General features: G+C 69.6%; 110 protein-coding genes and 3 rRNA genes (1 of these 113 cut by a window edge). 23 read left to right on the top strand and 90 right to left on the bottom strand.

The annotated features are described in order from the left end of the window. The 5 genes from ACO0LU_RS11375 to ACO0LU_RS11355 form a co-directional block, all read right to left on the bottom strand. Positions 1–1,383, bottom strand: partial view of an ABC transporter ATP-binding protein gene (locus ACO0LU_RS11375; RefSeq protein ID WP_424791466.1) — the 5' portion only. 486 nt of this gene lie to the left of the window's left edge; 1,383 of the gene's 1,869 nt are visible here — the first part of the coding sequence; it begins with the start codon at positions 1,381–1,383; its stop codon lies beyond the left edge, outside the window. After that, positions 1,380–3,101 (bottom strand): ABC transporter ATP-binding protein, encoded by a 1,722-nt coding sequence (locus ACO0LU_RS11370; RefSeq protein WP_424791537.1) that lies wholly within the window; start codon positions 3,099–3,101, stop codon positions 1,380–1,382. Before ACO0LU_RS11370 ends, ACO0LU_RS11375 begins: the two co-directional genes overlap by 4 nt. Positions 3,102–3,195: 94 nt before the next feature. Further along, complete coding sequence (locus tag ACO0LU_RS11365) at positions 3,196–4,425, bottom strand: SPFH domain-containing protein (RefSeq protein ID WP_424791536.1); 1,230 nt, start codon at positions 4,423–4,425, stop codon at positions 3,196–3,198. A gap of 58 nt (positions 4,426–4,483) precedes the next feature. Then, positions 4,484–4,963 carry an NfeD family protein gene (locus ACO0LU_RS11360; RefSeq protein WP_424791465.1) on the bottom strand — a complete coding sequence of 160 codons (480 nt, stop codon included), beginning with the start codon at positions 4,961–4,963 and terminating at the stop codon, positions 4,484–4,486. A 75-nt stretch (positions 4,964–5,038) separates the two neighbouring features. Further along, a complete protein-coding gene (locus ACO0LU_RS11355; RefSeq protein ID WP_424791464.1) occupies positions 5,039–5,854 on the bottom strand; it encodes an ABC transporter ATP-binding protein in 816 nt (271 codons plus the stop codon). A gap of 34 nt (positions 5,855–5,888) precedes the next feature. Between ACO0LU_RS11355 and ACO0LU_RS11350 the strand changes: the two genes are divergently transcribed. After that, complete coding sequence (locus ACO0LU_RS11350) at positions 5,889–6,647, top strand: hypothetical protein (protein ID WP_424791463.1); 759 nt, start codon at positions 5,889–5,891, stop codon at positions 6,645–6,647. Between the two features lie 6 nt (positions 6,648–6,653). Here ACO0LU_RS11350 and glgA read toward each other — a convergent pair whose 3' ends face one another. Then, positions 6,654–7,847, bottom strand: a complete 1,194-nt coding sequence (gene glgA, locus ACO0LU_RS11345; RefSeq protein ID WP_424791462.1) for a glycogen synthase — start codon at positions 7,845–7,847, stop codon at positions 6,654–6,656. Positions 7,848–7,941: 94 nt separating this feature from the next. Here glgA and glgC point away from each other — a divergent pair, with 94 nt between their 5' ends. After that, positions 7,942–9,186: a glucose-1-phosphate adenylyltransferase gene (gene glgC / locus ACO0LU_RS11340; protein ID WP_424791461.1), complete on the top strand. Its 1,245-nt coding sequence runs from the start codon at positions 7,942–7,944 to the stop codon at positions 9,184–9,186. Then, complete coding sequence (gene serB, locus ACO0LU_RS11335) at positions 9,183–9,821, top strand: phosphoserine phosphatase SerB (protein ID WP_424791460.1); 639 nt, start codon at positions 9,183–9,185, stop codon at positions 9,819–9,821. The genes glgC and serB overlap by 4 nt, the downstream gene beginning before the upstream one ends. 6 nt (positions 9,822–9,827) lie before the next feature. Here serB and ACO0LU_RS11330 read toward each other — a convergent pair whose 3' ends face one another. The 3 genes from ACO0LU_RS11330 to fabG are packed head-to-tail and all read right to left on the bottom strand — an operon-like array spanning position 9,828 to position 11,885. Then, positions 9,828–10,361, bottom strand: coding sequence for a SixA phosphatase family protein (locus ACO0LU_RS11330; protein WP_424791459.1), 534 nt, complete (start codon positions 10,359–10,361; stop codon positions 9,828–9,830). Next, a complete protein-coding gene (gene fabI, locus ACO0LU_RS11325; protein ID WP_424791458.1) occupies positions 10,361–11,128 on the bottom strand; it encodes an enoyl-ACP reductase FabI in 768 nt (255 codons plus the stop codon). Before fabI ends, ACO0LU_RS11330 begins: the two co-directional genes overlap by 1 nt. 28 nt (positions 11,129–11,156) lie before the next feature. Continuing rightward, positions 11,157–11,885 (bottom strand): 3-oxoacyl-ACP reductase FabG, encoded by a 729-nt coding sequence (fabG, locus tag ACO0LU_RS11320; protein WP_424791457.1) that lies wholly within the window; start codon positions 11,883–11,885, stop codon positions 11,157–11,159. Positions 11,886–12,004: 119 nt separating this feature from the next. Between fabG and ACO0LU_RS11315 the strand changes: the two genes are divergently transcribed. From ACO0LU_RS11315 to ACO0LU_RS11305, 3 genes are read left to right on the top strand one after another with little or no spacing between them, the layout of a single operon-like run. Next, the gene (locus ACO0LU_RS11315) at positions 12,005–12,301 is read left to right on the top strand and encodes a DUF3099 domain-containing protein (protein WP_424791456.1); all 297 of its coding nucleotides are present in this window, start codon (positions 12,005–12,007) and stop codon (positions 12,299–12,301) included. Further along, positions 12,294–12,515 carry a hypothetical protein gene (locus ACO0LU_RS11310; RefSeq protein WP_424787845.1) on the top strand — a complete coding sequence of 74 codons (222 nt, stop codon included), beginning with the start codon at positions 12,294–12,296 and terminating at the stop codon, positions 12,513–12,515. The genes ACO0LU_RS11315 and ACO0LU_RS11310 overlap by 8 nt, the downstream gene beginning before the upstream one ends. Further along, complete coding sequence (locus ACO0LU_RS11305) at positions 12,512–13,381, top strand: SURF1 family protein (protein ID WP_424791455.1); 870 nt, start codon at positions 12,512–12,514, stop codon at positions 13,379–13,381. The genes ACO0LU_RS11310 and ACO0LU_RS11305 overlap by 4 nt, the downstream gene beginning before the upstream one ends. Here the strand turns inward: ACO0LU_RS11305 and ACO0LU_RS11300 are convergent. After that, entirely contained in the window at positions 13,354–14,952 is a 1,599-nt protein-coding gene (locus tag ACO0LU_RS11300) for an ABC-F family ATP-binding cassette domain-containing protein (protein WP_424791454.1), read from the bottom strand. The genes ACO0LU_RS11305 and ACO0LU_RS11300 overlap by 28 nt on opposite strands. 106 nt (positions 14,953–15,058) lie before the next feature. On the opposite strand from ACO0LU_RS11300, the gene ACO0LU_RS11295 reads away from it, so the two are divergent. Continuing rightward, on the top strand, positions 15,059–15,886 hold the full coding sequence (locus tag ACO0LU_RS11295; protein ID WP_424791453.1) for a biotin transporter BioY: 828 nt from the start codon (positions 15,059–15,061) through the stop codon (positions 15,884–15,886). Here the strand turns inward: ACO0LU_RS11295 and ACO0LU_RS11290 are convergent. From ACO0LU_RS11290 to ACO0LU_RS11255, 8 genes are read right to left on the bottom strand one after another with little or no spacing between them, the layout of a single operon-like run. After that, a complete protein-coding gene (locus tag ACO0LU_RS11290; protein ID WP_424787849.1) occupies positions 15,876–16,229 on the bottom strand; it encodes a metal-sulfur cluster assembly factor in 354 nt (117 codons plus the stop codon). The genes ACO0LU_RS11295 and ACO0LU_RS11290 overlap by 11 nt on opposite strands. A 22-nt stretch (positions 16,230–16,251) precedes the next feature. Then, positions 16,252–16,737, bottom strand: a complete 486-nt coding sequence (gene sufU, locus ACO0LU_RS11285) for a Fe-S cluster assembly sulfur transfer protein SufU (RefSeq protein ID WP_424791452.1) — start codon at positions 16,735–16,737, stop codon at positions 16,252–16,254. Continuing rightward, positions 16,734–18,041 (bottom strand): SufS family cysteine desulfurase, encoded by a 1,308-nt coding sequence (locus ACO0LU_RS11280; RefSeq protein ID WP_424791451.1) that lies wholly within the window; start codon positions 18,039–18,041, stop codon positions 16,734–16,736. Before ACO0LU_RS11280 ends, sufU begins: the two co-directional genes overlap by 4 nt. Next, on the bottom strand, positions 18,041–18,796 hold the full coding sequence (gene sufC / locus ACO0LU_RS11275) for a Fe-S cluster assembly ATPase SufC (RefSeq protein ID WP_424791450.1): 756 nt from the start codon (positions 18,794–18,796) through the stop codon (positions 18,041–18,043). The genes ACO0LU_RS11280 and sufC overlap by 1 nt, the downstream gene beginning before the upstream one ends. Before the next feature lie 36 nt (positions 18,797–18,832). Next, positions 18,833–19,180, bottom strand: a complete 348-nt coding sequence (locus ACO0LU_RS11270) for a non-heme iron oxygenase ferredoxin subunit (protein WP_424791449.1) — start codon at positions 19,178–19,180, stop codon at positions 18,833–18,835. Continuing rightward, positions 19,177–20,397 carry a Fe-S cluster assembly protein SufD gene (gene sufD, locus ACO0LU_RS11265; RefSeq protein ID WP_424787854.1) on the bottom strand — a complete coding sequence of 407 codons (1,221 nt, stop codon included), beginning with the start codon at positions 20,395–20,397 and terminating at the stop codon, positions 19,177–19,179. The genes ACO0LU_RS11270 and sufD overlap by 4 nt, the downstream gene beginning before the upstream one ends. After that, entirely contained in the window at positions 20,397–21,848 is a 1,452-nt protein-coding gene (sufB, locus tag ACO0LU_RS11260) for a Fe-S cluster assembly protein SufB (protein ID WP_424791448.1), read from the bottom strand. The genes sufD and sufB overlap by 1 nt, the downstream gene beginning before the upstream one ends. Beyond that, positions 21,845–22,561 (bottom strand): helix-turn-helix transcriptional regulator, encoded by a 717-nt coding sequence (locus ACO0LU_RS11255; protein ID WP_424791447.1) that lies wholly within the window; start codon positions 22,559–22,561, stop codon positions 21,845–21,847. Before ACO0LU_RS11255 ends, sufB begins: the two co-directional genes overlap by 4 nt. A gap of 131 nt (positions 22,562–22,692) precedes the next feature. Between ACO0LU_RS11255 and ACO0LU_RS11250 the strand changes: the two genes are divergently transcribed. From ACO0LU_RS11250 to ACO0LU_RS11240, 3 genes are read left to right on the top strand one after another with little or no spacing between them, the layout of a single operon-like run. After that, positions 22,693–23,517: an ABC transporter ATP-binding protein gene (locus ACO0LU_RS11250; protein WP_424791446.1), complete on the top strand. Its 825-nt coding sequence runs from the start codon at positions 22,693–22,695 to the stop codon at positions 23,515–23,517. Beyond that, entirely contained in the window at positions 23,514–24,269 is a 756-nt protein-coding gene (locus tag ACO0LU_RS11245) for an ABC transporter permease (protein ID WP_424791445.1), read from the top strand. The genes ACO0LU_RS11250 and ACO0LU_RS11245 overlap by 4 nt, the downstream gene beginning before the upstream one ends. Positions 24,270–24,298: 29 nt before the next feature. Beyond that, a complete protein-coding gene (locus tag ACO0LU_RS11240; RefSeq protein ID WP_424791444.1) occupies positions 24,299–25,264 on the top strand; it encodes a COX15/CtaA family protein in 966 nt (321 codons plus the stop codon). On the opposite strand, the gene ACO0LU_RS11235 is transcribed toward ACO0LU_RS11240, so the two are convergent. The 27 genes from ACO0LU_RS11235 to argC all read right to left on the bottom strand — a co-directional run bounded on the left by ACO0LU_RS11235 (position 25,250) and on the right by argC (position 56,182). Further along, entirely contained in the window at positions 25,250–25,888 is a 639-nt protein-coding gene (locus ACO0LU_RS11235) for an NUDIX domain-containing protein (protein WP_424791443.1), read from the bottom strand. The genes ACO0LU_RS11240 and ACO0LU_RS11235 overlap by 15 nt on opposite strands. Beyond that, the gene (locus ACO0LU_RS11230; RefSeq protein ID WP_424791442.1) at positions 25,885–27,609 is read right to left on the bottom strand and encodes a CTP synthase; all 1,725 of its coding nucleotides are present in this window, start codon (positions 27,607–27,609) and stop codon (positions 25,885–25,887) included. The genes ACO0LU_RS11235 and ACO0LU_RS11230 overlap by 4 nt, the downstream gene beginning before the upstream one ends. A 19-nt stretch (positions 27,610–27,628) precedes the next feature. Then, positions 27,629–28,732, bottom strand: coding sequence for a glycosyltransferase family 4 protein (locus ACO0LU_RS11225; protein WP_424791441.1), 1,104 nt, complete (start codon positions 28,730–28,732; stop codon positions 27,629–27,631). Beyond that, the gene (gene murJ / locus ACO0LU_RS11220; RefSeq protein ID WP_424791440.1) at positions 28,725–30,335 is read right to left on the bottom strand and encodes a murein biosynthesis integral membrane protein MurJ; all 1,611 of its coding nucleotides are present in this window, start codon (positions 30,333–30,335) and stop codon (positions 28,725–28,727) included. The genes ACO0LU_RS11225 and murJ overlap by 8 nt, the downstream gene beginning before the upstream one ends. Further along, positions 30,332–31,171: a hypothetical protein gene (locus ACO0LU_RS11215; RefSeq protein ID WP_424791439.1), complete on the bottom strand. Its 840-nt coding sequence runs from the start codon at positions 31,169–31,171 to the stop codon at positions 30,332–30,334. The genes murJ and ACO0LU_RS11215 overlap by 4 nt, the downstream gene beginning before the upstream one ends. Then, entirely contained in the window at positions 31,168–32,274 is a 1,107-nt protein-coding gene (locus tag ACO0LU_RS11210; protein WP_424791438.1) for a copper transporter, read from the bottom strand. The genes ACO0LU_RS11215 and ACO0LU_RS11210 overlap by 4 nt, the downstream gene beginning before the upstream one ends. A 28-nt stretch (positions 32,275–32,302) precedes the next feature. Continuing rightward, on the bottom strand, positions 32,303–33,496 hold the full coding sequence (gene steA, locus ACO0LU_RS11205) for a putative cytokinetic ring protein SteA (RefSeq protein WP_424791437.1): 1,194 nt from the start codon (positions 33,494–33,496) through the stop codon (positions 32,303–32,305). Positions 33,497–33,501: 5 nt separating this feature from the next. Continuing rightward, positions 33,502–35,232, bottom strand: coding sequence for a DNA repair protein RecN (recN, locus tag ACO0LU_RS11200; protein ID WP_424791436.1), 1,731 nt, complete (start codon positions 35,230–35,232; stop codon positions 33,502–33,504). After that, positions 35,229–36,068 (bottom strand): NAD kinase, encoded by an 840-nt coding sequence (locus ACO0LU_RS11195; RefSeq protein ID WP_424791435.1) that lies wholly within the window; start codon positions 36,066–36,068, stop codon positions 35,229–35,231. The genes recN and ACO0LU_RS11195 overlap by 4 nt, the downstream gene beginning before the upstream one ends. Beyond that, entirely contained in the window at positions 36,065–36,913 is an 849-nt protein-coding gene (locus ACO0LU_RS11190; RefSeq protein WP_424791434.1) for a TlyA family RNA methyltransferase, read from the bottom strand. Before ACO0LU_RS11190 ends, ACO0LU_RS11195 begins: the two co-directional genes overlap by 4 nt. Before the next feature lies 1 nt (position 36,914). Beyond that, entirely contained in the window at positions 36,915–37,061 is a 147-nt protein-coding gene (locus ACO0LU_RS11185; protein ID WP_424791433.1) for a hypothetical protein, read from the bottom strand. Positions 37,062–37,102: 41 nt separating this feature from the next. Next, positions 37,103–38,158, bottom strand: a complete 1,056-nt coding sequence (locus ACO0LU_RS11180; protein ID WP_424791432.1) for an HAD-IIA family hydrolase — start codon at positions 38,156–38,158, stop codon at positions 37,103–37,105. Next, complete coding sequence (locus ACO0LU_RS11175; RefSeq protein WP_424791431.1) at positions 38,155–38,799, bottom strand: hypothetical protein; 645 nt, start codon at positions 38,797–38,799, stop codon at positions 38,155–38,157. The genes ACO0LU_RS11180 and ACO0LU_RS11175 overlap by 4 nt, the downstream gene beginning before the upstream one ends. Positions 38,800–39,118: 319 nt before the next feature. Further along, positions 39,119–39,235 (bottom strand): 5S ribosomal RNA (gene rrf, locus ACO0LU_RS11170). A gap of 82 nt (positions 39,236–39,317) precedes the next feature. Next, positions 39,318–42,436, bottom strand: a 23S ribosomal RNA gene (locus ACO0LU_RS11165). A gap of 394 nt (positions 42,437–42,830) precedes the next feature. Next, a 16S ribosomal RNA gene (locus ACO0LU_RS11160) occupies positions 42,831–44,355 on the bottom strand. Together the 16S, 23S and 5S rRNA genes form the textbook arrangement of a ribosomal RNA operon. Positions 44,356–44,906: 551 nt before the next feature. Next, a complete protein-coding gene (gene tyrS, locus ACO0LU_RS11155) occupies positions 44,907–46,169 on the bottom strand; it encodes a tyrosine--tRNA ligase (RefSeq protein ID WP_424791430.1) in 1,263 nt (420 codons plus the stop codon). Between the two features lie 63 nt (positions 46,170–46,232). Then, complete coding sequence (locus ACO0LU_RS11150; RefSeq protein WP_424791429.1) at positions 46,233–46,907, bottom strand: DNA-3-methyladenine glycosylase; 675 nt, start codon at positions 46,905–46,907, stop codon at positions 46,233–46,235. Then, the gene (locus tag ACO0LU_RS11145; RefSeq protein WP_424791428.1) at positions 46,900–47,478 is read right to left on the bottom strand and encodes a uridine kinase; all 579 of its coding nucleotides are present in this window, start codon (positions 47,476–47,478) and stop codon (positions 46,900–46,902) included. Before ACO0LU_RS11145 ends, ACO0LU_RS11150 begins: the two co-directional genes overlap by 8 nt. Then, on the bottom strand, positions 47,475–48,908 hold the full coding sequence (argH, locus tag ACO0LU_RS11140) for an argininosuccinate lyase (RefSeq protein ID WP_424791427.1): 1,434 nt from the start codon (positions 48,906–48,908) through the stop codon (positions 47,475–47,477). The genes ACO0LU_RS11145 and argH overlap by 4 nt, the downstream gene beginning before the upstream one ends. Beyond that, positions 48,908–50,338 (bottom strand): argininosuccinate synthase, encoded by a 1,431-nt coding sequence (gene argG / locus ACO0LU_RS11135; RefSeq protein WP_424791426.1) that lies wholly within the window; start codon positions 50,336–50,338, stop codon positions 48,908–48,910. Before argG ends, argH begins: the two co-directional genes overlap by 1 nt. Beyond that, entirely contained in the window at positions 50,335–50,865 is a 531-nt protein-coding gene (argR, locus tag ACO0LU_RS11130) for an arginine repressor (protein ID WP_424791425.1), read from the bottom strand. Before argR ends, argG begins: the two co-directional genes overlap by 4 nt. Beyond that, positions 50,862–51,806 carry an ornithine carbamoyltransferase gene (gene argF, locus ACO0LU_RS11125; protein WP_424791424.1) on the bottom strand — a complete coding sequence of 315 codons (945 nt, stop codon included), beginning with the start codon at positions 51,804–51,806 and terminating at the stop codon, positions 50,862–50,864. Before argF ends, argR begins: the two co-directional genes overlap by 4 nt. Further along, positions 51,803–53,053: an acetylornithine transaminase gene (locus tag ACO0LU_RS11120; protein ID WP_424791423.1), complete on the bottom strand. Its 1,251-nt coding sequence runs from the start codon at positions 53,051–53,053 to the stop codon at positions 51,803–51,805. Before ACO0LU_RS11120 ends, argF begins: the two co-directional genes overlap by 4 nt. Further along, a complete protein-coding gene (argB, locus tag ACO0LU_RS11115; RefSeq protein WP_424791422.1) occupies positions 53,050–53,970 on the bottom strand; it encodes an acetylglutamate kinase in 921 nt (306 codons plus the stop codon). The genes ACO0LU_RS11120 and argB overlap by 4 nt, the downstream gene beginning before the upstream one ends. Next, positions 53,967–55,124 (bottom strand): bifunctional glutamate N-acetyltransferase/amino-acid acetyltransferase ArgJ, encoded by a 1,158-nt coding sequence (gene argJ, locus ACO0LU_RS11110; protein WP_424791421.1) that lies wholly within the window; start codon positions 55,122–55,124, stop codon positions 53,967–53,969. Before argJ ends, argB begins: the two co-directional genes overlap by 4 nt. Further along, complete coding sequence (gene argC, locus ACO0LU_RS11105; RefSeq protein WP_424791420.1) at positions 55,121–56,182, bottom strand: N-acetyl-gamma-glutamyl-phosphate reductase; 1,062 nt, start codon at positions 56,180–56,182, stop codon at positions 55,121–55,123. Before argC ends, argJ begins: the two co-directional genes overlap by 4 nt. A gap of 63 nt (positions 56,183–56,245) precedes the next feature. Between argC and def the strand changes: the two genes are divergently transcribed. Further along, a complete protein-coding gene (gene def / locus ACO0LU_RS11100; RefSeq protein ID WP_424791419.1) occupies positions 56,246–56,965 on the top strand; it encodes a peptide deformylase in 720 nt (239 codons plus the stop codon). A gap of 12 nt (positions 56,966–56,977) precedes the next feature. Continuing rightward, complete coding sequence (locus ACO0LU_RS11095; protein WP_424791418.1) at positions 56,978–57,964, top strand: quinone oxidoreductase family protein; 987 nt, start codon at positions 56,978–56,980, stop codon at positions 57,962–57,964. A gap of 54 nt (positions 57,965–58,018) precedes the next feature. Here ACO0LU_RS11095 and ACO0LU_RS11090 read toward each other — a convergent pair whose 3' ends face one another. From ACO0LU_RS11090 to pheS, 3 genes are all read right to left on the bottom strand, one after another. After that, complete coding sequence (locus ACO0LU_RS11090) at positions 58,019–58,516, bottom strand: flavodoxin domain-containing protein (protein WP_424791417.1); 498 nt, start codon at positions 58,514–58,516, stop codon at positions 58,019–58,021. Between the two features lie 77 nt (positions 58,517–58,593). Further along, entirely contained in the window at positions 58,594–61,140 is a 2,547-nt protein-coding gene (gene pheT / locus ACO0LU_RS11085) for a phenylalanine--tRNA ligase subunit beta (protein WP_424791416.1), read from the bottom strand. Continuing rightward, positions 61,140–62,189 carry a phenylalanine--tRNA ligase subunit alpha gene (pheS, locus tag ACO0LU_RS11080; RefSeq protein WP_424791415.1) on the bottom strand — a complete coding sequence of 350 codons (1,050 nt, stop codon included), beginning with the start codon at positions 62,187–62,189 and terminating at the stop codon, positions 61,140–61,142. Before pheS ends, pheT begins: the two co-directional genes overlap by 1 nt. 217 nt (positions 62,190–62,406) lie before the next feature. Between pheS and ACO0LU_RS11075 the strand changes: the two genes are divergently transcribed. The 3 genes from ACO0LU_RS11075 to ligD are packed head-to-tail and all read left to right on the top strand — an operon-like array spanning position 62,407 to position 65,502. Beyond that, complete coding sequence (locus ACO0LU_RS11075; protein WP_424791414.1) at positions 62,407–63,501, top strand: PLP-dependent aminotransferase family protein; 1,095 nt, start codon at positions 62,407–62,409, stop codon at positions 63,499–63,501. An 8-nt stretch (positions 63,502–63,509) separates the two neighbouring features. Then, positions 63,510–64,463 carry a threo-3-hydroxy-L-aspartate ammonia-lyase gene (locus tag ACO0LU_RS11070; RefSeq protein WP_424791413.1) on the top strand — a complete coding sequence of 318 codons (954 nt, stop codon included), beginning with the start codon at positions 63,510–63,512 and terminating at the stop codon, positions 64,461–64,463. Between the two features lie 10 nt (positions 64,464–64,473). Next, positions 64,474–65,502 (top strand): non-homologous end-joining DNA ligase, encoded by a 1,029-nt coding sequence (gene ligD / locus ACO0LU_RS11065; protein ID WP_424791412.1) that lies wholly within the window; start codon positions 64,474–64,476, stop codon positions 65,500–65,502. 3 nt (positions 65,503–65,505) lie between these two features. Here the strand turns inward: ligD and ACO0LU_RS11060 are convergent, their stop codons facing one another. The 4 genes from ACO0LU_RS11060 to ACO0LU_RS11045 form a co-directional block, all read right to left on the bottom strand. Continuing rightward, positions 65,506–66,561, bottom strand: coding sequence for an ATP-dependent DNA ligase (locus ACO0LU_RS11060; protein WP_424791411.1), 1,056 nt, complete (start codon positions 66,559–66,561; stop codon positions 65,506–65,508). A gap of 52 nt (positions 66,562–66,613) precedes the next feature. Next, a complete protein-coding gene (gene thpR / locus ACO0LU_RS11055) occupies positions 66,614–67,195 on the bottom strand; it encodes an RNA 2',3'-cyclic phosphodiesterase (protein ID WP_424791410.1) in 582 nt (193 codons plus the stop codon). Next, a complete protein-coding gene (locus ACO0LU_RS11050; RefSeq protein WP_424791409.1) occupies positions 67,192–68,265 on the bottom strand; it encodes a hypothetical protein in 1,074 nt (357 codons plus the stop codon). The genes thpR and ACO0LU_RS11050 overlap by 4 nt, the downstream gene beginning before the upstream one ends. A 76-nt stretch (positions 68,266–68,341) precedes the next feature. Beyond that, positions 68,342–68,929 (bottom strand): AAA family ATPase, encoded by a 588-nt coding sequence (locus ACO0LU_RS11045; RefSeq protein WP_424791408.1) that lies wholly within the window; start codon positions 68,927–68,929, stop codon positions 68,342–68,344. A gap of 46 nt (positions 68,930–68,975) precedes the next feature. Here ACO0LU_RS11045 and ACO0LU_RS11040 point away from each other — a divergent pair, with 46 nt between their 5' ends. Continuing rightward, positions 68,976–70,265, top strand: a complete 1,290-nt coding sequence (locus ACO0LU_RS11040) for a GNAT family N-acetyltransferase (protein ID WP_424791407.1) — start codon at positions 68,976–68,978, stop codon at positions 70,263–70,265. A gap of 6 nt (positions 70,266–70,271) precedes the next feature. Here the strand turns inward: ACO0LU_RS11040 and ACO0LU_RS11035 are convergent, their stop codons facing one another. The 13 genes from ACO0LU_RS11035 to hisD form a co-directional block, all read right to left on the bottom strand. Further along, complete coding sequence (locus ACO0LU_RS11035; protein ID WP_424791406.1) at positions 70,272–70,928, bottom strand: nucleoside/nucleotide kinase family protein; 657 nt, start codon at positions 70,926–70,928, stop codon at positions 70,272–70,274. Beyond that, complete coding sequence (locus ACO0LU_RS11030; RefSeq protein WP_424791405.1) at positions 70,925–71,776, bottom strand: TrmH family RNA methyltransferase; 852 nt, start codon at positions 71,774–71,776, stop codon at positions 70,925–70,927. Before ACO0LU_RS11030 ends, ACO0LU_RS11035 begins: the two co-directional genes overlap by 4 nt. Further along, the gene (rplT, locus tag ACO0LU_RS11025) at positions 71,773–72,156 is read right to left on the bottom strand and encodes a 50S ribosomal protein L20 (protein ID WP_424791404.1); all 384 of its coding nucleotides are present in this window, start codon (positions 72,154–72,156) and stop codon (positions 71,773–71,775) included. Before rplT ends, ACO0LU_RS11030 begins: the two co-directional genes overlap by 4 nt. A 30-nt stretch (positions 72,157–72,186) precedes the next feature. Beyond that, positions 72,187–72,381: a 50S ribosomal protein L35 gene (gene rpmI / locus ACO0LU_RS11020; RefSeq protein ID WP_424787903.1), complete on the bottom strand. Its 195-nt coding sequence runs from the start codon at positions 72,379–72,381 to the stop codon at positions 72,187–72,189. A 52-nt stretch (positions 72,382–72,433) separates the two neighbouring features. After that, entirely contained in the window at positions 72,434–73,057 is a 624-nt protein-coding gene (infC, locus tag ACO0LU_RS11015; protein ID WP_424791403.1) for a translation initiation factor IF-3, read from the bottom strand. 179 nt (positions 73,058–73,236) lie between these two features. Then, positions 73,237–73,953 (bottom strand): SseB family protein, encoded by a 717-nt coding sequence (locus ACO0LU_RS11010; RefSeq protein ID WP_424791402.1) that lies wholly within the window; start codon positions 73,951–73,953, stop codon positions 73,237–73,239. Next, entirely contained in the window at positions 73,953–74,681 is a 729-nt protein-coding gene (priA, locus tag ACO0LU_RS11005; RefSeq protein WP_424791401.1) for a bifunctional 1-(5-phosphoribosyl)-5-((5-phosphoribosylamino)methylideneamino)imidazole-4-carboxamide isomerase/phosphoribosylanthranilate isomerase PriA, read from the bottom strand. The genes ACO0LU_RS11010 and priA overlap by 1 nt, the downstream gene beginning before the upstream one ends. 8 nt (positions 74,682–74,689) lie before the next feature. Then, positions 74,690–75,328 (bottom strand): imidazole glycerol phosphate synthase subunit HisH, encoded by a 639-nt coding sequence (hisH, locus tag ACO0LU_RS11000; RefSeq protein WP_424791400.1) that lies wholly within the window; start codon positions 75,326–75,328, stop codon positions 74,690–74,692. Further along, positions 75,325–75,984, bottom strand: a complete 660-nt coding sequence (locus ACO0LU_RS10995) for a hypothetical protein (RefSeq protein ID WP_424791399.1) — start codon at positions 75,982–75,984, stop codon at positions 75,325–75,327. Before ACO0LU_RS10995 ends, hisH begins: the two co-directional genes overlap by 4 nt. Next, complete coding sequence (gene hisB, locus ACO0LU_RS10990; RefSeq protein ID WP_424791398.1) at positions 75,981–76,583, bottom strand: imidazoleglycerol-phosphate dehydratase HisB; 603 nt, start codon at positions 76,581–76,583, stop codon at positions 75,981–75,983. The genes ACO0LU_RS10995 and hisB overlap by 4 nt, the downstream gene beginning before the upstream one ends. Continuing rightward, the gene (locus ACO0LU_RS10985) at positions 76,580–77,686 is read right to left on the bottom strand and encodes a histidinol-phosphate transaminase (RefSeq protein ID WP_424791397.1); all 1,107 of its coding nucleotides are present in this window, start codon (positions 77,684–77,686) and stop codon (positions 76,580–76,582) included. The genes hisB and ACO0LU_RS10985 overlap by 4 nt, the downstream gene beginning before the upstream one ends. A 167-nt stretch (positions 77,687–77,853) precedes the next feature. Next, the gene (locus ACO0LU_RS10980) at positions 77,854–78,084 is read right to left on the bottom strand and encodes a PspC domain-containing protein (RefSeq protein ID WP_424791396.1); all 231 of its coding nucleotides are present in this window, start codon (positions 78,082–78,084) and stop codon (positions 77,854–77,856) included. A 74-nt stretch (positions 78,085–78,158) separates the two neighbouring features. Further along, positions 78,159–79,487 carry a histidinol dehydrogenase gene (gene hisD, locus ACO0LU_RS10975; protein WP_424791395.1) on the bottom strand — a complete coding sequence of 443 codons (1,329 nt, stop codon included), beginning with the start codon at positions 79,485–79,487 and terminating at the stop codon, positions 78,159–78,161. Between the two features lie 36 nt (positions 79,488–79,523). On the opposite strand from hisD, the gene ACO0LU_RS10970 reads away from it, so the two are divergent. Further along, positions 79,524–79,769 carry an RNA-binding S4 domain-containing protein gene (locus tag ACO0LU_RS10970; RefSeq protein WP_424791394.1) on the top strand — a complete coding sequence of 82 codons (246 nt, stop codon included), beginning with the start codon at positions 79,524–79,526 and terminating at the stop codon, positions 79,767–79,769. A gap of 12 nt (positions 79,770–79,781) precedes the next feature. Here the strand turns inward: ACO0LU_RS10970 and dnaE are convergent, their stop codons facing one another. After that, entirely contained in the window at positions 79,782–83,324 is a 3,543-nt protein-coding gene (dnaE, locus tag ACO0LU_RS10965; RefSeq protein WP_424791393.1) for a DNA polymerase III subunit alpha, read from the bottom strand. Between the two features lie 82 nt (positions 83,325–83,406). Between dnaE and ACO0LU_RS10960 the strand changes: the two genes are divergently transcribed. After that, positions 83,407–84,654 carry an aminotransferase class I/II-fold pyridoxal phosphate-dependent enzyme gene (locus ACO0LU_RS10960; protein WP_424791392.1) on the top strand — a complete coding sequence of 416 codons (1,248 nt, stop codon included), beginning with the start codon at positions 83,407–83,409 and terminating at the stop codon, positions 84,652–84,654. On the opposite strand, the gene ACO0LU_RS10955 is transcribed toward ACO0LU_RS10960, so the two are convergent. From ACO0LU_RS10955 to ACO0LU_RS10900, 12 genes are all read right to left on the bottom strand, one after another. Continuing rightward, complete coding sequence (locus ACO0LU_RS10955; RefSeq protein WP_424787917.1) at positions 84,611–85,093, bottom strand: GNAT family N-acetyltransferase; 483 nt, start codon at positions 85,091–85,093, stop codon at positions 84,611–84,613. The genes ACO0LU_RS10960 and ACO0LU_RS10955 overlap by 44 nt on opposite strands. Beyond that, positions 85,090–86,019, bottom strand: coding sequence for an RluA family pseudouridine synthase (locus tag ACO0LU_RS10950; protein WP_424791391.1), 930 nt, complete (start codon positions 86,017–86,019; stop codon positions 85,090–85,092). The genes ACO0LU_RS10955 and ACO0LU_RS10950 overlap by 4 nt, the downstream gene beginning before the upstream one ends. After that, positions 86,012–86,599 carry a signal peptidase II gene (gene lspA / locus ACO0LU_RS10945; protein ID WP_424791390.1) on the bottom strand — a complete coding sequence of 196 codons (588 nt, stop codon included), beginning with the start codon at positions 86,597–86,599 and terminating at the stop codon, positions 86,012–86,014. Before lspA ends, ACO0LU_RS10950 begins: the two co-directional genes overlap by 8 nt. Positions 86,600–86,602: 3 nt before the next feature. Continuing rightward, on the bottom strand, positions 86,603–87,331 hold the full coding sequence (locus tag ACO0LU_RS10940) for a DivIVA domain-containing protein (RefSeq protein ID WP_424791389.1): 729 nt from the start codon (positions 87,329–87,331) through the stop codon (positions 86,603–86,605). A gap of 94 nt (positions 87,332–87,425) precedes the next feature. Further along, positions 87,426–87,716, bottom strand: a complete 291-nt coding sequence (locus ACO0LU_RS10935; RefSeq protein WP_424791388.1) for a YggT family protein — start codon at positions 87,714–87,716, stop codon at positions 87,426–87,428. A 7-nt stretch (positions 87,717–87,723) separates the two neighbouring features. Continuing rightward, complete coding sequence (locus tag ACO0LU_RS10930) at positions 87,724–88,173, bottom strand: cell division protein SepF (protein WP_424787922.1); 450 nt, start codon at positions 88,171–88,173, stop codon at positions 87,724–87,726. A gap of 94 nt (positions 88,174–88,267) precedes the next feature. Further along, positions 88,268–89,017: a polyphenol oxidase family protein gene (locus tag ACO0LU_RS10925; protein ID WP_424791387.1), complete on the bottom strand. Its 750-nt coding sequence runs from the start codon at positions 89,015–89,017 to the stop codon at positions 88,268–88,270. Continuing rightward, on the bottom strand, positions 88,995–90,236 hold the full coding sequence (gene ftsZ, locus ACO0LU_RS10920) for a cell division protein FtsZ (protein ID WP_424787924.1): 1,242 nt from the start codon (positions 90,234–90,236) through the stop codon (positions 88,995–88,997). The genes ACO0LU_RS10925 and ftsZ overlap by 23 nt, the downstream gene beginning before the upstream one ends. A gap of 135 nt (positions 90,237–90,371) precedes the next feature. Beyond that, complete coding sequence (locus ACO0LU_RS10915) at positions 90,372–91,163, bottom strand: cell division protein FtsQ/DivIB (RefSeq protein WP_424791386.1); 792 nt, start codon at positions 91,161–91,163, stop codon at positions 90,372–90,374. A 41-nt stretch (positions 91,164–91,204) separates the two neighbouring features. After that, positions 91,205–92,566, bottom strand: a complete 1,362-nt coding sequence (gene murC, locus ACO0LU_RS10910) for a UDP-N-acetylmuramate--L-alanine ligase (protein WP_424791385.1) — start codon at positions 92,564–92,566, stop codon at positions 91,205–91,207. Next, positions 92,563–93,681, bottom strand: coding sequence for an undecaprenyldiphospho-muramoylpentapeptide beta-N-acetylglucosaminyltransferase (murG, locus tag ACO0LU_RS10905; RefSeq protein WP_424791384.1), 1,119 nt, complete (start codon positions 93,679–93,681; stop codon positions 92,563–92,565). The genes murC and murG overlap by 4 nt, the downstream gene beginning before the upstream one ends. Continuing rightward, a complete protein-coding gene (locus tag ACO0LU_RS10900; protein WP_424791383.1) occupies positions 93,678–94,847 on the bottom strand; it encodes an FtsW/RodA/SpoVE family cell cycle protein in 1,170 nt (389 codons plus the stop codon). Before ACO0LU_RS10900 ends, murG begins: the two co-directional genes overlap by 4 nt. Positions 94,848–94,872: 25 nt before the next feature. Here ACO0LU_RS10900 and ACO0LU_RS10895 point away from each other — a divergent pair, with 25 nt between their 5' ends. Continuing rightward, a complete protein-coding gene (locus ACO0LU_RS10895) occupies positions 94,873–95,058 on the top strand; it encodes a hypothetical protein (protein ID WP_424791382.1) in 186 nt (61 codons plus the stop codon). Here the strand turns inward: ACO0LU_RS10895 and murD are convergent. The 8 genes from murD to mraZ all read right to left on the bottom strand — a co-directional run bounded on the left by murD (position 95,033) and on the right by mraZ (position 104,290). Next, positions 95,033–96,484: a UDP-N-acetylmuramoyl-L-alanine--D-glutamate ligase gene (gene murD / locus ACO0LU_RS10890; RefSeq protein ID WP_424791381.1), complete on the bottom strand. Its 1,452-nt coding sequence runs from the start codon at positions 96,482–96,484 to the stop codon at positions 95,033–95,035. The two genes, ACO0LU_RS10895 and murD, sit on opposite strands and share 26 nt — an antisense overlap. 2 nt (positions 96,485–96,486) lie before the next feature. Continuing rightward, positions 96,487–97,572 (bottom strand): phospho-N-acetylmuramoyl-pentapeptide-transferase, encoded by a 1,086-nt coding sequence (mraY, locus tag ACO0LU_RS10885; RefSeq protein ID WP_424791380.1) that lies wholly within the window; start codon positions 97,570–97,572, stop codon positions 96,487–96,489. Further along, positions 97,569–98,975: a UDP-N-acetylmuramoyl-tripeptide--D-alanyl-D-alanine ligase gene (locus ACO0LU_RS10880; RefSeq protein ID WP_424791379.1), complete on the bottom strand. Its 1,407-nt coding sequence runs from the start codon at positions 98,973–98,975 to the stop codon at positions 97,569–97,571. Before ACO0LU_RS10880 ends, mraY begins: the two co-directional genes overlap by 4 nt. Beyond that, entirely contained in the window at positions 98,972–100,537 is a 1,566-nt protein-coding gene (locus ACO0LU_RS10875; protein ID WP_424791378.1) for a UDP-N-acetylmuramoyl-L-alanyl-D-glutamate--2,6-diaminopimelate ligase, read from the bottom strand. The genes ACO0LU_RS10880 and ACO0LU_RS10875 overlap by 4 nt, the downstream gene beginning before the upstream one ends. 18 nt (positions 100,538–100,555) lie before the next feature. Next, positions 100,556–102,334 (bottom strand): peptidoglycan D,D-transpeptidase FtsI family protein, encoded by a 1,779-nt coding sequence (locus ACO0LU_RS10870; RefSeq protein WP_424791377.1) that lies wholly within the window; start codon positions 102,332–102,334, stop codon positions 100,556–100,558. Beyond that, positions 102,334–102,732 (bottom strand): hypothetical protein, encoded by a 399-nt coding sequence (locus ACO0LU_RS10865; protein ID WP_424791376.1) that lies wholly within the window; start codon positions 102,730–102,732, stop codon positions 102,334–102,336. The genes ACO0LU_RS10870 and ACO0LU_RS10865 overlap by 1 nt, the downstream gene beginning before the upstream one ends. Beyond that, on the bottom strand, positions 102,729–103,718 hold the full coding sequence (gene rsmH / locus ACO0LU_RS10860) for a 16S rRNA (cytosine(1402)-N(4))-methyltransferase RsmH (RefSeq protein ID WP_424791375.1): 990 nt from the start codon (positions 103,716–103,718) through the stop codon (positions 102,729–102,731). Before rsmH ends, ACO0LU_RS10865 begins: the two co-directional genes overlap by 4 nt. A 143-nt stretch (positions 103,719–103,861) precedes the next feature. Then, positions 103,862–104,290, bottom strand: a complete 429-nt coding sequence (mraZ, locus tag ACO0LU_RS10855) for a division/cell wall cluster transcriptional repressor MraZ (RefSeq protein WP_424787936.1) — start codon at positions 104,288–104,290, stop codon at positions 103,862–103,864. Between the two features lie 303 nt (positions 104,291–104,593). Between mraZ and ACO0LU_RS10850 the strand changes: the two genes are divergently transcribed. Genes ACO0LU_RS10850 through ACO0LU_RS10840 form a run of 3 tightly spaced genes read left to right on the top strand, consistent with a single transcriptional unit; the run spans position 104,594 to position 108,868 of the window. Then, complete coding sequence (locus ACO0LU_RS10850; RefSeq protein WP_424791374.1) at positions 104,594–105,535, top strand: AAA family ATPase; 942 nt, start codon at positions 104,594–104,596, stop codon at positions 105,533–105,535. 1 nt (position 105,536) lies between these two features. Further along, positions 105,537–106,715, top strand: coding sequence for a DUF58 domain-containing protein (locus ACO0LU_RS10845; protein WP_424791373.1), 1,179 nt, complete (start codon positions 105,537–105,539; stop codon positions 106,713–106,715). After that, the gene (locus tag ACO0LU_RS10840; RefSeq protein ID WP_424791372.1) at positions 106,715–108,868 is read left to right on the top strand and encodes a transglutaminaseTgpA domain-containing protein; all 2,154 of its coding nucleotides are present in this window, start codon (positions 106,715–106,717) and stop codon (positions 108,866–108,868) included. The genes ACO0LU_RS10845 and ACO0LU_RS10840 overlap by 1 nt, the downstream gene beginning before the upstream one ends. A 6-nt stretch (positions 108,869–108,874) precedes the next feature. Here the strand turns inward: ACO0LU_RS10840 and ACO0LU_RS10835 are convergent, their stop codons facing one another. The 3 genes from ACO0LU_RS10835 to ACO0LU_RS10825 all read right to left on the bottom strand — a co-directional run bounded on the left by ACO0LU_RS10835 (position 108,875) and on the right by ACO0LU_RS10825 (position 111,012). Next, the gene (locus ACO0LU_RS10835) at positions 108,875–109,261 is read right to left on the bottom strand and encodes a DUF3040 domain-containing protein (RefSeq protein WP_424791371.1); all 387 of its coding nucleotides are present in this window, start codon (positions 109,259–109,261) and stop codon (positions 108,875–108,877) included. Positions 109,262–109,357: 96 nt separating this feature from the next. Beyond that, entirely contained in the window at positions 109,358–110,611 is a 1,254-nt protein-coding gene (gene dinB, locus ACO0LU_RS10830) for a DNA polymerase IV (protein ID WP_424791370.1), read from the bottom strand. Continuing rightward, positions 110,608–111,012, bottom strand: a complete 405-nt coding sequence (locus ACO0LU_RS10825) for an SAV_6107 family HEPN domain-containing protein (RefSeq protein WP_424791369.1) — start codon at positions 111,010–111,012, stop codon at positions 110,608–110,610. Before ACO0LU_RS10825 ends, dinB begins: the two co-directional genes overlap by 4 nt. A gap of 102 nt (positions 111,013–111,114) precedes the next feature. On the opposite strand from ACO0LU_RS10825, the gene ACO0LU_RS10820 reads away from it, so the two are divergent. Then, positions 111,115–112,071 (top strand): spermidine synthase, encoded by a 957-nt coding sequence (locus ACO0LU_RS10820; RefSeq protein ID WP_424791368.1) that lies wholly within the window; start codon positions 111,115–111,117, stop codon positions 112,069–112,071. Positions 112,072–112,140: 69 nt separating this feature from the next. On the opposite strand, the gene ACO0LU_RS10815 is transcribed toward ACO0LU_RS10820, so the two are convergent. After that, positions 112,141–112,344 (bottom strand): cold-shock protein, encoded by a 204-nt coding sequence (locus ACO0LU_RS10815; RefSeq protein WP_424787944.1) that lies wholly within the window; start codon positions 112,342–112,344, stop codon positions 112,141–112,143. Positions 112,345–112,381 lie beyond the last annotated feature (37 nt).

The following is a 112,381-nucleotide window of genomic DNA, read 5'->3' as shown; positions in this document are numbered from 1 at the left end:
CGTGCCCGAGTACAGCCAGGTGTCCTGCAGCACCATCCCGATGTTGGAGCGCACCTGTGCCCGCGGCACCGTGGCGATGTCCACCCCGTCCAGGGTGATCTGACCGCCATCGACCTCATAGAAGCGCATCAGCAGGTTCACCAGAGTGGTCTTGCCCGCGCCGGTGGGCCCCACGATCGCGACGGTCTGCCCGGGCTCGGCCACCAGTGACAACGACTCGATCAGCGGGGTGTCCTCGCGGTAGCGGAAGGAGATGTCGCGGAACTCCACGTGCCCGCGCACCTGCTCCGGGATCGACTCCTCCGCGCTGACGTGCGGGTCGGTCGATTCCTCCGGAGCGCTCAACACCTCGAAGATCCGCTCGGCCGACGCCGCTCCGGACTGCAGCAGGTTCAGCATGCCGGCGATCTGGGTGATCGGCTGGCCGAACTGGCGCGAGTACTGGACGAACGCCTGCACCTCTCCGATGCTCAGGTGCCCGGAGATCACGCGCAGACCCCCGATCACCGCCACCAGGACGTACCCGATGTTGGACATCATCCCCATCACCGGCTGGATGATGCCGGTGATGAACTGGGCGCGGTAGGACGCTTGGTAGAGCGCCTGGTTCTCGCTGGCGAAGGTCTCCTGGGCGGTGCGCTCGTGCCCGAACACCGTGACCAGGGCGTGCCCGGTGTACATCTCCTCCACGTGCCCGTTCAAGGTCCCGGTGCGGCGCCACTGCTCGATGAACTCCGGCTGGGAGCGTCGGGCGATCTGGGCCACGATGAAGCCGGACAGCGGCACTGTGACCACCGCCACGAGAGCCAGCAGCGGGGAGATGATGATCATCATCGTCAGCACCGACAGGATCGTCAGTACCGCGGTGATCAATTGCGACAGGGTCTGCTGCAGTGTCTGGGCCAGGTTGTCCACATCATTGGTCATCCGGGACAGCAGTTCCCCGCGCTGGCGGGCGTCGACGTAGGACAGCGGTACCCGGGAGAGTTTGCGTTGCAGGTTCAGTCGCATCATGTTCAGGGTGCGCTGCACCGCGACCGTGGTGAGCACCCCCTGCGCCCACATCGAGGTGGCCCCGACCGCGTACACCCCGCTGACCAGCACCAGGACCCGGGCGAGTGCGGCGAAGTCCACACCGGCACCACCCAGCATCCCGTCCACCACGATGTCGGTGGCCCTGCCCAACAGCATCGGCCCGGCCGCGTTCAGGATCACACCCATCCCCCCGAGCACGAACCCGGTGATGATCCGTGCCCGCTGGTCACGCAGTTCGCCGATCACCCGGCGCACGGTCGGGCCGAACTGTGCCGGACGCTCCCCCGGCATCCGGCCCGCGCCGCCGTGGCCGGCGGGCCCGCGCTGGGGCGCTCGGTGCCCGCTCATCGGCCCGCCTCGGCGGCGCTGAGCTGGGAGTTGACGATCTCGGCGTAGGTGACGTTGCCCTCAAGCAGTTCGGTGTGGGTTCCCGCCCCCACCAGGCGGCCATGGTCGAGCACCAGGATCTGGTCGGCGTCACGGATGGTCGCCACTCGTTGGGCCACCACGATCACCGTCGACTGCGATGTTGCCGGCCGCATCGCGCTGCGCAGGGCGGCGTCGGTGGTGTAGTCAAGGGCGGAGAAGGAGTCGTCGAACAGGTAGATCGGCGCCTGCCGGATCAACGCCCTGGCCATGGAGATCCGTTGTCGCTGACCACCGGAGACATTCGTGCCGCCCTGGGCGATCTCGGCGTGCAACCCGCCGTCCATGTCAGCGACGAAGTCGGCGGCCTGGGCGATCCGCAAGGCCTCCCACATCTCCTCCTCGGTGGCCTCGGCGCGCCCGAAGGACAGATTGGAGGCGACCGTGCCGGAGAACAGGTACGGACGCTGGGGGACCAAGCCGATCATGGTGGCCAACAGACCGGGATCGAAATCGCGCACGTCCACGCCGTCCAGCAGCACCCGGCCGCCGGTGGCGTCGAAGAGGCGGGGCACCAGGTTCACGACGGTGGACTTACCGGAGCCGGTGGAGCCGATGACCGCGGTGGTGCGGCCCGGCTCGGCGGTGAAACTCACCTCGTGCAGCACATCGGCGTCGGCGCCGGGGTAACCGAAACTGACCGACTCGAACTGCACGAGCCCGCGCACCGCGCCCGGGCGCTCGGGCCTGGCCGGGGGCGTCACCGTGGGTATGGAGTCCAGCACCTCCTGGATCCGGCCCCCCGACACCAGGGCCCGCGGGGCGAACATCACCAACATGGTCGCGAGCATCACTGACATCAGGATGAACATCAGGTAGGCCAGGAACGCCACCAGCGCCCCCACCTGGGTCTGCCCGGACTCCACCCGGTGCCCGCCGAACCAGATCACCAGCACCGAAGCACCGTTGATAATGAACATCACCAGCGGGAAGGCCAGCGCCATGAGTTTGCCGACCTTGATCGCCACGTCCTCCAGGGCGACGCTGGCTTCGGTGAAGCGGGCTTCTTCCCGCCGCTCCTTCGCGAACGCCCGGATCACCCGGATCCCACCGAGTTGTTCGCGCATCACCCGGTTGATCCCGTCGATCCGCTCCTGCATCGCCCTGAAGTGCGGGATCGCGCGCCACACCACCAGGCCCATCGCGGTCGCCAGTGCCGGCACCACTGCCACCACCAGCAGCGACAGGCCCGCGTCGGTGCGCACCGCCATGATCACCCCGCCCAGCAGCATGATCGGTGCCATCACGATCATGATCAGGGTGAACAGCACCAGCATCTGCACCTGCTGAACATCATTGGTGGTGCGGGTGATCAGCGACGGAGCACCGAAGACGGAGATCTCCTGGGTGGAGAAGCGCTGCACCCGGGTGAACAGGGCCTGCCGCACGTCGCGGCCCACGCTCATCGCCGTGCGCGCTCCCACGTAGACCGCACCCACGGCGGCGAGCACCTGGACCATCGAGACGCCGAGCATCACCAGACCGAGGCGCAGGATCAGCCCGGTGTCCCCGGGCACGATCCCCTCATCGATGATCCGGGCGTTCAGGCTCGGCAGCAACAGCGCCGCCATGGTCTGGGCGAACTGCAAGACGACGACCAGCCCGATCGCACCCCGGTAAGGCCGCAGGTAGCGGCCCATCAAATCACGCACGCCGTGAGGCTACACCGCCCCGCCCACATCGAGTGTGGACGGGGCGGCTGCGTTCGCGGTGAGCGCAGCGGTGGCGCGCCGGCTACTGACGCGGCTGCGGGGGCGGGGGCGGGGCGGCGTCCTCGCCGCCCTCGGGCACCTGGCCGGCCTCGGCCGCACCGGAGAACGGACGCCCGGAGGTCTCCCCGGCCGTGGTCGCCTCGGCGGTGGCCTCATCGACCTGTCCGCGAGCCTCTCGCAGCGCCTCGGATGGGTCCTGCAGCGAGGTCTCCGGGAGTTCCACGTCCAGGCCCTCGATGTGCTCCACGGTGGAGGCGCGCTCCTTCTTCCGCTTCCTCCTCGGCCCGCCGTTCCCGTCGCCGTCGCCGTCCCCGTCGCCACCGTCGTCGTCGTCATCGCCGAAGCCCTCGAACCCGGGCGGGGTGGCGCCGCCGCCGAAGGCGGAGGAGATCGAGCCCAGCGCGGCAGTGAACTCGGTGGGGATGACCCAGAGCTTGGAGGAGGAACCGTTGGCGATCTGCGGCAGCATCTGCAGGTACTGGTAGGCCAGCAGTTTCGGATCGGCGTCACCGCGGTGGATGGCGTCGAACACCTGCAGGATGGCGCGAGACTCACCCTGGGCCTTGAGGATCGCGGACTGCGCCTGACCCTCGGCGCGCAAAATCGCGGCCTGCTTCTCACCCTCGGCGGTCAGGATCTGGGACTGCTTGACACCCTCGGCGGTCAGGATCGCCGCACGGCGATCCCGCTCGGCGCGCATCTGCTGCTCCATCGAGCCCTGCACGCTGGCCGGCGGGTCGATCGCCTTGAGCTCGACGCGGTTCACGCGGATCCCCCAGCGCCCGGTGGCTTCGTCCAGTACCCCGCGCAACTGCCCGTTGATCTGGTCTCGGCTGGTCAGGGTCTGCTCCAGGTCCATCGACCCGATCACGTTACGCAACGTGGTCACGGTGAGCTGTTCGATACCGGTGATGTAGTTCGCGATCTCATAGGTCGCGTCCTTAGGTTCGGTCACCTGGAAGTAGATGACCGTGTCGATGGAGACCACCAGGTTGTCGGAGGTGATCACCGGCTGCGGGGCGAACGAGACGACCTGCTCACGCAGGTCCACCCCGGCCCGGACGCGGTCGATGAAGGGGATCAGGAAGTGCAACCCCGCGTACATGGTGGACTGGTAGCGGCCCAGCCGTTCGATGATCAGTGCCACGGCCTGTGGCACGATCCGGATCGACTGGCGAATCGCCACGATGACGAAGATGGCGAAGATAACCGCCACCACGATGAAACCGATTTGTGCTCCGGTCACGCTAATTCCCTTGATTGATGACTGGTGGTCGGATCAGTACTGCTGACAGCCTAGGGGCTGGGGGTCAGTATCCGGGCCCCGGCGGACCGTAGGGTTGGCTCGGGTTGGTCTCCACCGGCAGCGGTTCCACGATCGCGGTGGCGCCCTCGATGCGCACCACGCTCACCCGGGCCCCCACCGGCAGCACCGCCCCGGGCGCCTCGGTGCGTGCGGTCCACACCTCGCCGGTCAGTTTCACGCGGCCGGCCCGGTCGGAGACGTCGGAGACCACGGTGGCGATCCGGCCGCGGTGCGCGTCCACGTTGGTGCGCGCCTGCGGGGTGTTCGCCTTGAGTTTGGCCAGGGCCCAGGGGCGCACCAGCACCAGCAGGCCTACCGAGACCACCGCCGCGATGATCAACTGCAGCCAGAACGGGGCTCCCAGCGCCCCGGAGATCGCTGCCGCGGTGGCGCCGCCGGCCAGCATCAGGAACAGCAGGTCCACGGTGAGCATCTCGACGACGCCCAGGACCAGTGCCACCCCCAGCCACCACAGCCAGCCCATTCCCATACCTCCCGCGTGTCGTCCCCGTTAGTCTAAACGACTCGTAAATTCTTCGCTGGCCCCTTTCGCCCGGTCTCAGGCGTGCGCACCGCCGCTCCGGGAGCGGTGGGGCCGTCCGCGGGCGCTCCAACGCTGCCCGTGCCGCTCCACCACCAGATCCACCCCGAAGGTGCGCGAGAGGTTCTGCTCGGTCATCACCGAGTACAGTTCCCCGGCGGCCTCCACCTTCCCCTCGCGCATCAGCATCGCGTCGGTGAAGCCCTCGGGCACCTCCTCCACGTGGTGGGTGATCAGCACCAGTACCGGCGAGGCCAGATCGCGGGCGAGTTCGGTCAGCGCGCCCATCAGTTCCTCGCGGCCACCCAGGTCCAGCCCCGCGCCGGGTTCGTCCAGGATGAGCAGTTCGGGATCGGCCATCAGGGCGCGGGCGATCTGGGTTCGTTTGCGCTCACCCTCGGACAGGGTACCGAAACGGCGCTGGGCCAGATCGGCCACCCCGAAGGCGGCCAGCAGATCCATCGCGCGGGAGTCATCCAGTTCCTCATACGACTCCCGCCACCGTCCGGTCATCCCGTAGGAGGCCGTGCGAACCACGTCCAGCACCACCTCACCACCGGGGATCCGGTCCGCCAGCGCCGCACTGGCCAGCCCGATCAGCGGCCGCAACTCGAACACGTCCACCGCGCCCAGGCGCTCTCCGAAGATCTCCACCGTGCCCGAGGTGGGGTGCATCCGGGCCGCGGCGAGTTGCATCAGCGTGGTCTTGCCGGCCCCGTTCGGGCCGAGCACCACCCACCGGTCCCCCTCATCGACCGACCAGTCCACGCCGTCGAGAATGTTCTTGGCGCCGCGGCGCACGGTCACATCGGTCAGGTTGAGCACATCACCCATATCGCCAGAGCCTAGTTCACCTACGGTGGTCACCATGCGCCTCGACATACCCCGTTCCGTGCTGGTCGCCCTGTGGGCGAACCGGCTCGGCACCGCCCCGAGCCCGGAGGAGTTGGCGCAGGCGGCCCGGGCGGTGCGGGCGGTGGCCGACGACGACGGGATGCCGACCGCGGATCTGCTCACCCAGGTCGCCGGTACGGCGGTGCTGGCGGTGACGCCGGTACCGGGCGAGCCGGTCCCGCTGCCGGCCCCGGCGCGCGCGGCGGCGCTGGAGGCAGGGCAGGCGCTGATCAGCGGCCCACCGCGCGGCGCCCCGGGCCTGTTGCGGATCGCGGTCCCGGATGAGCGGGCCTTCGGCTCCGAACTCGAACCCGGTGAACTGCTGGGCTGGCAGGTCTGGACCGAGCCGGTGGACGGGTCGGGGTGGGTGCCACCGGTGATCACGATGGCCGAAGCCCGCACCGGGCTCGCCGAGGCGCTCGACCTGGCGATCGAGACCCTGCTCAGTGTGGATGTGGCCCGGTGGCGGGAGGAGGCCGCCGAGGAGATCGCGATGCTCGGCAGCGACGAGCTGCCCCCGCCGGCCGCCGACCGGATCCCGCCCGGTCTGGACCCCAGGCGCTCGCACGTGCTCTCCCGCGCGGTGCGCCTGCAAGCCATCGTGGACCTGGCCACCCAGGACGACGGCGCCGCGGTGAACTCCTGGCAGGCCGATCAGCGCACCGCCGCTCTGCGGCACGTGGCCGCGGCCGCCCGCGGCGCGCTGTGCGCCGTCAGCGTTTCCGGGTTCTGACCGGCACTAGCCCAGCACGCTGCGGTAGACCTCCAGCGTGCGCTCCCCGATCGCGTCCCAGGAGAAGTGTTCGGCCGCCCGGACCCGGCCGGCCTCCCCCATCGCGGCGGCGCGCTCGGGGTCGGCGAGCATGTCGTTCAACGCCCGGGCCACGTCGGCCACGAAGGCCTCCGGGTCATTCGGGGTGCCGGTTCCGTCGTCGGCCTGGTCCAGCGGCACCAGGGTTCCGGTGACACCGTCGGCGACCACCTCGGGAATGCCACCGGTGGCCGAGGCGACCACCGGCACCCCCAGCGCCATCGCCTCCAGGTTCACGATCCCCAGCGGCTCATAGATCGAGGGGCAGGCGAACACGCTGGAACTGGCCAGCAGTCCGACCACGTCGGCGTGCGGGAGCATCCGGTCGATCCAGATCACGTTCGGGTGGGTGCGCCGCAACCGGCCGATCGCCGCACTGATCTCGGCGGCGATCTCGGGGGTGTCCGGGGCGCCGGCGCAGAGCACCAGTTGCACCTCCGGCGGCAGTTGGTGCGCGGCCCGCACCAGGTAGGCCAGGCCCTTCTGCCGCGTGATCCGGCCCACGAAGATCACCGCCGGCACCTCCGGGTCCACCCCGTGGCGCCGCGCGATCTGTTCGCTGACCTGGCGTTGCGGGCGGGACCAGCTCTGCAGGTCCACCCCGTTGTGCACCACCGAGACCTTCTCCGGATCCACGTCGGGGTAGGCGGCCAGGATGTCGGCACGCATCGCGTGACTGACCGCGATGATCCCGGCCGCGGAGGAGTAGGCGGTGTGCTCGGCCCAGCCGGACAGCGCGTACCCTCCGCCGAGCTGCTCGGCCTTCCAGGGGCGCAGCGGCTCCAGTGAGTGCGCGCTGAGCACGTGCGGGATGCCGTGCAGCAGGCCGGCCAGATGCCCGCCGAGGTTGGCGTACCAGGTGTGGGAGTGCACCAGATCGGCTCCGACCACGTCGGCGGCCATCGCCAGATCGACGCCGAAGGTGCGCAGCGCCGGGTTGGCCTGCGCCAACCCCTCGGGTTCGTCGTAACCGTGTACACCCGCGTCGGTGCGGGCACCATCGAAGCAGCGCACCTGCACGTCCACGTGCGCGCGGAGCACCCGGGCGAGTTCGGTCACGTGCACCCCGGCTCCGCCGTACACGTGCGGCGGGTACTCCCTGGTCAGCAGGTCGACGCGCATGGTGAGGCTATCCTTCCCCCACCGGACATTACGGCGGGAACTTGCGGTGCGGAATCGGTGGCTGAACCCGCGTGCTCAGCCTAGGGTTCATGGCATGGCCACACCACGGGTACTCGCGATCGTCCTGGCTGGAGGCGAGGGGAAGCGGCTGATGCCGCTCACGGCTGATCGGGCCAAACCTGCGGTTCCCTTCGGTGGGATCTACCGCCTGATCGACTTCGCGTTGTCCAATGTCGTCAACGCCGGGTACCTGCGCGTGGTGGTGCTGACCCAGTACAAGTCGCACTCCCTGGACCGCCACATCGCCAAGACCTGGCGGATGTCCTCCCTGCTCGGCAACTACGTGGCCCCGGTGCCGGCCCAGCAGCGGGTGGGCAAGAACTGGTTCCTGGGCAGCGCTGATGCGATCTACCAGTCCCTGAACATCATCGACGAGGAGAAGCCGGACATCGTGGTGGTGGTCGGTGCTGATCACGTCTACCGGATGGACTTCTCCCAGATGGTGCACACCCATATCGATTCCGGCGCGGAGATGACCGTGGCCGGGATCCGCCAGCCGATCGAACTGGCGAATCAGTTCGGCGTGGTCGACGCCGACACCGCCGATCCGAGCCGGATCGCGGCGTTCCTGGAGAAGCCGGAGAATCCGCAGGGCCTGGCCGACTCCCCCCGGGAGGTGCTGGCGTCCATGGGCAACTACGTCTTCAATGCCGACGCCCTGGTCGCCTCGGTCCGCGAGGACGCCAGGTCCACCACCTCCAGGCACGATATGGGCGGGGACATCGTGCCCTACTTCGTGGACAAGGGGCAGGCCGGGCTGTACGACTTCATCTACAACGACGTACCAGGCTCCACCGACCGGGACCGGAACTACTGGCGTGATGTGGGAACCCTGGACTCCTACTACGACGCGAACATCGACCTGATCAACGTCGAGCCGGTGTTCAACCTGTACAACGACGACTGGCCGGTGCACACCGGCTACGTGGGCCTGCCGCCGGCGAAGTTCGTGCACTCCGTGGCGGAACGGACCGGGCACGCGGTGGACTCGATCATCTCCCCCGGAGTGGTCATCTCCGGTGGTGACGTGCGCGGCTCCATCCTCTCCCCCGGCACCCGGGTGAACTCCTGGTCCACCGTGGCGGACTCGGTACTGCTCGATGGCGTCGTGGTGCACCGGCACGCGCACGTGCACAAGGCGATCCTGGACAAGAACGTGGTGGTCAGCGAGGGTGCCTCGGTGGGTGTGGATACCGAGTTGGACGCCTCCCGTGGGTTCACCCTCACCGATGCCGGCATCACCGTGGTGCCCAAGGGAACCCGGATCACGCACGGATGAGCCGGCGCCGCCTGGTGGTGCTGGATGTGGACTCCACGTTCATCGCCGAGGAACAGATCGACCTGCTCGCCGCCCACGCGGGGGTGGGCCCGCAGGTGGCGGCGATCACCGAACGCGCGATGGCCGGGGAACTCGATTTCGCTGCGGCGCTGCGCGAGCGGGTGGCCGCGCTGGCCGGCCTGGCGACCTCGGCGATCGAGGCGGTGCGGGCCCGGATCAGCCTCAGCCCCGGTGCCGGCGAACTCATCGCGGGGCTGCATCAGCGGGGCTGGCCGGTGGGCCTGGTCTCCGGGGGTTTCCATGAGATCGTCGACCCCCTGGCCACCGCGCACGGCATCACCCGGGTGCAGGCCAACCGCCTGGAGACCGACGACGACGGCGCCCGCCTGAGCGGGCGGCTGCGCGGGGAGATCGTGGACCGGGCGACCAAGGCGGACTTCCTGCGCGCGTTCGCCGCCGCCGAGGGCATCGACCTGGCCGACACCGTGGCCATCGGCGACGGCGCGAACGACCTGGACATGGTCACCGCTGCCGGCCTCGGGGTGGGTTACCGGCCCAAGCAGGCCCTGGCCGAGGCAGCCGATGTGGTCCTGACCGACCGGCTGGACGAGCTGCTGGCAGTCCTGGACCGCTGAGCGCCCTCAGGTGCCCGGCTGTGGTTCGGCCAGGTCGGTGAGGGTGGCTGCGCCGCGGCCGAGCTCGGCCCAGGGGCGCTCCACCCCCAGCACGGCGAGCATGGCCGTACTCATTCCGGTGCGGAGCCGGGCCAACGCGGCCTCCTGGGAGTCCGGCCCGGCCAGGATCCGGGCCACGTGGGAGATCACCGGTTCGTGCCCCACCACCAGCACCGAGACGGTCTGCGCCGGCAACGCGCGAACCAGGTCGAGCAACTCACCCGCACCGGCCCCGTAGATCTCCGGCACCCGGCGCACCTCGATGCCGGAGGTGTCCACGTCCTGCTCGCCCAGGCCGGTCTCGATCAGTTTCCACGTCTCGACGGCACGATTGGCGCTGGAGCACAGCACCAGGCCGGGCACCGCGCCGTGTGCGGTGAGCAGCGCCGCCAGCCCCTTGGCCTGGGTGCGTCCGTGCAGGCTGAGCGCCCGGTCCACATCGGCACCGGTGGGAGCATGGGGTTCGGCTTGGGCGTGCCGCAGCAGGCTCAGCCGGGCCATCACTGACCCATCGCGTGCACGCCGCCGTCGACGTGCACGATCTCCCCGGTCGTGGCCGGGAACCAGTCCGAGCACAAGGCGGCCACCGCCCGGGCGGTGGGCTCCGGGTCGTCCACGTCCCAGCCCAACGGCGCCCGGTCGGGCCAGGCGCCCTCCATCCGGGCGAACCCGGGAATGGACTTGGCGGCGGTGGAGCGGATCGGGCCGGCCGAGACCAGGTTCACCCGGATCCCGTCCGGGCCCAGGTCGCGTGCGAGATAGCGGGCGGTGGACTCGAAGGCCGCCTTGGCCACTCCCATCCAGTCGTAGACCGGCCAGGCGTAGCGGGCGTCGAAGGTGAGCCCCACCACCGCTGAGCCGGGCCGCAGCATCGGCCGGGTCGCCACCGCGAGAGACTTCAGCGAGTACGCCGAGACCTCCAGCGCGGTGGCCACGTCCGGCCACTGCCCGTCCAGGAAGTTCCCGCCCATCACCGACTGCGGGGCGAACCCGATGGAGTGCACCACGCCGTCGAGGTGGTCGGTGTGCTCACCCACGCGCCCGGCCAGGGCCTCCAGGTCCTCAGCGGACGTCACGTCCAGTTCCACCACCGGTGCCTCCTTCGGCAGCCGGCGCGCGATGGCCCGGGTCAGGCGCAGTTGCCGCCCGAAGGAGGACAGCACCACGTCAGCGCCCTCGTTCTGGGCGAGTCGCGCCACATGAAAAGCGATCGAACTCTCCATCAGCACCCCGGTGATGAAGAGCTTCTTTCCGTCCAGAAGTCCCATGCTGTCCTCGCTACCTCTCGTGTTCGTCTCAGTGACCCATGCCCAGGCCGCCGTCCACCGGCAGCACCGCCCCGGAGATGTAACCGGACTGCGGTGCGGCGAGGAACTCCACCGCAGTGGCCACGTCCTCCACCGCACCGAACCGGGCCGCAGGGATGGCCTCCAGGTATTTCGCCTGGGTCTGTTCGGGTAGTTCGGCGGTCATCGCGGTGTCGATGAAACCGGGTGCGACGACGTTGGCGGTAATGCCGCGGGCGCCCAGTTCACGGGTGATCGAGCGGGCCATGCCCACCAGGCCGGCCTTGGCCGAGGAGTAGTTGATCTGCCCGGGTGAGCCGTACAGGCCCACCACCGAGGAGATCAGCACGATCCGCCCGCCACGCTGGCGGATCATCCCCTTGCTGACCCGCTTGACGCACCGGAACGTGCCGGTGAGGTTGACATCCACGACGTCGGCGAAGTCGTCCTCGCTCATCCGCAGCAGCAGCATGTCCCGGTTCATCCCGGCGTTGGCCACCAGCACCTGCACCGGGCCCAGTTCGGCCTCGATGGTGGTGAAGGCGGAGTCCACCGAGTCGGTGTCGGTGATGTCGGCCCGTACGCCCAGGACCCCCGGCGGCACCTCGCCGCTGCGGTGGATCCCGGCCACCTTCTCCCCGGCCGCGGCGAACCGCTGCGCGATCGCATACCCGATCCCGCGGTTGGCTCCGGTCACCACCACGGTGCGGGGCTGATCACTGCTGTGCTGCTCGCTCACGCTGATCCCTTCGACTAGCAACTGCGCATAGACGGTAGTGCACCGGCGGCCCCACGGGGAACGGACCGGAGCACGGCCCGGCGAGTCATCATGGCCGCGCGCGGCGTAGGCTGGCAGGTATGCCCGAGGTCCACTCCGTCACCAACGCCGCGGAACCACTCAGCGTGCGCAACAGCAGGCGGATGCGGCGGTACCTGATCACGATGGGGATCAGGTGCGCCGGGCTGGTCGGGGCCGTCTACGCCGAGGGTTGGCTGCGCTGGGTGAGCATCGTCCTGGCGGTGGTGCTGCCCTATGTGGCGGTGGCCCTGGGCAGCGAGAGCGTGGACAAACCCACCGGAGCCACCCCCTATACCGAGCCCGATCCGCAGATCACCGCCTCCGGTCGGGTGGAGTTGGAGCAGCGCCATGACTGACCTGATCTGCAGCGCCAAGGGCTGCCGCGCCGGTGCGCAGTGGGCGCTGCGGTGGAACAATCCGAAACTGCACACCCCCGGACGGCGCAAGATCTGGATGGCCTGTCCGGACCACCGCACCCATCTGGAGAACTTCCTGGGCGCCCGCGGGTTCCACCGGGAGACGGTGGCCCTGGCCGACCTGCCGCCGGAGGAACGACCCGCCGGCCCATGACATCGCGCTACTCCTTCCTGACCAGCCGCCGCTGGCTCGGCCTGATCGCTGCGGCGGTGGCCATCTCGGTGGTCTGCGCCCTACTGGGGTACTGGCAGTGGTCCCGGTACCAGGGTCGCGCCGACCAGGTCGCCCTGGTCGAGGCGAACTTCGACCAGGACCCCGTTCCACTGACCGACCTGGTCAGCCGGCCGGGTGCCGAGTTGGATCCTGCGCACCAGTGGCGCCCGGTGCAGGTGCAGGGCCGCTATCTCGGGGAGGTAGTGGTGCTGCCCCAGCGCGGGGTTGCGGGCAACCCGGCCGATCACGTGGTGGGAGTGCTGGCCGTGGACGCCGGTGACGGGCCGGACTGGGCTGTGCTGGTGGACCGGGGCTGGTACACCACCGACACCTTCGCCGACCACGCCGCAGCCCAGGAGCTACCCAGCGGGCAGGTCACGACCACCATGCGGCTGCGCCCCGCAGAAGCGCCTTCGCCCCGGGTGCTCGACGTGGGGCAGATACACCGGCTGAACCCTACCCAGGCCCTGACGGCAGCCACCGGCACCGAGGAGGATGACAGCGCCGGGTACGTGCTCGCCACGGGGATCTACGGCCAGTTGGCCGCCGAGACCGAGGGGGGCTCCGACGTCGTCCCGGCAGAACTGAACCTGCTCCCCCGTCCGGTCGCTGACCTCGGGTCGCACCTGTCCTACGCGTTGCAGTGGTGGGTCTTCGCCCTCGGCCTCTACGTGGCCCTGGTGGTCCTGGCCCGCAGGGAGGCCCGGGACCCGCGCGCACCGGCCCCGGTGCGCCGCCGGGCCGATACCGACGAGGACGAGGCGATCGAGAACCAGATTCAGGCCAGCGCGACCAGTTCGGCGTAGTCCTCGCTCCACAGGTCCTCGTCGCCATCGGGCAACAGCAGCACCCGCTCGGGATCCAGCGCCGCCACGGCTCCCTCGTCGTGGCTGACCAGCACCACCGCACCGGTGAAGTTGCGCAACGCCTCCAGGATCTCCGCACGGGATGCCGGGTCGAGGTTGTTCGTGGGCTCATCCAGCAGCAGCACGTTCGCGGCCGAGACCACCAGCACCGCCAGCGCCAGTCGCGTCTTCTCACCACCGGAGAGCACCCGCGCGGGCTTGAAGGCGTCGTCGCCGGAGAACAGGAACGAGCCGAGCACGCTGCGTACCTGGGTATCGGTCAGGTGCGGAGCGCTGCGGCGCAGGTTCTCCACCACGGTCGCACCGGTGTCCAGGTTCTCGTGTTCCTGGGCGTAGTAACCGATCTTGAGCCCGTGGCCGGGGTTGATCTGGCCGGAGTCGGGCTGTTCCACCTGGGCGAGCAGACGTAGCAGGGTGGTCTTCCCGGCACCGTTGAGTCCGAGCACCACCACCTTGGAGCCCCGATCGATGTCCAGGTCCACATCGATGAACACCTCCTGGGAACCGTAGCTCTTGGACAGCCCTCGTGCCGACAACGGCACCCGCCCGCACGGAGCGGGGTCCGGGAACCGGAGGTTGGCGACCTTGTCCGCCGTCCGGGTCGACTCCAGGCCGGACAGCATCCGCTCCGCCCGGCGGAACATGTTCTGCGCGGCCACGGCCTTGCTGGCCTTGGCGCGCATCTTCTCGGCCTGGGCGACCAGGGTGGCCGCCTTCTTCTCCGCGTTCGCCCGTTCCCGCCGGCGGCGGCGCTCATCGGTCTCGCGCTGAGCCAGATAGTCGTCCCAGCCCAGGTTGTACACCTCCAGTTCCGCGCGGTTGGCGTCCAGGTGGAACACCTTGTTCACGGTGGCACGCAGCAGGTCGGTGTCGTGGCTGATCACGATGAAGCCACCGGGATAGGTGGCCAGGAAGTCACGCAACCAGGTGATCGAGTCGGCGTCGAGGTGGTTCGTGGGCTCATCCAACAGCATCGTCTCGGCACCGGAGAACAGGATCCGGGCCAGTTCCACCCGGCGCCGCTGGCCCCCGGACAGGGTGCTCAACTGCTGGGCCAGGACCCGGGTCGGTAGCCCGAGGCTGGAGGTGATCCGGGCGGCCTCCGACTCGGCCGCCCACCCCCCCTGGGCGGTGAACTCGGCGTCCAGGCGGGAGTACCGGGCCATCGCCCGCTCGCGCGTGTCCTCGTCGTCGCTGGCCATGTCGGTCTCGGCCTTGCGGACGCGGCGCAGCAGTTCGTCCAGCCCTCTGGCGGACAGCACCCGGTCCATCGCGACCACCTGCAGGTCCCCGGTGCGTGGGTCCTGGGGCAGGTAGCCCACCTCACCGGTGCTGGTGATCGTCCCGGCGCTGGCCTGATGCTGGCCGGCCAGGGTCTTGGTCAGGGTCGTCTTACCGGCCCCGTTTCGGCCCACGAGACCGATCCGGTCGCCGGTGTCGACCCGGAAGGTGGCGCCGTGCAGCAGTTGGCGGGCACCGATTCGCAGTTCGACGTCAGTAGCGGTGATCACCGGGCCGAGTGTAGGTGGCCCGATCGGTGTTCCGACAATCGGAATTCCCCGCCCAGGTCGGGCCACCGCGGGCGACCTGGGCACGGTGGCGGATAAGGTGCAGAGCATGAGTACGGCCGATCCGACCCCGGTACGCGGGGTGCCCAGCCCGGGCACCGCCGTCGATGAGGGCGCACCGTCGCCTGCCGCGGCCGGTGCTGGTGGGACCGATCCTGAGCGGTCCGGTGCCACCGAGTCGGCCCGCACCCGCTCCGGTGCATGGCGCCGGGCCGAGCAGGCACTCGCCCAGGGGTGGCAGCGCAGCACGCCCAAGGCGCGGTGGGTCACCGAGAAGGCGGCTCCGCTCAGCCGGCGGGCCGCACAGGTGAATCTGGTCCAGGTGGCCGCCGGGGTCGCGGTGACCGCCCTGGCCGCACTGCTGATCGCGGTCGCGGCACAGGTGGAGTGGGAGGTCGGGGTGTTGTCCGCGCCGCTGTGGCTGTTCGTGGGCGCGGCGCTGCTGGCCGGGACCGTGCTGGGACCATGGCGCGGGCTGCTGGCGGCGGTGCTCTACCTGGTGATGGGCCTGGTGGGTGCCGCCTGGGCCGGCGATGGCACCGCCGCGCATACCGACGGCCCGTGGGCCGGGGTGCTGCTCACCTTGCCGCTGGCGGCGTTGATCTCGGGGTGGATCAGCGCCCGCCACGCGACGTTGCGCTCACCGGTGACCTCCGGATGGTACTTCTTCGGCTGGTTCTTCTTCGCCGCCCTGGCCGGTCTGGTGCTGATCTACACCGGCGGCTTGTGGACCCTGTTCGACCGGACCGACGTCGGCGGATGGGCGGTGTTCGCCACCATGTCGGCCCGGTTCCCCTTCGACGTCGCCCAGTGCATCCTGGTGGCGGTGATCGCCGTGGGCGTGCACCGCTTCGTCCCCGGTCTGCTCAGACGTTGAAGCCCAGCGCCCGCAGTTGCTCGCGGCCGTCGTCGGTGATCTTCTCCGGACCCCACGGCGGCATCCAGACCCAGTTGATCCGGGAGCCTTCGGTGATGCCCTCCAGGACCTGGGCGGCCTGATCCTCGATCACGTCGGTCAGCGGGCACGCCGCCGAGGTCAGTGTCATGTCGATGATCGCCTGGTTGTTCTGGTCCAGGCTGACCCCGTACACCAGGCCCAGGTCGACGATGTTGATGCCGAGCTCGGGGTCGATCACATCGCGCAACGCTTCTTCCACGTCCGCGGCGGTCGGTGCTCCCGCAGGGGGCTGGTACTCGTTCTCGATCTCGATGTCAGTCATGGTTTCCTCATGCCTCGCTTCCTCACGTAGTGTCCTCGGGCCCGGACGAATCTGCAACCAGCGCCTGCGCGGTGGCATCCCGAAGTGCCATCCAACCCAGCAGCGCGCACTTGATCCGTGCCGGATAGCGGGCCACCCCGACGAACGCGGTGGCATCGCCGAGTATTTCCGCCCGGGCTTCGGCGAGCGGCTGGCCACGCCCGTCCATCAACGCCCGGAACGCCTCGGTGATCTCATCGGCCCGAACCACCGGGACGTCCCTGATCAGTTCGGTCAGCACCGAGGTGGAGGCCTGTGAGATGGAGCAGCCCATCCCCTCCCAGGTGACCTCGCCGATCCGGGGCGCACCGGTAGAGGTGTCCAGGTGAACCTGCAGGCGCACCTCGTCACCACAGGTCGGATTGACCTGGAATGACTCACCGTCGGCGCGCTCGCGCAACCCGTGCCCGGTGCGCTGCTTGGCGTGGTCGAGGATCACCTGCTGGTACAACTGGTCCAGGTTGCTCATGCTGCTCCTTCGAAGAAGGTGCGCGCCCGGGCCAGGTGGGCGCAGAACTGCTCGATGTCCTCGTGGCTGGTGTAGACCCCGGCCGAGGCGCGCGCGGAGGACGGCACGCCCAGGTGCCGGTGCAGCGGCTGGGCGCAGTGGTGGCCCACCCGGACCGCCACGCCGGCGTCATCGAGCACCTGGCCCACGTCGTGGGGGTGGATGCCCTCAACCGCGAAGGAGACCACCGCGAGCCGGTCCGCAGGTTCGGTCGGTCCGAGCACGCGCACCCCCTCGATGCGGCTCAGACCGGTGAGCAGGTGCTCGGTGAGCGCGGCCTCGTGGGCGGCCAGTGCCTCCATGCCCAGTTCCTGCAGGTACCCGACCGCGGTGTGCAGGCCCACGGCCTGGGCCACCATCTGGGTGCCCGCCTCGAACCGCTGTGGCGGCGGGGCGTAGGTGGTCCCGGTCATTGTGACCACCTCCACCATCGATCCCCCGGTCGCCACCGGGGGCATCGCCTCCAGCAACTCACGACGGCCGTAGAGCACGCCGATACCGGTGGGGCCGAGCATCTTGTGCCCGGAGAACACCGCGAAGTCCACCCCCAGGGCGTGCAGGTCCAGGGGCAGGTGCGCGGCGGACTGGCAGGCATCCAGCACGGTGAGGGCACCGACCGCCTCGGCGGCGGCCACGATCGGCGCCACCGGGGTAATCGCTCCGGTCACGTTCGAGGCGTGGGTGAAGGCGACCACCTTCGTGGCCGGGCCGATCACGTCCAGGCCTGCCAGGTCGAGCCGTCCCTGGGCATCCAGACCGATCCAGCGCAAGGTGGCGCCGGTGCGGGCACACAACTCCTGCCAGGGCACCAGATTGGCGTGGTGCTCGGCCTGGGTCACCACGATCTCATCGCCCGGGCCCACTGCCAGCGCCCGGGCCGCGGCGCCGCCGCGGCCGGCGGCGGCATTCGACATCGCGTACGCCACCAGGTTGATGCCCTCGGTGGCGTTCTTGGTCCAGACGATCTCGTCGTCGTCGGCCCCCACGAAGGCGGCTACCCCGGCACGGGCCTGCTCGAAGAGTTCGGTGGCCTCCTCGGCCAGGGCGTGCGCGCCGCGGTGCACGGCGGCGTTGCGGGCGTGATAGAAGTCCTGCTCGGCGTCGATGACGCACTCGGGCTTCTGCGAGGTGGCCGCCGTGTCCAGGTAGATCAGCGGACGGCCACCCCGGACCGTGCGGCGCAGCAGCGGGAAGTCCGCGCGCACCGCCGCCAGTTCGGACTCGCTGAGTCCGCTCCGGTGCTCGATGCGGTGCGCGCAGGTCATCACACCGCCTGCAGGAACCGGTCGTAGCCCTCGGCCTCAAGGCGGTCGGCCAGTTCGGGGCCACCCTCCTCGGCGATGCGACCGTTCACGAACACGTGCACGAAGTCGGGCTTGATGTGCTGCAGAACCCGGGTGTAGTGGGTGATCAGCACGATGCCGGCGCCGGTCTCGGCCTGGGCGGCGTTGACGCCCTCGCCCACGATCCGCAGGGCATCGACGTCCAGGCCGGAGTCGGTCTCGTCCAGGATCGCGAACCGCGGCCGGAGCAACTGCATCTGCAGGATCTCGTGGCGTTTCTTCTCACCGCCGGAGAAGCCCGTGTTGACGTCCCGCTGGGCGAAGTCGGTGCCCATCCGCAGGCCCTCCATCGCGGTGTTCATGTCCTTGACCCAGGTCCGCAGCGGCGGGGCCTGGCCGTCGATGGCGGTCTTGGCGGTGCGCAGGAAGTTCGATACCGACACCCCGGAGACCTCCACCGGGTACTGCATGGCCAGGAACAGTCCGGCGCGGGCGCGCTCATCCACCTCCATCTCCAGGACGTTCTCGCCGTCCAGGAGGATCTCACCGTCGGTGACCTCGTAGTTGGGGTGTCCGGCGATGGCGTAGGCCAGGGTGGACTTGCCCGAACCGTTCGGGCCCATGATGGCGTGGATCTCGCCGCTGCTGATGGTCAGGTCCACCCCCTTCAGGATCGGCTTGGGGCCGTCCTGGGTGCCGACGTTGACGTGCAGGTTCTTGATCTCGAGCTTGCTCATGTGCTGGTTTCTTCTCTTCCTTGGTCTGGAGGTTTCTCAGGCGCTGGCGCCGACGGTCACATCAATATCGACGAGGACGTTGTCGCCCTCCACGCAGATGGAGTAGACGGGGACGGGCTGGGTGGCCGGCAGACTCAGCGGCTTGCCGCTGGCCAGGTCGAAGGTCGACCCGTGCAACCAGCACTCGATCGTGGCCTCCTCCACCTCCCCCTCGGACAGGCTGACCTGGCCGTGGGAGCAGATGTCGGAGATCGCGTGGTAGTTCCCGTCCTCGTCCCGCACGATGGCGATCGGAACGGGCCGCCCGTCGACGTCCTCGAGGTCGGCGCGCATCGCCTCCCCGGGTTCGAGGTCACCGGTGTCGCATACGTACTGGGCGCTCATGCCGAGACAGCCTCGTACTGCCGGATCTCCTCTTCGATCGCTGCGGTGAGACGGTCGGTCACCTCGGGCACCGCGATCTGGTTGATGAGTTCGGCGAAGAAGCCGATCACCACCAGGCGGCGCGCCTCGGTCTCGGGGATCCCACGAGCGCGCAGGTAGAACAATTGCTCGTCGTCGAACCGGCCGGTGGCGCTGGCGTGGCCGGCACCCTCGATCTCGCCGGTCTCGATCTCCAGGTTCGGCACCGAGTCGGCGCGGGCACCCTCGGTGAGCACCAGATTCCGGTTCAGCTCGTAGGTGTCGGTGCCCTCGGCCTCGGACCGGATGACGACGTCGCCGATCCAGACCGCGTGAGCGTCCTTCCCCTGCAGCGCGCCCTTGTAGGTCACCCGGGAGATGCAGTTCGGGGCCACGTGATCCACCAGCAGGCGGTGCTCCTGGTGCTGGCCGGAGTCGGTGAAGTACAACCCGACCTTCTCCACCTCACCGCCGGGCTCGGCCAACTCCACGTCGGGGGTCAGCCGCACCACGTCACCCCCGAGGGTGACGACGATGTGGCGCAGGTTGGCATTGCGGCCCACCCTGGCCCGGTGCGCACTGATGTGCACGCTGTCGCGCTCCCACTCCTGCAGGCTCACCAGGGTGAGCCGGGCACCCTCGCGCACGTCCACCTCCACGGTCTGGGCCAACTGGGCCGAGCCGAAGTGGTTCAGGATGATCGTGGCCTCGGAGTGCTCCTGCGCCACGACCAGCACGTGCTGGGCGCCTGGTTCGGTGCCGCCGGCACCGGTGATCGCCACCGAGGTGGGCTGATCCGGGGTCGCGTTGGCCGCCACGGTGATCACCGTGGCCTCGGTGGTGTTGTTCCAGGCCGCGGCCGAGACCCGGTCGGTGGGCGCTCCGATGCGGCCGAGCCGCTCGTCGTCGCGCCCCACCTGCTCGCTGTGCACGCCGGGGGCGGCGTCCACGACGACGGTCGGTGCCGGGCCGCTGAACTCATCGCCGAAGAAGGACTGGAACCGGTCCACCGGTGAGAAGCGCCACTCCTCCTCCCGGCCGGTGGGTACCGGGAAGTCCGAGAGCGCGAAGGAGGTGAACCGCTGTCCCGCTGGTTCGGGACCGGCGTGGCTGTGGGCACCGTCGGCGACGGCGAGGGTGTGATCGGTCTTCATGGATTCCTTGTCTGGTGCGGTGCTGGACTGGACGTCGTTGGTCATCAACCGACGGATCCCTCCATCTGCAGTTCGATGAGCCGGTTCAACTCCAGGGCGTACTCCATCGGCAGTTCCCGGGCGATGGGCTCGATGAAGCCGCGCACGATCGTGGCCATCGCCTCGAACTCCGTCAGCCCACGGGACATCAGGTAGAACAACTGGTCCTCGCTGACCTTGGACACCGTGGCCTCGTGGCCCATCTCCACATCGTCCACGCGCACGTCGACGTAGGGGTAGGTGTCGGTCCGCGAGATCGTGTCCACCAGCAGCGCATCGCACAGCACAGTCGACTTGGCGTGCGTGGCGCCCTCGAGCACCTGCACCAACCCGCGGTAGGAGGAGCGCCCGCCACCACGGGACACGGACTTGGACACCACCGAGGAGGAGGTGTGCGGGGCCATGTGCACCATCTTGGCGCCGGTGTCCTGATGCTGACCGGAGCCGGAGAAGGCGGCCGAGAGGGTCTCCCCCCGGGCGTGCTCACCCATCAGGTAGATCGCCGGGTACTTCATCGTGGCCTTGGACCCGATGTTGCCGTCGACCCACTCCATGCTGCCGCCGGTGGCGACGGTGGCCCGCTTGGTCACCAGGTTGTACACGTTCTGCGACCAGTTCTGGATCGTGGTGTACCGGACGTTGGCGTCCTTCTTCACGATGATCTCCACCACGGCCGAGTGCAACGAGTCGGTCTTGTAGATCGGCGCGGTGCACCCCTCGACGTAGTGCACCGAGGAGCCCTCGTCGGCGATGATCAGGGTCCGCTCGAACTGGCCCATGTTCTCGGTGTTGATCCGGAAGTAGGCCTGCAGGGGGATCTCCACGTGCACGCCCGGCGGAACGTACACGAACGATCCACCGGACCAGACCGCGGTGTTCAATGACGCGAACTTGTTGTCGCCGGTGGGGATCACGGTGCCGAAGTACTCCTCGAAGAACTCCGGGTGCTCCTTCAGCGCGGTGTCGGTGTCCATGAAGATGACACCCTGGCGCTCGAGTTCCTCGTTGATCTGGTGGTAGACCACCTCGGACTCGTACTGGGCGGCCACACCGGCCACCAGGCGCTGCTTCTCCGCCTCGGGGATGCCGAGTTTGTCATAGGTGTTCTTGATGTCCTCGGGCAGGTCCTCCCAGGTGGTGGCCTGCTTCTCGGTGGAGCGGACGAAGTACTTGATGTTGTCGAAGTCGATGCCGCTGAGGTCTGCGCCCCACTCCGGCATCGGCTTCTTGTCGAACAGTTTCAGACCGCGCAGCCGCCGCTTGAGCATCCACTCCGGCTCGTCCTTCAGCCGGGAGATGTCCTGCACAACCTCCTCGCTCAGCCCGCGGCGGGCCGAGGCACCGGCGTCATCGGAATCGCTCCAGCCGAACTGGTAGGCGCCGAAACTCGCGATCGCCTCGTCCTGGCTGAGCTGCTCACGGGCCTTGTCGGCCTCCTGCGGTGTGGTGGTCGTCATGAATTTCCTTCCATGTCGTCATGGTGTGACGGTGTGCTGACCTGCGGAACGCCGGGTGGCACGTGCGTTGTGCACACGTGCTCGCCACCGGCCAGGGTGGCCAGTCGCTGCACATGCACTCCGAGTAGTTCCGAGAACGCACGGGTCTCGGACTCACACATCTGCGGGTACTGGGCCGCGATCGCATGGACCGGACAGTGACCCTGGCACAACTGTATGGCCAGATTCGCACCGACCGGGCGTGTGGACGCGGCGTAGCCATCCGCGCTGAGCAGATCGGCCAGCATCCGGGCGCGATCGGCCGGGTCCTGCCCGGCCGCCTCCACCGCCTGCCGGTAACGGCCCACCATCTCATCGGCGCGCCGGTCCGCGAACTGCTCCACCGCCTCATCACCCAGCCGGTCCCGCAGTTGCTCGATCGCCATCAGCGCAACCCTGGAGTAGCCATCGTCGAGCCTGGGCCGGGCCTCGGCCGTGGCGATGTAGCGCTTGGCGGGCCGGCCCCGGCCGCGGGGGTGCAGCGGGCTCTCCGGGCGCACCCTGATCTGCCCCTCGCTCTCCAGGGCGATCAGATGCCGGCGAATCGCGGCGGAGGTCAGGGCCAACTCGGTCGCGAGATCCGCGGCCCGCACCGGCCCGCGCTGAACCACCAGGTTCAGCACCCGCTCCCGGGTGCTCTCCTCGATCTCACTGGCCTGCTCGCTCACACACATCACCTCCGCCCACCGCTAGGGCAATTACCTCACATTGTCCTTTCCAAATTGGCCCCTGGCAAGCAAGGCTGCCCTAAGTGAGTGTCGTCACAGGCGCGGGCCACACGCACGGCCGGGCTAGGCTGGCGGGCGTGTCCACACCCTGCGTGCACCTGGAGCAGGTGAGCCTGAGCTTCGGCCCCGTGCCGGTGCTGCGGAACCTGTCCTGGCAGGCCGAGGCCGGCCAGGTGACCGCGATCCTGGGCCCCAACGGCGCCGGCAAGACCACGACGATGCTCACCTGTGAGGGTTTGCTGCGCCCGGACTCCGGACGGGTGCGGGTGCTGGGTCTGGATCCGCACACCGACGCGGTCGCGTTGCGCCCCCGAGTGGGCGTGATGATCCAGGACGGGGGTCTGCCGGTGATGGCCCACGCCCGGGCCCTGCTGGACCATGTGGCCCGGTTGTACGCCCACCCCCACGACACCGGCGAACTGGCCGACCTGCTCGGAATCGGGGAATTCGCCCGGACCGCGGTGCGGCGTCTGTCCGGGGGCCAGCGCCAGCGACTGGCGCTGGCGCTGGCGATCGTGGGCAGACCCGAACTGGTGTTCCTGGACGAGCCGACCGCCGGCTTGGACGCCCACGGCCGCGAGGTGGTCTGGGACCTGGTCCGGGGCCTGCGCGCAGTCGGCACCTCGGTGATCCTGAGCACCCACGTGATGGAGGAGGCCGAGTCCCTGGCCGATCAGGTGGTGATCATGGACCGCGGTGTGGTGGTCGCCGCCGGCAGTCCCGGCGAGTTGACCGGCGCGGGCGAGGACGTCAACCGCGTGCACATCACCGGCCCGATCGATGCCGAGGCGCTCGGGGCGCTGCGCAGTGTGGCCACCGAGCACGGGCTCGATGTGTCCGTGCCATCCGAGCGGGCCCTTCGCGAGGTGTTCCTGGACCTGACCGGGCCGGAGGAACGATGACCCACACGCTCGGTCTCGCCCCGCGTCCCGGTGCTGCGTCGCGACCCCGGCGGGTGCTGGCCCAGGCTTCCTTCGAGGTGCGCACCACGCTGCGCCACGGTGAGCAGTTGCTCATCACCGCGATCCTGCCCGCCCTGTTCCTGGTGGTGCTGGCCCGCACCGAGGTCTTCACCCTGCCGGTATCGGGCGGGCAGGAACGGATCGACCTGGTCGCACCCGGCGTACTCGCCCTGGCGGTGCTCTCCAGTGCCTTCACCGGCCCGGCGATCGCCACCGGGTTCGACCGGCGGGCCGGCGCCCTGCGGCTGCTCGCCACCACTCCGCTGGGCCGCGGCGGGCTGCTGGCCGGGCGGATTCTCGGGGTGGGTTTCATCCAGGTGCTCCAGGTGGCGCTACTTGCCTCGCTCGCAGTGACACTGGGTTGGCGCCCACCACTGGCCGGTGCCGCGCTCGGGGCGCTGCCCTTCGCCGCCGGGACGGCGGCCTTCACCGCGCTGGCGATGCTGGTGGCCGGCACGCTGCGGACCGAGGCGGTGCTGGCCGGGTCGAACCTGCTGTGGGTGTTGATGGCGATCGGCGGCGGCGTGCTGTTACCCACCGGATCGCGCTGGCTGCCCTCGGCCGCGCTGGGCGACGGCCTCCGCGCGGCGATGAGCCTGGAGGTGGCCACGGTCGCGGTGTGCACCGCCATCCTGATCGGGTGGGCGGGTGTCCTCACCGCCGGGGCGTTGCGCTGGTTCCGCTGGCATTGAGGCGCCCGCACACCACGTATCCTGGGCGGGTGGACGTCGAACGTGTGCGCCGTTGGATCCCCGGAGTCGCCTGGGCCAATCTCGTGGTCCAGATCGGCATCATCATCACCGGGGGCGCGGTCCGCCTGACCGGTTCGGGGTTGGGCTGTTCCACCTGGCCCAACTGTGAGCCCGGGCAGTTCACCCCACAACTGCGCGACGCCACCGACTTCCACGGAGCGATCGAGTTCGGCAACCGGGCCCTGGCCGCGGTGGTATTCGTCGTCGCCCTGTCCCTGGTGGTGCTGCTGGTGGTGGCCGGGCGCAAGCAACCGCACCGGCGCCGCCGCGGGCTCGAAGCGCTCGCTGCCGGCATCGCCGCAGGTGTGCTCATCCAGGCGGTCGTGGGCGGGATGACGGTGTGGTTCGAACTGCATCCGGCCCTGGTCGGTTCGCACTTCCTGCTCTCCGGTGTGCTGGTGGCCGCCTCGTCCTACCTGCTGTCCCGCCTGCGCGAGGGTGATGGCCCGCCCAGGCCGCTCGCGGCCGAGGGTCTGGGTCCGGTACGCACCCTGGTGGTGGTCCTGATGCTGGTGACCGCGGTGCTGGTGGTCCTGGGGGTGATCGTCACCGGCGCCGGCCCGCACTCCGGTGATCAGGACGTCGGCTACCGGTTCGCCGTGGACCCGGTCTCGGTGGCGCGGGTGCACGCCGGTGCGGCCTGGGCATTCACCGCCACGGTGATCGCCCTGCTGGTGCTGCTGCACCGGGCCCGGGCGAACGTGGGGGCCGGTGCTGAACTCACCCGAGCGCGCCGCCGCACCTGGGTGCTCCTGGCGGTGACGCTGGCCCAGGGGGTGGTCGGCTACGTGCAGTACTTCACCGGGCTCCCGGAACTGCTGGTGGGGATCCACCTGTTCGCCGCCGCGGTGCTGATCGCCGCGGTCACGTTCACCGTCACCGGACTGCGGGTCCGCGAGCCGGTCCCGGCGACCGAGACGCTACAGGCAGCCTGAGCGCGGCACCCACGCGGCGTCGGCGGGGCGTAGACCGTCCCAGTCGCGGCCGGCCAGGGCGTGGGCGGCCAGTGCGCCCGCGACGGTACTGGGGTTGTGGATCCGGCCGGCCAGCACCGCATCGACCGCCTCCTCCAGGGCCACCCACCGGCTGATCATGCCGGCCTCCTCGGCCACCCGCTGGTACCGGTCGCGCGTGGGCACCGGGTGCAGGTCCCGGGCCAGGAACACCCTGACCGCCTCGTCCGAGCCACCGGGGCTGGTGTAGAAGTCCACCAGGGTGTCCCAGCGAGCGGCGCGCAAATCCGCTTCCTCGGCCAGCTCCCGCGCCGCTGCGGCCACCAGGTCCTCTCCCTGTTGGTCCAGGAGGCCGGCGGGGACCTCCCACAGGTAGGAGCGCACGGGGTGGCGGTACTGGCGCAGCAGCAGCATCCGTCCGGCCTCATCCAGGGCCACGATCGCTACCGCCCCGGGATGGCGCAGGTACTCGCGCACCACCTGCCCGCCGGGGCCCAGGTCCACGTCCTGGCTGACCAGGTCCATCACGGCGCCGCGGTGGATCTCCACCAGGTCGCCGGTCCGGAGCCGCGCCGGTTCGTCGGCGAATCCGGCCGCCGCGCTCACTCCCCGGCCGCCAGCGGCGCCGGCTCGACCTCGATCAGACGGGTCTGGCGCTGCCGGTCCAGTGCTGCCCCGATCAGGCCTCGGAACAACGGGTGGGCCCGGGTGGGCCGGGACTTGAATTCCGGGTGGGCCTGGGTGGCCACATAGTAGGGGTGGTGCTCGGTGTCGAGCTCGACGAACTCGACCAGTTCGGAGTCCGGGGACCGACCCGAGATCACCAGGCCGGCCTCGGCCAGGTCCCCGCGGTAGGCGTTGTTCACCTCGTACCGGTGCCGGTGACGCTCGGTCACGTGCTCGGCGTCGTAGGTACGGGCCACCAGGGAGCCCGGCGTCAGTACCGCCGGGAAGGACCCCAGTCGCATCGTTCCGCCGAGTTGGCCCTCCCCGCCGACGTTCTGGCGTTGCTCGGCCATCGTGGCCACCACCGGATGGTCCGTCTGTGGGTCGAACTCGCTGGAGGAGGCATCGTCGAGCCCGAGCACGTTGCGCGCGTACTCGATCACCATCGCCTGCATCCCCAGGCAGATGCCCAGGGTGGGCACCTGCTGCTCCCGTGACCAGCGCAGCGCCCCGAGTTTGCCCTCGATGCCACGGACGCCGAAACCGCCGGGCACCAGCACGCCGTCGACCCCGGCCAGCGCCTGCCGGGCGGCCTCGGGGGTGGCACAGGCATCGGAGGGGACCCACCGGATGTTCACCCGGGCGTTCTCGGCGAAGCCTCCGGCGCGCAGCGCCTCGGTCACCGACAGGTAGGCATCGGGAAGGTCGATGTACTTGCCCACGAGCGCGATCTCGACCGCGTGGGCCGGGTGGTGAACCCGTTCCAGCAACGTGTTCCAGGTGTCCCACTGCACGTCCCGGAACGGGATCCCCAGACGCCGGATCACGTAGGCGTCCAGCCCCTCGGAGTGCAGCACCTTGGGGATCTCGTAGATGCTGGCAGCGTCGATACAGGTGATGACCGCCTCGCGATCGACGTCACACATCGCGGCCAGCTTGGCCTTGACCGACTCCGGGATGTCCCGGTCGGCCCGCGCCACGATCGCATCGGGCTGGATACCGATGCTGCGCAGCGCGGCCACCGAGTGCTGGGTGGGCTTGGTCTTCAGTTCCCCGCTGGGACCCAGATAGGGGATCAGCGAGACGTGCACGAAGAAACAGTTGTCCCGTCCGATGTCCTGACGGACCTGCCGGGCCGCCTCCAGGAACGGCTGGGACTCGATATCGCCGACGGTCCCCCCGACCTCGGTGATGATCACATCGGGTGCCTCCCGGTCATCACTCGGAGTGGCCTGGGCACGCATCCGGCGCTTGATCTCATCGGTGATGTGCGGGATCACCTGCACGGTGTCGCCCAGGTACTCCCCGCGGCGCTCCTTGGCGATCACCTCCGAGTACACCTGGCCGGTGGTCACGTTCGCCTCGGCGCTCAGGTTCGCGTCCAGGAAACGCTCATAGTGCCCGATGTCCAGGTCGGTCTCGGCGCCGTCCTCGGTGACGAACACCTCACCGTGCTGGAAGGGGTTCATCGTGCCGGGATCCACGTTCAGGTACGGGTCCAGTTTCTGCATCGTCACCCGCATGCCGCGGGCGGTGAGCAACTGGCCCAGGCTGGCGGCGGTCAGGCCCTTGCCGAGGGATGAAGCCACACCGCCGGTCACGAAGATGTGCCGGGGAACGGGGGGCAGGTTGCCGGGAAGCCGGTCCGAAGAGATCACCACGGACTCCCACTCTAACCGATCAGACCAGGGTTCGGTAGCAGCGTTGTATCTGGGCGAGCGTATCGGCGCGGCCGGGGAGCTCGCCCCGACGACGACGCGCAGCCGCACCCAGTTCCGTAGCCAGAGCGGCGTCGGTCAGGACCGCGCTGACGCGCTCGGCCATCGTGGCGGCGTCCCCGTAGGGCACCAGGAGCGCGGCATCCCCGGTCACCTCCCCGGTGCCACCCACATCGGTGGCCACGATCGGCCGGCCCGCGCGCAAGGCCTCCTGCAGGTTCAGCGGCTGCCCCTCCCAGGAACTGGTCGAGACCACCACATCGGCAAGGGCGAGCAGTTCCGGGGCGTCGCTGCGGTGACCCAGGACGTGCACCGGCAATCCCGCCTCCCCCGCGCGCCGGCGCAGGTCCTGCAGCATCGGCCCGCCGCCGGCGACCAGCCAGTGCACCTGCGGCACCCGCTCGACCAGCAGCGCCGCGGTCTCCATGAGCAGATCCAGACCCTTCTGCGGTGCGAGCCGCGCCAGGGTCAGCACCACCGGCGCGTCCTCGGGCAGGCCCAACTCCCGGCGCAGGGCCATCAGGGCCTCGGTGCCCGGTCCGGCATCATCCTCCCCGGCGGGTCGCCCCGGGGGGAACGGGGCCGGCACCAGGGCCCGCTCGGCGTGGGCGGCACCCAGGTCCCTGGCGCGGTCCACCAGGTCCCCGCTGACGCCCAGGACCACCTGGGCGCGGCGTGTCACCAGCCGTTCCAGCACGGCGCCCACCGCGCGTACCCGCGCTGACCCGACGGGCTTGTTGTGCAACGTGACCACGAGCCCGGGGCCTCGCCGGCCGGTCAGCGCCAACGCGGCCAGGGCGCCGGCACGCAATCCGTGGGCGTGCAGCACGTCGGCACCGCGGGAAAGTGCCCGGATCCGGCCGATCGCCCGGAGGTCGGAGGGTCTGGGCCGCTCGGCGATGTCGACCACCCGCGTGGGCGCCTCGGTCGTGGCCACCACATCGGCCGGGCCGGCCAGCACCACCCGGTGGCCGGCCTCACGGAGCCCGGCTGTGAGGTCCTGGGCGTGCCGGCCGGCACCCCCGGTGGTGGTGCCGGTCAGTTGCAGGACATGTAGGTCAGCCACGAACCCTCCGGAAGACGTTGACGGTGCCGCGGTCGCCCGCGGCCACGGCCAGGCCGACCAGCCCCATCGAGACCACCGCCCCGAGCAGACCGGCCATGATCGCCGAGATCAGTGAGTGCCCCGCCAGGTCCAGCACGGCCGCGGTGGCGAACCGCCCGACCATCGCCCCCACCAGGGTCCCGGCGCCGGCCACCGCCACCGAGCGGCCGATCGCACCGAGTACGCGCCGGTGCACCACGTTCGCGAATGCCCCCAGCAGCGCGACCGCCGCGACCGTCATCCCCACACTGTGGCCCAGCCCGAGCGCGGCCAGGGTGCCCGGCCCGTCCCCTCCCTCCGGTGCCCAGGCGAACACGCCGACGAGGCAGGCCACCGAGACCACCGCCCACCCCAGTGAGGTGGCAGCCAGCGCGGCGCGGCTGCGGTCCATCGCGTACAACACCCGGGTGACGTGGAACGTCAGCGACAGGCCCACCACCCCCGGCGCCATCCAGGTCAGCGCCTGGCTCATCCCAGTGGTGTCGTTCCAGGTGGCGAAGACCTGCGCGATCGCCGGCGCTACCGCGATCAGGCCGGCCACCCCGGCGAAGGAGACCGCGACCACGGCCCGGGTGGAGGTCTCGGCGACCCGGGCGAAGGGGGCCAGGTCGGAGTGGCTGGCTAGTTCGGCCAATCGCGGATAGACGGCGGTGGCCAGCGGCACCGCGAGCACCGCGTAGGGCAACCAGTACACCGCCTGGGACCACTGGAACAGGTTGATGGTGCCGTCCACGCCGCCGTTCAGCGCCAGCAGCATCACCACCACCACCGAGACCTGCTGGGCCAGCAGCGCACCGACCCCCGCCAGGGCGAGAGCGCGGGCCCGTGCGGCCACCCCGGGCGGGAACCGCAACCGCGGACGCAGCCGTACGCCGCAGCGCCAGACCGGGATCAGCAACGGCAGCGCCATGACGGCCACTCCTGCGGTCGTCCCCCAGGCCAGCACCGCCAGGGCGGTCTCGGACAGACGCCCGGGCTCATCCTGCAGCCCGTTCGCCAGGTAGCCGAAGGCGACATAGGTCGCTATCACCATCAGCGTGGACAGGATCGGCGCCAGCGCGGGAGCCAGGAATCGCTTGTGCGCCTGGAGCACCCCGGTGAGCACCACCCCGATTCCGTAGAGCACCACCTGCGGGGAGAACACGATGAGGAAGTAGGTGACCAACTCCACCTGCGCGGCACCATCGGCCCCCTGCGGGGTCGGCAGCAGGGTGGCGATCCGGCGGGCGAACAGCCCGAGCAGGAGCGCCACCGGGGTCAGCACCATCACTGCCCAGGTGAGCAGGGCGGAGGCGATCTGGTTCACCTCACCGCGCAGCCGGCGGGCGATGGGCCCGGCCAGCACCGGGATGACCGCTCCGGCCAGAGCCCCTCCGGCGACCACCTCGTAGAGCACGTTCGGCACCAGGTTCGCCGCCCCGTAGGCGGTGCCGGTGGCGCTGGCCTGCACGGTGGCCGACTGCACCAGCCAACGGCCGAACCCCAGCACCCGGGAGACCACGGTCAGGGCAGCGATCAGCGTCGCCGCCCCCGCGATCCCACCGAGCAGGTAGCGCAGCCTCACCCGGACCGACCCCAGGTGTCCAGTGCGCGCAGCGCCGGCACAGACTCGATCACCCGGGAGAAACTGACCTTCTCACTCAGCAGGGTCAGGCCCACCACGCCGGCCAGCACGCCGGTGCGCAGCCCGGCGCTGGGGTGCAGGGCCAGGGCCGTGCCGACCAGGGCTCCCAGGGCATTCGCCCCGGCATCCCCCAGCATCGTCTCCTCGGTCAGGTCGGTGTGCCACGAGGCGGCCGCCACCGCCAGCGCACCGGTGGCCAGCGGGGCGCCCGGGCTACGGCCCAGCGCCGGTCCGAGGCTGAGGGCACCGGCAACCTTGAGCGCCCGGCCCGGCCGCAGATCGAACAGGTTGAGCAGATTCGCGGTGCCGGCGATCAGCGCCGCCGAGGTCAGCACATCCCCGCCCCGGGCCAGCCGCCCGGGGGCTGGCCCGGAGCCACGCCGCCCGGCTGCGGTGCCGATCATGGCGCCGATCAACGCGGCGCCGGAGATCCCCAGGAGTTTGGCCCCCCCGGTGGTCAACCGGCCCTGCGCAAGCGCTCGTACGTGGCCGCGCAGTCCCTTGTCCACGCTGTCGGTTTCCCGGTCATCGAGCGCGCCGAGCACACCGGCGGTGCCGGCGGTCACGACCGCGGCCGCGCCCGCGCGACCGCCGGCACCGGCAGCGCTCGCGACCGCCCCGGCTGCCGTGGACAGCCCACCGGTGAGGCTGACCTGGTTACCGCGGAAGTTCGATCGGGTCCAGCGCGGCGTACCCGCAGGCAGGGTCGAGCGCAGGATCTCGCTGAGGCTGGCCGTCAGGCCGGCACCAAGTGCGGACGCGGCCAGCCTGCTCATCCCTCGTTCACCCCGTCGGCGCCGGTGTCCTCCTGCTCGGCACCATCGCCCTGCTCGTCAGCGGCCTCGCCGTCCTCGGCACCCTCGCCGGCTTCGGTGTCCGTGTCGGTCTCCGGGGCATCGGGTGAGCCCGGTGCGAAGTCCTCGGGGTCGGGTGGGGGGAGCATAGTGGTGCTCGGGAAACCCTCCTCGGCGCTGTCGGTGGTGCCGTAGGCCCCGCCGGACCCGGCGATATCAGCGGCCAGGGCCAGCGGGACGGTCACCTGCCCGGTGATCAGATCCACCCCGTCCACGGTGCTCATCGCCTCGCTGAGCGCCTCCTGCTCGCGCACCGCGAGCACCAGGCTACCCTCCTCGCGTGCGGCACCGGCGAGTACGTTGCCCTCCCCGGTTCGGGCCAGCCCGGTGAGGGTGGAGATCAGCACCACGTTGGTCTGGCCGGCCAGTTCGACGTCCTCGACCTCCTCGGTGCCGTCGATCACCACGGTGGCGTAGGCCGGGGCGCTGGGGGCTTCGATCTCCTCGATCAGGTCGGAGGAGATCAACAGGTCATACATCGCCTCGGCCTGCTCGGAGGCCTGGCCGGTGTTATCCGGGTCCCGCAGCGTCAGGGCCTGCCCCATGGCCATCCCGAGGATCTGATCGGCGCCGGTGTCGTCGTCCGGCTGGGGGTTGAGGTAGGCGGCGATGTTGCCCGCGATCCCGGACCGGAAGGCGCGCTGACCGGGGTCGGTCCAGCCCTCGGCCAGCACGGTGCGCGAGGTCACCTCGGCACCGGCCTGGTCCAGACGGGCCAGCACAGCATCGACCGCGTCAGCCCCGGCGCCGGGAAGTTCCACGACGGCGACGGTGCGGCCCTCGAGCGCCCCGCTGAGCAGTACCGGGCTGGCGGCCGCCACGAACTGCGCGGTTTCGGCGCCGTCGGCCTCGGCCTCGTCCAGAGCCTGGCGCAGGTCCTCTCGCTCCACCCGGAGTTGGTCCACCTGCCCGGACAGTTCCTCGGCCAGGTAGTCCCGCAACGGACCGGCGCCGATCACGATGCCCACGGCCAGTGCCATGAACACCGCGATCAGGGAGACGATGTGGTAGCGGAAATCGATCACGTGCAGTCCTTCTCTCGCATGGCCGGCTTCAGAACATCGCCGCGAACAGGCCGCGGAACCACGAGAGGATGTCATCGAGGCGGGTGAGCAGGATCCCGAAAATGGTCTGGCCGGCGGGGGTGACGGCCAGCGCGGTGATCAGCGCGGCCAGGCCGGCCAGGATGAGGCCGGTGAGTTGCCAGTTGGAGATGCGGTGCTGGTACAGGCGCGAGACGCCCTTGGCGTCGATGAGTTTGCCGCCCACGCGCAGACGGGTCAGGAAGGTGGAGGCCATTCCGGCCCGGCCCTTGTCGAGGAACTCCACCAGGGTGCCGTGGGTGCCCACGGCCACGATGAGTTCGGCACCCTTGTCATCGGCGAGGAGCATCGCGACGTCCTCGCTGGTGCCGGTGGCGGGGAACACCACCGGTTCCAAGCCGAGTTTCTCCACGCGCTCCCGGCCCGGTGCCCGGCCGTCCCGGTAGGCGTGCACCACGATCTCGGCGCCGCTGAGCAGGGTCCTGTCGGACACCGAGTCCATGTCCCCGACGATCATGTCGGGTTTGAGGCCGGATTCCAGGATCGCGTCGGCTCCGCCGTCCACCCCGATCAGCACCGGCCGGTACTCGCGGATATAGGACCTCAGCATGCTCAGGTCCTCCCGGTAGTGATAGCCGCGTACCACGATCAGGACGTGCCGGCCCTCTAGGTCGGTGTGTACCTCGGGAACTCCGACCCCGTCCAGGAGCAGTTCGCGCTCGGCCCGCATGTAGTCCATGGTGTTGGCCGCGAAGGCCTCCAACTGGACGGAGAGTCCGGCCCGGGCCTCCTCCATCGCCTCCTCGACCATCGCTGGGGTCTGCTCGGTGCCCTCGGCCACCATCGAGCCCTCGGCGTCGAGGACGGTGTCGGCCTCCAGGCGTACCTTGCTGCCCTCCGAGAGGGTCATCACGTCCGAGCCCAAGTCGTCCAGCAGCGGGATGCCGGCCTCGATCAGGATCTGCGGGCCCAGGTTGGGGTAACGCCCGGAGATGGAGACCGCGGCGTTGAGTACCGCGGCCGGCCGGCAGGCGACGAGCGCCTCGGCCGAGACCCGGTCGATGTCGATGTGGTCGATGACGGCGACCTCACCGGGTTTGAGGCGCTTGGTCAGCGACTTGGTCCGGCTGTCGACGCGCACGCTGAGCAGATCACCCGTCGTGGGCGTGTCGTCGGTGCCGGCGCGTTTGGACAGGGTTCTCATCCGATCTATGGTCGCACGTGCGTACGGGCCAGCAGGTCAGCGGCATGCTGACGGGCGGCCTGCGAATCTTCCTCGCCGGAGAGCATACGGGCCAGTTCGGCTTCGCGACGCTCACCGTACACGTGCTCGATATCACTGTTGGTCAGGCTCTGGGCGTCCGTGCGCTTGGTGACGACCACGTGTTTCTCCGCGAACGCGGCTACCTGCGCCAGGTGCGTGATCACGATCACCTGGGCGTGCCGGGCGAGCTCGGCCAGCCGGCGGCCCACCTCCATGGCGGCGCGGCCGCCCACCCCGGCATCGACCTCGTCGAAGACGAACGTGGGCAGCGGCTCGGCATCGGTGGCCCTCGATCGGGCCAGGGCTACCTCGATGGCCAGCATCACCCGGGACAGTTCCCCGCCGGAGGCTCCCTTGCCCAGGGGCCGGGCCGGTGCCCCGGGATGAGGGGTGAGCAGGAACCGGACATCCTCGGCGCCGTGCTCGCCCGGCTCGGTCCGCGGCTGCAGTTCCACCTGCAGTGAGGCCCCGGTCATGGCCAGGCTCGCCAGTTCGGACTGCACTGCCGCGCACATGGTCTCGGCTGCCCGTTGGCGGCCCCGGGTGATGGTGGTGGCTAGCGTCTCGGCGGCCTCGGTCCGCTCGGCCAGATGCGCGACCAGCCCTTCACGCCCCGCCCCCGGTGCGGTGAGATCGGCGATGCGTTCTTCGGCCCGCTCGAGGAAGGCGAGCAGCCGGTCGGCGGCATCGGAGTCGGCGTCGGCCTCCTGCACCGGTGCGTAGGCGCGGGCGGCCTGGGCGATCGAGGCGCGGCGCTGGTGCACCAGGTCCAACCGGGCCGGGTCGGCCTCGAGCCGGGCCAGGTACCCGGCGGCTTCGCCCGCCAGGTCCGAGAGCACGGACGTCGCCTGGTCCAGCTGGGTGGCCCAGTCGGCGATATCGGGATCGAAACCCGTGGCCGCCTCCACCTGCCGGTGGGCCTGCTCCAGCAGGGCCAGCACGTGCACGCCCTCGGCGTCCGGGCCACCGGACAGTGCCGCCGAGAGGCTGGTCGCGGCCAGGCGCAGGTCCTCAACGTTGGCCAGCCGTTCCGACTCTACCCGCAGCCGGGCGTCCTCACCGGGTTGGAGTTCCAACTCCTGTACCTGCGCCACGGCGCTGCGCAGATGATCCAACTCGGCTTCCCGCTGCCCCTCGTCGGCGTCCCAGTCCGCCAGTGCGTGCTCGGCCGCCAACCGCTGCCGGTGGGCGCGGGCGAAGGACCTGAGGGTGTCGGCGTGGCCGGCGAAGTCGTCCAGCGCGGCCCGTTGGTGGGCCGTGGAGCGCAGCCGGTGCTGGTCGCTCTGGCCGTGCACGGTGACCAGGGACTCCCCCACCTCGGTAAGCAGTCCGGCCGGCACCGAGCGACCACCCAGGTGGGCCCTGGAGCGGCCGGTGGCCGAGACGCTGCGCGATACCAGGAGGGCGCCGGCGTCCAGGAGGGCGCCGGCGTCGGTGGCCACTCGTAACGCCGGGTGCCCCGGTGGTGGGACCAGCCGGCCCTCGGCCGTGGCCTGCTCCGCTCCGGGGCGGACCGCGGCGGAGTCGGCCTTGCGGCCCAGGATGAGTGCGAGCCCGCTGAGCACCATCGTCTTGCCTGCTCCGGTCTCACCGGTGATCACCGTCAGGCCCGGTGCAGGTTCGATCCGTGCGGCAGAGATCACGCCCAGGTCGGTGATGGACAGTTCCTCGATCAACTCTGCTGCCCCGTCCCGCGCCAGCCCTGGACGGGCAGGTTGAACTTGTGCACCAGCCGTGCGGTGAAGGGTGCGGTGTTGAACCGGGCCAGGCGGACCGGCCGCTGGCCGCGCAGCACGTCGATGTGCGCACCTGGCGGCGCGCTCAGTCGCCGCCGGCCATCGCACCACAGCACCGCCCGGGTCAGGCTGCGGGAGAGGACCTCCACCGACATCCTGGAGTTCGGCCCCACCACCAGCGGCCGGGCGAACAGCGCGTGCGCGCTGACCGGCACCATCAGCATGGCCTCCACATCGGGCCAGACGACCGGACCACCGGCGGAGAAGGCGTAGGCGGTGGAGCCGGTGGGGGTGGCCAGCACGACCCCGTCGCAGCCGAAGGTGGACAGCGCCCGCCCGTCGATGCCCAGCGCCACCTCGATCATCCGCTCGCGCTGATCCTTCTCCACCGAGACCTCGTTGACCGCCCATCCCGAGCGGGTGGAGCCGTCCGGATACTGCACGGTGACGTCCAGGGTCATGCGCTCCTCGACGGTGTAGTCCTGCTCGGCGGCACGGCGGACCAGGTCGGTGAGTTGTTCCGCCTCGTACTCGGCCAGAAAACCCACGTGACCCAAGTTGATACCCACCAGCGGCGTGGGCCGGGAGCGGGTGAGTTCGACGGTGCGCAGGATGGTGCCGTCCCCGCCGAGCACGATCGCGAGTTCCAGGTCGTCGTCGTCGGCCTGCCAGACCGCCTGGATGCCGTAGCGGCCCAACTCCTCGGCAACCAGCGCCGCGGCACGCTTGGCCGCGGCCCGGTGCGGGTGGGCCTGCACCAGAAAACGTCGTGTCATGAGACCGCCCCAGCCGGCCCGGTCCGGATCGCGGTGTTGATCGCTTCGGCGAGTTCCTCCCCCGCCAGCGCCACGGGACCCCTCGCGGCGCCGTGACGCAGGTGCAGGAAGTACTCCACATTGCCACTGGGCCCGGGTAGCGGGCTGGGCACCACGGCCAGCACACCAGCACCGAGCCCGGTCGCGCACCGGGCCACCTCGGCCACGGCCCAGGCGCGCAGACTCTCCTCCCGCACCACCCCGCCCGAGCCCAGGCGCTCCCGGCCCACCTCGAACTGGGGTTTGACCATGAGCAGCAGGTCGGCCCGGTCAGCGCTCAGCGCGAGTAGTGCGGGCAGCACCAGCGTCAGGGAGATGAAGGAAAGGTCGGCGGTGATGAGCTCCGGAGGCGGCTGCACCTGATCCGGCACGAGGGAGCGCACATTGGTACGGTCCAGCACCGTGACCCGCTCATCGGTGCGCAGTTTCCAGTCCAACTGGCCATAACCCACGTCGACGGCGACCACGTGCGCGGCGCCGCGCCGGAGCAGTACATCGGTGAATCCGCCCGTGGAGGCTCCGGCGTCCAGCACTCGGCGGCCCCGCACCCGCGGTGCCCGCTCGCCGAGCGCATCCAGGGCGCCGGCCAGTTTGTGTCCGCCTCGGGAGACGTACTCCGGGGCGGCGTCCTGGTCGGCCGGAAGCAGGCGGACAGGCTGGGCGGGCAGCAGTTGAGTGGCGGCTTTGGTGGCGCGTTGCCCGTCCAGCAGCACCCGGCCGGCGCCGATCAACTCGGCCGCGTGCTGGCGCGACCGGGCCAGACCCCGGCGCACCAGTTCGGCATCCAGGCGCACGCGTCGCGACACGTCAGTTCTCTGCTTCGGCCAACCGGTCCTGCAGGGTCCGGTACAGCGCCTCGAAGGCGGGAACGTGCGCAGGCAGGTCCGTTTCGGGAAGGTCTGCCACGGCACGCAGCGCTGCCGCGATCTTCGGGTGTTCGGTTGCACTGCTCACCTCCTGCCTCCTTTCGGTGCCCACGCTACCGTGATCGGTGCTCAGCCCTGGTCGACCATGCGCACATGTGGGAGATCCACGGGCAGGACCGAGTCCACTCCCGCCGCGTCGCTGGCCTCCCAGGCGGCCGCTGCTGCGGCCCGGACCTCATCCACGTCCATCTCGTTCGTCTGCTCCCCGAGCCTCACGTCGCCACCGTCCCTGCGGAGCACTACCGCTTCACCCTTGATCCGGGCTGCCGCGCCGGCGCAGGTCCACCACCCTTCTGCGCGGGTGGGCTCGGGGTGCACCTGGGCGAGCGCGCGCAGATCCAGGCCGAGGAAGGCGGGACGATGAGCGACGACGGCGCGGAGCACCTGGGTGGGTCCGTCCACCCCGGTACACACGTGCAGTCCCGGGATCTGCGCGGCGCGGGCTCCGGCCAGGTCGGTATCGAGCCGGTCCCCCACCACCAGTGGTCGCTGCGCACCGCTCGCCCGGGCGGCTTGGTGGAAGATCTCGGGTCCGGGTTTGCCGGTGCTTCGCGGCTGTTTGCCGGTGGCGGCCACCACCGCCGCCACCAGGGCTCCGTTCCCGGGCGCGAATCCGCGTTCAGTGGGGAGTGAGGCGTCCAGGTTGGACGCCACGTGCTGGGCGCCTGCCGCAATGGCATAGGCGGCCTCGGCGAGGTCGTGCCATGCGATCTCGGGGGTGAACCCCTGGACGACGACCGTCGGTGACTGCGTGGCGGATTCCACCAGGTGCAGCCCCTCGTCAGTGATGGCCTGGCGCAGACCCGTGCCACCGATCACAAGGACGCGGGTGTGCTCATCCGCCTCGGCACTGATGAGTGCGGCAGCCGCCATCGCGGCCGTCGTCACTTCCTCGGGGCCGGTCGGCACACCGAGGTCGGTGAGATGGTCGGCCACAGTCTGGGCGGTGCGGGCGGCGTTGTTCGTGACGAACACCGTGCGCATGCCCCCGGCGCGCGCCACCTGAATCGCCGCCGGAGCATGCTCCACCGCGTCGGCGCCGACATAGACCACGCCGTCCAGGTCCAGCAGGGCACAGTCGAAGATGTCCTGCAACGGCGCGGTGCTCCCGCTCAGGCCGGTCACCGTGGGTGAGCCCGGCCGCGGTGCTCATCCCCGGGTAGTTCCAGGAAGACCACGTCCTCATCTTCGTGTTCGGGCAACTCCGCCTGCAGAGCCGTCGCCTCGGCCTCACGCCCCAGAGCCCGGAGGACGTTGACACGCTGCTCGCTCACCCGGATCTGCTCAGCCGGCCCGCCCACACCTGCGACGCCGTCCAGCGTCACCAGCGCGGCTTCGGGCTCGCCCAGATCCATCCGTGCACCGGAGGCCACGATTGCCAGCTCCACTCTGTCCACCGCGCTCATGCCCGGCGGTGCCTCGGCGGCCAGGGTCAGCGCGCGCTCCGGCCGGCCCAGACCCCGCTCGCAGTCGGCCTCGATGGCCCGGTGGGCGTCCACCCCGCTGAGCCTGCGGACAGTACGCAGTTCACGCAGCGCCTCCGCATAGTTCCCCAACGCATAGGCGGTCAGAGCCACGGCCTCCCGCACCACGTCCACCCGGCCGGCCCGGCGCAGGGCAGCCTGGGCGTGGGCGTAGGCCTGCTGCGGATCGGTATCGAGCAGAGCACCCGCCATCACCAGGTGCTTGGCCACACCCTCGGCGTTGTCCTTGGACAGGGTGCGCAACCTGGACCGGGCAGCCCGGTCCAGATCCGTGGCCTCCACGTCGGGATCGATCGGGGGATCGGGAACCCGCTCGGCGCGTTCGGCTTCGCGGGGCCGGCGCGCCCTTTCGGATTCGCCCGTGCGTCCCGAACGGGCCGACCCGCTCCGAGACGTCCTTGACCCGCTGTCCCCGCGGAACCCTTCCGGCCGGCTGCGCGAGCCGCCGCCTGTTTGACCTGATCGCACTGTCGCCTCACTGAACCTTCGACTGAACCGGCTACACCCTATCGAGTTGAAACATCCGCAGAACCGGTTGAAACACCTCTGGAAACGACTGAGGGCCACCCAGAAAAATCTGGGTGGCCCTCAGCGAAAAGTTGTCCGGCGGCGACCTACTCTCCCACGCAGTCTCCCACGCAGTACCATCGGCGCAGAGGGGCTTAGCTTCCGGGTTCGGAATGGATCCGGGCGTTTCCCCCTCGCTATGACCGCCGTAACTCTATGGAGATGTCATCGGTTACCCGACCGTATCTCGGGAACCGCACAGTGGACGCGTAGCATCATTCAATTCTGAATGAGTAATCAAGTTATCGGCATATTAGTACCGGTCAGCTTCATGAGTCGTTAGTCCTCACTTCCACATCCGGCCTATCAACCCAGTAGTCTAGCTGGGAGCCTCTCGGGGCAAGCCCCATGGAAATCTCATCTTGAAGCAGGCTTCCCGCTTAGATGCTTTCAGCGGTTATCCCTTCCCAACGTAGCTAACCAGCCGTGCTCTTGGCAGAACAACTGGCACACCAGAGGTTAGTCCGTCCCGGTCCTCTCGTACTAGGGACAGCCCTTCTCAAATTTCCTGCGCGCGCAGCGGATAGGGACCGAACTGTCTCACGACGTTCTAAACCCAGCTCGCGTACCGCTTTAATGGGCGAACAGCCCAACCCTTGGGAACGACTACGACCCCAGGATGCGACGAGCCGACATCGAGGTGCCAAACCATGCCGTCGATATGGACTCTTGGGCAAGATCAGCCTGTTATCCCCGGGGTACCTTTTATCCGTTGAGCGACGGCGCTTCCACGAGCCACCGTCGGGTCACTAGTTCCGACTTTCGTCCCTGCTTGACTTGTCAGTCTCACAGTCAAGCTCCCTTGTGTACTTACACTCGACGTCTGATTACCAACCAGACTGAGGGAACCTTTGAGCGCCTCCGTTACATTTTAGGAGGCAACCGCCCCAGTTAAACTACCCATCAGGCACTGTCCCTGATCCGGATTACGGACCGAGGTTAGATATTCAGAACGACCAGAGTGGTATTTCAACGATGACTCCACAACCACTGGCGTGGCTGCTTCAAAGTCTCCCACCTATCCTACACAAGCCGTACCGAATACCAATACCAAACTATAGTAAAGGTCCCGGGGTCTTTCCGTCCTGCTGCGCGTAACGAGCATCTTTACTCGTAGTGCAATTTCGCCGAGTTCGCGGTTGAGACAGCGGAGAAGTCGTTACGCCATTCGTGCAGGTCGGAACTTACCCGACAAGGAATTTCGCTACCTTAGGATGGTTATAGTTACCACCGCCGTTTACTGGGGCTTAAATTCTGAGCTTCGCTCCGAAGAGCTGACCCGTCCTCTTAACCTTCCAGCACTGGGCAGGCGTCAGTCCGTATACATCGTCTTGCGACTTCGCACGGACCTGTGTTTTTAATAAACAGTCGCTTCTCCCTGGTCTCTGCGGCCCTCAAACGCTCCCACCGCTAGGGTGTTCACGCCTCAGGCCCCCCTTCTCCCGAAGTTACGGGGGCATTTTGCCGAGTTCCTTAACCACGATTCTCTCGATCGCCTTAGTATTCTCTACCTGACCACCTGAGTCGGTTTGGGGTACGGGCGGCTAGAACCTCGCGTCGAGGTTTTTCTAGGCAGTATAGGATCGCCAATTTCCAGCATTCGCTGTCACCTTAAGTTCTCAGGCATATGAGGTACGGATTTGCCTATACCTCGCCCTACAACCTTGGACGTGCCAAGCCATAAGACACGCTCGGTTACCTTTCTGCGTCACCCCTGTTAATACGCTTACCTACTACCGGTTCGGGTCGCGCGCTCCGCACGGAACAACTCCGAAGAGTCGAACCGTGCTTCGGGCGCTTAGCATCACCGGATTCGGTATGGGCGGTTCTTCGCCGGTACGGGAATATCAACCCGTTGTCCATCGACTACGCCTGTCGGCCTCGCCTTAGGTCCCGACTTACCCAGGGCGGATTAACCTGGCCCTGGAACCCTTGGTCATTCGGCGGACGGGTTTCTCACCCGTCATTCGCTACTCATGCCTGCATTCTCACTCGTATGGCATCCACGGCTGGATCACTCCGCCGCTTCTCTCGCCATACGACGCTCCCCTACCCATCTACACGCCTGGATCCGATGGTCAAGCCATCGGACCAAGCACAAATGTAAATGCCACAACTTCGGCGGTATGCTTGAGCCCCGCTAAATTGTCGGCGCGGAATCACTTGACCAGTGAGCTATTACGCACTCTTTCAAGGATGGCTGCTTCTAAGCCAACCTCCTGGTTGTCTGTGCAACTCCACATCCTTTCCCACTTAGCATACGCTTAGGGGCCTTAGTTGGTGGTCTGGGCTGTTTCCCTCTCGACCATGAAGCTTATCCCCCACAGTCTCACTGCCACGTTCTCACTTACCGGCATTCGGAGTTTGGTTGACGTCAGTAACCTTGTAGGGCCCATCTGCCATCCAGTAGCTCTACCTCCGGTAAGAAACACGTGACGCTGCACCTAAATGCATTTCGGGGAGAACCAGCTATTACGAAGTTTGATTGGCCTTTCACCCCTATCCACAACTCATCCGCCCAGTTTTCAACCTAGGTCGGTTCGGTCCTCCACGCGGTCTTACCCGCGCTTCAACCTGGTCATGGATAGATCACTTCGCTTCGGGTCTAGGGCACGCGACTCAGTCGCCCATTTCGGACTCGCTTTCGCTACGGCTTCCCCACACGGGTTAACCTCGCCACGTACCGCTAACTCGCAGGCTCATTCTTCAAAAGGCACGCCGTCACCCCTGCTATGGAGGCTCCGACGGGTTGTAAGCAATCGGTTTCAGGTACTATTTCACTCCCCTCCCGGGGTACTTTTCACCTTTCCCTCACGGTACTTGTCCGCTATCGGTCATCAGGTAGTATTTAGGCTTACAGAGTGGTCTCTGCGGATTCGCACGGGATTTCTCGGGCCCCGTACTACTTGGGATACTCATCGAGAGATCGCACTATTTCGTCTACGGGAGTGGCACCCTCTGTGCTCGACCATTCAATGTCGTTCGACTATAGCGCGATTTTGTAACTCTCTGTCTGCACGGCAGTACAGACTGACAAGTCCCGCAACCCCGTAAGTGCAACGCCTGCCGGCTATCACACACCTACGGTTTGGCCTGTTCCAATTTCGCTCGCCACTACTCTCGGAATATCTTTTCCTGTGGGTACTGAGATGTTTCACTTCCCCACGTTCCCTCCGCATGCCCTATGTGTTCAGGCATGGGTAACTGGACATGACTCCAGCTGGGTTTCCCCATTCGGACATCCTCGGATCACGGTTCGTTTGCCAACTCCCCGAGGCTTATCGCAGGCTACTACGTCCTTCTTCGGCTCCTGATGCCAAGGCATCCACCGATTGCTCTTAAAAACTTGACCACAAAAATCAAAGATGCTCGCGTCCACTGTGCAGTTCTCAAGCTACGGGCGGTTCCCACCGGGCTCCTCCGCTTGCCGGCTCTGAGGCCGGTAGTTCGAAGGTCCGCCGGGACCGACGTACTCCCTGTACAAGCGCAGCATTCCTGCTGCTCTCGTACCGGGGTCCGAAGGATGGGTTCTTCACCCGCTCCCTCAGGACCCAACAGTGTGCCATGCGTCCCGAGATCGAGCACTGCGCGTTCCTGACCAACGAAGTGGCCGTACTGACTCCAAGTGCTCTCACTCGTTCCTCAATCAATGTTCCACCCGTGAGCACCACCTCAGAACGTACGTCTGAGTAGTGGGCCTGGACGCACCACGTGCAAATACACGCAATGCGCCAGATGCTCCTTAGAAAGGAGGTGATCCAGCCGCACCTTCCGGTACGGCTACCTTGTTACGACTTCGTCCCAATCGCCAGTCCCACCTTCGACGGCTCCCTCCCAAAAGGTTGGGCCACCGGCTTCGGGTGTTACCGACTTTCGTGACGTGACGGGCGGTGTGTACAAGGCCCGAGAACGTATTCACCGCAGCGTTGCTGATCTGCGATTACTAGCGACTCCGACTTCATGGGGTCGAGTTGCAGACCCCAATCCGAACTGAGACCGGCTTTTTGGGATTCGCTCCACCTTGCGGTTTCGCAGCCCATTGTACCGGCCATTGTAGCATGCGTGAAGCCCAAGACATAAGGGGCATGATGATTTGACCTCATCCCCACCTTCCTCCGAGTTGACCCCGGCAGTCTCCTATGAGTCCCCACCATTACGTGCTGGCAACATAGGACGAGGGTTGCGCTCGTTGCGGGACTTAACCCAACATCTCACGACACGAGCTGACGACAACCATGCACCACCTGTATACGAGTGTCCAAAGAGACGACTATCTCTAGCCGCTTCTCGTATATGTCAAGCCTTGGTAAGGTTCTTCGCGTTGCATCGAATTAATCCGCATGCTCCGCCGCTTGTGCGGGCCCCCGTCAATTCCTTTGAGTTTTAGCCTTGCGGCCGTACTCCCCAGGCGGGGCACTTAATGCGTTAGCTGCGGCGCGGAACTCGTGGAATGAGCCCCACACCTAGTGCCCAACGTTTACGGCATGGACTACCAGGGTATCTAATCCTGTTCGCTCCCCATGCTTTCGCTCCTCAGCGTCAGTAGTGGCCCAGAGACCTGCCTTCGCCATCGGTGTTCCTCCTGATATCTGCGCATTCCACCGCTACACCAGGAATTCCAGCCTCCCCTACCACACTCTAGTCTGCCCGTACCCACTGCAGGCGCGAGGTTGAGCCTCGCGTTTTCACAGCAGACGTGACAAACCGCCTACGAGCTCTTTACGCCCAATAATTCCGGACAACGCTTGCACCCTACGTATTACCGCGGCTGCTGGCACGTAGTTAGCCGGTGCTTCTTCTGCAGGTACCGTCACTTTCGCTTCTTCCCTACTGAAAGAGGTTTACAACCCGAAGGCCGTCATCCCTCACGCGGCGTCGCTGCATCAGGCTTTCGCCCATTGTGCAATATTCCCTACTGCTGCCTCCCGTAGGAGTCTGGGCCGTATCTCAGTCCCAGTGTGGCCGGTCACCCTCTCAGGCCGGCTACCCGTCGTCGTCTTGGTGAGCCGTTACCTCACCAACTAACTGATAGGCCGTGAGTCCATCCCAAACCGATAAATCTTTCCAGACGCTACAGATGCCTGTGCGTCTCGTATCCGGTATTAGCTCCGGTTTCCCGGGGTTATCCCAGAGTCTGGGGCAGGTTACTCACGTGTTACTCACCCGTTCGCCACTGATCCACCAGAGCAAGCTCTGGTTTCACCGTTCGACTTGCATGTATGAAGCACGCCGCCAGCGTTCGTCCTGAGCCAGGATCAAACTCTCCGTAGATGCTTAATGGCAACTGCGACCTGAGCCGCACTTACCGACATTACGAAGTGGCTCCGTTAGGAGCCGCTTAATGATTCTGGCTGATCGAATCCCATACGGGGTATGAGTTCGATCTAACCAAACAAATGTTGGCATTGATTGATATGACACACTGTTGAGTTCTCAAGGAGCGGATGCGCACCGTTATGATCCCTCTCGGGCTCACCTCGGGGCAACCTCTTAAGCCTACATCACCTGGGCGATGCTTGTCCAACCGGAGTTCGGTGGATCCTGCTGGATCCTCCGCCCTCGTCACGGGGCTTGTGTTTCCCTGCGCCGGGCCGTTCGCCGATCGGCTTCCGTCCCTCTCGCTGCGGGGCAACGAGAAGTAACATTACGAGCCCCCGGGGCGGGTGTCAAATCTCTGCCGGGGCGCTACGAACCGTTCGGTTTCGGCCCTCATACCTGTTCTGACCTGCACAAACGCTCGAATTGCCGCAGCCCGGACGGAGAGTTGAGGCCCCGGCTCGACGGAAGTATGACGCAGGTCACCCCAGGTCGGCGCCGGAGCGTCAACCGGCGCGGATGGCCCCGAGATTGCGCCGTCCACGACGCAGGAGGGCCACGTTGCCGGCGAGCAGGTCGTCCTCGGTCAGGACCCGGTCCGGGTCGGTGACCTTGTCGTTGTTCAGGTACGCGCCGCCGTCGGCCACTGTGCGGCGGGCGGCATTGCGACCGGTGCTCAATCCGGCGGCCACCAGGGCGTCCAGGATCGTGGCCTCGCCCAGGTCGAGGGCACCGCTGGGGATCTCCGCGATGGCGTCGGCCAAGGTGGCGGCGTCCAGGTCGCGCAGGTCCGCGCGTCCGAAGAGTGCCTTGCTCGCGGTCATCACCGCCTCGGTGGCGGCGCGCCCGTGCAGGAGCGTGGTCACGTCCTGCGCCAGGACCTGCTGGGCCGCCCTCGCGTAGGGGCGCTCCTGCACGTCCGTGGCCAGGGATTCGATCTCCCCGCGGCTACGGAAGGTGAAGACCTTCAAGTAGCGCACCACGTCGGCATCGGCGGTGTTCAGCCAGAACTGGTAGAAGGCGTACGGGCTGGTGAGTTCGGGATCGAGCCAGATCGCCCCATCCTCGGACTTGCCCATCTTGGAGCCGTCGGACTTGGTGATCAGCGGCGTGGTCAGCGCGTGCGCTCCGACGCCCTCGGCCTTGCGGATCAGTTCCACCCCGGACAACAGGTTGCCCCACTGGTCGTTGCCGCCCACCTGCAGGGTGCAGTTGTGGCGGCGGAGCAGTTCCAGGAAGTCCATCCCCTGCAGGATCTGGTAGCTGAACTCGGTGAAACTGATGCCCTCATCGGAGCGAAGCCGGCGGGCCACGATGTCCTTGGCCAGCATTGTGCCCAGGCGGTAGTGCTTGCCCACGTCCCGGAGGAAGTCGATCGCGCTCAGGTTTTTGGTCCAGTCCAGGTTGTTGACCATCTGCGCCGCTGCCGGGCCGGAGAACTCCAGGAAGGGTTCGATCTGGCCACGGATGCGCTGCACCCACTCGGTGACCACCTCGGCGGAGTTCAGGGCGCGTTCGCCGACGTCGCGGGGGTCCCCGATCATGCCGGTCGCGCCACCGACCAGCGCGAGCGGGCGGTGCCCGGCGTCCTGCAGGCGCCGCATCGTCAGGATGAGCACCAGGTGGCCCACGTGCAGGCTGGCCGCGGTCGGATCGAAGCCGCCGTAGAAAGTCACCTGCCCGCTCTTCAGTGCCTGCCCGAGGGCCTGTTCGTCGGTGGACTGGGCGATCAGGCCGCGCCAGCGGAGATCGGCAAGGATGTCGCTCATCGTGCCTTCTGCGAGGTCGGGGACGCAGTCCGCGTCCGGGTGGAGGTGATGCCGGTCCGAACCCTACCGGGAGCGTCCGGAGCCGGGGCGACCAGCCGGCCGCCCCGGCCGGAAGACCGAGACGTGCCGGTCGCCGGTGATCCAGAACCGCCACGGGTAGGTCGCCGGGTCCCCTCCGGGGCCGTTCACGCCCACCCGCGCTCCGGTGGATATCGGCACGGACCGGTCCTCGGCGGTGGGCTGGTGCAGTTGCAGCGGTGCGTCGGCGTCCGCACCCAGCCGGGACCCGTTGTGCGCCCCGGTCAGACCCAGGGCCACGGTCAGCCGTCCCGGCCCCCTGGCCAGGTCAACGGCGGCGCGACACACCCCGGCCGCTCGTCGTCGTACGAACGCGATCTCCTCCCCCTCGATCACCTCTCCGGCGCGCAGCAGCACGGCCGAGGCGCGTCCGGGCGACCCGGTGACGATGTTGACGCAGTGGTGCAGCCCCATGTGGCGGTAGACGTAGAGGTGTCCCGCGGCGGCGAACATCACCTCGGTACGGGCGGTTCGCCCCCGGTAGGCGTGGGAGCCGGGGTCGGCCTCACCCTCGTAGGCCTCCACCTCGACCAACCGGACGCTCACGGTGACGGAACCGATTCGGCTGGTCAGCACCGAACCGAGCAGGCCCGGCGCCACCGACACCGCGGTGCCGGTCAGACCGGGGGTGCGGTCGGGCCCACCGAGGTCTCTACTCATCGAGCCGGCCCCAGCCATCGAGGCGCAGGTGCGCGCGCTCGGCCGTGCGTTCGCGCGTATAGAGCACCTGTTCATCGGCCATGAATGCGCGCCAGTGGTCCTCCAACTGCGCGCCGTCACGCTTCAGGCCCCGCCGCAGTCGAAGGTCATCGGGGGCGCTCACCCAGGTCAGCAGACCCAGATAGGGTTGCACCACTGCCGAACCCGCTCCGCACCCCTCCAGGATCAGCACCGGAGTGCGTGGTACGTCCACCCACTCGGCGAACTCGCCGCGGTGCCAGTCGTAGCGCCGGTAGCGCCCCTGCTCCCCCGCGGCCATCGGGACCAGGATCTGCTCGTGCAGGCGGGTGGAGACCTCCAGGAGACCGGACCAGCCCTCGTACAGATCATCCATGTGCACCACGTGTGCGCCGGTCCGTTGGCTGAGCCGGGTGGCCAGGGTGGTCTTGCCCGAGCCGGCCGGCCCGTCGATGCACACCAGTGTGAGCGCATCCTCGTCGGGACCCAGCCGCGCCGGGGCATGCCGGATCCCGGAGGTGATCACCTCCAGGGCGGCATCGGTGGCACTCACGGGGTCGGCGCGGGCTCCCGTGCGGTGAACATCCGGCGCCACCGGGCCGATTCGGCCCGGGCCTGGCCGAGTTGCTCAGCCACTCGCACCGGCGCGGTGCCCCCCACCGCGTCGCGCGAGGCCAGCGATCCGGCCACGGTGAGGACCTCGCGCACCTGCGGGGTCAGGTGGGGCGAGACCCCGGCGAGATCGGCGTCGGAGAGTTCGTCCAACTCGATTCCGCGCTGCTCGCACACCCGCACGCAGGAGCCGGCGATCTCGTGTGCGGCGCGGAACGGCACACCCTCGCGCACCAGCCATTCGGCGATGTCGGTGGCCAGGGAGAACCCGGCCGGGGCCAGTTCGGCCATCCGCTCGGTGTGGAAGGTCATGGTGGCCACCATGCCGGAGACCGCCGGCAGCACCAGCGCCAGGGTGTCCACGGCGTCGAATACCGGTTCCTTGTCCTCCTGCAGGTCCCGGTTGTAGGCCAGCGGCATCCCTTTGAGGGTGGCCAGCAGCCCGGTCAGGTCCCCGATCAGTCGCCCGGCCTTGCCCCGGGCCAGTTCGGCCACGTCCGGGTTCTTCTTCTGCGGCATGATCGAGGATCCGGTGGAGTAGGAGTCGTGCAGGGTGATGAAGGAGAACTCCTTCGTCGCCCACACGATCACGTCCTCAGCAAGGCGGGACAGGTCCACCGCGATCATCGCGGCGATGAAGGAGAACTCCGCCACCACGTCCCGTGCCGCGGTGCCGTCGATGGAGTTGGCCACCGGTGCGTCGAACCCCAGTTCGGCCGCGACCTCGGCCGGATCCAGTCCGAGGGAGGACCCGGCCAGGGCGCCGGAGCCGTACGGGGACGTCGCCGCGCGGGCGTCCCAGTCCGCCAGCCGCTGCACATCACGCAGCAGCGGCCAGGCGTGCGCGAGCAGGTGGTGGGCCAGCAGCACCGGCTGGGCATGCTGCAGGTGGGTGCGCCCGGGCATCGGGGCCTGTGGGTGGGCACCGGCCTGGTCGCACAGGGCATCGACCACGTCGAGCACAGCAGCGGCGATCGAGGCACCCTGCTCGCGAAGGTACATCCGGATCAGGGTGGCGATCTGGTCGTTCCGGGACCGGCCGGCGCGCAGCTTGCCCCCCAGTTCGGGTCCGGCCCGCTCGATCAGCAGCCGTTCCAGCGCGGTGTGCACGTCCTCATCCTCGGGATCGGGCTGCACCCGGCCCGCGGCCACGTCCTCGGCGAGACCGTTCAGTGCCTGCAGCATCGCGGTGAATTCATCGGCGGTGAGCAGCCCGGCGCCGTGCAGCACCCGGGCGTGGGCCCGGGACCCGGCCAGGTCGTGCAGCGCCAGGCGCCAGTCGAAGTGGGTGGACACGCTCAGGGCGGCCAGGGCGTCGGCCGGCGCGCCGGTGAACCGCCCGCCCCACAGAGCCGCACCGCCGCCGGCCATCAGTCCGTCCCCGCTTCCATGGCCGCGGCGTCCAGCGCGTCCTGCTCGGAGTCTGCGGCCTCGGGATTGGCGACGATCTGCTCGGCTCCACCTCCGGGCAGGGCACCGAACAGCGTGCCGTGCTCCACCAGCACCTGGCCCTGGTCCACCGGCTGCTGGGCGTACATCTCCAACTTGGCCCGGGAGTCGGCGATGTCCAGGTTGCGCATGGTGAGTTGCCCGATCCGGTCGGTGGGACCGAAGGCCGCGCCCTCGGTGCGCTCCATCGAGAGTTTCTCCGGGTGGTAGGACAGGTTCGCCCCGGTGGTGTCCAGGATCGTGTAGTCCTCCCCCCGGCGCAGCCGCAGCGTGACCGTGCCGGTGACGACCGAACCGATCCACCGCTGGATCGACTCCCGGATCATCAGCGCCTGCGGGTCCAGCCAACGACCCTGGTAGAGCAGGCTGCCCAGCCGGCGGCCCTGGTCGCGGTAGGTGGCGATGGTGTCCTCGTTGTGGATGGCGGCGACCAACCGCTCGTAAGCGATGTGCAGCAGCGCCATGCCCGGGGCCTCGTAGATGCCACGGGACTTGGCCTCGATGATGCGGTTCTCGATCTGGTCCGACATGCCCAGCCCGTGTCGTCCGCCGACGGTGTTGGCCTCGTGCACCAGCGCCACCGGATCGTCGAACACGCGCCCGTTGATAGCCACCGGCCGGCCCTCGGCGAACTCCACCGTGACGTCCTCGGTGGCGATGTCCACCCCGGGATCCCAGAACCGCACGCCCATGATCGGCTGCACCGTCTCCAGGGAGACGTCCAGGTGCTCCAGGGTCTTGGCCTCGTGGGTGGCGCCCCAGATGTTGGCGTCGGTGGAGTAGGCCTTCTCCGCGCTGTCCCGGTAGGGCAGGTCACGCTCGGTGAGCCACTGGCTCATCTCCGTGCGGCCCCCGAGTTCGGCAACGAAGTGCGGGTCCAGCCACGGCTTGTAGATCCGCAGATTCGGGTTGGCGAGCAGCCCGTAGCGGTAGAAGCGCTCGATGTCGTTGCCCTTGAAGGTGGAGCCGTCACCCCAGATGTCCACGCCGTCGGCCTGCATGGCCCGGACCAGCAGGGTGCCGGTCACCGCCCGGCCCAGCGGGGTGGTGTTGAAGTAGGACCGCCCGGCGCTGGTGATGTGGAAGGCGCCGCAGGCCAGTGCCGCCAGCCCCTCCTCCACCAGGGGGGCGCGGCAGTCGAGGGCGCGGGCCAGTTCGGCGCCGTAGACCTTGGCCCGGCCCGGAATCCCGGAGATGTCGGTCTCGTCGTACTGGCCGATGTCTGCGGTGTAGGCGTAGGGCACCGCACCGGCCTGGCGCATCCAGGCCACCGCCACCGAGGTGTCCAGACCGCCGGAGAAAGCGATCCCAACCCGTTCGCCGACGGGCAGTTGTGTCAGTACCTTGCTCACTGGTTCTCCTTCTCGGGGTGGGTCGTGTCGCCATCGGCGAGGGCGAGGAAGCGCCCCGCCACGGCCGCCGCGGCGCCGGGTTCGGTGTCGGTGACGATCAACAGGATCGTGTCATCCCCGGCGATGGTGCCCAGCACCTGCGGGAGCAGGGACTGGTCGATCGCCGAGGCGAGGAACTGGGCCGCCCCGGGCGGTGTGCGCAGCACTACCAGGTTGCCCGAGGAACCGGCCCCGATCAGCAGATCGGTACACAGCCGTGCCAGCCGGGCCGAGAGGTCCTCGGCGCTGGCCGTGGGGGCCACGCCGATCGCGTGCCCCTCCGGCGGGAGGGCGTAGTGCGCCACGCCGTCGGTGCCGCGCACCTTGTGGGCCCGCAACTCTTCCAGGTCCCTGGACAGGGTGGCCTGGGTGACGTTGACGCCCTCGGCATCAAGGTTCTGCAGCAGTTCGCTCTGGGACCGCACCTGGGTGGCGGAGATGATCCGCCGGACCAGGGCGTGCCGGGCCGCCTTGGTGGCCGGGATCATGCCTCCCCCACCAGGAACTCCAGCACCGCCTTCTGCACGTGCAGGCGGTTCTCTGCTTCCTGCCACACCACCGAGGCCTCCGATTCCAGCACGTCGGCGGTGATCTCCTTGCCGCGATAGGCGGGCAGGCAGTGCAGCACGATGGCCGACGGCGAAGCCGCGGCGAGCAGGTCGGCGTTGAGTTGGTAGCGGCGGAAGGGTGCCTCCCGCTGGTCCGCCTGATCCTCCTGGCCCATCGAGACCCAGGTGTCGGTGGCGACCGCATCGACGCCCCGGACCGCCGCCACCGGATCGGTGTGCACGGACACGGACCCGCCGCTACCCCGGGCGATCTGCTCCGCTCGCGCCAGGATTCGTGCCTCGGGCTGGAAGGCGGGTGGGGTGCCGATCCGGACGTCCATCCCGGCCACGGCACCGGCGAGCAGGTAGGTGTGGGCCATGTTGTTCGACCCGTCGCCGACGTAGGCCAGCGAGCGTCCGGCCAGGGCCGGCCCGTCGGCAGCGAGGCCGCCGGTGTGCTCGGCCACGGTGACCAGGTCGGCCAAGCCCTGGCAGGGGTGCAGTTGGTCGGTGAGTGCGTTGATCACCGGTACCTGGGCCACGTCCGCCATCTCCTCCAGGTCGGCCTGGGCGAAGGTGCGCCAGACGATGGCGCGCACCTGGCGACCGATCACACGGGCCACGTCGGCCACCGATTCGCGCCGGCCGATCCCTGCCAGCCGCCCGTCCAGGACCAGGGGGTACCCGCCCATCTCGGCGATGCCGGTGGCGAAGGAGACCTGGGTACGCAGGGTGGGCTTGTCGAAGATCACCGCGACGGACTCGGGCCCGGCCAGGGCGGTGGAGGCGAACCGGTCTACCTTGAGTTCCAGAGCGCGGCTGAGCACCCGGTGCTGTTCGGCACTGGTGAGGTCGTCGTCGGTGCGGAAGTGGCGGGTCATCTCTGCTCCACGTGGTCCAGGATGGCGGGCAGTGCCCGGGTGAAGTCGGCGGCCTGGTCGGCGCGCAGGATCAATGGTGGCGCCATCCGGATGGCGGCCGGCCCCACGGCGTTGACGATGAAGCCGTGCTCCAGCGCGGCGGCGGCCACCGCCGGGGCCACCGGCTCGCGCAATTCGAGCGCGATGAGCAGTCCCTCACCGCGCACCTGGGCGATCATCGGGTGGCCCAACCCGGCCAGATCGGCTCGCCAGGTGTGCCCGAGTGCAGCGACGTGGGCGAGAAGTCCGTCCCGCTCGATCACCCCGATCGTGGCCAGCGCGGCGGCCGCCGCCACCGGATTGCCGCCGAAGGTGGTGCCGTGCTGGCCGGGAGCGAAGATTCCTCCCGCCGCCCCCACGCCCACGAGTGCGCCGATCGGGAAGCCCCCGGCGAGACCCTTGGCCAGGGTGATCACGTCCGGCGTCACGCCGCCGCCCAGGTGGTCGTGGTGGTGGGCCAGCCAGCGGCCGGTGCGCCCCATCCCGCTCTGGATCTCATCGAGGATCAGCAGCGCCCCGTGCTCACGGCTGAGGGTGCGCGCCAGCGCCAGATACCCGGCCGGGAGCGGGCGCACCCCGGCCTCGCCCTGCACCGGTTCGAGGACCACTGCGGCGACCTTGTCGCCGTCGGTGGCGAACGCCTGCGCCAGCGCGTCGGTGTCACCGAAGGGCAGGTGCTCCACGCCGTCGGGCAGTGGTCCGAAGGGATCGCGGTAGGCGGCCTTGTGGGTCAGGGCCAGGGCCCCCATGCTGCGTCCGTGGAAGGCACCTTCCAGGGCCAGCACCCGCGGACGCCCCGGTCCGCCGTGCAGCCGGGCGAGTTTGAAGGCGCCCTCGATCGCCTCGGTGCCGGAGTTGGTGAAGAACACCCGCGATCCCTCGGGCACCTGCCCCGGCAGGGCCACGTCCAGGAGACGCTCGGCCAGGGCCACCTGGGTAGGGGTGGTGAAGAAGTTCGAGACATGTCCCAGCGTGCCCAGTTGCGCGCTGATCGCCCCGGTCAGGGTGGGATGGGCATGCCCGAGTGAGTTCACCGCGATGCCGGCGAGCAGGTCCAGGTAGCGGGCGCCGTCGGCGTCCCAGACGTAGGCCCCCTCCCCGCGCACCAGGACCCGTTGCGGGGCCCCGAAGGCGTTCATCAGGGCACCGGCGTAGCGGCGCTGCCACACCTGCGCCGGCGCCGTACCGGGATCGGTGAGTTCACTCATGGTCGCCCCTCCACAGGCTCATCGGGCAGCACCATCGTGCCCACTCCCTCGTCGGTGAAGATCTCCAGCAGCAGCGAGTGGGCCCGGCGGCCGTCGATCACGTGCGCCTGGGGCACTCCGCCCCGGACCGCGCGCAGGCAGGCCTCCATCTTGGGCACCATGCCCGAGGCGAGCGTGGGCAGCAACGCGGCCAACGCGTCGGCGCGGATCTGGCTGATCAGTGAGCCGGTGTCCGGCCAGTTCGCATACAGGCCCTCCACGTCGGTGAGCACCACGAGTTTGTCCGCCCCCAGGGCCACCGCCAGGGCCGCGGCTGCGGTGTCGGCGTTGACGTTGAGCACCGCGGCCGAATCGTCCACGTCGGGGGCGATGGTGGAGACCACCGGGATCCGGCCGGCGGCGAGCAGGTCCTGGACGGCCCGGGGGTTCACGTCCACCACGTCGCCGACCATCCCGACGTCGATGTTCTCGCCGTTCTCCACCGCGTGGCGTCGTTTGGCCCGGAACAGCCCGGCGTCCTCCCCGGACAGGCCCACCGCCAGCGGATCGTCGGTGTTCAGCGCAGAGACCAGGGTGCGCTGCACCTGGCCGGTCAGCACCATCCGCACCACCTCCATCGTCTCCGGGGTGGTCACGCGCAGGCCGCCGCGGAACTCCGAGGAGATCGCCAACCGGTCCAGCATCGCCGAGATCTGCGGTCCGCCGCCGTGCACCACCACGGGCTGCAGGCCGGCGTAGCGGAAGAACCGCACGTCCTCGGCGAAGGCCCGCTCGAGCCGGGCGTCCACCATGGCGTTGCCGCCGAACTTGATCACCACCACCGCCCCGGCGAAGCGTTCCAGCCAGGGCAGGGCCTGCACCAGGACCGCGGCCTTGAGGTCGGGGTCCAGATCGTCGGGAGTCGTGTCGGCGCTCATGTGGAGTAGGCGCTGTTCTCGTGGATGTAGGCGTGGGACAGGTCATTGGTCCAGACGGTGGCTCCGGCGGCACCGGCGTGCAGTTCGATCTGGATGTGCACCTCGCGGCCGGCCAGGTCCACCTCGGAGCGGTCCTGCGCGGCGACACCGTCGCGGCACACCCACACCCCGTTGATGGCCACGTCGATGCGGTCGGCCTCGAAGGCGGCCACCTCCGGCGGCACGGTGCCGACCTGGGCGAGGATACGGCCCCAGTTCGGGTCCTGACCGAACATGGCGGTCTTGACCAGGTTCGAGCGGGTGACCGCGCGCGCTACGGCCTCGGCGGCACCCTCGGAGCCGGCGCCGCTGACCTGCACCGCGATCTCCTTGGTGGCCCCTTCGGCGTCGCCGATCAGGGCCCGGGACAGGTCCGCGCAGGCCCGGGTCAGCGTGGCGGTGAACTCCTCGGCGTCGGCCTGCCGGCCGCTGGCCCCCGAGGCCATCAGCACCACGGTGTCGGAGGTGGACATGCACCCGTCGGAGTCGATCCGGTCCAAAGTGGTGGCGGTGGCGCGGGCCAGTGCCGTGCGCGCCGTCTCGGTGTCGATCACGGCGTCGGTGGTGAGGACGCAGAGCATCGTGGCCAGCGCGGGAGCGAGCATGCCCGCGCCCTTGGCCATCCCGCCGATGGTGTAGCCCGCGCCGTCCACGGCCACCGACTTGGGGACCGTGTCGGTGGTCATGATCGCCTGCGCGGCGTCGTCGCCCCCGGTGCCGCGCAGTTCCCCGGTGGCCGCGGTGACACCGTCGAGCAGGGTCTGGATCGGCAGGAGTTCCCCGATCAGGCCCGTGGAGGCGACCACCACGTCCTCGGGCTCGAGACCCAGGTGGGTGGCGACGTGCTCGGCGGTGCTGCGGGTGTGCTCGCGCCCCTGTACCGGGGTGCAGGCGTTGGCGCCGCCGGAGTTGAGCACCACCGCGCTGATCACGCCGTCGGCCACCACCTCGCGGGACCACTGCACCGGCCACCCGGTCACCCGGTTGCGGGTGAACACCGCCGCTCCCACCTGGTGCGGCCCGTCGTTGACCACCAGGGCCACGTCCTTGCCCTGCGCCTTGAGCCCGGCGCGCACGCCTGCGGCCCGGAATCCTGCTGGGGTGGTGATTGTCACGGCGCAACTCCCGTTGTCGGCAGGCCCAGCGTCTCGGGCAGGCCCAGGGCCAGGTTCATCGACTGCAGCGCCGCTCCGGCGGTGCCCTTGACCAGGTTGTCCAGGGCACAGATGGCCACCACCCGGCCGGCACGGGCGTCGTAGGTGAGTTGCACCTGGGCGAGGTTGGCACCCACCGTGGCCGCCGTCGTCGGCCATTGGTCCTGCGGCAGCAGTTGTACGAACGGTTCGTCGTCGGTGGCCTGCGCCCAGGCGGGGCGCAGTGCCGCGGGGTCGGCCACGGGGGCGAGGGGCACACTCATCGTGGCCAGGATTCCCCGGGCCATCGGGACCAGGGTGGGCGTGAAACTCAGGCCGACCTGGCCGGCACCGGCGGCGCGCAGGTTCTGTTCGATCTCCGGGATGTGCCGGTGCACCCCGCCGACGGCGTAGGGCTGGGCCGAGCCCAGGGCCTGCGCGGCGAGCAGGTGCGGTGCCAGGGCCTTACCCGCGCCGGAGTAGCCGTTGGCCAGCACGGCGACCACGTCGGCGGTGTCGATCAGGCCTGCGGCCACCCCCGGTTGCAGACCCAGGGTGACGGCCGTGACATTGCAGCCGGGTACCGCGATCCGGCGCTGCCCGGACAGCAGGTCGCGCTGGTGCGAGGCGCGCTCGTGCCCGGCCAGGATCAGTTCCGGCATGCCGTACGTCCAGGTGCCGGCGTGGGCGGTGCCGTAGAAGGCCTCCCACGCGAGGGCATCGCTCAGGCGATGGTCGGCGCCGCAGTCCAGTACCAGGACGTCCTCGTCCAGATCCGCCGCCAGCGGACCCGAAGCACCGTGCGGCAGCGCCAGGATCACGACGTCGTGGCCGGCCAGTACCGCAGCGGTGGTGGGCTGCAGTACCCGATCGGCAAGTTCTGGCAGGTGGGGGTGGTGACGCCCGAGCAGATCCCCGGCACTGCTCTGGGCGGTCAGGGCACCGATCCGGACCTGCGGGTGGGCAAGCAGCAGGCGCAGCAGTTCCCCGCCGGCGTATCCCGAGGCGCCCGCCACGGCGATAGATACAGACATTTGCATAACTATACACCCGAGCGGACCCGTCCGTGTCACCTGTCCGCACGATGCGGGACAATGGTGCCCATGACCGACGCCGCCGAACTGACCGAGGACCCCGCCGACCCCGCCGAGGGTCCGGTGCGCACCCTGCTCCAGGGACAGGACGTAGCCGACCTCGGGCCCGTCACGCCGATGGCCCGCCGCGGCAACGTGCGCCGGATCACCGAAATAGGCGAGGACGTGCTGCACCGGCGCTGCCGCAGCATCACCGACTTCGGCACCGACGGCCTCGCCGCCCTGATCGATGACATGTTCACCACGATGCTCGTCGCCGAGGGTGTGGGCCTGGCCGCCAATCAGATCGGTGTGGACGCCCAGCTCTTCGTCTACGACCTCACCGATGCCGACGGCGTGCGGCACGTGGGACACCTGATCAACCCCGCGATCGAGGTCATCTCCCCCGATGAGACCGAGGAGATGACCGAGGGATGCCTGTCCGTCCCCGGCCCGGGGGCGGACCTGTACCGGCCCTACCACGTGCGCGTGCGCGGGGTGGATCAACACGGCGAGCCGCTTACTCATGAGGCCACCGGCTACCTGGCCCGCTGCTTCCTGCACGAGACCGGTCACCTGCACGGACAGCTCTACACCGACCTGCTCGCCAAGCGGGTGCGCAAACGGGTACTGGCCGAGATGGCCGACCTGCGCGACGAGGTGTTCACCCGGCGCACCGAGGTTGCCCTTCTGCTGGACAAGCAGCCGGCCCGCTACCCCGAACGGAGCGCGCTGGAGGACAGCAGGTAATAGATTGGCCTCATGCAGGTCATCGAAGCGAAAGAACCAGGCGGCCCCGACGTCCTCCGGCTCCAGGAGCGCCCCGAGCCCACCCCGGCTCGCGGTGAGGTGGTGGTGGATGTGGCCGCTGCCGGGGTCAACTTCTACGACACCTACGTCCGCTCGGGGGTGTACTCGGCCGACTTCCCGCTCGTACTCGGCAACGAGGGCGCCGGTGAGGTGATCGCGGTCGGCGACGACGTCACCCACATCGCCGTGGGTGACCGGGTGGCCTGGGCCGGCAGCGGCGGAGGCTCCTATGCCAAGTTCCTGGAGATCGCGGCCGCGAAGGTGGTCCCGGTGCCGGACAATGTCGACCTGCGCACGGCGGCCGCGGTCCCCCTGCAGGGGATGACCGCGCACATGCTCGTCGAGGGTGCCTTCAATGTCCAACCCGGCCACGACGTACTGCTCACCGCCGGCGCGGGCGGGGTGGGGCTGCTGCTCACCCAACTGGCGGTGGCCCGCGGAGCGCGCGTGATCACCACGGTGTCCACCGAGGAGAAGGAACGCATGTCCCGGGCCGCCGGTGCGGCCGACGTGATCCGGTACGACGCCTTCACCGACATGACCACCGAACTGTCCCAGGCGGTGCGCGACCTCACCGAAGGGCGCGGCGTGGATGTGGCCTACGACGGCGTCGGAAAGGACACCTTCGACGCCTCCCTGGCCAGCGTCCGGATGCGGGGCATGCTGGTGCTCTTCGGGGGCGCCTCCGGACAGGTGCCACCGTTCGACCTGCAGCGCCTGAACAGCGCCGGCTCACTGTTCGTCACCCGGCCCACGCTGTTCCACTACATCGCCGAGACCGACGAACTGCGCTACCGGGCCCGGGCGGTCTTCGCCGCCGTGGCCGAGGGCAGCCTCGACGTGCACATCGGTGCGCGGTTCCCGTTGGCCGAGGCCGCGCGCGCCCACCGGGCGCTGGAGGGCCGGGAGACCACCGGAAAGGTGTTGCTGCTCCCCTGACGACACAATGGGCCCGGATCCGGCGACAACCTGGAGACCCTGCGGTCGGACCGGTCAGGCCACCGATGCCCGATCCGCCTGCACGGCGACGCGGCGCGCCCAGGCCTCGATCGTGTCCCGATCGCGTTCATCCTTGCCGTGCGAACCCATGAACCCGGCCAGCGCCCGTTCGGCCGGACCGAGTTGGCCGGGATCCACCCGCCCTCCGAAGATCGGGTACTGGCCCCCGAAGTAGGGCGGTTGCTGTGGTTGGGCGTACCGGTCCTGCAGCGGGCTGGCGGTGACGTTCTTCATCCCGGAGGCGAACACCCACACCGGCTTCGGTGCGAACTCACTCTCCAGACGGCGCGCGAACTGACGGGCGTGGGTCAGGATCCGGCCGATGTAGACCGCCGAACCGAGCACCACCGCGTCGTAGTCGGCCAATCCCTCCACCTGCTCCACCGGCGACAACGTGACGGAGTGTCCGGCCTCGGCGAGGGCATCGCGGATCCAGCCTGCGAGTTCATGGGTGGCGCCATAGGTGGAGGCCACCGCGACCAAGATCTTCATACCACTAGAGTGCCTCGCCGAACAGGCGTCTTCCAGGGACCTTGGTCCTCAGGCCCACGCTCGCGGGCCCCTGGTGCTCAGGTCCGCAGCCGGGCTCTGTGCCGCTTGGCCGCCAGGTCCACGACCGCATCGCGTACGGCCACGGCATCGGCGGAGGTCAGCGTCCGGTCCGGAGCCCGCAGCCGCAGCGCGAAGGCCAGGGACACCTGCTCGGCGCCGATGGACTCACCGGTGTATCGGTCGAACAGGTGCACCGCCTCGGCCAGGCCGCCGGCAGCCTCCTCGACCGTGGCCAGCACCTGGGCAGCGTGGACATCGGCCGGGACCACCAGCGCGATGTCCTCCTTGGCTGCCGGGTAGGTCGAGAGCGGAGCGAACTGCGCCGGCTCCCGCGGTGCCACGCTCAGCATCGCGTCCAGGTCCACCTCGAAGGCCACGCTCCGCTCGGGCAGCCCCAGGGCGCTGACCACCTTGGGGGCCAGTTCACCTGCGTGGCCGAGCACCCGGCCGTCCTCGGCGCGCACCACGGCGCAACGCCCGGGGTGGAACGGCGCGGTGGTGGTCTCGGCCTCGATGCGCACCGGCACCCGGAGGACGTCCGCGATCCGGGTCACCGCGGTGATGGCGTCGGTGTGGTCCGCCCGCCGCGCCGCGGTGTACACACCGGGCGGTTCGGCGTTGCCGGTCAGCACCCCGGCGACGTGGCGGGGCTGGTCCGGTACGGCCGCCTCGATCGCCGCCAGGTCCTGCGGGCCGGGCAGTGCGCCCAGCGGCGGGAGCGGGCTGGCTTCGCGGGTGCCGGTGCCCACCGTGACCATGCCGACCTCGAAGATGCCCAGATCCGTCAAGCCCCGGCCCACGTTGCGTACCGCGGCATCCACGAGCGTGTGCAGCAAGGTGGAGCGCAGGTAGGGCTGGTTGTCCGCCAGCGGGTTCGCCAGTCGCACCCGGAGCCGGCGCTCGTCGTCCTCGGCCAGGCCCAGCTCGTCATCGCGGGAGCCGGCCACGAACGGGTAGGTGAGCACCTCCACCAGGCCGATGTCGGCCAACACCTGGGCCACCCGGCGCCGGCGGCGCTGATCGGTGGTCAGCCCGCGTCCGGGCCGGGCCTGCGGCAGCACCGAGGGAACCTGGTCATACCCCCGCAGCCGGACCACTTCCTCCACCAGGTCCGCCGCGGAGACCAGATCCGGGCGCCACGTCGGTGGAGTCACCACGAGGTGGGACTCCTCGCCCTCGTCCACCCGGGCTCCGAGATCGGTGAGGGTCTCGACCACCTGCGTGCTGGTGTAGTCGACCCCGACCAGGCGGGCCGGCTCGGCGGCGTCCAACCGGATCGGCGCGGGCGGCGCCGTGCGGTCCAGGTCGGTGACCGCCGGGGCGGCACGTCCGCCGGCGTGGCGCACCAGCAGGTCCACCACCATCTGGGCGGCGACCGGCGGCAGAGCCGGGTCCACCCCGCGCTCGAACCGCTTGGCGGCCTCGGAAGGCAGCCGGTGGCGGCGTGCGGTCCGCGCGACGCTGACCGCATCGAAGTGCGCGGCTTCGATCAGCACGTCCTTGGTGTCCTGGCTGACCTCGGTCGCGGCACCGCCCATCACACCGGCCAGGCCGAGGATGCGCTCACCGTGGCCACCGGCGGAATCGGTGATCAGCAGATCTTCCGTGGCCAGGTCGCGTCGGACGTCGTCCAGGGTGACCAGATGCTCGCCGGAGCGGGCCCGGCGCACCACAATCGGGGCGATGAGGCTGCCCAGGTCGTAGGCGTGGATCGGCTGGCCGACGTCGAGCATCACGTAGTTGGTCACGTCCACGACCACCGAGATCGGGCGCATCCCGGCCTGGCGCAACCGGCGCGCCATCCACGGCGGGGTGGGCGCATCCGGGTCCACGCCGCGGACGATCCGAGTGGCGAAGCGGTCGCAGCCCGCCCGGCCGTGGATCGGTGCCTCGTCCTTGACCACCACCTCGAATCCGTCCGGGGTCGGCTCCGGCGGGGCGGCCTGGGCGAGCACCGGGTCGGTGAACTCGGCCCCGGTGGAGTGTCCGTACTCGCGAGCGATGCCGCGCACGCTGAAGCAGTACCCCCGGTCCGGGGTCACGTTGATCTCCAGTACGTCCTCGTCCAGGCCGAGCAGGCCGCGCGCATCGGTGCCGGGGGCGGGTGCGCCCTCGTCCAGGACGATGATTCCTGCCTCTGCCTCAGGCCCCTCGCCCACACCCAGCTCAGCCGCCGAGCAGATCATCCCGTCCGAGACGTGCCCGTAGGTCTTGCGGGCCGAGATGGCGAAGTCTCCGGGCAGCACCGCCCCGGGCAGGGCGACCACCACGGCGTCGCCGACATCGAAGTTGTGCGCGCCGCACACGATGCCGCGAGCCTCCTGCCCCGGCGGGTTGTGCTCACCCACATCCACCTGGGTCCATGAGATGGTCCTGCCGTTGGAGTGTTGCTCCTTGACCATCTGCGCCACGCGTCCCACCACCAGCGGCCCGGTGATACCGGGGGTGTGGATCTCCTCCTCCTCCAGGCCCACCCGGACCAGGTCGGCGGCCAGGTCGGCGGCACCGGTGCCGGCGGGCACCCTCACGTGCTCGCGCAGCCACTCAGCGGTGATGTAGGGCATCAGCGGTCTCCCTGCAGCGAGAAGCGGACATCGCCTTCGACCATGTCATGCATGTCATCGATGCCGTGGCGCAGCATCAGGGTGCGTTCCAGGCCCATGCCGAAGGCGAAGCCGGCGTAGACGTCCGGGTCCACGCCGCAGGCACGCAGCACGTTGGGGTGCACCATGCCGCAGCCACCCCACTCGATCCAGCCGGGCCCGCCCTTCTTCTGCGGGAACCACAGGTCCATCTCCGCACTGGGTTCGGTGAACGGGAAGAAGCTGGGCCGGATCCGGGTGCGCGCATCCGGGCCGAACATCGCTCGGGCGAACTGGTCCAGCACCCCGCGCAGGTTCGCCATCGTCAAACCCTTGTCCACCGCCAGCCCCTCCACCTGGTGGAAGACCGGTGTGTGCGTGGCGTCGAGCTCGTCGGTGCGGAACACCTTGCCGGGGCAGGCCACGTACACCGGCACGCCGCGGGAGAGCATCGTGCGCGCCTGCACCGGGGAGGTGTGCGTGCGCAGCACCAGGTGCTCGTTCTGACCTGGGGTGTCATCGGCGACGAAGAAGGTGTCCTGCATCTGCCGGGCAGGATGGTCCGGGCCGAAGTTCAGGGCGTCGAAGTTGAACCACTCGTGCTCCACCTCCGGGCCCTCGGCGATGTCCCAGCCCATGGAGACGAAGAAGTCGCCGACCTCCTCACCGAGCACCTCCAGGGGGTGGCGTGCGCCCAGGACGTACCGGGCCACCGGAATGGTGACGTCGACTGCCTCGGTGCGCAGCACCTGTGCGTCCCGCTCGGCGGTGAGCACCTCCTGACGCTGCGCGATCACCTTGTTCACCTCGCCACGGGCCTGGCCCATCATGCGCCCGGCGGTGGCCTTCTGGGACTTCTCCAGGGAGCCGATGGCGCGGTTGGCCAGGGCCAGCGGGCTGGTGTCGCCGGTGTGCGCGAGGCGGGCCGCCTTGAGCTCATCGAGGTTGCCGGCTGCGGCTACCGCGTCCCTGGCGCGGGCAACGGCAGCACTAATGGCCTCTGCATCCAGAGGTGAGAGCGGGGTGGACACGACGAACGTTCTCCAAATCGTCACTGCAGGGTGGTCTGGGGTTGCCCGCCCGGGGCGTGACTGCGTCGCTCAGCGACCGCGCGCCGGCCCGGAGACGGGCCGGCTAAATCGGCGCGGGAGCATATCCATGGCCCCATCATGGCACAGTCGCGCGCCCGGAGGTCGGGGGTGGGGATCCCCTGCCGCCGGGCCTCGGCGCTGTCGGTAGGGTGGAGGTATGACCGCTGAACCTGCACCGATCTCCTTTGCCCGTGGCGCCCCGTCGCTGGACATCATCGACGTCGACGGACTGCGCCGAGCCGCCGAGCGCGCCTTCAGCAAGGACCCCGCCGGTTCCTTCGCCTACGGCACCGCCGTGGGGTACAAGCCCCTGCGGGCGTGGATCGCGCAGCGCCACGGCGTCGCCGAGGACCAGGTGCTCGTCACCAACGGGTCCATGCAGGCGGACGCATTCCTCTTCCAGACCCTGGTGCAGGCCGGAGACGGCGTGATCGTCGAACGGCCCAGTTACGACCGGACGCTGCTGTCCCTGCGAGGACGCGAAGCGAAGGTGCACCCGGTCGAACTCGAGGCCGACGGGGTGAATGTGCGCGCGATGGCGGAACTGCTCGCCGGCGGGACACCGGTGACGTTGGCGCACATCATCCCCAACTTCCAGAACCCGGCCGGCTACACCCTCTCCGGTGAGAAGCGCCGGGCCCTGGTAGCCCTGGCCCGGGAGTATGACTTCACCATCTTCGAGGACGATCCCTACGTGGAACTGCGGTTCTCCGGGACCACCGAACCCACCATGTTGTCCCTGGCCGGTGGCGATGAGGTGGTCTATGCCTCCTCCTTCTCCAAGACCGTGTGCCCGGGGATCCGGGTGGGCTACCTGGTGGGCGACGCGGACCTGATCGCCACGATCACCAAACTGGCCACCTCCACCTACATCTCGCCGTCGATGGTCTCGCAGTCGATCGTGAACGAGTTCGTCCGGGGTGGCTCCTTCGACTCCTCCATCGAGACAGTCAAGACGGCGCTGTCCCAGCGCGCCAAGCGCCTGAGCGAGGCGTTGCGGGCGGAGTTGCCGCAGGTGAGTTTCGTCGAGCCCGAGGGGGGTTACTTCCTGTGGGTGCAGTTGCCCGAGGGGGTCGACGGCGACGCGCTCACCGAGGCTGCGGCCAAACGCGGAGTCGCGGTGGTCAAGGGCTCGGACTTCGTCACCGACGGTTCCCGGGACGCGATCCGCCTGGCCTACTCCGGGGTCGGCCTGGAGGAGATCAGCGAGGGCGTGACCCGCCTGGCCCAGGCCTTCCGCGAAGTCGCCTGAGCCCGCCGGTGCTGCCCGAGGACGTACCCGCGGCGGCCCACCGGATCGGTGCGCATGTGCACCGCACCCCGGTGCTGACCTCACGGCGTCTGGATGACCGGGTGGGTGCCCGGGTGTTCCTCAAGTGCGAGAACCTGCAGCGCGCCGGTGCCTTCAAGGTCCGGGGTGCCTTCAACGCGCTGCTCCAGCTGACCCAGGCCCAGGCGGCGGCCGGAGTGATCGCCTACTCCTCGGGTAACCACGCCCAGGCGATCGCATTGGCCGCCGGTGAGTTGGGCATCCCGGCCACGATCGTGATGCCCCACGACGCCCCTGAGGTGAAGGTCGCCGCGACGAGGGGCTACGGCGCCGACGTGGTGCCCTACGACCGCTACGCCCAGACCCGGGAGCAGCTCGGAGCGGACCTGGCCCGCGAGCGCGGGCTGACGTTGATCCCCCCGTACGACCATCCGCACATCATCGCCGGGCAGGGCACCGCGGCCGCCGAGTTCCTGGCCCAGGCTCCCGGGCTGGACGTGGTGCTGGCCCCACTGGGCGGGGGCGGGTTGCTCGCCGGCACCATCCTGGCCGCGCGGGAGGCCGCCCCGGCGGCCCGGATCTACGGGGTGGAGCCCGAGGCCGGGGACGACGGTCAGCGCTCGTTGCGCGCCGGTCGGATCGTGCACATCGACACCCCACGCACCATCGCCGACGGCGCCCAGACGCAGGCGCTGGGCGAGTGGACCTTCCCGATCATCTCCGGCGGCGCCGCCGATGTGCTCACCGTGAGCGACGATGCCTTGCGTGAGGCGATGCGAGTGCTGGCCACGACGACGAAACTGGTGGCCGAGCCCACCGGTGTGCTCGCCCTCGCGGGCCTGCTGACGCACACCGAGATCGTCCGGGGTGGGCGCATCGGGGTGATCGTGTCCGGCGGGAACGTGGACCTGAACCGCTATGCCGCACTGATCGCCACCCAGTAGCGTTTCGGGCATGGCTGCCAAGGCGATCGTGCTGGACATCCCCGGACCCACTATGCGTCAGGTGCGCCTGTCCAGCCCGGACCGTCTCCTGTGGCCGCAGGAGCAGATCACCAAGGCCGATCTTGCCGAGTACACCATCGCCGTCGGCGACGGCATGCTGCGGGCCGTCGGAGACCGCCCGGTCACGCTGCAACGCTTCCCCACCGGCGTCGACGGGGAGGAGTTCTTCTCCAAGAACCCCCCGCGTGGGGTCCCGGAGTGGGCCCGTACCACGATGTGCACCTACCCGTCGGGCCGGTCCCACCCCCAGCTCGTGATCGATGAGGTGGCCACCGCGGTCTGGGCAGTGCAGATGAACACGCTGACCTTCCACCCCTGGCCGGTGCGCTCGGGTGACAACGACCACCCGGACGAGCTGCGGATCGACCTGGATCCCCAGCCGGGCCGCACCTTCGGTGACGTCGTCACCGCGGCGGTGGGGTTGCGGGAGGTGATGGCCGACGCCGGTCTGGTCGCCTGGGTGAAGACGTCCGGTTCGCGCGGGCTGCACGTGTACGCCCGGATCGATCCGGTGCTGGAGTTCCTCGACGTGCGTCACGCGGTGATCGCGATCGCGCGGCGCCTCGAGCGGGCGATGCCGGACCTGGTCACCACCGCGTGGTGGAAGGAGGAACGCGGGGAGAAGATCTTCGTGGACTTCAACCAGGCCAACCGGGACCGCACCATCGCCTCTGCCTACTCCCCCAGGCCCCTGGCAGGGGCGCCGGTGTCGATGCCGGTGCGGTGGGCGGATCTGGACGGGCTGGACCCGGGCCAGTTCACGGTGCGCACCGTGCCCGACATCCTGGCGGCTGACGGCGATGCCTGGGCGGACCTGGACGATCACCGGGGCACACTGGAGGTGGCGATGTCCTGGTGGGAGCAGGACCTCCAGGACGGCCTGGGTGAGGAGCCCTTCCCGCCGGAGTACCCCAAGATGCCCGGGGAGCCGCCCAGGGTGCAGCCCTCGAAGAAGCGGCGCGCGGACAGCGAGTACTGAGCCTCAGGAAGCCAGCACCTCGTCGAGGTCGTAGGCCACCGCCCGCTCCACCTGCTCCAGGGTCGCCGACTCCGGCTCCCGGTCGGGGCGCCAGCGCAGGAACCTCACCGCGTGGCGGAACCTGTTCCCCTCGAGTTGGTCGAAGGCCACCTCGACCACCCGCTCGGGTCGCAGCCGGACGAAACTGATGTCCTTGCCGGAACTGAACCGGGAACGGTCGGTCTCCCCCAGGACGGGGGCACCGTCGTCGTCGGTGATCACCCAGGGCCGCAGTTCCTCGACCAGTTCGACTCGGCGTCTATCGGTGAACGCGGCGATCCCGCCCACGTTCACCAGGTCGCCGGCGCCGGAGTACATGCCCAGCAGCAACGATCCGACCCCCCTGCCGGACTTGTGCACCCGGTAGCCCAGCACCACCGCCTCCGCGGTGCGGGCGTGCTTGACCTTGACCATGGTGCGCTTGCCGCCCTGGTAGGTGCTCTCCCATGCCTTGGCGACGACGCCGTCCAGCCCGGCCCCCTCGAAGGTGGCGAACCAGTGCCGGGCCACCTCGGCGTCGTCGGTCAGCCGGGTCAGGTGCACCGGGGCAGCTGACCCGGCCAGGGCCTGACTCAGGCGGGCCCGGCGGGTCCGGAACGGGGCCCCGGTCAGGTCCTGCTCCCCCAGTGCGAGCACGTCGAAGGCGATGAACTCCGCGGGGGTCTGCTCTGCCAGCAGCGCGATTCGGGAGGCGGCCGGGTGCACCCGGGCCGAGAGTGCCTCCCAGTCCAGGCGTTGGGCGCCGGGCTCACCGGTGCGCACCACCACCTCCCCGTCCAGGACGCACCGGTCGGGCAGGTGCTCACCGAGGGTGTCGGCCAGTTCGGGGAAGTACCGGGTCAGGTCCTTGCCGCTGCGGCTGGCGATCCGGACCTGCGCCCCGTCCCGTGCGATCAGGGCGCGGAACCCGTCCCACTTCGGTTCATAGGCGTACCCACCCTCGATCGCGTCGGCGGCAGGGACTTGTTTGGCGGCCTTGGCCAGCATCGGCGCCGGCGGCCACGACAGCGGCAGATCCATGGGCGAGAGTCTGGCAGGTCCGGGCCCGCTCGCAAAGGCCGGACTCGGACGATCAGCCGACGCCCGAACCCTCGCCATGCCCCAGCGAGGCGGTACCGAGCAACTCATACCGGGGACTACCGCCCGGGCCGGCGCCGAGTTCGGAGGAGTACAGCCCCACATCCCGCACCGACCACGCCGGTCCGCGGTAGACCGAGAGGGCCCGCACCAGTCCGGGCAGTTCGGTGCCGTCGGAGCGCCGGCCGGTGCGGGCGACGGTCAGGTGCCCGCGCCGGCGCCTACGGTCCGGTTCGGTGGTCAGTTCGCCGCAGGAGGCCATCACGTCCACCAGCGCTCGCTCATCGGCTCGGTCCGCACCGGCCACCCCCACCCACAGCGTGCGCCCGGTGAACGAGCCCGCCCCGGACAGCCGCAGCGTCATCGCCCGGCTCATCGCGGCCGTCGCGGTCAGCGCCTGCATCAGGTCCGGCACGGAACCATCGGGAACCCGGCCGTAGAACGCCAGCGTGATGTGCCACTGGGCGGGGTGCACCCAGCGTAACCGCGACCCGGCAGCGTCGCGCATCACCTCCAGCGCACCGTCGAGGTGCTCGGCGGCCTGGGCGGCGAGGTCGACTGCGGCAAAGACCCTCATCGCCGCCCGACCCGTTGCGCCGGGGATCCCGGTTGCCCTCCCGGATCGGCGGCGCCGGTGCCGGCCGCCCGCTGCCGCCGGCGCCACAGTCCCAGTCCCAGGCCGAGGCCGAACAGCACCAGCGCCACCGCCGCGGTGAGCGGCAGCACCAGGGTCCAGTCGATCCGTTCGATCACCGGAAGCATCTCGGGTCGCTCCACCGAGGTCTCGGCCAACACCAGGTCCAGCACGGCGGCGTCGGTCCGGATGGTCACCTCGGCCAGGCACTCCCCGGACAGGTTCGGGATGCAGATGTGGGCGTCCAGATCCAGGTGCACCGCGGCGTAGAAGCCCACCGCGGTGGCCGATCCGGTGCCGACGTCGGCCTGCTCGGTGCGGCCCATCCGCACCTGCACCCCGCCGCCGGCCTCGAACACCCCGCCCAGGGTCTGCACCAGCGTGGTCAATCCCGGCAGCGCCGTCTCCAGCGCCTCCAGGGCATCGGCGGTGGACAGGTACTGATCGATGTCCACCGGTTCATCGACCGGCAGGGGCACCTGGCGGCCGAAGAACTGCACACTCGGCCGACCCGCTGAGGCAGTGGGTTCCTCGGTGGGGTGAGTGCTCACCTCGGCGTGCACCCCACCGACCCGCAACACATCCAGCCCGAGCAGGCCGACGTGTACCTGACCGGTGCGGGCCTGGGCGGAAAGGTCGCCGTCCTGGACGCGTTCGGTCCGCGCGCTGATCTCCTCGACGGTGACCAGTCCGGGGATCCGGCGCTCCGGCTGGGTCTGGGACTCGGTGCCCGAAGGCGGATCCGGGGTTGTAACCTCCGCGGCGATCTCCTGGCGACCACTCAGGATGGGATCGCGGGTGAGCCGGTCCAGGATCGGCTGCACAGCGGAGATCGCGCCACTGGCGCTGACCTCCAGGCGCACCTCGGGGGCCTGCCCGCGCATCCCGGTGGCCTCCGCGGACCCGCCCAGGCTCGCATAAGCCGGCGTGGCCAGCACCGTCGCGACCAGCATGGCCGCGATGATGCCCGAACCGAGGCGGACCGCCCACGAGCCGGCCTGCTGCGTTCCCATCCAGTGCACGATACTGCCGCCGCAGGTCCGCCGGGACCGCGGGGGAACCGACCCGATGTTCCTGCTCGCCCCGAGGTCATAGCCGCCCGGCCCCCGCCGCGCCAAGGCCGGCCAGAAACCGACGGGTCTGCCGCGGACTGCGCAGCACCACCACCCGGCGCACCGGCGGGTCGGCCGCCCAGCAGCGGATCCGGGCTCGTTTGCGGGCGAAGGACCGGAAGTGCCAGATGAGGATCGAATCGCGGGAGAACAATTCCCGGAAGGTTTCGGTGTTGCCGTTGCAGATCGGCCGCCGGTCGATCGCGCGCGCCAGGCTGCGGCGCACCAACCGTCCCAGTGACACCACCCGCGGATAGTCCAGGGCCACGATCGCCTCGGTCCGGCCGAGCACCACATCCAGCCAGGCGGTGTAAGCGGTGTCCATCACCCAGGCGCGCTTTGCCACGACCTGCTCGGCCAGGTTCCGCTGCTCGCCCGCCGGCCGGCTCACCCAGCCCGGCAACCAGCCGATCTCATCATCGACGCTGACCGCGCGGACGCCCAGCGCGCCGGCGAGCTCGCGGGCCAAGGTGGTCTTCCCGCTCCCGGTGACCCCGTAGATGAGGATCCGCTCTGCCCGCACCGCCACACCGTACCGGCGGCGCCGCCGCGTGCCAATCCGCAAGAATTTCCCCTCGCGCTGCAGCCCCGGTAGCCGGGATCATCGCACCATGAAGAATTACCGGATCATGCCCCTGTCCCCCGCCGACGCCGACCGGCTCACCGCCACCGAGGTGCTGGTGTGGTTCCACGACCGGCCCGGGCTCAGCCCGCAGGAGTTCATGGCGACCCTGGACCCGCAGATGGTCTGGGGGGTGGAGTACAACGGTCCCGAGCCCGTGACCCTCCCCCAGCCACGCCCGCTGGCCGCCACTTTCGCCTCGTGGGACATGGATCTGACGGTTCCCGGGCCGGGTGACCAGGTGCGCCGGGTCCCGATGGATGCCCTGACCTGGGTCGGGGTGCACCCGGACCACCGTCGGCGCGGGCTGTTGCGGTCGATGATCTCCCACCAGGTACACCGGGTGCGTGAACAGGGCCGCGCTGCGCTCGCCGGCCTGCACGCCTCGGAACCAGGGATCTACGGGCGATTCGGGTATGCGGTGGCCTCCCTGGACATCACCCTGACCCTGAACCGCGGCACCACCCTGGCCGCGCCGGAGCACATCGCGAGGTCGGCCGAGGGCATCAGCACCCACCTGTTGCCCGCCTCGGAGTCCGCTGACCTGGTCCAGCAGGTCCACCGCGCCACCATGGCCGCCACGCTGGGGGCGGTGACCCGCCGCGACGCCCAGGGCGCCACCTGGTGGGTGGACCACGCGACCGAGCGCGGCAGCAAGGAACCGCTTCGGCTGCTGCTGGCCCAGCGCGAGAAGGAGCCGGTCGGATATGCGATCATCCGGCGTCAGGCCAAGTGGTCCGGCGACGGCCTGCCCGAGGGCAAGGTCCACGTATGGGAGATGGCCGCCGTCGACTCCGCCGCGCTGCTCGCCCTGGGTCGGAGACTGGTGGATGTGGACCTGACCACCGGAGCCGAACTGCCGAACCGATCCCTGCACGATCCGCTGCTGTGGTGGGCCGGTGGGCCCCGCGCGGCCGTGGTGCGCGGGTCGGACAGCCTGTGGCTGCGCATCATCGATGTCGCCAAAGCGCTGTCCCAGCGGGGGTATGCCGCGCCCTGTGACGTGGTCCTGGAGGTCACCGACCAGATGTGCCCGCTCAATGCCGGGCGGTGGCACCTGCAGGTCGGCGCGGACGGCACCGGGCGGTGCCGAAGGACCGAGGACGACGCGCACGTGCGCCTGGACATCTCGGACCTGGCCGCGACCTACCTGGGCAACCGCTCGATCGCCGGCCAGGCTGCTGCCGGGTACGTCACCGAGGTGCGCCCGGGCGCGGTGGCCGAACTGTCCCGCGCGATGCGCACCGACACCGCGCCGTACGGCGCGCTGATGTTCTGAGGGCCCTCAGACCCAGTCGATGACGACGTCCGCGCGGTCCCGGGTGGTGGCCACCAGGGCAGCGTTGGCCGCATCGGACCCGTCGGTGAAGGCCAGGGCGCGCTCGGGCGTCTTACCTCCGGCCAGGTGCCGGGCCAGGAGTCGCTCGCGCCGGGCATCGTCGTCGGTGCGCACGAACCACGCCTCGTCGAGCAGGCCCGGGACCTGGTTCCAGGGCGTGGTGTCCAGCAACAGGTAGTTGCCCTCGGTCAGGATCACCTGATCGCTCGGGTGAACCGGAACCGCGGAGCCGATCGGCTGTTCCACGGCCCCGCGCACGTACATCGGTGCGTAGACGGTGTTGGTGCTCTCCTGACGCAGCCGGCGCAACAGCGCGAGATACCCGTGGGCGTCGAAGGTGTCCGGGGCGCCCTTGCGCTCGGCCCGTCCGAGACGGTCCAGTTCGGCCTGGGCCAGGTGGAAGCCGTCCATACCGACGACGGCGCAGCCCACCTGCTCGGCGTGCAGTTCCCGCGCCAGGGCCGCGGTGAGAGTGGACTTGCCTGATCCGGGCGGCCCACTGATACCGATCAGCACCCGGCCGGAGTTGCACAGGGCGCGGATCCGGTCGACCAGGTGCCCCAGGTCGCTCGGGGAGGCGGTCAGCCTGGTTGGGTGCGTCATCGACGGCGCTGTGCCCGAGCCGAGGCGAACAGGCACAACGTGGCCGCCATGGCAAGGTTCAGCGACTCGGCATGGCCGCGGATTCCGATACGCACCACCGCATCGGCCACCGCGCGCTCACGGGCGGTCAGGCCGTGGGCCTCGTTCCCGAACACCCACAGGGTCGGCCGGGACAGGTCCCCGGTTCCCGCGGCGACGGCGAGGTCGTCCAACTCCACCTGACCCTCGCCGTCGGCCGCCAGCACCTGCATTCCGGCGTTGCGAGCCCGCTCGATGGTGCCGGCCAGGTCCGCGCCGGTGGCCACCGGCAGGTGGAACATCGATCCCGCGCTGGAGCGCACCGTCTTCGGGTTGTGCAACTCCACGCTCGCCTCGGAGAGCACCACCCCACCGGCCCCGGCGGCATCGGCCGCCCGGATCACCGTTCCGGCGTTGCCCGGATCGCGTACCTGGTGCAGAAATGCCACCAAGGGCGCCTCGAGCGCCTCCTCCACGGGAACCGGCTCGATCCTGGCCACCACGAGCACCCCCTGGGCGTCCGGGCTCATCGCGTGCAGTACCTGCTCCGAGGCGGTCGTGGTGCTCCGGGCGGCCACCTGCCGGGCGCGTTCGGCGATGTCGGGATGGCGCTCGGCCGCCTGGGGCGTGTGGAATACCTGCACCACGATGCCCGGTTGGTGCGTCAGCACCGCGCGCACGCTCTGGGGCCCCTCGATGAGGAATTTGCCCTGGCGCCCGCGCACAGAACGCCCGGCCAGCGCGCGGACCCGTTTGACGCGCGGTGCGCGCGCGTCAGTCAGGTCCACCGCGCCGGCCGGGCGTTCGGCTGCGCTCGAGAGTGGGCTCAAGCCGTAGCCGGGGCGTTCACATCCTCCGGCAGGGCGTCCTTGGCCACCTTCACCAGCGCCGCGAAGGCTTCGGTGTCGTTGACGGCCAGGTCAGCCAGGACGCGACGGTCCACCTCCACCTGGGCCAGTTTCAGGCCCTGGATGAACCGGTTGTAGGTTAGGCCGTAACTACGCGCCGCGGCGTTGATCCGCTGGATCCACAGCCGACGGAAGTCACCCTTGCGGGCCCGGCGGTCGCGGTAGGCGTAGTTGAGTGAGTGGTCGACCTGTTCCTTGGCCTTGCGGTACAGCCGGGACCGCTGCCCGCGGTAGCCGCTGGCGCGCTCCAGTGTCGTCCGGCGCTTCTTATGGGCGTTGACCGCCCGCTTGACGCGTGCCACGTGATGCTCCTTGGTTGGTGTGCCGGGCGCTTACTTGCCGAGCAGTTTCTTGGTCTTCTTGGTGTCCGCGGGTGAAACGACCACGTCGTTCACCAGCCGGCGCGCCTGGCGCTTGCTTCGTTCCTGGAACTTGTGCACGTGGCGCGCGCGCTGGCGCATGATCTTCCCCGAGCCGGTCACGCGGAAGCGCTTCTTGGCACCGGAGTTGGTCTTGTTCTTGGGCATGGCCTCTTCCTTGATCTTCCCGGCACGCCGGCCGGGAGGGGGTGCGGACGTCTCAGGACGACGTTGCCGCGTCGTTCTCCTGAGCTTCTTCTCGAGCCTGACGGTCGCGCCGCTGCTGGCTGCGAGTTTCGGACTTCTTGGTGTTCGGACCGAGCACCATGGTCATGTTCCGCCCGTCCTGGCGCGGCACGGACTCCACGTGACCCAGTTCCTCCACATCCTCGGCCAGGCGCTGCAGCAGCCGCATACCCATCTCCGGACGGGACTGCTCGCGGCCGCGGAACATGATCATGACTTTGACCTTGTCCCCGCCCTTGAGGAACCGCTCGACGTGGCCCTTCTTGGTGGCGTAGTCGTGTTCGTCGATCTTGAGCCGGAACCTGATTTCCTTCAGGACGGTGTGTGCCTGGTTGCGCCGTGCGTCACGGGCCTTCATGTCCGACTCGTACTTGAACTTGCCGTAGTCCATGAGCTTGGCAACCGGCGGCCGGGCGTCCGGTGCGACCTCGACCAGGTCGAGATCGGCCTCGGCGGCAAGGCGCAGCGCGTCTTCGACCCGGACAACTCCTACCTGCTCGCCGCTCGGGCCGACCAGGCGTACTTCCGGGACGCGAATCCGATCGTTGATGCGGGGATCGCTGATGTGTGGCTCCTTCGTGAGGTGATCTTCTTCCACCCACGAGAAAGGCCCCCGCGGGTGTGCGGAGGCCTGTGGTCTGAGCGTCTGCTCGTGCGGACATCAACTGCCCGCGACCGGGACCCAGGCTCTGGTGCGGCGTGACCCGTTCGGTCGAGCAGGGGTGGGAGTGGCTCCGCTTGGTCCGGCCCGTCAGGACCGGTTGGTCAGCGATGAGTCTAACACGCACGCAACCGCAACTGAACGGCGTCGACACGTTCGGCGACAAGATCACATCGCGCCAGTTCCGCACCGGCCCGGGACGTGATCTGGGCCACCTGCGCGCGGGACAAGCCTGCTGGTACCCCCAGGACTACCGTGGTGGCCCCGCCCGGTGCGTCCTCCAGTTCCACCGTCGCGACCCCCGGCACCTTGCGCAGTGCCGCACCGACCTGCGCACGCAACTGGTCGTCGCCGGCCGGGGGCACCCAGGCACGGCCCTGCGCCAGCGCCCACACCGCGGGCCGGGGCACCAGGACCGGGACCGGGCCGGCTGGATCCAGCACGAGCAGGCCGTCGGACTCGGTCACTGTGGCCAGGGCCGCCTGCGGACCGGGCACCGGGATCGGGCGGGCGTCCGGGCGCCAGGCGTGCAGGGCCTGCAGCGCCGAGAACACCGGCATCGCCGAGCGCCCGTCGGGCGTGGCCACCGTCACCATGGCAGCCGAGGCCTGCTTCTCCCCCGCGATCGGCATGCCCCCGGCTCCGGCGACTTCCTCGGCAACTTCGTCCAGGTGTGCCACGACCGGTACCAGCACGCGGGCCCGGCCCAGGGCATCGACCACGGCCCGCAACCGCTCCGGCGCACCGGTCAGCGCCAGGGCCGCGCCCAGATGAGGATCGGTGCTGCCGTCATCGCCGGCGAAGGCCGACGTCGGCGGCAGCTCCCGGGCCATCAGGGCCGCCCGGCCATATCCAGGGCCTGGCCGAGCGTGAACGCACCGGCGTACAGGGCCTTGCCCACGATCGCGCCCTCGACGCCGATCGGGGTGAGTTCGGCCAGAGCCTCGATGTCGGCCAGGCTGGAGATCCCCCCGGATGCCACCACCGGGGCGTCCGTGCGGGCACACACCTGGGTGAGCAGATCGGTGTTCGGACCACGCATGGTGCCGTCCTTGGTGACGTCGGTGACGACGTAGCGCGCGCACCCGTCCTCCTCCAGGCGTGCCAGCACCTCCCACAAGTCGCCACCCTCCCGGGTCCAGCCACGGGCGGCCAGGGTGGTGCCGCGCACGTCCAGCCCCACAGCGATCCGGTCCCCGTGCTCCCCGATCACCCTGGCCGTCCAGTCCGGGTCCTCCAGGGCCGCGGTGCCCAGGTTCACGCGGCGGCAGCCCGTGGCCAGGGCGCGCTGCAGCGACTCGTCGTCGCGGATCCCGCCGGACAGTTCCACATCGATATCCAACGCCCCGACCACCTCGGCGAGCAGGGCGGCGTTGGAGCCGCGGCCGAAGGCGGCGTCCAGATCCACCAGGTGCACCCAGGAGGCGCCGTCGCGCTGCCAGGTCAGCGCCGCCTCCAGTGGTGAGCCGTAGTGCGTCTCGGTGCCGGCTTCTCCCTGCACCAGGCGTACGGCCTGGCCGTCGGCCACGTCGACGGCGGGGAGTAGTTCAAGTGTGCTCAAGGGTCTCCTCAGGTCAGGGTGTTCAACCAGTTGCGCAACAGGGCGGCGCCGGCGGTGCCGGACTTCTCCGGGTGGAACTGGGTGGCGCTCAGCGATCCGTTCTCCACCGCGGCCACGAAGCGGGTGTTCCGCTCGGAACTGCCGTGGGTGGACCAGGTGGTGCGCAGGTGCGCCGGGGCGGACCGGGCGGCGTAGGAGTGTACGAAGTAGAACCGTTCCTCCTCCAGCCCGGCGAACAGGGCGCTGTCCGGTGGTGGCTCGACGGTAGACCAACCCATGTGCGGGACGACGGGGGCGTCCAGGCGCTCCACCCGGCCGGGCCAGTGTCCCAGCCCCTGGGTGTGCACGCCGTGCTCGAGTCCATCGCTGAACATCACCTGCAGGCCCACGCAGATGCCCAGCACCGGCCGGCCGGCGGCCAGCCGGTCACCGATCATCTGCGGTGCCCCGGCCTGCCCCAGCGCGGCCATCACCGAGGCGAAGGCCCCCACGCCGGGCACAACCAGCCCGTCAGCGCCCGCGACCGCCTCGGGCTCGGCGGTCAGGTCCACCCGGGCACCCGCCCGGCGCAGGCCTCGGACCACCGAGCGCACGTTCCCCGACCCGTAGTCCAGCACCGCCACCCGTGGCTCGAGCGGGATCGTCATCGCTTCTTGCGCCGTCGGGTTCCGAACAGGCCCCCGGGGCGCGCCACCTTCGCTGGATCGATCCGCCCGGGTGCATCCAATGGGTCCAGGGCGCCGATCAGCAGGGACTCCAGCACCTCGTCAGCGTTCGCCAGCACCAGTCCGGCGGGCACCTCCTGCCCCGCCTCCCCGCCGGTGTACTCCCGGCCGGTGATGGTGCCGCTGGGCCCGTCCTGCCCGGTGCCGAGGTTCGCGGTGAGCAGCACCACCCCGACCTTGGCGGTGCGGGAGAGCGTCTGGGCCAACTCCACGGCCTCGGCCGGGGCACCGGTGAGCAGCAGTTCGGTCTCATCGACCGGGCCGGTGATGGTGCGCACGGCCAGCGCCCCGTTCTTGGAGGCGATCACGTGGGCGTCGATGGAGGCCATCGCGCACAACGCGGCCAGGGCCGCGGCCGAACGGATCGGGGTCAGCACCACCGCGATGATCCGGCGCTGGTCTGTGCTTTCACCGCCCACGCCGTCATCGGAGTGATCAGCCTCATCGGGGCGCTCGGTCGGCGCGGCGGCGGGGCGGTCGGGTTCGGTGGGCTGACCGAACTCGGCCGCGAAGGCGGCGTCGAAGGCCGCCTGGTCGAAGGCGTCGCCGTCGTCATCCCCGGGCGGTACCGCGGTCACAACGCCCCCTTGGTGGAGGGCACCCCGTCCACCCGCGCGTCGGGTGCGACCGCCGCGCGCAGCGCCCGGGCCAACGCCTTGAACTGGGCCTCGGCGATGTGGTGCGGGTCCCGCCCGGAGAGCAGGTGCACGTGCAGGCAGATCCCGGCGTGGTAGGCCACTGACTCGAAGACGTGCCCGGTGAGGGAGCCGGTGAAGTGCCCGCCGATCAGGTGGTGGGCCTGGGCCTCCGGTTCCCCGGAGTGCACCACGTAGGGACGCCCGGAGATGTCCACCACGGCCCGGGCCAGGGCCTCGTCCAGTGGCACCAGGGCGTCACCGAAACGGGCGATGCCGCGCTTGTCGCCCAGGGCCTGGCGCAGCGCCTGGCCGAGCGCGATCGCGGTGTCCTCCACGGTGTGGTGGGCGTCGATCTCGGTATCGCCCTCGGCCCGGACGGTCAGGTCGATCAGGGAGTGCTTGCCGAGCGCGGTGAGCATGTGGTCGTAGAACGGCACCGTGGTGGAGATGTCGGTTGCGCCGGTGCCATCCAGGTTGACCTCGACACTGACGGTGGATTCGGACGTGCTGCGTTCGACCTTCGCGGTGCGTGTGCTCACCGGCCGGTCACCTCCTTCAATGCGCCGCGGAAGGCGGCCATGTCCGCCTCGGTCCCGATCGAGACCCTCAAGTATCCCGCAGGCCCAGTCTCCCTGATCAACACTCCTCGGTCCACCAGCCCCTGCCAGATGCGGTGCCGGTCGGTGAAGGTGCCGAACAGCACGAAGTTCGCATCGGAGTCCGCAACCGTGAAGCCCTGCGCACGCAGCCATGCCACGCATTCATCGCGCGCGGCGCGCAGTGCGGCCACGCCCTCCTGCAGCACCGGTGCGTGGGTCAGGGCGGTGCGGGCCACCGCCTGGGTGATGGCCGAGAGGTGGTAGGGCAGGCGCACCACGCGCAGGGCATCGACCAGGTCTGCGGCCCCGGCCAGGTAGCCCACCCGGGCACCGGCGAGGGCGAAGGCCTTCGACATCGTCCTCGCCACCACCAGGTGCGGGTGACCGGGCCGGATACTCAACGCGCTGGCCGTGCCCTCCCGCCGGAACTCCGCGTAAGCCTCGTCGATCACCACGAGGCTCGCGGCGCCGTCCGGGCCGGTGTCGGTGGTCCCGGCGGCGATCGCGCTGATGGTCTCGATGTCCATCGCGGTACCGGTGGGGTTGTTCGGGCTGGCGATCAGGACGACGGCGGGGCGCACCTTCGCGATCTGCTCCAGCGCGTGCCCGGCGCCCAGGCGGAAGTCCGGCGTCCGCGTGCCGGCGACGTAGGTGGTGAAGGTGTCCCTGGCGTACTCGGGGTACATCGAGTAGGTCGGTGCGAAGGACAGCACCGTCCGGCCCGGACCGCCGTAGGCCTGCAGCAGGTGCAACATGACCTCGTTGGAGCCGTTGGCGGCCCAGATGTTCTCGGCCCGCAGTTCATCAGCACCGGACTCGACGGCCAGATAGCCGGCCAGTTCGGTACGCAGGCCCACGAAGTCCCGGTCCGGGTACCGGTTCACCCCCGCTGCGGCGCGGGCGACGGAAGCGGCGATGTCGGCCACCACCTGCTCCGGTGGCGGGTAGGGGTTCTCGTTGGTGTTCAACGGGACCGGCACGTCCAACTGGGGGGCGCCGTAGGGTTCGATCCCGATCAGGTCCGGGCGTAGCGGCAGGGTCACACCGGTGAGTCTAGAACGTGGCCACCCGGCTGGAGGAACAGAGCTGCGGCCTGGCCCCCGCTCCCGGGGCTGCCGCTGACCAGACTGCCGAGCGGGCCTGCTCAGCGGGGAGCACTACTGCGGCTCGATCGTCGGTGCGTCGCCGTTCCTGTTGGTGCGGTACTGGTTCACCAGCCGCTGCAGCGGGATGGTGCTTTCTGCCAGGGCAACAGGATCCACAGCACGATGTACAGGGTGGGTCCGAGCACCGGCAGCAGCATCGCAACGATCAGCAACACCCGCACCAGCACCACGTCGAGATTGGTGGCATCGGCGATGCCGCCGGCGAGGCCGGCCAGCACCCGGCGTGGTCCGCGCCGGAAGCCGAGATTACCGATGACGTCGAAGAAGGAGTCCATGGACCCAAGAGTAAGGAGCCGCCGGCAACGTGCGCCATCGGGGAACACCCGGAGATGACCCTGAGCCTGCGGTGCTACTGCGCGCGACGAAGCACTGCTGCGGTGCCGTGGGCCGGTAGGTCCTCCGCCACGGCCAGAGCCACCAGGTGGTCGGTGACCTCGGCGAGACCGGCCGCGTCGTAGTCGATCACCTGCATCGACTTCAGGTAGGCCATCACCCCCAGGCCGCTGGCGAACCGTGCGGTCCCACCGGTGGGCAGCACGTGGTTTGACCCAGCCAGGTAGTCCCCCAGCGGCACCGGCGAGTGGGAGCCGAGGAAGATCGCTCCGGCGTTGTGCACCCGCTCGGCCACCTGCGCGGCATTGCGGGTGTGGATCTCCAGGTGCTCAGCCGCATAGGCGTTGACCACCTGCACGCCCTGGTCCAGGTCCTGCACCAGCACCACCGCCGACTGCGGGCCGGTCAGCGCACTCCGGATCCGGTCGGCGTGCTTTGCCAACTCGGTCTGCGCCTCGATCTGCCCGGCGACCTGATCGGCCAGTGCTCCCGAGTCGGTGATCAGGACCGAGGCTGCCACCGGATCGTGCTCGGCCTGGGAGATCATGTCCGCGGCCACATAGGCGGGTTGCGCGGTCTCATCGGCCAGGACGGCGATCTCGGTGGTGCCGGCCTCGGAGTCGATGCCGACCAGGCCCAGTACCGCGCGCTTGGCCGCCGTCACGTAGATGTTGCCCGGGCCGGTGATCACGTCCACCGGTTCGCACGCATTCTCCGGGCCGGCTCCCGGCGCGGCCTCGACACCGTGGGCGAACATGCCCACCGCCTGAGCGCCCCCGACGGCGTAAACCTCCTCCACCCCGAGCAGGGCGCAGGTGGCCAGCACCACCGGATCGGGCCAGCCGTCGTTGTCCTTCTGTGGAGGACTGGCCACCGCCAGAGCCGCCACCCCGGCCTCCTGTGCCGGCACCACGTTCATCACCACCGAGGAGGGGTAGACCGCCAGTCCCCCGGGTACGTACAGACCCACCCGACGCACCGGGACCCACCGCTGGTGGACCTGTGCACCGGGGCCGAACGTGGTGCGGGCGGCACCGGGCAACTGGGCGCGGTGGGCCTTGCGCGCCCGACCGATCGCCTCGGTGAGCGCCTCCCGCAGATCCGGGGCAAGCCCAGCCAGCGCCCGGGCGAGCACCTCCTGCGGCACTCGCAGGGAGGCCGGTGTCACGCCGTCGAACGTCTCGGTGTAGTCCGCGATCGCCGTGGCCCCCTCCTGACGGACACGATCCAGGATGGGCCTGACGGTCTCGATCGCGGCCGCCACGTCCACCTCGGCCCGGGGAAGCACCCGGCGCAGGTGGGCCGCAGAGGGTGCGGTGTTACGGAGGTCGATCGTGCGCATCACGAGGCATGAGTCTACGCGCGCTGCCATGATGAGGTGATGCCCTCAACACCGCAGACCGATCCGCAGGACGTGGCGATTCGCGACGAGATGATCCGGCTGGGCCAGTTCCTCAAACTAGCCGGGGTCGCCGAGGACGGGATCGAGGTCAAGGCGCTGCTCGCCGAGGCCGCGGTGACCGTCAACGGTGAGATCGAGGCACGCCGCGGCAGGCAACTGAATCGCGGGGATGTCATCGGCACCGAAACACCGGCCGGCTGGACCTATCTGCGGGTGAGCGGGTGAGATCGGTGCTGCTCAGGCCACGCAGTGCGGCCCCAGCAGCGCCTTGAGGTCCCCGTACAGCGCGGGCGTGCGCTCCACCCGGAGTTGATCGTCCAGCCGAAGCACGGTGGCCCGGCCCGGTGAGGTCAGTCGCAGCCGCACCTCGGTCACACCGGGGTGGGTGGACAGGATGTCGCGCAACTGCTGTACCACCGGGGTGGTGCAGCGGTACTCGGCGAGGCTGACCGTCATCGGGGCATCATCGCTGACCGACACGTCCGGCAGGGACATCTCCATCGCCTGCAGGGCCAGGGAGTCGTCGCGCCGGCGCAGCCGGCCGCGCAGCACCACCACGGTGTCCTCGGCCAGGGCGGTCGAGTAGGCCAGGTAGGTCTCCCCGAAGAACATCACCTCGACGCTGCCGGCCATGTCCTCGATGGTCACCGCCGCCCAGGTGTTGCCCTGCTTGGAGACCTTGCGGGCGACCGAGGTGATCAGCCCGGCCACGGTGACGGTGGACCCGTCCGGTCGCGCCTCATCGGTCAGCAGGGTCGCGATCGGCACATCGGCGGCTTTGGTGAGCACGTGCTCGATACCCGACAGCGGATGGTCGGAGACGTACAACCCGAGCATCTCGCGCTCGAAGGCGAGTTTCTGCTTCTTGTCCCACTCGGGCAGGTCGGGGACCTCCACGGTCAGGGACACCTCGTCATCGGCGTCACCGAGTCCGGCGAACAGGTCGAACTGGCCCTCGGCCTCCTTCCGCTTGACACCGATCACGGCGTCGACGGCCTGCTCATGGATGAGCAGCAACGAACGGCGGGTGTGTCCCAGGGAGTCGAACGCACCGGCTTTGATCAGTGATTCGATGGTGCGCTTGTTGCACACCACCGCCGGCACCTTGTCCAGGAAGTCCGTGAAGGAGGTAAAGGTGCCCTTGTCCGCGCGGGTGGCCACGATCGCCTTGACGACGTTGTCGCCGACGTTGCGGACCGCCCGCAGCCCGAACCGGATGTCGTCGCCCACCGGGGTGAAGGTTCCCTCCGAGGCGTTCACATCCGGGGGCAGCACCGTGATGCCCATCCGGCGGCACTCGTTCAGGTAGAGGGCGGACTTGTCCTTGTCATCCCGGGTGGAGGTGAGCAGGGCGGCCATGTACTCGGCCGGGTAGTGGGCCTTGAGGTAGGCGGTCCAGTAGGACACCAGCCCATAGGCTGCGGAGTGGGCCTTGTTGAAGGCGTAGTCACTGAACGGGACCAGGACTTCCCACAGCGCCTTGATCGCCGCCTCGGGATAGTCCCGCTCACGCATCCCGGCGTGGAACTTGTCGAACTCGGCGTCCAGGACCTCGCGCTTCTTCTTGCCCATCGCCCGGCGGAGCAGGTCCGCCTCACCCAGGGTGTACCCGGCGAGTTTCTGGGCGATCTCCATCACCTGCTCCTGGTAGACGATCAACCCGTAGGTGGTCCCGAGGATCTCGTCCAGGGGCCCGGCCAGTGCCGGGTGCAGCGGGGTGATGTCCTGCAGGCCGTTCTTGCGCAGGGCGTAGTTGGTGTGGGAGTTGGCGCCCATCGGGCCGGGCCGGTACAACGCACCGACCGCGGAGATGTCCTCGAAGTTGTCCGGGCGCATCTGGCGTAGCAGCGTGCGCATCCCGCCACCGTCGAGCTGGAACAGACCGAGGGTGTCGCCGCGGCCGAGAAGTGCGTAGGTCTCGCGGTCGTCCATCGGCAGGTCCTCGACGATCACCGGGTCCTTGCCGTTGACCTCGATGTTGATCAGCGCGTCTTCCAGGATGGTCAGGTTCCGCAGGCCCAGGAAGTCCATTTTCACCAGGCCCAGGTCCTCCCCGGCCGGGAAGTCCACCTGGGTGATGACCGCACCATCCTGCTCCCGGCGCATGATCGGGATGATGTCGATCAGCGGCTCGCTGGCGATGATCACCCCTGCGGCGTGCACACCCCACTGGCGCTTCAGGCCCTCCAGGCCCTTGGCCGTCTCGAGGACCTTGGCCGCGTCAGGGTCCTCGCCGATGAGTTGGCGGAACTCCCCGGCCTCGGCGTAGCGGGAGTCATCAGCGTTGAACATCCCCGCCAGGGAGACATCCTTGCCCATCACCGCCGGCGGCATCGCCTTGGTGAGCTTCTCACCCATAGCGAACGGATAGTCCAGGACCCGACTGGCGTCCTTCAGCGCCTGCTTGGCCTTGATGGTGCCGTAGGTGACGATATAGGCGACTTTGTCCTCGCCGTACTTGTCCGAGACGTAGCGGATCACCTCACCGCGCCGGCGCTCATCGAAGTCGATGTCGAAGTCGGGCAGGCTCATCCGCTCGGGGTTGAGGAACCGCTCGAAGATCAGCCCGTTCTTCAGCGGGTCCAAACCGGTGATGCCCATCGCGTAGGCGGCCATCGACCCGGCTCCCGAGCCACGGCCCGGGCCCACCCGGATTCCCTGGGACTTGGCCCAGTTGATGAAGTCGGCCACTACTAGGTAGTAGCCTGCGTACCCCTTGGAGGTGATCACCTCGTGCTCGTAGTTCGCCTGGGCGCGCACATCCTCGGGAATGCCGTTCGGGTAACGCTGGTGCAACCCGAGTTCGACCTGCTGGGTGAAGTAGGAGACCTCGTCCTCACCCTCGGGAACCGGGAAGTGGGGCATGTACCGGCCAACCTCCTCGGTGAAGGTGACCTCACACTGCTCGGCCACCAGCAGGGTGTTGTCGCACGCCTGCGGGTAGTCGCGGAACAGCTCACGCATCTGCGCACCGGACTTGAGGTAGAACTCCTCTCCCTCGAAGGCGAACCGGGACCCGCCCTGCGCGTATGACGGCTCGGTGAGCCGGGAACCGGAGTTCACGCACAGCAGCGCTTCGTGGGCGTGAGCGTCCTCGCGCTTGGTGTAGTGCAGGTCGTTGGTGGCCAGCAGCGGCGCGCCGATGTGCTCGGCCAACCGGATCAGGTCGGTGATGGTCCGGCGTTCGATCTCGATGCCGTGATCCATGATCTCGACGTAGTAGTTCTCCCGCCCGAAGATGTCCTGCAACTCGGTGGCGGCCCGGACCGCCTCGTCCCACTGGCCCAGGCGCAGACGGGTCTGCACCTCCCCCGACACACAACCGGTGGTGCCGATCAACCCCTCGGCGTAGGTGGACAGCAGGTCCCGATCCATCCGGGGCCACTTGCCCATCTGACCTTCCAGCGACGCCAGCGAACTCATCCGGAAGAGGTTGTGCATCCCGGTGTTGTTCTTGGCCAGCAACGTCATATGCGTGTAGGCGCCGCGGGCGGAGACGTCATCACCGCCCTGGGAGCCCTCCCCCCATTGCACGCGGGTCTTGTCGAACCGGGAGGTTCCCGGGGTGACGTAGGCCTCCACGCCGATGATCGGATTGATGTCGTACTTGCGGGCGGTGCGCCAGAAGTCGTAGGCCCCGAACAGGTACCCGTGGTCGGTCGTGGCCAGCGAGGTCTGCCCGAGCCGGGCGGCCTCGGCGAACAGATCGTCCAACCGTGCCGCTCCGTCCAGCATCGAGTACTCGGTGTGGACGTGCAGGTGAGCAAAATCGGCGGCCATGGCACCCGAGTCTAGGCGGGCCCGCCCACAGCAGCTGGACGGCTCACCGGGCGCGTGGGTGGACCGGGCATAGGGTGGCAGTATGGGCACGAGCAAGCGATGGCACGAGGTGGTCCGGGCAGCCGGTTTGGACGACGGTGAGGGTGGGACACGGCCCACGATCTTCGCCGAGATGACGGCGCTGGCCCAGCGGACCGGGGCGTTGAACCTGGGTCAGGGCTTTCCCGACTCCGACGGGCCGGCCACGGTCACCGAGGCCGCGCGCACCGCTATCGCCGAGGGGATGAACCAGTACCCGCCGGGCAACGGGATCGTGCCGTTACGGGAAGCGATCGCGGCGCATCAGAGCCGCCACTATGGCATCGACCTGGACCCCGGCAACCAGATCACGGTCTCCAACGGGGCCACCGAGGCGATCGCGGCGTCGATCCTGGCCCTGGCCGGACCGGGCGATGAGGTGCTGACCCTGGAGCCCTACTACGACTCCTACGCCGCGGTGATCGCGATGGCCGGCGCCACCCACATGAGTGCTCCGCTGGTGGGCCACGCCGATCAGGGGTTCACCGTGGACGCTGAGGCCCTGCGGGCTGCCTTCAGTGACCGCACCGCCGTGGTGCTGCTGAACAGCCCGCACAACCCCACCGGCGCGGTGCTCAGCGCCGAGGACCTGGCGCTGATCGCCGAACTGGCCATCGCCCACGACGCGATCGTGGTCTCGGACGAGGTCTATGAGCACCTGACCTACGACGGCGCCCGGCACATCCCGATCGCCACCCTGCCGGGCATGTTCGAGCGGACGGTGACGATCTCCTCTGCGGGCAAGACGTTCTCGGTGACCGGCTGGAAGGTGGGCTGGGCCAGCGGTCCGGCGGATCTGATCACGGCACTGGTCAGCATCAAGCAGTTCCTCACCTACACCGGCGGCGCCCCGTTCCAGCCCGCAGTGGCCACCGCCCTGAACCTGGAGATCACCCCCGGTCCTGATCAGCACTGGGTCGGCGAACTCGCCGCCGACCTGTCCGCCCGGCGCGACCTGCTCATGACGGGCCTGACCGAGGCGGGCTTCGAGGTCGTGCGGCCGCGGGGATGCTACTTCGTCATCGCCGATTCCTCGAGGTGGCTGGCACGGCACGGTCTGGCCGACGGAGCGGCGCTGTGCAGCGCCCTGCCGGAGTTGGCCGGGGTGGCCGCGGTGCCGGTGAGTGCCTTCACCGTGCCCGGCAGCCGGACCGACCGGGACCTCGCCGCATCCGTGCGCTTCACCTTCACCAAGTCCTGGGACGTGCTCAACGCGGCTCTGCAGCGTCTGGTGCAGACGTCAGCACCTTGACCGCGTCGCGGTGCCACATCCGGGCATCGAGGTAGCGCTCGGCGCCGATCTCGTACCCCAGGGACTCGTAGAAGGGCAGCGCGGTCTCCTGGGCGGACAGTTCCACCCGCACCTGCCCGTCGACGGCGAACTCGGTGTAGGCGATCCGTTCCAGCTCGGCCATCAGGGCCCGCCCGACCCCCTGGCCCCGGGCCTCGGTGAGAACCGCAACCCTGGTGGCGTGCACGACGCCCGGCTGCTCGGCGTCGGTCAGCATCCGCGCGGTCCCCACATCGCGGAAGTCGGGGTCCACCGCGATCAGGTGCACGCTGGAATCGGACTCATCACGCCCGTCCAGTTCCTCGGCGGGCAGCACACCCTGCTCCTCCACGAACACCGTCCAGCGCAGCCCGTGCACGCGGGCCAGTCCGGAGAGTCCATGTACACGTTCGATCCTCATGGCTGCCGCAATTCCTCCAGGGCTCCGGCCAGGTCCTCGGGGTAGGTCGATTCGATCATGAGCGGCTGCCCGGTGGCCGGGTGGTCAAAGCCCAGTGCCATCGCGTGCAGCCACTGCCGGCGCAGGCCGAGCCTGCGGGCCAGCACCGGATCGGCGCCGTAGGTCAGGTCGCCGACGCACGGGTGCCCGATCGCCGAGGAGTGCACGCGGATCTGATGGGTGCGTCCGGTTTCCAGGTGGATCCGCAACAGGCTGGCCGCGCGCATCGCCTCCAGGGTGGAGTAGTGCGTGATGGATTCGCGGCCTCCGGCCACCACCGCCCACTTGTAGTCGTGCCGTGGGTGCCTCCCGATCGGGGCGTCGATCGTGCCGGCCGAGGGGTCGGGGTGTCCCTGCACGACGGCGTGGTAGATCTTGGTCACGGTGCGCTCCTTGAACGCCCGCTTCAGCGCCGTGTAGGCACGCTCGCTCTTGGCCACCATCATCAGCCCGGAGGTGCCCACGTCGAGGCGGTGCACCACGCCCTGGCGTTCGGCTGCCCCGGAGGTGGAGACCCGGTACCCGGCGGCCATCAGCGCTCCCACCACCGTGGGGCCGTCCCAGCCGGGGCTCGGGTGGGCGGCCACGCCCACCGGCTTGTCCACCACCACGATGTCGTCGTCGTCGTGGCGGATCACCATGCCCGGGACCGGCTCGGGTGGAGCCGGGGACGCGTCGGAGGGCGCCTCGGGCAACCGGAGTTCCAGCCACGCCCCGGACCGGAGCCGGTCGGACTTGCCGACGACGTCCCCGTCCATGGTCACCGCGCCGGCACCGAGCAACTCGGCGGCCTTCGTGCGGCTCAGCCCGAGCAGGCGGCCCAGCGCGGCATCGGCACGCTGGCCCTCGAGTCCCTCGGGCACCGGTAGGGCGCGGTGGTCAGCCATGGTCTTCCTGCGGGGCGCAGGACACCGCAGGGGTGCCGGCGGAGTCGTGCTCACGGAGTCCGTCCAGCCCCACCCCGCGGATCAGCAGGATGGCGATCATCGGAGCGGCCACCACGATCGCGATGTCGGCGACGTTGCCGATCACCAGACCCGCGTAGTTGAGAAAGTCCACTACATGCCCCTGGGCGAAACCGGGGTCGCGGAAGAGGCGGTCGGCCAGGTTGCCCAGGTTTCCCCCCAGCAGCAGCCCGAGTCCGATCGCCCACGCCCGGGAGCGCAGCCGGGGCGCTGCCACCAGGATCACCACCGTGACGACGGTGGCGGCGACGGTGAACACCCAGGTCAGTCCGGTGGCCAGGGAGAAGGCCGCACCGGGGTTGAACACCAGTTGCAGGCCGAACCAGTCCCCCAGCACCGGGTGGTACGCGCCGGGTTCCAGGGTCGCCAGCACCACGATCTTGGTGGCCTGGTCCACACCGAGCACTGCCAGGGTCAGGGCCACCAGGTAGGCCAGCGCCCGGGACCGGGAGGCGGGTGCGGCGCGGTTACCGCCGGTACCGCTACTCGAGGACTCGCTCACCGATCACGGACGGCGCAGGTCGTTCTCCGAACTCCCGCCGCCATAGCCACTCAGGCCGGAACCACGGCCCTCGACGTCGCTGAGCAGCCCTTCCAGATAACTCTTCAGCCGGGTACGGTAATCACGCTCGAAGACCCGGAGTTCGTCGATCTTGCGCTCCAGCAGGGAGCGCTCGCCCTCGAGCTGGTTCAGGGTGCGGGTACGCTTCTCCTCGGCCTCGTTGACGATCTGCTCGCCCTCGGTGCGGGCTTCGGTCAGGATCCGGTCCGCCTCGGCCTTGCCGTTGGCGACGTACTCGTCGTGCAGGCGCTGTGCCAGCTGCAGCATGCCGGTGGCCGACTCGGGTTCGCCGCTCTGCGCGGCGGCAATGCCGGCGGCCGGGGTCGCATCGGCTGCGCTCGGCCGGGACGGCTCCGGCTCCGGCTCCACCGGGGATGCCGCGGACGGCTCGGCCGGTGAAGGTTCTTCGGGGGCCTGTTCGGTCGAGTGCGCAGCCGCCACTACGCCGAGGTTGGCGGTCTCGTCGGCCGGGGTACCGGCGCTGAGTTCGGCGATGCGTGCCTCGGCGGCCTCGAGTTTGGCCTTGAGTTCCTCGTTCTCGCCGGAGACCACCCGCAAGGTAGCCACGACCTCGTCGAGGAAGTCGTCGACCTCATCCTGGTCGTACCCCTCGCGGAACTTCGTCGGTTGGAATTTCTTGTTGAGGACGTCGTCCGCAGTCAGCAGTGCCATTTTCAGCTACCTCGGATTGTTGATCGGGTGGCGGATGCCACCTACGTGTACGTTAGCGGAGTTCCGCCCGTGCCCTGCTACAGGATACGCCCGACTACAGCGTATGCGGCTGAATAATCCCGAGGAGCAGGGAACAAGCAATGAACACCAGGATGAAGCCCAAATCTAGGGCAACGGCGCCGATTCGCAACGGCGGAATGATCTTACGGACCGCTCGCAGCGGCGGATCGGTGACGGTGAAGGTGAGTTCAGCCACGACCAAGGTCACGCCCTGGGGCTTCCAATCCCGGGCGAATTGCTGCACCCAGTTGAACACGAGCCGGACCAGCAGCAGGACCACGTAGAGCAGTACAGCCAGATACAGAACGCTCAGGACGACGGACACTCAAGACCTAACTCTGGTTGAAGAACCTTGCCTGAGCAGTCTCCGGCTCCCGCTCCTCGTTGGCAATCTCCACCGTGGCAGGTGAGAGCAGGAACACCTTGTTGGTGACCCGCTCGATCGCGCCGCGCAGCCCGAACACCAAGCCGGCGGAGAAATCCACCAGGCGCTTGGCCTCGGCGTCGGTCATGTCGGTCAGGTTCATGATCACCGGGGTTCCGGAGCGGAACGCCTCGCCGATGGTCTTGGCATCGTTGTAGGTGCGGGGGTGCACCGTCGTGATCCGCCGCAGGCTGCCCGAGTCCCTGTGCGACGCGGCGCGGCTGATCGGGGTCACTTCTGCCGGGGGGGTCTGCTCACCCGGCTCTTCGTCGTCGTAGTCCACGTAGTCCTCGTGCTCCTCGGCCTCCGGCTCGGACAGCCCGAGCCAGAGCATCGACTTGCGCAGCGTTCCGGCCATGGGTGCTCCTCGTTCCCTCGCCCACAGCGTGCGCTGTGAGGGTGCGTTCTGTTGGTTCCGACGCTAGACCAGCACCGAACCGCGTCAGGGCAGGTCACCGCGGCGTGTCGCGGCCGCCGAGCGCAACCAGCCCGGCAAACCGGCCGGTCCGGCCGTCCCGACGGTAGGAGTAGAACCGGTGGTCCTCATAGGTACACAGGCCCACGTCGTCGATGTGGCGCACCCCGGCGCGGCGGAGCACAGCGGCCACTCCGGCGGCGAGATCGATCGAGGGGGTGCCCCAGCTTGTGGTGCCGCCGAGTGCGGGATCGACGGCCTCAGCGTCCGCGCGCAGGTCGGCTGGCACCTCGTAGCACCGGCCGCAGATCGCCGGACCGATGACGGCGTGGGAGGCGCCGGCACCCCGGGCTTCCATCGCAGCGAGTGCGTTCTGCACCACCCCGGCCAAAAGACCCCGGCGCCCGGCGTGCACCGCCGCGACCAGGCCCGGCCCGGCCAGCAGCACCGGAACGCAATCCGCAACCAGGACCCCGACGCCGCTGCCCGTCCCCAGCAGCGCGTCACCGGTGCCGTCGGTACAGCCCGGCTCGAGCACGTCGGTGCCGTGGACCTGCTGGGCGTAGGCGACCGGCCCGCCGAGGAACTCGGAGGCAATAGCCCTGTTGGTCCGCACATGGTCCGGGTCGTCACCGGCCGCGCCCCCGAGGTTCAGCGCCTGGAACGGCGGCGCGCTGACACCGCCGGCGCGGGTGGTGAACAGTCCGCGCGCACCCGGGCCGAGGTCGACCCGGATCACGGTGTCGGCGTCAGCGCCGTCGGCCCTACTTGAGGAACTCGGGCACATCCAGATCGTCGTCCCGCCGCCGGCGGGGCGCCTCGTCGAAGATGCGCGGTACCTCAAGCCCCTGGGTCGGGGGGCCGGCGGGGCTCTGCGCCGAGGGGGCTTTCGGTGCGCCGTTGGTGTGCGCCGCCACCGGGACGCGCCCGGCGGTTGCGTGCTCGTCGGCGTCGATCACGGTGGGTACCGCACGCTCCGCCGGTGCCACGGGCTCCGGGGTCCGCTCCACCTTGGGTTCCGGGTGCGCAATCGACCTGCTCCCGTCCGTGGGGGTCGGGCTGCCGCCGTCGAATCCTGCCGCGATCACGGTGACCCGCACCTCGTCGCCGAGGGCGTCGTCGATGACGGCGCCGAAGATGATGTTCGCCTCGGGGTGGGCAGCCTCCTGGACCAACCGGGCCGCCTCGTGGATCTCGAACAGGCCCAGGTCGGAGCCGCCCTGGATCGACAACAACACCCCGTGGGCGCCATCGATGCTGGCTTCCAGCAGTGGCGAGGAGATCGCCAGTTCCGAGGCCTGCACGGCCCGGTCGTCCCCACGCGAGGAGCCGATCCCCATCAGGGCGCTACCGGCTCCCTGCATCACCGACTTCACGTCCGCGAAGTCCAGGTTGATCAGGCCCGGGGTGGTGATCAGGTCGGTGATCCCCTGCACACCCGAGAGCAGCACCTGGTCCGCGCTCCGGAAGGCATCCAGGACCGAGACCCCGCGGTCGGAGATGGACAGCAACCGGTCGTTCGGGATCACGATGAGGGTGTCCACCTCATTGCGCAGGGCCTCGATGCCGGCGTCGGCCTGCACTCCGCGCCGCCGGCCCTCGAAGGTGAAGGGGCGGGTCACCACCCCGATCGTGAGCGCGCCCAGGGACCGGGCGATCTTGGCGACCACGGGCGCGCCACCGGTCCCGGTGCCCCCGCCCTCGCCGGCGGTGACGAAGACCATGTCCGCCCCGCGCAGCACCTCCTCGATCTCCTCGGTGTGATCCTCGGCGGCCTTCTTGCCCACCTCGGGATCGGCTCCTGCCCCCAGCCCGCGGGTCAGGTCACGGCCGACGTCGAGTTTGACGTCGGCATCGCTCATCAGCAGTGCCTGGGCGTCGGTATTGACGGCGACGAACTCCACGCCCTTCAATCCGACCTCGATCATCCGGTTGACGGCGTTGACTCCACCACCGCCGATACCCACTACCTTGATGACCGCTAGATAGTTCTGCGGTGCCGCCACGTCACTTCCCTCTCGTCAAACCCTCAACCTCTACTTAAGGTTTAGAGTTATGTCATTTCCTCACAGCGATGACGCTATGTCCGCCGCACCCCGGCGGCAACGACCTAGCGGGGCGTGTCGGCCTTGAGATTCTGCTCAGCCCCGGGTGATGGGGTTACGTGGGGCCGACACGTCGTACACCTCGGCCGGTACCTGCCGCAGCGTCGTGAGGACGGCTGCCTTCAGTTCGTTCTCCTCCGCACTCCCCCACACCACCACCGCGCCGTCGGTGAGTTCGAGTTCGACCTGGTCCGGGCTGGCCGCGCCGGCGGCGGTGACCTGATCGAACAACTCCGGTGGCAGGGCGCCGAGCACCGTGACCGCGGCCTCCAGGGAGGCCGCGGAGGTCTCGGTGCCGACCTCCACCTCCACCAGCGGGAGATCCTCGCGCGGCTGCGGCGTCACCTGCAGTTCGACCGCATCACCGTCGAGCACCAGGTACTCCCCATCGTCGGGCACCGTCGCAACGGGAATGCGCGGCGTGATCTGGACCTGCACCCCGTGTGGCCACTCGCGCACCAGATCGGCCGAGAGCACGCCGGTCACCTCCTCGGCCTCCCGGGCCAGTGCCGTGGTATCCAGCCGGACCAGCGGCTGCCCGTCGTGTGCGGCCAGCAGGTCGTGGATCTGCTCGACCTCGACCAGGTCGGAGGCGCCGGTGATCCGTACCTCCTGCGCGCGCAGCGCCAGCACCGGGGAGAACAGCACCAGGTAGACCACCACGGCCACCGCCAGCACCGCTGCGGCCACGATCGCGATGGTGCGCCACCGCAGCCGCCGGAGCGCCCGGCGGCGTTCGGCCAGCCGGGCACCGAACTGGGTGGAGATCCGGCGCTGTGGTGCGCCCGAGTCGGCCTCGGCCGCCACCGGCCTGCCGGGGCGTCGCACCGGCGTCCCGCTCGGGGGGCGGCGCGGGCTGACCGGCGCCCTCACCGGCGCCCCAGTTCGGTGAGGATCAGCTCCGGGAGCGCGGTGACGTCCCCGGCGCCGATCGTGACCACCAGATCACCGGGCTCGGCCCGAGCGGCCGCTGCGGCGGCCAGGGCGGCAAAGTCCTCGATCACCTCGGCCCCGTCGAGGTGATCGGCGATCAGCGCCGAACTCACCCCGGGCAACGGCTCCTCCCGGGCCGGGTAGATCGGGGCCAGCAACACATGGTCGGCCGTGCGCAGGACCCGGGCGAACTGTTCGGCGAAGTCCCGGGTGCGGGAGTACAGATGCGGCTGGAAGACGGCAATCACACGCCCTCCCGCAGCCGCGCGTCTTGCGGTGGCCACCGCTGCGGCGACCTTGGTGGGGTTGTGGGCGTAGTCGTCCACCACCCGGACCCCGGCCACCGTGCCCCGCAACTCGAACCGGCGCGCGGTCCCGGTGAATGAGCCCAGGGCGGCGGCCATCTGGGCGGGGTCCACGCCCAGTTCCACCCCGGCACACCACGCAGCGGTGGCGTTGGCCAGGTTGTGCTCGCCGGGCACGGCCACGTCCAGTTCCACCGCGCCGAGCGCGCTGGTCAGTCGGGCCCCGGATTGTGCCGGCGCGAGGTGGGTGATGTCGATGCGCACGTCGGCGTCGGTGCTGACGCCGTAGGTCTGCACCCGGGTTCCCCGCTCCTTCAGGGCGGCGGCAAAGCCCGTCGCGCCGGGGTCGTCGGCGCAGGTGATCACCAGCCCCCCCGGCTGCACCCGAGCAGCGAACTCCAGAAACGCCCCGGCATAGGCCTGCGCCGTGCGGTAGTGGTCCAGGTGGTCGGCCTCGATATTCGTCACGATCGCTACCCGGGGAGAGTAGTTGACGAAGGAACCGTCGGACTCATCAGCCTCGGCCACGAAGACGTTGCCCTCGCCCTGGTACGCGCCGGTGTCCAGGGAGACCACGCGCCCCCCGATCGCGAAGGAGGGGTCCAGCCCGGCAGCGCGCAGGGCGACGGCGAGCATCGCCGAGGTGGTGGTCTTGCCGTGGCTGCCCGCCACGGCCACGAAGTCCTTGCCGCGGGCGGCCAGTGCCAATGCCTGGGACCGGTGCAGGATCGGCACGCCCCGGTCCCGAGCGGCGCGCACCTCGGGGTTGTCGGGACCGATCGCGCTGGAGATCACCACGGCGTCCTGCGGGCCCAACTGCGCCACGTGCTCGGCGGCGTGGCCCACGTGCACCCGGGCACCCAGGCTCCCGAGCCGGGCCAGAGCGGGCGAGTCGGCCCGGTCCGAGCCGCTGACCTGATAGCCCTGACGCACCAGCAACTCGGCGATCACCGACATCCCGGCACCCCCGATGGCGATGAAATGCATCCTCATCCGCGCTGCTCCAGCACCGTGGTCACCATCCGGGCCAGCCGGTCGGCGCCATCGGTGATGCCCGCCCGGAATGCGGCGCTACGCAGCCGGGCCAACTCCTCGTCCCGGCGCATCAGCGGCAGCACGTGCTCGGCCAGCCACCCCCCGGTCAAGTCCTCGTCCGCGACCATCAAGGCACCTCCGGCAGTCACCACCGGCCCGGCGTTCAGCGCCTGCTCCCCGTTGCCGATCGGCAGCGGGACGTAGACCGCGGGAATGCCCAGTGCGGTCAGTTCGCTGACGGTCCCCGCACCGGCGCGTGCGATCACCAGATCCGCGCAGGCCAGGGCGTGCTCCATCTCCATCAGGTACTCGCGCACGTGGTAGTGCTGAGACTGCGCCATGTCTGCGGTGGCCTGGTGGACCGGATCCGCTTTGCCCCGGCCGGTCAGGTGCAACACCTGCGCGCCGGCCTCGATCAGGTCCGGGCCGATCCCGGGAAGCACCTGGTTCAACCGGGCCGCGCCCAGGGATCCGCCGGTCACCAGCACGGTGCGACGGTCCGGATCCAGGCCCAGGGCCCGGGCACCGGCGCGCGCGGTGGCATCGGCGTCCTGCTCACGTCGTCGGATCAGGTCGGCGATGCTCGCCCGCAGTGGCAAGCCGACGAGTTCGCCCGCACGCAACGCGGTGCCGGGAAAGGTAATACCCACCGCGGCTGCGTACCGCGCACCCAGCCTGTTCGCCAGTCCGGGGCGGGCGTTCTGCTCGTGCACCACGATCGGGACCCCGGCCCGCCGCGCCGCCAGGTATGCCGGTGCGGAGACGTACCCACCGAATCCGACCACCAGGTCAGCCCCGGACACCACCGAGGTGGCGGTGGCCATCGCCCGGCGCCAGCGGCCCGGCAGCGTGAGCCACTCGGCACTGGGGCGGCGCGGCAACGGCACCTTCTCGATCGTGACCAGGTCCAGCCCGGCGGCGGGCACCAGGTCGGCCTCCAGCCCGGCCGCGGTGCCCAGCACCTTCAGTTGCACCCCGGGCAACTCCGCGGGCAGGCGTTCGGCCAGCGCCAGCAACGGGTTCACGTGCCCGGCCGTGCCACCCCCTGCCAGCACGATCATCGGAGCGCTCACGAGGACCGCCGGGACCGCGGAGCCACGACCGCCAGGTGGGCACGCAGGGAACTGCGCCGTGCCGCCAGCGCGGCTCTGGCACCGGGCTCGTTGCGGGCGAAGGCCAGCACGATCCCGAGCGCAACCATCGTGGTGACCAGGGCCGAACCGCCGGCGCTGACCAGTGGCAACGGCAACCCGATCACCGGCAGCACCCCGATCACCACGCCGATGTTGATCAGTGCCTGGCCCAGGATCCAGGCCCCGATGGCGGCGGTGGCGATCTTCACGAACCGGTCCGGGTGGCGCCGGACCACCCGGGTCAACCCGAGGGCGAGCGCGGTGAACAGCACCAGCACCAGCAGCGCGCCCAGCAGACCGAGTTCCTCGCCGATGATGGCGAAGATGAAGTCGTGGTGGGCCTCGGGTAGCCACAGCCACTTCGAGCGGGACTCCCCCAGCCCCACCCCGCTCAGCCCGCCGGTGCCCAGCCCCTGCAGGGCACGGCGGGGTTGCAGGCCCAGCCCCATCGGGTCGACGTCGCCCATCCCGAACAGCATCGCGATACGATCGCGCCGGTTGCTCGAGGGGATCACCAGGAAGGCCGCCGCCGCACTCCCGGCCATCGCCGCCAGGGTGAACATCGACAGCGGCACCCCGGCCACCCAGAGTGCCCCGGCTACCAGCAGCATGATCACCAGCGCGGTGCCCAAATCGTGGGTGTAGAGCACCATGGCCAGAATCCCGGTGGCCACGAACACCGCTGGGAAGAGGACGTGGTACCAGTGCCGCAGCAGGCGCCCCTTGGCGGCCAGCACCGCCCCGAGCCAGACGGCCAGGCCGAGTTTGCCGAACTCCGCAGGCTGGAAGTTCTGCCCGGCGATCACCACCCAGCCGGCGTTCCCGCCGGCCGCGACCTGCAGACCGGGGATGAACACCAGCGTCTGCATCAGTGCGGCCAGAGCCATTCCGGGCCAGGCCAGCCGGCGGATCCAGGACACCGACAGCCGCGAGATCCCCCAGGCCACCGGCAGCGCGAGCAGGGCGAACCTGGCCTGGTTGAGAAAGGTGGTGAACGGGGTGCCGGAGGACTGCAGCGACAACACCGACGAACTGGACAGCACCATGACGAGCCCGAGCAGCAACAGCAGTAGCGCGGAACCGCCGACCAGGTAGTAGCTGGTCACCGGGGAGTCCCAAGCCGCCGCCACGGTGGTCTGCCGGGCGGTCCGTCTCTCGGTCCTGGCCTCGGCTGTCCTGGACCTGGCCGTACTGGACCTGGACCTGGCCGGCTTCCGCGACGTGCGCTTCGCCGTCGTCTGCGGGTCGGCCGGGCGTGCGCGCACCACCGGGCGTCGGGTCGGGGTCGTGGTCACCGGGGCGTCCCCAGTCCTGTGACCGCATCGATGAACGCCTCGCCGCGGGCGGCGTAGGAGTCGAACTGATCCATGGAGGCACACGCAGGAGCGAGTAGCACGACATCGCCCTGGTGGGCCAGATCTGCGGCATGTCGGACGGCACGGTGCATAGGTTCAGTCTCACCAGCGGGCACCACGACTCGCGGGAGGTGCGGCGCGTGTCGGTCGAGTGCGGCCACGATCGGGGCCGGATCGGTGCCGATGACGACGACGGCGCGCAGCCGGTCGGCGCTGCCGGCGACCAGGGGGCCGAGGTCGGCGCCCTTGGCCAACCCACCGGCGATCCAGATCCCGCGCCCGGGCGGCAGCGCACTGAGCGATGCGGCCGCGGCGTCGGGGTTGGTGGCCTTGGAGTCGTTGACGTAGCGAACGCCCGCGTGGCTGCCAACCTCCTGGATGCGATGCGCACCGGGTGCCAGCGCGCGTAGGCCCGCGCTGATGTGCTCCGGGGCGACGTCGGCGGCCAGCGCGAGGGCCGCGGCAGCCAGCGCGTTGGCGACCAGGTGACCCGGTACCGGCGGGCCGCCGAGGTGGGCCAGGTCGGCCAGGGTGGCCAGTTCCTGGGCGTGGGTGCGCCGGCCCGGGGTGAACGCCCGGTCGGCGAGGACGTCCTCGACCAGCCCGAGCTGACCCAGGGCCGGCACGTTCAGGGTGAACCCCACCGCGCGGGCGCCTTCGGCGACGTCGGCTGCGGCCACCATGTCCCGGGTGGCGTCATCGTGTGCGTTGTAGATGCAGGCGGCGGTGGTGCGCTGGTAGATCCGAGCCTTGTCCGCGGCATAGTTCTGCGGGCTGCCGTGCCAGTCCAGGTGGTCCGCGGACAGGTTCAGGCACGCACTGGCCAGTGGCGCGAGGGTGTGGGTGTAGTGCAACTGGAAACTCGACAGTTCCACCGCCAGGCCGTCCAGGGTGGTCCCGGCGGCGCGGGCACCGAGCACCGTGGTCACGATCGGGTCACCCACGTTCCCCACCGCCGGGGCGTTGCGTCCCGCGGCGGCCAGCATCGAGGCGAGCATGCTCACCGTGGTGGTCTTGCCGTTCGTTCCGGTCAGCGCCAACCACGGCACCCCCGGCGGGCACAACCGCCAGGCCAGTTCGACCTCGCTCCAGACCGGCACCCCCATCTGCTCGGCCGCCTGCAGCAGGGGGTTGTGCGGTGGCAGTCCCGGGGAGGCGATCAGCACCTCCGGCTTCTCCTCCAGGGCCCGCTGGGCCAACCCGGGCCAGTCCTGCCCGGTGAACACCACCACCCCGGCGGGAAGTGGTGCGGCACCGGCCACCTCCGGACGGGAATCGACCGCGCTGACCCGGGCTCCGACGTCGTACAGTGCCTGCACGGACGCAACGCCGCTGATCCCCAGCCCGGCCACCAGGACGCGCGCACCGGAGAGCTCGACAGCCTCCATCGCTATCCGACGACCCACTCGGCGTAGAAGATGCCCAGACCCACACAGACGAACAGTGCCGCGATGATCCAGAACCGGATCACGATCGTCACCTCACCCCAACCCATGAGTTCGAAGTGGTGGTGCAGCGGCGCCATCTTGAACACACGTTTGCCGGTGAGTTTGAACCAGCCGATCTGGATCACGTCCGACATCACGATCAGCACGAAGAGCCCACCGATGATCGCGGCCAGCACCTCGGTGCGGGTCAGGATGGACAGCCCGGCCAGCGCACCGCCCAGGGCCAGGGATCCGGTGTCGCCCATGAAGATCTTCGCCGGTGAGGCGTTCCACCATAGGAACCCGAAGCAGGCCCCCACGATGGCGGCGGCGATGATGGACAGGTCGCGCGGGTCGCGGACCTCATAACACCGCGGCGCCACCTGGGAGAGCACCTGGCAGCTCTGGTTGGACTGCCAGACCGCCACCACCACGTAGGCACCGAAGACCAGCATCGACACACCGGTGGCCAGTCCGTCCAGGCCGTCGGTGAGGTTGACCGCGTTCGACCAGGCGGTGATGAGGAAGTTGGCCCACAGCACGAACAGGATCAGTCCCACCCCCGCGCCCAGGAAGGCCAGGTCCAGGGCCGAGATGTCGCGGGTGAAGGAGATCTCGGTGGAGGCCGGGGTGCGGTACCGCTCGTTCGGGAACTGCAGGACCAGGACCGCGAACGTGACACCGATGGCGCCCTGGCCGATCATCTTCCACAGCGGGCTCAGCCCGAGGGAGCGCTGCCGGCTGATCTTGGTGAAGTCGTCGGCGAAGCCGATCACGCCCAGACCGACCATGAGGAACAACAGCAGCAGACCGGAGACATTCGGCGGACGGCCCGCCACCAGGTTCGCCACCGCGTAGCCGATCACCGTGGCGGCGATGATCACCACCCCGCCCATGGTGGGCGTGCCACGTTTGGTGAAATGCGCGGTGGGGCCGTCCTGCCGGATGAACTGGCCGTATTCGCGCTTGACCAGGAACCGGATGAACAGCGGTGTGCCCAGCAGGGACACCAGCATCGCCACGGCACCTGCGGACAGGACGGCGATCATCGGGCTCGCTCCAACGCCTCGACCACCCGCCACAACTGCTCACCGTTGGATGCCTTGACCAGCATCACGTCCCCGGAGCGCAGGTACCGGCGCAGCATCGCCACCGCCTCCGAGACCCCACTGGCCCGCTGCACCTCGCGCCGGTCCATCCCGGCCGCCAGTGCTCCGGTGGCCAGCGGGCGGGCCTGCCCGGCCACGGCGATCAGGCGGTCCACTCCCACCTGCACGGCGAAGGCACCGACTCCTTCGTGCTCGGCGGCCGAGTCCGGTCCGAGTTCGCGCATCGGGCCCAGCACCGCCACCGCCCGGCCCCCGGACCCGGCCGCCATCTGGCTCAGGGAGCGCAACGCCGCCCGCATCGAGTCCGGGTTCGCGTTATAGGCGTCGTCGATGATCGTGACCCCGGCGTCGCTGCGCTGCACATGCATCCGGTGCGGACTGCGGGCGGACGCCGAACGGAGCGCGGTCGCGATCTGCTCCGCGTCTACTCCGAGTTCGTGCGCCACCGCTGCCGCGGCCAGGGCGTTGGAGACCTGATGGAGGCCGTACAGAGGCAGTTGCACCGGGTGTGCCTGCCCGTGCAGGTGCAGCGTGAAACGCGCCCGCCCCTGATCGTCGGTGCCGATCTGCTCGGCGCGGACCTGCGCATCGCCTCCGGTGCCGAAGAAGACGGTGCTGCGCCCGGCCGCGTCAGGTGACATCGCGGCCACCCGCGCGTCGTCGGCGTTCAGGACCGCCACGCCGTCGGCTCGCATGTTCTGCACGAGTTCGGCCTTGGCCCGGGCGACCGCCCCGATATCGCCGAAACCATCCAGGTGAGCCCGGCCGACGGCGAGCACCACCGCGATGTCCGGTGGTGCGATCGAGGTCAGGTAGGTCAGGTTCCCCGGTGCGTCGGCGCCCATCTCCAGCACCAGCGCGGCGGTGTTCTCCGTGGCGCGCAGCACCGTCAGGGGCAGGCCGATCTCATTGTTGTAGGAGCCCACCGGGGCGATCACCTCACCACAGGGCTCCAGCACCGCCGCGAGCAGATCCTTGGTGGAGGTCTTGCCCACCGAGCCCGTCACGCCCACCACGACCGGCGGCCGGGCGTTCTTCCGCAGCCGGGACAGCACCGCGGCGGCCAGGTCTCCCAGTGCCCTGGTGGTGTCGGCCACCACGATCTGGGCCAGCGGGGCCCGCGGCACCTCCCTGCTCACCAGGGCGGCCACCGCACCGGCCTCGGCCGCAGCACCCAGGTAGTCGTGGCCGTCCACACGGGCACCGCCCACCGCGACGAACAGGTCCCCCGGTCCCACCCGACGGGAGTCGGTGACGACCCCACCGCTGACCGTGGCGCACTCGGGCCCGGGGACGGTGCCGTCCACGGCGGCAGCGATCTGGGCGATCGTCAGGTCGATCATGAGCCGGTCGGGTGCTGCTCTCGTTCGGCCATCGCCTTGCGCACCTCCTGTCGGTCATCGAGGTGGTGATCCACGCCCGCGATCTCCTGCCAGGTCTCATGTCCGCGCCCGGCTACCAGAACCGTATCCGCATCGGCGGCGAATCTGATGACACGGGCGATCGCGGCCTGTCGCGGCGCCACCTCGTACAGGTCCACCTGCCGGCCCTCCTGCTGCTCCGTGGCCAGTGCGCGCACCGCTCCGGCCATCACCTCGGCCCGGATGCCCGCCGGGTCCTCATCGTGCGGATCATCATCGGTGATCACCACCACATCGGCACCCTGCACCGCCGCCGCGCCCATCGAGGCGCGCTTGCCGCGGTCGCGGTCCCCGGTGGCACCGAAGATCACGAAGAGGCGCCCCTGCGTCCCCTGTCGCACCGCGGCCAGTGCCTGCTGGATCGCCTCGGTATTGTGCGCGAAGTCCACCAGCACCCGGGGGGCGGTGGCCACGAGTTCCATCCGCCCGGGGACCACGGCGGTCAACCCCTCCGGCAGCGCGGCGGTGATCTGCTCCGGGCTCGCCCCCACCTGCAGGGCCATCACCAACGCCACGGCTGCATTGGCCACGTTGAAGGTCCCCGGCAGGGCCACGGTGGTGCTCAGTTGCGCACCGTCGGCGCTGCTCAGCGTGATCGGAGTGCCCGCAGGTCCCGGCGCGGCGGCGCTGATCTGCCAGTGAGCCGGCGCCTGGGTGGCCGAGACCGTGACGACATCGATCTCGGCCCGGGCGGCCAGTCGTCGTCCCCACTCGTCGTCGACCAGCACCACGCCGCGCCGCGCGCGGCCCGGGGTGAACAGCGCGGCCTTCGCGGCGAAGTAGGACTCCATGTCGCCATGGAAGTCCAAGTGGTCCTGGGTCAGGTTGGTGAAGCCGGCCACCTCGTAGACGACTCCGTCCACCCGGTGCAGTTCCAGGGCGTGCGAGGAGACCTCCATCACCACGTCGTCCACCTGGGAACGCACCATCTGCGCCAGCAGCTGGTGCAGCGCGGGGGCCTCCGGGGTGGTCAACCGGGCGGGAGTGCGCTCGGCGCCGATCTTGAGTTCCACGGTCCCGATCAGGCCGGTGCTGCGCCCCAGCGCAGCCAGGATGTGCTCGAGGAAGTAGGTGGTGGTGGTCTTGCCGTTGGTCCCGGTCACCGCGTAGGTGCCCAACCGCCGGGAGGGATGCCCGTAGATCCATGAGGCCACCTGGCCCAGGACCGCGCGCGGATCCTGGGCCACCAGCACCGGCACGGCGATCTCCTGCCCGGTGAGCAGGTCCGCTCCCGCGGCGTCGGTGAGCACGCCGACCGCGCCGCCGGCCACCGCAGCGGCAGCGAAGCGCGCACCGTGGGCCCGCGCACCCGGGAGCGCAGCGAACAACTCACCCGGACCGGTGAGCCGGTTGTCCAGGCTGACGCCGGTGACGGCGACCTCGAGGCCGGAGCCATCCTCCGGCCCGCCGCGCGCGGTCAGGCCGAAGGCCGCGGCTAGGCCGGCGAGGCTCCGCCGGGGCGGCTCAGCAGATGCAACGTTCATGCTCCTAGTATCGATGCCTCAGGAGTCTTCTGGTCGCAACGGGTACAGGTCGGGCTCCTCGGTGGAGGGCGCCACGCCCAGGTGCTGCAGGCTGAACTCGGTCACGTCGTGGAAGACCGGGGCTGCCACGAGCGAACCGTAGATCCCGGAGGGTTGGGCAACCACCACACCGACGGCGATCTCCGGCGCCTCGGCCGGTGCCACACCCACGAAGGAGGCCACCCGGTGGCTCAGCCCGCCCCGTCCATCGGAGGTCTCGGCGGTACCGGTCTTGCCCGCCACCCGGTACCCGTCGATGGCCGCCCGCACACCGGTGCCGCCCTCGTGCACGGTGGACTCCAGCATCCGGATCATCTGCTCGCTGCTCTCCGGGGAGACCACCTGCACCGGGTCCTCGTCCTGGAGTTCCTCGTACGCCCCCTCACACGTGTAGCCCTCGATGATCCGCGGCGGGATCGCCAACCCCTGATTGGCGATGGTGGCGAACACCTGGGTGTTGGCCACCAGGTTCACGTTCACGCTCTGGCCGAACATCGTCACGTACTGGGTGCGGCCGTCCCAGTCCGAGTAGTGGTGCAGGATGCCGGCGGTCTCACCGGGAAGGCCCATCCCGGTTCGCTCACCCCATCCCATGTTCCGCATGTACTCGAACCGCGTCTGGTTCGACATCTCCGACCCGATCAGCACCGTGGAGGTGTTCGCCGACTCCGCCAGCACCCCGGTGGTGGTCAGCACCTGGTCAGGGTGCTCGCTGTGGTCGGTGAAGGTCTGACCGTTGGGCATCGTGTGCCGGTAGGGGTTCTCGATCGGCGAGGTCGGAGTGACCACTCCTTCCTCCAGCGCCGACAGCACGGTGAGGACCTTTCCGGTCGAACCGGGGTCGTAGGCATTCTGGACCGAACGGGCACCGCGGCTGTCCTCGGGGGTGTCCATCGGGGAGTTGGGGTCCACCGCGCCGGAGTCGGCCAGCGCCAGGATGCGCCCGGTGCCCACCTCGACCACCACGACCGCACCCCAGGCGGCACTCCAGGTGTCCACCGATTCGTCGATCACCTGCTGGGCATGCCATTGCATATCGGTGTCGATGGTCAGGTGGACATCACAGCCCGGGACCGCCGGGGTGGAGGACTGCGCGCCGGTGGGGATCACCTGCCCGCGGGCCCCGATCTCCACCTCGCTGGAACCCGGGGTGCCCAGCAGCCGGGAATTGAGGGTCGACTCGATCCCGGCGGCGCCATCGCCCTCGTCGTTGACCCAGCCAAGAATGTTCCCGGCCGTGTTCCCGGCCGGGTAGACGCGTTGGCTGGTGCGCTCGGCGGTAATGCCGTTCACCCCGAGGCTGGCGATCGCCTGCCAGGTTTCCGGTGTGGCATCGCGCAGGAGCCGGTGGTAGCCGTTGTCCCCGACCAGTTCCGCTCCGAGTTCCGCGCGGTCGCGATCCAGCAACGGGGCCAGCACCCTCGCCGCCGCCGCTGCACCCCGGCTGACGATCTCACCGTCCTCATCGCGGAGCACGAAGGACGGGATCTGGCGCAGATCGGCGACGATGTCGAACGTGTCGGCGCTGGTGGCCAGCACCGTGCCGTGGGCATCGACCACGTCGCCGCGCGGTGCCGGAATGATCTGGGTGTAGGTGCGCTCCTCCCGGGCGGTCTGGGCCAGGGCGGGCCCGGCGATCACCTGGATGTAGACCAGCCGGACACCGAACAGCAGCACCACGATCAGGATCGCGGCGAGGATGATGTTCTGTCGGCGCACCGGTGCCCCGACACCGGTCATCGGCGTCGGCCCGGCCATCAGTCCGAACCGACCAGCTCAGCCGCCGGGCCGGCGATGGCGCCATCCTCCAGGCGCAGGTAACTGGTCCCTTCGCCCCGCTCCATCCCCAGTTCGGTCGCCGCCGCCGCCAACGCTGCCGGGGCTCCGCGCCGCTCCACCTGCTGGGTGAGGAACTGCTGGTGCTCGGACAACTGCGCCAGTTCGATGCGCTGCTCCCGCATCTGGTACGCGGTCGCAGCCATCGCGGTGTTGAGCAGCAGCGCTCCGAGCATCGCGCCAACCAGGATGGTCAGGCACAGCGCCACGAACGGCACGAGACTGCGCTGGTGTGCGGGCGCCCGCACGATCTGGAGCCGGGGGCGGCGGGTGGTCACCGCCGGCCGGGCCACCGGGGCCCGCTGCGGAACTGCGCTCATGCTGGACCCTCCTGCAGATGTTTCGGCGTGGGGCGGAGCCGTTCGACGGCGCGCAGTCGTACCGAGGCCGAGCGCGGGTTGGCACGCTGTTCGGCGTCGCCGGCCGTCTCGGAACCGCGGGTGAGAGAGCGTAGATAGGGCTCATGCCCGGGCAGTTCGGTGGGCAGATCCACGGGCGTGGAGGAGGTCAACCCGGGCCGGAAGGCGTTCTTGACCATCCGATCCTCCAGGGAGTGATAGGACAGCACCACCATCCGACCGCCCACGGCCAGCGTCTGCAGCGCACCGGGCAGCGCGGCCCGCAGCACCTCGAGCTCGGCGTTCACCGCGATCCGCAACGCCTGGAAGGTCCGCTTTGCGGGGTTGCCACCGGTGCGCCGGGCGGCCTGGGGAATGTTCTCGCGGACGAGGTCGACCAGTTCGCCGCTGCGCTGCAGCGGTTCGGTCCGACGACGGCGCACGATCGCCGCAGCGATACGGCCGGCGAACCGCTCCTGGCCGTAGTCGGAGAGGATCCGGCGCAGGCCGGCCTCGTCCTCCTCCGCGAGGAACTGGGCGGCGGTCCGTCCGGCGCTCTGGTCCATCCGCATGTCCAGTGGGGCTTCCTGGGCGTAGGAGAAACCTCGCTCGGCGCGGTCCAACTGCAAGGAGGAGACGCCAAGATCGAACAACAGCCCCTGGACCGGTCCGTGGCTCCGCTCGGCCAGGACTGCCGGGATCTGGTCATACACGGCGTGTACCGGCTCGAACCGGTCGCCGAAGACGGCCAGGCGCCGCCCTGCCAACGCCAGTGCCTGCTGATCGCGGTCGATCCCGATCAGGCGCAGGCCCGGATGGCGACGCAACAGCACCTCGCTGTGGCCGCCCATCCCGAGGGTGGCATCCACAGCGAGCGCACCGGGCGCGTCCAGCGCTGGGGCCAGCAGTTCGGCGCAGCGGTCGGCAAGGACGGGCGCGTGTAGTGCGCCGATCGGCTTGCTGATCATCGAACGTCCTCGCTGCTGGCACTGATCCTGAGGTGGTCGGAGGCCCCTCCGCCGTCCGACCAGGACTCCCGCCGCCCGATCTGGCGCCGGGGAAGTGCGCCAGAGTCGCGGTGAGAGACCAAGTGGGACGGAGTCGGACCCGATCACAGGCCGGGGACCACCTCCTCGGTGAGTTCGGCGAATGCCTGCTCGGAGGCGGCCAGGTACTCGGTCCAGGAGGTTGAGTCCCAGATCTCGATCTTCGATCCGGCGCCGATGACCGCCAGCTCGCGCCCGAGCCCGGCGTACTTGCGCAACACCGGCGGAACGGTCAGGCGGCCCTGCTTGTCCGGGATCTCGTCGGAGGCTCCGGAGAGCAGGATCCGCTGGAAGTCCCGGGCCTGCTTGGACGTCAAGGACGCCGACTGCATCTGGGCGTGCACCCGCTCGAACTCCGCGCGCGGGAACCCGTACAGGCAGCGCTCCTGGCCCCGGGTGAGCACGATGCCCGGCGCCAGCGCCTCCCGGAACTTCGCAGGCAGGATCAGGCGGCCCTTGTCGTCGAGCCTGGGTTCGTAAGTCCCGAGGAACATGTGCCACCCCCAACCCTCCCTACTAGTCCGGATTCCCCCACATTACTCCACTTTCCTCCACCGTCAATCGCAACGCACGCGTTTTGCGCAGGAGTTCCTACTATTTCTGCAGGTCAGGGCCGTGGTGCGATGTGGAGCAGATTTCTCTGCAGCGGGCCCTCCAAAGCGTGATTACGTGTTGGATCCCTGCCCCGGCAGGCTGTTTCCCCGCCCAGGGCGGCCACACGCGAGACCACGGTGGAGCGAAGTGGAGAATCTGCCGACGCGTGGGCGCCGGAGCCGCGCAGGACGTACCCTCGGACCATGACGACGACGACCACCGACGCGGCTGCGATCGCTCGGCTGATGGACAACCTGAGCCAGGTTCTGTCCGGCCGTCCCGCCGTGGTGCGCACCGCCGTCGCCGTCTTCCTCGCTCAGGGCCATCTGCTGATCGAGGACGTGCCCGGGGTGGGGAAGACGACCCTGGCAAAGGCCCTGGCCCGTTCGGTCGGCGGCACGATGGGGCGGGTGCAGTTCACCCCGGACCTGCTGCCCAGCGACCTCACCGGCGTGAGCGTCTACCGTGCCCAGACCGGAGACTTCGAGTTCCACCCCGGTCCCCTGTTCGCCACCGTGGTGATCGGCGATGAGATCAACCGCGCTTCCCCCAAGACGCAGTCGGCGCTGCTGGAGTGCATGCAGGAGCGCCAGGTGACGGTCGACGGGACCACTCATCCACTGCCCGATCCATTCATGGTGATCGCCACCCAGAACCCGGTGGAGATGGCCGGGACCTACCCACTCCCGGAAGCGCAGCGCGACCGCTTCATGGCTCAGTTGCGCATCGGCTATCCCGCCCAGCAGGACGAACTCGAGTTGCTGGCCACCGGCGGCTTCGCCGATCCGCTCGCTGACCTCGACCAAGCCCTCACCGACGACGAGATTCAGGCCGCGCGGCTGGCGGTGCGCGCCGTCTACGTCTCCGATGCCGTGCGCGGCTTCATCCTGGACCTGGTCCGGGCCACCCGTCGTCACGAGGAGATCGCGTTGGGCGCCTCACCGCGGGCGGGATTGCAACTGCTGGCGATGGCCAAGGCGCTGGCGGTCGTGCAGGGCCGGGACTTCGTCCTGCCTGATGACATCCAGGAGATCGGCGTGTCCGTCCTGGCGCACCGGGTCGTCGCTCGGCGCGGTGCCTCGGCCGGCCCCGCTGAACTCATCGGCCAGATTCTCCGGGGCATCCCGGCCCCCGGCCCGTCCTGAGATGCGCCTGACCTTACGCGGGATCGGGATGCTCGCCGCCGGTGCCCTCCTGGCGGTCGCAGCGGCGGCGACGGACGCCCTGGCCCTCGCGCGGATCAGCGCCCTGCTGCTGGGGCTGATCGCGGTCGCTCTGGTCTGGGTGCTGGGCAGCCGCCGGCGTGCCGCACGGATGCGCCTGCGCCGCCGGGTGGATCCACCCCGGCCGGTCGTGGCTCAGGTGGCCACGGTCCACCTGGAACTGCTCGCGGGCCAGTTGGGCGCCTGGTCCCGGCTCCGCGAGCGAACGCCGGCGCTGCTGAACCGCTCCCACGTCCGGGCTGCCGGTCAGCAGCGCAGAGCCTGGACCTACCAGATCCGCCCACGCGAGCGTGGGTACCACCGGCTCGGGCCCAGCACCGTGGTCCACGGCGACCCGTTGGGGCTGCTGCGCTGGCCGGTCCGCGGTGACCGCGGGGAACCGCTGCTCATCTGGCCCCGGACCGCCGTGCTGGACGAGTCGCTGCGGTTACGAGACCTGAGTGGAAGTGAGCACTCGGCCTTCGGACTTCCGGAGCGCTCGGTGGAGGACCTGACGCTGCGCGAGTACGTGCGCGGCGACGACGTGCACCGGGTGCACTGGCGCACCTCGGCACGCCGGGGCGAGTTGATGGTCCGGGCCGATGAGCCCTCCCACCCTCCGGCGGTGGACCTGCTACTGGATCTGGGCCGCAAGAGTGGCGCGGAGTGGGCGTTGAGCGCCTTCGCCTCGCTTGCGGTCGGCCTCGTCTCCTCCGGGGTCCCGGTGCGACTGCACGTGTGCGCCAGGGCCGGCCTGGATGCCGATCCGGACGTGCACTCGGTCACGTGCACCACCACAGCGGATGCCCTCGACGCGATCGCCCCGGCCACCATCACCCCCTCGGCGCTGCGTGCTGAGCAACGCCGGGGCCTGCACGGGGCCGGCCCGAGTCTGATCGCAGTACTGCACTCCCCCGACGTCGGCTTGCTCCATACCCTGAGCCCGTTAGCCGGTCACCGCCGTGCCTACGCCCTGATCGTCACCGACCGTTACGACGAGCAGGTACCGGCGGCCGGACTCGCCAAGCACGGCTGGGCCCTGCACACCGCGCGCGCCCGCGCCGACACCTCCGGGATCGCCGAGTCCTGGAACACCCTGCTCACGCCCCTGGTGGTGCGCTGATGGACGGGCACCTGCGCCGGGTCCTCGCCGCCGGGCTCCTGGTGCTGGCCGCACTGGGCGGTGGACTGAGCCTGGAGCGCCTGGTGGAGACGGCCTCCTGGTTCCCCAGCGCCTTGGTCGTCCTGAGCGTGACGGCCGCGTCACTGGTGCTGATCCGCACCTGGCTGGCGTCGATCTGGTTGCCCACGGTGATCAGCGGCGCGATCGGGATCTACCTCACCGCCGCGTTGTTCGTTCCCGGCGCCGGCATGCTGGAGCCACTGCCCGGAGTGGCCGCGCCCGGTGAATTCCTGGCATTGCTCCGGCAGGGCATGGCCGATACCGCCACCCAGGCCCCGGTGGTGGGCAGCGCGGGACTGGCGCTGGGCATCGTCTCGGCGTTGCTGGTGGTCCTGTTGCTGGCCGAGCTGCTCGCGGTTGGTTGCCGGGCACCGGCGTGGTCCGGGATCGCCCTGCTGGCGCCGTGGATGCCCGCCGTGGCCCTGGGTGAACCGGTGCCGACAGCGGTGTTCGTGCTCGCTGCCACCGGCTACCTAGGCCTGCTGGTGCTGCACTCCGCCGGAACCGGAGCGGGACAGCGTGCGCGTCACGGCGCATGGCGATCAGCCGCCGGTGCCGCCGCGCTCACCGTCGTGGTGGCTCTGATCGCCGCCCCTGCGGTCCTGCTCATTCCCACGTCCACCTGGCAGTGGTCCGAATCCGGGGGCACCAGCGCCACGCGGCTCGATCTGGGCCTTGACGTCAGTGACCATCTGGATCGGGGCGCCGACGACCTGCTCTACTCCTACCGGGCGAGCGACCCCGAGAACCTCGGACCGCTGCATGCCTACACCCTCACCGAGTTCACCGGGCAGCGTTGGCTGCGCGGCACCGAACCCCGCGAGACCGAGCCGGTGCAGAATCAGGTGCTGTGGCCGGGCCCGATCGAGGCCGACCGGCCCGACCAGCGGCTGCAGATGAACGTGCTGGACCTGGCCCAGGACCGGCTGCTGCTGCCCGACCAGCCGCGCCGGCTCTCGATCGAGGGCGAATGGGCCTACGACGGCGACTCCGATGAGGTGATCGGCTCCGGCTCGACGCCACTGGAGTACGAGGCGGAGATCTTCGAGGTGGATCTGGATCCGGCGGACCTCAACGCCGTGGAGTTGATCCAGGACCCCGAGGTCGATCCACTCACCCTGCACGTACCCGACACCGGTCACGCCGATCAGATCCGAGCCCTGACGCAACGGGTCGTCGATACTGCCGGTGCCCGGACCCAATATGAGCAGGCGGTGGCCATCCAGGACTTCCTGCGGTTCGACAGCCAGTTCACCTACGACGTCGAGGTGGACCCGGCCCGGACCTCCGATGCGGTCTGGGACTTCCTCGGCAGCGGCCGTGGCTACTGCGTCCAGTTCGCCACCGCGATGGTGGTGATGGCCCGCACGCTGGACATCCCGGCCCGGATGGCGGTGGGGTTCCTGCCCGGGGAAGAGTCCGATCAGGACGGCACCGTCGAGGTCAGCGGCCACCGGGCGCACACCTGGCCGCAGGTGTACTTCGACGGCGTGGGCTGGGTCCGGTTCGAGCCCACCCCACCGGAGCGCACCGGCGCTCCGCCGGAGTGGGCCACCGGTGTGCCCGAGGGCGCCGATTCGCCCGAGGAGGAGTTCCCCACCGGTACCGCGGCCCCTCAGACCCCGGAGGAGCCGGCCGACGCCGCAACTGCGCAGACGACTCCGGAATCGACCGGTGCTGCCTCCGATCAGCCCTCCCTCTGGCGCTGGCTCGCGCTGGCCATCCCGGTCGGCTTGATCGGCAGCGTGCTGGCGTGGCAGTACCGCCAGCGCCGCGGGTCTGACGTGGAGCGTTCTTGGGCGCGGGTGCGCCGGGCCGCCACCGGTATCGCACCGGAGTCCGCTCACCCCGGAGAGACCCCCCGGGGGCTACGGGCGCGGGTGGGGCTGACCGGCCAACCCGGGCAGGCCCTGTCGGAACTGGTGGGGGCGGTGGAGCGCCACCGCTATGCACCACCCGGGCGGCAGGCGCCGAGCGGCAAACAGGTGCATCAGTGGCGCAGACAGGTACTGGAGGAGATCCGCCGACAGCATCCGCGCAGCAAGTGGCGCCGCAAGGTTATGCACGAGGTGGACACCCAGGACCGGACGTGACCGGTCTCAGGGTTCGTGCCGGCGGCGGTCCCAGCGCTCTTCGAGTTTGTCCATGAACCCGGAATCACGCGGCGCGGTTTTGCCGCCGCCGCCCCCTCGGATCGGGTGCACGTTCGAGGCGTCACCGTCGGGCTGACCCTTCGGGCGCGACATCGCTACCAGCACTCCGGCGAACATGAGAAGGAAGCCGACGGCACTCAGCCAGAGATGCCCGCCGGCCAGACCACCCACCAGGGCGGCCAGACCACCGAGCAGACCCACGATCCCCAAGCCGATCTGCAGGGGGTTGCGGCCGGCACGTCCGGAGATGGTGTCGGCGAGTTTGGGATCGTCGGAGCGCAACTGTTGCTCCAACTCCTCCAGTACGCGCTGCTCGTACTCGGAGAGAGGCACGGTACCTCCCAGGGCGGTTGACGGGTACCCCGACGAGGGGTCTGGTACCTAGGATAAGTGCCCGGAGCCAATAGTGGTAGCCGAAGCGAAGCGAACCTACCCAGATGTGGCATCTCTAACGTCCGGCGAACCCCCCGGACGCACGAGAGTGGCCGCTCGGACCGCGCCGCGCCCGTATCGAGCGGTGATGGAATCCATTGCCCGTTCGGCATCGCGGCGGCCCGGTCCGGGCCCGGCCAGGGTGCCCTGGACGGCGGTGGTGGCCGCCGGACTGAGGGCCTCACACCGCACGCCCAGCAACCGCACGCCGCCAGCGGGCAGGGCGACCCCGGCCAGCAGTTCCCGGGCGGTGGCGTAGATGGCCTGCGCCACATCGGTGGGCTCCGACAGCGCCCGGGAACGGGACAGGGTGGTGAAGTCGGCGAACCGTACCTTGATCGACACCGACGCGGTGACGGTGCCCGCCGCCCGTAACCGCATCGCGCAACGGTGCGCCTGGTCCAACAGGACCGCGTTCAATTCCTCGGTGCGGGAGAGGTTGACCGCAAAGGTCTGCTCGTGTCCGATCGACTTCTCCTGGCGCTGTGGCTGCACCGGGCGAGGGTCCCGGCCCCAGGACAGGTCCAGCAGGCGCTGTCCGGCCGCCACCCCGAGCAGGCGGTGCAGGGTCGGTGCGGGCGTGTGCGCTAGGTCGGAGACGGTGTGGATGGCCATCGAGGCCAGCCGTTCCGCGGTGCGCTCACCCACCCCCCACAATGCCCCCACGGGCAGCGCATGCAGGAACGGGACGGTGGCCCCGGCAGGGATCAACAGCATCCCGTCCGGCTTGGCGTGGCTGGAGGCCAGTTTCGCCACGAACTTGGTGCCCGCAACTCCCACGGAGGCATCCACGAACAGTTCGGTGCGGATGCGCTCGCGGATCTGCTGCGCGATCTGTGTGGGTGAGCCCAGTCGCCGGCGCGCTCCGGCCACGTCCAGGAACGCCTCATCGATGCTGACCTGTTCCAGCACCGGGGTGATCTCGCCCAGGACCTGAAGGACCGCGAGGGAGACCTCCCGGTAGCGCTCGTGCCGGGGCTCCAGCACCACCGCGTGCGGGCACATTGCCCGCGCCCGCGCCATCGGCATCGCCGAGTGCACCCCGAATTCCCGCGCTTCGTAGGTCGCCGACACCACCACGCCACGATGGCGGCCACCGACGATGACCGCCTTGCCACGCAGGTCGGGCCGCTCGATCAACTCCACCGCGGCGAAGAAGGCATCCATGTCCACGTGCAGAATGGGCGCTGCGGAGTCGTCGTCGCCCCAGTCCCTCCCGGCCGCCGCCGCCGACCGCGCCGAACGACTCACGAGGCCATCGCCGGCAGGTGCGTGGGCTCGCGCGCCGTCCGCACCGCCTCGGTCACGATCGCGACGAACTCCACTGCGGCCTGCTCGGTGCGCGCCACCTGCGCGGCCTCGAGGGCCGGCGCACGCCCCGTCTCGATCGCCGCCCGGATCGGCGCGCCGGAGGCGAACAGCGCCGCCCACGGTACCCAGACCTCGTCCAACTCGGCGATCTGTTCCCAGACACTGCGCACCGCGCGCCGCTTGCCCGCCGACGCCGGGTGCAGGGCGAGCAACGCCGCCCCGGCGCGCAGCGCCGCCATATGGGCGTGCAGGAAATTCTCCTGCCCCTCGGCCCGCGCCGAGAGTTGATCGAGTTCGGCATGGGCTCGCCGAAGCAACCGCTCAGGTACCGCACCGCCCATCATCGACTCCCTTCCCGCACTACCATTATCGAACGCTCGTTCGAAGTTGTCAAGGGCCTACCGCGTTCGGTCCCACCCGGGTCGCGGGGTACCGTTCCCTGCATGGCACGGCGCAAGACACGCTCGGTGGCGCCGTCGGTCGCGGCGCTTCCACAGGGTCCGATCCCCACCACGTATGCCACCGTAGAACTGACCCCTGACACCGAGGATCCGAACGGTGTGCTGCTGCTGTTGGACGGGGTGCAGAGTTCCCACCTGTACCTGGACGACCCCACCCGGCTGATGTTCGAGTACATGCAGCAGATGCAGGTGGTGCTGACCCATCGATTCGGCCCGGAAGAACCGCTGAACGTGGTGCACCTGGGCGGGGCCGGATGTGCGCTCCCGCGGGCGATGGCCGCACTCTGGCCCGACTCGCGTCACCTGGTCGCGGAGATCGACGCCAAACTCGCTGAGTACGTGCGCACGTGGTTCGACCTGCCGCGCGCCCCGCGACTGCGGATCCGCGTGGCCGATGCTCGCGCGACCATCGCCTCGTTGCGCAGCGGCGGCGGCGACGCCGTGATCCGGGACACCTTCGCCGCCGGCGCCGTCCCACCACACCTGCGTACAGTGGAGTTCACCGAACTGGTGGCCGATCGGCTCAACCAGGCCGGGTGCTACCTGCTGAACCTGGCCGACAACCCCCCACTGCCGGTGGCCCGGCGCGAAGCGGCCACCCTCGCCGAGGTGTTCGCCCACACCGCCGTGATCGCCGAGCCCGGCGTGCTGCGCGGGCGTCGCTACGGCAACGTCGTCATCCTGGGCGCCAACCGCCCTTGGCCCACCGCGGAGTTGAACCGGTCGTTGCGCACCCTCGCCCCCACCGCGCGAGTGCTGCACGGCCGCGACCTGCGGGATTTCATCGGCACCGCCCAGGTGTTCCGCGATCCTGTCGAGTCCGATCAGTGGCGCGCCGGGGAGGTGCCGACCGAAACCTCCGAGTCCGCCGAGCAGCGGATGCTGAGCATGCTGCCCGACACCCGCGAGGATCCGGACGGGCTGATCAGCCTGCCCTAGCGAGGTGCCGGAAAAGCCACGAGCCCGGCCGGCGCAACTGCGCCGACCGGGCTCGTGGGAGGTCTGGAATCAGACCATGCGGACGCTCTCCGCCTGCGGGCCCTTGGGGCCCTGGGTGATCTCGAACTCAACCCGCTGCGCCTCTTCGAGGGAGCGGTAGCCGTCCGACTCGATGGCCGAGTAGTGAACGAAGACGTCGTCTCCGCCACCGTCCTGGGCAATGAATCCATAGCCCTTCTCAGCGTTGAACCACTTGACGGTTCCCTGTGCCATGTTGTGCTTGTCCTTCCGGGGACGTTGGTGGGGCAAG

It is taken from the genome of Pseudactinotalea sp. Z1748 (genome assembly GCF_049725185.1).
Lineage (GTDB): Bacteria > Actinomycetota > Actinomycetes > Actinomycetales > Beutenbergiaceae > CALKWS01.
The sequence above is the reverse complement of the archived record's forward strand: the minus strand, read 5'-3'. Positions and strand labels throughout refer to the sequence as shown.

What these genes read in the sequence shown, in the direction of transcription:
- fabI (WP_424791458.1), bottom strand. Translation starts at nt 11,128, where the DNA reads ATGGGACTTCTGGACGGAAAGAAGCTCTTCATCACCGGGGTGCTGATG.
- sufC (WP_424791450.1), bottom strand. Translation starts at nt 18,796, where the DNA reads ATGAGCAAGCTCGAGATCAAGAACCTGCACGTCAACGTCGGCACCCAG.
- sufB (WP_424791448.1), bottom strand. Translation starts at nt 21,848, where the DNA reads ATGACGACCACCACACCGCAGGAGGCCGACAAGGCCCGTGAGCAGCTC.
- ACO0LU_RS11310 (WP_424787845.1), top strand. Translation starts at nt 12,294, where the DNA reads ATGACTGACCTGATCTGCAGCGCCAAGGGCTGCCGCGCCGGTGCGCAG.
- ACO0LU_RS10960 (WP_424791392.1), top strand. Translation starts at nt 83,407, where the DNA reads ATGGGCACGAGCAAGCGATGGCACGAGGTGGTCCGGGCAGCCGGTTTG.
- ACO0LU_RS10950 (WP_424791391.1), bottom strand. Translation starts at nt 86,019, where the DNA reads ATGGCTGACCACCGCGCCCTACCGGTGCCCGAGGGACTCGAGGGCCAG.
- pheT (WP_424791416.1), bottom strand. Translation starts at nt 61,140, where the DNA reads ATGCCCTACATCACCGCTGAGTGGCTGCGCGAGCACGTGAGGGTGCCC.
- argB (WP_424791422.1), bottom strand. Translation starts at nt 53,970, where the DNA reads ATGAGCGCCGACACGACTCCCGACGATCTGGACCCCGACCTCAAGGCC.
- ACO0LU_RS11195 (WP_424791435.1), bottom strand. Translation starts at nt 36,068, where the DNA reads ATGACACGACGTTTTCTGGTGCAGGCCCACCCGCACCGGGCCGCGGCC.
- ACO0LU_RS11370 (WP_424791537.1), bottom strand. Translation starts at nt 3,101, where the DNA reads ATGGGCCGCTACCTGCGGCCTTACCGGGGTGCGATCGGGCTGGTCGTC.
- ACO0LU_RS10845 (WP_424791373.1), top strand. Translation starts at nt 105,537, where the DNA reads ATGCGCCTGACCTTACGCGGGATCGGGATGCTCGCCGCCGGTGCCCTC.
- tyrS (WP_424791430.1), bottom strand. Translation starts at nt 46,169, where the DNA reads ATGAGCGACATCCTTGCCGATCTCCGCTGGCGCGGCCTGATCGCCCAG.
- argC (WP_424791420.1), bottom strand. Translation starts at nt 56,182, where the DNA reads ATGCAAATGTCTGTATCTATCGCCGTGGCGGGCGCCTCGGGATACGCC.
- ACO0LU_RS11075 (WP_424791414.1), top strand. Translation starts at nt 62,407, where the DNA reads ATGACCGCTGAACCTGCACCGATCTCCTTTGCCCGTGGCGCCCCGTCG.
- ACO0LU_RS11215 (WP_424791439.1), bottom strand. Translation starts at nt 31,171, where the DNA reads ATGAGCAGGCTGGCCGCGTCCGCACTTGGTGCCGGCCTGACGGCCAGC.
- def (WP_424791419.1), top strand. Translation starts at nt 56,246, where the DNA reads ATGACCGACGCCGCCGAACTGACCGAGGACCCCGCCGACCCCGCCGAG.
- ACO0LU_RS10955 (WP_424787917.1), bottom strand. Translation starts at nt 85,093, where the DNA reads ATGAGGATCGAACGTGTACATGGACTCTCCGGACTGGCCCGCGTGCAC.
- ACO0LU_RS10865 (WP_424791376.1), bottom strand. Translation starts at nt 102,732, where the DNA reads ATGAGCGCAGTTCCGCAGCGGGCCCCGGTGGCCCGGCCGGCGGTGACC.
- rsmH (WP_424791375.1), bottom strand. Translation starts at nt 103,718, where the DNA reads ATGATCAGCAAGCCGATCGGCGCACTACACGCGCCCGTCCTTGCCGAC.
- argF (WP_424791424.1), bottom strand. Translation starts at nt 51,806, where the DNA reads ATGACCCGCCACTTCCGCACCGACGACGACCTCACCAGTGCCGAACAG.
- ACO0LU_RS11355 (WP_424791464.1), bottom strand. Translation starts at nt 5,854, where the DNA reads ATGGGTGATGTGCTCAACCTGACCGATGTGACCGTGCGCCGCGGCGCC.
- ACO0LU_RS11350 (WP_424791463.1), top strand. Translation starts at nt 5,889, where the DNA reads ATGCGCCTCGACATACCCCGTTCCGTGCTGGTCGCCCTGTGGGCGAAC.
- ACO0LU_RS11245 (WP_424791445.1), top strand. Translation starts at nt 23,514, where the DNA reads ATGACCCACACGCTCGGTCTCGCCCCGCGTCCCGGTGCTGCGTCGCGA.
- thpR (WP_424791410.1), bottom strand. Translation starts at nt 67,195, where the DNA reads ATGAGGGTCTTTGCCGCAGTCGACCTCGCCGCCCAGGCCGCCGAGCAC.
- ACO0LU_RS11090 (WP_424791417.1), bottom strand. Translation starts at nt 58,516, where the DNA reads ATGAAGATCTTGGTCGCGGTGGCCTCCACCTATGGCGCCACCCATGAA.
- ACO0LU_RS11010 (WP_424791402.1), bottom strand. Translation starts at nt 73,953, where the DNA reads ATGGCCCGGGAGCTGCCGCCGACGTCGGCCTTCGCCGGCGATGACGGC.
- ACO0LU_RS10825 (WP_424791369.1), bottom strand. Translation starts at nt 111,012, where the DNA reads ATGGGCGGTGCGGTACCTGAGCGGTTGCTTCGGCGAGCCCATGCCGAA.
- hisH (WP_424791400.1), bottom strand. Translation starts at nt 75,328, where the DNA reads ATGACGATCCCGCTCGAGCCACGGGTGGCGGTGCTGGACTACGGGTCG.
- ACO0LU_RS11270 (WP_424791449.1), bottom strand. Translation starts at nt 19,180, where the DNA reads ATGAGCGCCCAGTACGTATGCGACACCGGTGACCTCGAACCCGGGGAG.
- murC (WP_424791385.1), bottom strand. Translation starts at nt 92,566, where the DNA reads ATGAGGATGCATTTCATCGCCATCGGGGGTGCCGGGATGTCGGTGATC.
- mraZ (WP_424787936.1), bottom strand. Translation starts at nt 104,290, where the DNA reads ATGTTCCTCGGGACTTACGAACCCAGGCTCGACGACAAGGGCCGCCTG.
- ACO0LU_RS10820 (WP_424791368.1), top strand. Translation starts at nt 111,115, where the DNA reads ATGGCACGGCGCAAGACACGCTCGGTGGCGCCGTCGGTCGCGGCGCTT.
- ACO0LU_RS10880 (WP_424791379.1), bottom strand. Translation starts at nt 98,975, where the DNA reads ATGATCGACCTGACGATCGCCCAGATCGCTGCCGCCGTGGACGGCACC.
- ACO0LU_RS11305 (WP_424791455.1), top strand. Translation starts at nt 12,512, where the DNA reads ATGACATCGCGCTACTCCTTCCTGACCAGCCGCCGCTGGCTCGGCCTG.
- ACO0LU_RS10815 (WP_424787944.1), bottom strand. Translation starts at nt 112,344, where the DNA reads ATGGCACAGGGAACCGTCAAGTGGTTCAACGCTGAGAAGGGCTATGGA.
- mraY (WP_424791380.1), bottom strand. Translation starts at nt 97,572, where the DNA reads ATGATCGCCGTCCTGTCCGCAGGTGCCGTGGCGATGCTGGTGTCCCTG.
- ACO0LU_RS11280 (WP_424791451.1), bottom strand. Translation starts at nt 18,041, where the DNA reads ATGACCTGCGCGCACCGCATCGAGCACCGGAGCGGACTCAGCGAGTCC.
- ACO0LU_RS10970 (WP_424791394.1), top strand. Translation starts at nt 79,524, where the DNA reads ATGCCCTCAACACCGCAGACCGATCCGCAGGACGTGGCGATTCGCGAC.
- argR (WP_424791425.1), bottom strand. Translation starts at nt 50,865, where the DNA reads ATGATCCCGGCCACCAAGGCGGCCCGGCACGCCCTGGTCCGGCGGATC.
- ACO0LU_RS11035 (WP_424791406.1), bottom strand. Translation starts at nt 70,928, where the DNA reads ATGACGCACCCAACCAGGCTGACCGCCTCCCCGAGCGACCTGGGGCAC.
- ACO0LU_RS10840 (WP_424791372.1), top strand. Translation starts at nt 106,715, where the DNA reads ATGGACGGGCACCTGCGCCGGGTCCTCGCCGCCGGGCTCCTGGTGCTG.
- argH (WP_424791427.1), bottom strand. Translation starts at nt 48,908, where the DNA reads ATGGCCGGCGGCGGTGCGGCTCTGTGGGGCGGGCGGTTCACCGGCGCG.
- sufU (WP_424791452.1), bottom strand. Translation starts at nt 16,737, where the DNA reads ATGAGCAACCTGGACCAGTTGTACCAGCAGGTGATCCTCGACCACGCC.
- ACO0LU_RS11060 (WP_424791411.1), bottom strand. Translation starts at nt 66,561, where the DNA reads ATGGATCTGCCGCTGTCGTGGCCGCCGGCGCCGATGCTGGCCAAGGCC.
- rpmI (WP_424787903.1), bottom strand. Translation starts at nt 72,381, where the DNA reads ATGCCCAAGAACAAGACCAACTCCGGTGCCAAGAAGCGCTTCCGCGTG.
- glgC (WP_424791461.1), top strand. Translation starts at nt 7,942, where the DNA reads ATGGCCACACCACGGGTACTCGCGATCGTCCTGGCTGGAGGCGAGGGG.
- ACO0LU_RS11050 (WP_424791409.1), bottom strand. Translation starts at nt 68,265, where the DNA reads ATGGGAACGCAGCAGGCCGGCTCGTGGGCGGTCCGCCTCGGTTCGGGC.
- ACO0LU_RS10870 (WP_424791377.1), bottom strand. Translation starts at nt 102,334, where the DNA reads ATGGCCGGGCCGACGCCGATGACCGGTGTCGGGGCACCGGTGCGCCGA.
- dnaE (WP_424791393.1), bottom strand. Translation starts at nt 83,324, where the DNA reads ATGGCCGCCGATTTTGCTCACCTGCACGTCCACACCGAGTACTCGATG.
- ACO0LU_RS11330 (WP_424791459.1), bottom strand. Translation starts at nt 10,361, where the DNA reads ATGGCCCGGCTGAGCCTGCTGCGGCACGCCCAAGCCGAACCCCATGCT.
- ACO0LU_RS11315 (WP_424791456.1), top strand. Translation starts at nt 12,005, where the DNA reads ATGCCCGAGGTCCACTCCGTCACCAACGCCGCGGAACCACTCAGCGTG.
- serB (WP_424791460.1), top strand. Translation starts at nt 9,183, where the DNA reads ATGAGCCGGCGCCGCCTGGTGGTGCTGGATGTGGACTCCACGTTCATC.
- ACO0LU_RS10930 (WP_424787922.1), bottom strand. Translation starts at nt 88,173, where the DNA reads ATGGCCGGAACGCTGCGCAAGTCGATGCTCTGGCTCGGGCTGTCCGAG.
- murD (WP_424791381.1), bottom strand. Translation starts at nt 96,484, where the DNA reads ATGGAGGCTGTCGAGCTCTCCGGTGCGCGCGTCCTGGTGGCCGGGCTG.
- ACO0LU_RS11290 (WP_424787849.1), bottom strand. Translation starts at nt 16,229, where the DNA reads ATGACTGACATCGAGATCGAGAACGAGTACCAGCCCCCTGCGGGAGCA.
- ACO0LU_RS10875 (WP_424791378.1), bottom strand. Translation starts at nt 100,537, where the DNA reads ATGAACGTTGCATCTGCTGAGCCGCCCCGGCGGAGCCTCGCCGGCCTA.
- ACO0LU_RS11255 (WP_424791447.1), bottom strand. Translation starts at nt 22,561, where the DNA reads ATGTGTGTGAGCGAGCAGGCCAGTGAGATCGAGGAGAGCACCCGGGAG.
- steA (WP_424791437.1), bottom strand. Translation starts at nt 33,496, where the DNA reads ATGAGAACCCTGTCCAAACGCGCCGGCACCGACGACACGCCCACGACG.
- ligD (WP_424791412.1), top strand. Translation starts at nt 64,474, where the DNA reads ATGGCTGCCAAGGCGATCGTGCTGGACATCCCCGGACCCACTATGCGT.
- glgA (WP_424791462.1), bottom strand. Translation starts at nt 7,847, where the DNA reads ATGCGCGTCGACCTGCTGACCAGGGAGTACCCGCCGCACGTGTACGGC.
- ACO0LU_RS10850 (WP_424791374.1), top strand. Translation starts at nt 104,594, where the DNA reads ATGACGACGACGACCACCGACGCGGCTGCGATCGCTCGGCTGATGGAC.
- ACO0LU_RS10940 (WP_424791389.1), bottom strand. Translation starts at nt 87,331, where the DNA reads ATGGCACTGCTGACTGCGGACGACGTCCTCAACAAGAAATTCCAACCG.
- ACO0LU_RS11360 (WP_424791465.1), bottom strand. Translation starts at nt 4,963, where the DNA reads ATGGGCTGGCTGTGGTGGCTGGGGGTGGCACTGGTCCTGGGCGTCGTC.
- ACO0LU_RS11120 (WP_424791423.1), bottom strand. Translation starts at nt 53,053, where the DNA reads ATGAGTGAACTCACCGATCCCGGTACGGCGCCGGCGCAGGTGTGGCAG.
- ACO0LU_RS11095 (WP_424791418.1), top strand. Translation starts at nt 56,978, where the DNA reads ATGCAGGTCATCGAAGCGAAAGAACCAGGCGGCCCCGACGTCCTCCGG.
- sufD (WP_424787854.1), bottom strand. Translation starts at nt 20,397, where the DNA reads ATGACCAACGACGTCCAGTCCAGCACCGCACCAGACAAGGAATCCATG.
- ACO0LU_RS11295 (WP_424791453.1), top strand. Translation starts at nt 15,059, where the DNA reads ATGAGTACGGCCGATCCGACCCCGGTACGCGGGGTGCCCAGCCCGGGC.
- ACO0LU_RS11150 (WP_424791429.1), bottom strand. Translation starts at nt 46,907, where the DNA reads ATGAGTAGAGACCTCGGTGGGCCCGACCGCACCCCCGGTCTGACCGGC.
- ACO0LU_RS11040 (WP_424791407.1), top strand. Translation starts at nt 68,976, where the DNA reads ATGAAGAATTACCGGATCATGCCCCTGTCCCCCGCCGACGCCGACCGG.
- ACO0LU_RS10980 (WP_424791396.1), bottom strand. Translation starts at nt 78,084, where the DNA reads ATGGACTCCTTCTTCGACGTCATCGGTAATCTCGGCTTCCGGCGCGGA.
- ACO0LU_RS10925 (WP_424791387.1), bottom strand. Translation starts at nt 89,017, where the DNA reads ATGTGCCCGAGTTCCTCAAGTAGGGCCGACGGCGCTGACGCCGACACC.